The sequence below is a fragment of the Pseudoalteromonas espejiana DSM 9414 genome (genome assembly GCF_002221525.1).
GTDB classification, from domain to species: domain Bacteria; phylum Pseudomonadota; class Gammaproteobacteria; order Enterobacterales; family Alteromonadaceae; genus Pseudoalteromonas; species Pseudoalteromonas espejiana.
Window position 1 is genome coordinate 1,173,088 of record NZ_CP011028.1, and the last position, 115,343, is coordinate 1,288,430.

Annotated in this window: 107 protein-coding genes and 1 tRNA gene (2 of these 108 only partly in view); 66 read left to right on the top strand and 42 right to left on the bottom strand. The window is 40.2% G+C overall.

Going from position 1 to position 115,343, the window contains the following annotated elements:
* A protein-coding gene (locus tag PESP_RS05395; RefSeq protein ID WP_147205944.1) for an HlyC/CorC family transporter crosses the window boundary here: on the bottom strand, window positions 1–639 show its 5' portion. 630 nt of this gene lie to the left of the window's left edge; only the first 639 of its 1,269 coding nucleotides appear in the window; it begins with the start codon at window positions 637–639; the stop codon falls past the left edge of the window.
* Window positions 640–700: 61 nt separating this feature from the next.
* Entirely contained in the window at window positions 701–1,507 is an 807-nt protein-coding gene (locus PESP_RS05400; RefSeq protein WP_089347120.1) for a cytochrome C assembly family protein, read from the bottom strand.
* A 253-nt stretch (window positions 1,508–1,760) separates the two neighbouring features.
* Here PESP_RS05400 and ffh point away from each other — a divergent pair, with 253 nt between their 5' ends.
* The 6 genes from ffh to tyrA all read left to right on the top strand — a co-directional run bounded on the left by ffh (window position 1,761) and on the right by tyrA (window position 6,751).
* Window positions 1,761–3,140 carry a signal recognition particle protein gene (gene ffh / locus PESP_RS05405; RefSeq protein WP_089347121.1) on the top strand — a complete coding sequence of 460 codons (1,380 nt, stop codon included), beginning with the start codon at window positions 1,761–1,763 and terminating at the stop codon, window positions 3,138–3,140.
* A 250-nt stretch (window positions 3,141–3,390) separates the two neighbouring features.
* Complete coding sequence (rpsP, locus tag PESP_RS05410; protein ID WP_055014036.1) at window positions 3,391–3,639, top strand: 30S ribosomal protein S16; 249 nt, start codon at window positions 3,391–3,393, stop codon at window positions 3,637–3,639.
* Between the two features lie 17 nt (window positions 3,640–3,656).
* A complete protein-coding gene (gene rimM, locus PESP_RS05415; protein ID WP_089347122.1) occupies window positions 3,657–4,193 on the top strand; it encodes a ribosome maturation factor RimM in 537 nt (178 codons plus the stop codon).
* Window positions 4,193–4,960: a tRNA (guanosine(37)-N1)-methyltransferase TrmD gene (trmD, locus tag PESP_RS05420; protein ID WP_004587325.1), complete on the top strand. Its 768-nt coding sequence runs from the start codon at window positions 4,193–4,195 to the stop codon at window positions 4,958–4,960. The genes rimM and trmD overlap by 1 nt, the downstream gene beginning before the upstream one ends.
* Window positions 4,961–4,993: 33 nt before the next feature.
* Window positions 4,994–5,353 carry a 50S ribosomal protein L19 gene (gene rplS / locus PESP_RS05425; RefSeq protein WP_089347123.1) on the top strand — a complete coding sequence of 120 codons (360 nt, stop codon included), beginning with the start codon at window positions 4,994–4,996 and terminating at the stop codon, window positions 5,351–5,353.
* Window positions 5,354–5,617: 264 nt separating this feature from the next.
* On the top strand, window positions 5,618–6,751 hold the full coding sequence (gene tyrA / locus PESP_RS05430; protein WP_089347124.1) for a bifunctional chorismate mutase/prephenate dehydrogenase: 1,134 nt from the start codon (window positions 5,618–5,620) through the stop codon (window positions 6,749–6,751).
* A gap of 104 nt (window positions 6,752–6,855) precedes the next feature.
* Here the strand turns inward: tyrA and PESP_RS05435 are convergent, their stop codons facing one another.
* Window positions 6,856–8,013, bottom strand: coding sequence for a chorismate mutase (locus tag PESP_RS05435; protein WP_089347125.1), 1,158 nt, complete (start codon window positions 8,011–8,013; stop codon window positions 6,856–6,858).
* Between the two features lie 358 nt (window positions 8,014–8,371).
* Between PESP_RS05435 and PESP_RS05440 the strand changes: the two genes are divergently transcribed.
* Window positions 8,372–11,386: a bifunctional diguanylate cyclase/phosphodiesterase gene (locus PESP_RS05440; protein WP_174694378.1), complete on the top strand. Its 3,015-nt coding sequence runs from the start codon at window positions 8,372–8,374 to the stop codon at window positions 11,384–11,386.
* An 11-nt stretch (window positions 11,387–11,397) separates the two neighbouring features.
* Here the strand turns inward: PESP_RS05440 and PESP_RS05445 are convergent, their stop codons facing one another.
* Window positions 11,398–11,727, bottom strand: a complete 330-nt coding sequence (locus tag PESP_RS05445) for an SUI1 family translation initiation factor (RefSeq protein WP_089347126.1) — start codon at window positions 11,725–11,727, stop codon at window positions 11,398–11,400.
* A gap of 129 nt (window positions 11,728–11,856) precedes the next feature.
* Here PESP_RS05445 and PESP_RS05450 point away from each other — a divergent pair, with 129 nt between their 5' ends.
* From PESP_RS05450 to PESP_RS05465, 4 genes are all read left to right on the top strand, one after another.
* Window positions 11,857–12,162 carry an STAS domain-containing protein gene (locus PESP_RS05450; protein ID WP_089349107.1) on the top strand — a complete coding sequence of 102 codons (306 nt, stop codon included), beginning with the start codon at window positions 11,857–11,859 and terminating at the stop codon, window positions 12,160–12,162.
* Window positions 12,162–13,811, top strand: a complete 1,650-nt coding sequence (locus tag PESP_RS05455; protein ID WP_089347127.1) for a fused response regulator/phosphatase — start codon at window positions 12,162–12,164, stop codon at window positions 13,809–13,811. Before PESP_RS05450 ends, PESP_RS05455 begins: the two co-directional genes overlap by 1 nt.
* 56 nt (window positions 13,812–13,867) lie before the next feature.
* Entirely contained in the window at window positions 13,868–14,527 is a 660-nt protein-coding gene (locus PESP_RS05460) for a GAF domain-containing protein (RefSeq protein ID WP_089347128.1), read from the top strand.
* Between the two features lie 80 nt (window positions 14,528–14,607).
* Window positions 14,608–15,798: an amino acid aminotransferase gene (locus PESP_RS05465; RefSeq protein ID WP_089347129.1), complete on the top strand. Its 1,191-nt coding sequence runs from the start codon at window positions 14,608–14,610 to the stop codon at window positions 15,796–15,798.
* Between the two features lie 233 nt (window positions 15,799–16,031).
* On the opposite strand, the gene PESP_RS05470 is transcribed toward PESP_RS05465, so the two are convergent.
* From PESP_RS05470 to PESP_RS05510, 9 genes are all read right to left on the bottom strand, one after another.
* Window positions 16,032–16,877 carry a Tim44 domain-containing protein gene (locus PESP_RS05470; protein ID WP_089347130.1) on the bottom strand — a complete coding sequence of 282 codons (846 nt, stop codon included), beginning with the start codon at window positions 16,875–16,877 and terminating at the stop codon, window positions 16,032–16,034.
* A 164-nt stretch (window positions 16,878–17,041) separates the two neighbouring features.
* Window positions 17,042–17,794 carry a DUF3379 family protein gene (locus PESP_RS05475; RefSeq protein WP_089347131.1) on the bottom strand — a complete coding sequence of 251 codons (753 nt, stop codon included), beginning with the start codon at window positions 17,792–17,794 and terminating at the stop codon, window positions 17,042–17,044.
* Entirely contained in the window at window positions 17,794–18,351 is a 558-nt protein-coding gene (locus PESP_RS05480) for a sigma-70 family RNA polymerase sigma factor (protein ID WP_039972214.1), read from the bottom strand. The genes PESP_RS05475 and PESP_RS05480 overlap by 1 nt, the downstream gene beginning before the upstream one ends.
* A 64-nt stretch (window positions 18,352–18,415) precedes the next feature.
* Window positions 18,416–20,080: a BatD family protein gene (locus tag PESP_RS05485; protein WP_089347132.1), complete on the bottom strand. Its 1,665-nt coding sequence runs from the start codon at window positions 20,078–20,080 to the stop codon at window positions 18,416–18,418.
* Window positions 20,074–21,981: a VWA domain-containing protein gene (locus tag PESP_RS05490; RefSeq protein ID WP_089347133.1), complete on the bottom strand. Its 1,908-nt coding sequence runs from the start codon at window positions 21,979–21,981 to the stop codon at window positions 20,074–20,076. The genes PESP_RS05485 and PESP_RS05490 overlap by 7 nt, the downstream gene beginning before the upstream one ends.
* Window positions 21,981–22,967 (bottom strand): vWA domain-containing protein, encoded by a 987-nt coding sequence (locus PESP_RS05495; RefSeq protein ID WP_089347134.1) that lies wholly within the window; start codon window positions 22,965–22,967, stop codon window positions 21,981–21,983. The genes PESP_RS05490 and PESP_RS05495 overlap by 1 nt, the downstream gene beginning before the upstream one ends.
* Window positions 22,960–23,394: a DUF4381 domain-containing protein gene (locus PESP_RS05500; RefSeq protein WP_089347135.1), complete on the bottom strand. Its 435-nt coding sequence runs from the start codon at window positions 23,392–23,394 to the stop codon at window positions 22,960–22,962. Before PESP_RS05500 ends, PESP_RS05495 begins: the two co-directional genes overlap by 8 nt.
* Before the next feature lie 2 nt (window positions 23,395–23,396).
* The gene (locus PESP_RS05505) at window positions 23,397–24,341 is read right to left on the bottom strand and encodes a DUF58 domain-containing protein (protein ID WP_089347136.1); all 945 of its coding nucleotides are present in this window, start codon (window positions 24,339–24,341) and stop codon (window positions 23,397–23,399) included.
* Window positions 24,342–24,344: 3 nt separating this feature from the next.
* On the bottom strand, window positions 24,345–25,301 hold the full coding sequence (locus PESP_RS05510) for an AAA family ATPase (protein ID WP_089347137.1): 957 nt from the start codon (window positions 25,299–25,301) through the stop codon (window positions 24,345–24,347).
* A 329-nt stretch (window positions 25,302–25,630) separates the two neighbouring features.
* Here PESP_RS05510 and fadI point away from each other — a divergent pair, with 329 nt between their 5' ends.
* The 3 genes from fadI to PESP_RS05525 all read left to right on the top strand — a co-directional run bounded on the left by fadI (window position 25,631) and on the right by PESP_RS05525 (window position 29,962).
* Complete coding sequence (gene fadI, locus PESP_RS05515) at window positions 25,631–26,941, top strand: acetyl-CoA C-acyltransferase FadI (RefSeq protein ID WP_024031879.1); 1,311 nt, start codon at window positions 25,631–25,633, stop codon at window positions 26,939–26,941.
* Complete coding sequence (gene fadJ, locus PESP_RS05520) at window positions 26,941–29,163, top strand: fatty acid oxidation complex subunit alpha FadJ (RefSeq protein ID WP_089347138.1); 2,223 nt, start codon at window positions 26,941–26,943, stop codon at window positions 29,161–29,163. Before fadI ends, fadJ begins: the two co-directional genes overlap by 1 nt.
* Window positions 29,164–29,452: 289 nt before the next feature.
* The gene (locus tag PESP_RS05525; protein WP_089347139.1) at window positions 29,453–29,962 is read left to right on the top strand and encodes a GNAT family N-acetyltransferase; all 510 of its coding nucleotides are present in this window, start codon (window positions 29,453–29,455) and stop codon (window positions 29,960–29,962) included.
* A 33-nt stretch (window positions 29,963–29,995) separates the two neighbouring features.
* Here PESP_RS05525 and PESP_RS05530 read toward each other — a convergent pair whose 3' ends face one another.
* Window positions 29,996–30,382 carry an MmcQ/YjbR family DNA-binding protein gene (locus tag PESP_RS05530; protein ID WP_089347140.1) on the bottom strand — a complete coding sequence of 129 codons (387 nt, stop codon included), beginning with the start codon at window positions 30,380–30,382 and terminating at the stop codon, window positions 29,996–29,998.
* A gap of 194 nt (window positions 30,383–30,576) precedes the next feature.
* Here PESP_RS05530 and efpL point away from each other — a divergent pair, with 194 nt between their 5' ends.
* Window positions 30,577–31,149: an elongation factor P-like protein EfpL gene (efpL, locus tag PESP_RS05535; RefSeq protein ID WP_089347141.1), complete on the top strand. Its 573-nt coding sequence runs from the start codon at window positions 30,577–30,579 to the stop codon at window positions 31,147–31,149.
* 242 nt (window positions 31,150–31,391) lie between these two features.
* On the opposite strand, the gene PESP_RS05540 is transcribed toward efpL, so the two are convergent.
* Together PESP_RS05540 and PESP_RS05545 are read right to left on the bottom strand one after the other, a co-directional pair.
* Window positions 31,392–33,650: a putative bifunctional diguanylate cyclase/phosphodiesterase gene (locus PESP_RS05540; protein WP_089347142.1), complete on the bottom strand. Its 2,259-nt coding sequence runs from the start codon at window positions 33,648–33,650 to the stop codon at window positions 31,392–31,394.
* Window positions 33,651–33,705: 55 nt separating this feature from the next.
* On the bottom strand, window positions 33,706–36,429 hold the full coding sequence (locus PESP_RS05545; RefSeq protein ID WP_089347143.1) for an insulinase family protein: 2,724 nt from the start codon (window positions 36,427–36,429) through the stop codon (window positions 33,706–33,708).
* Between the two features lie 183 nt (window positions 36,430–36,612).
* On the opposite strand from PESP_RS05545, the gene sixA reads away from it, so the two are divergent.
* Window positions 36,613–37,083, top strand: a complete 471-nt coding sequence (sixA, locus tag PESP_RS05550; RefSeq protein ID WP_089347144.1) for a phosphohistidine phosphatase SixA — start codon at window positions 36,613–36,615, stop codon at window positions 37,081–37,083.
* A 15-nt stretch (window positions 37,084–37,098) separates the two neighbouring features.
* Entirely contained in the window at window positions 37,099–37,449 is a 351-nt protein-coding gene (locus PESP_RS05555; protein WP_089347145.1) for a RidA family protein, read from the top strand.
* A 10-nt stretch (window positions 37,450–37,459) separates the two neighbouring features.
* On the opposite strand, the gene PESP_RS05560 is transcribed toward PESP_RS05555, so the two are convergent.
* Both PESP_RS05560 and smrB read right to left on the bottom strand, forming a co-directional pair.
* On the bottom strand, window positions 37,460–38,401 hold the full coding sequence (locus tag PESP_RS05560) for an AEC family transporter (RefSeq protein WP_089347146.1): 942 nt from the start codon (window positions 38,399–38,401) through the stop codon (window positions 37,460–37,462).
* A gap of 15 nt (window positions 38,402–38,416) precedes the next feature.
* Window positions 38,417–38,974, bottom strand: coding sequence for an endonuclease SmrB (gene smrB, locus PESP_RS05565; protein ID WP_089347147.1), 558 nt, complete (start codon window positions 38,972–38,974; stop codon window positions 38,417–38,419).
* Between the two features lie 150 nt (window positions 38,975–39,124).
* Between smrB and prmB the strand changes: the two genes are divergently transcribed.
* From prmB to PESP_RS05605, 8 genes are all read left to right on the top strand, one after another.
* A complete protein-coding gene (prmB, locus tag PESP_RS05570) occupies window positions 39,125–40,060 on the top strand; it encodes a 50S ribosomal protein L3 N(5)-glutamine methyltransferase (RefSeq protein ID WP_089347148.1) in 936 nt (311 codons plus the stop codon).
* A gap of 60 nt (window positions 40,061–40,120) precedes the next feature.
* Window positions 40,121–41,218, top strand: coding sequence for a chorismate synthase (aroC, locus tag PESP_RS05575; RefSeq protein ID WP_089347149.1), 1,098 nt, complete (start codon window positions 40,121–40,123; stop codon window positions 41,216–41,218).
* A 120-nt stretch (window positions 41,219–41,338) separates the two neighbouring features.
* Complete coding sequence (locus PESP_RS05580) at window positions 41,339–41,716, top strand: DUF4112 domain-containing protein (protein WP_089347150.1); 378 nt, start codon at window positions 41,339–41,341, stop codon at window positions 41,714–41,716.
* Between the two features lie 118 nt (window positions 41,717–41,834).
* On the top strand, window positions 41,835–42,482 hold the full coding sequence (locus PESP_RS05585; RefSeq protein ID WP_089347151.1) for a glutathione S-transferase family protein: 648 nt from the start codon (window positions 41,835–41,837) through the stop codon (window positions 42,480–42,482).
* A 101-nt stretch (window positions 42,483–42,583) separates the two neighbouring features.
* Window positions 42,584–43,138, top strand: a complete 555-nt coding sequence (locus tag PESP_RS05590) for an elongation factor P hydroxylase (RefSeq protein WP_089347152.1) — start codon at window positions 42,584–42,586, stop codon at window positions 43,136–43,138.
* A complete protein-coding gene (locus PESP_RS05595) occupies window positions 43,128–44,258 on the top strand; it encodes an ATP-NAD kinase family protein (RefSeq protein WP_089347153.1) in 1,131 nt (376 codons plus the stop codon). Before PESP_RS05590 ends, PESP_RS05595 begins: the two co-directional genes overlap by 11 nt.
* A gap of 4 nt (window positions 44,259–44,262) precedes the next feature.
* The gene (locus PESP_RS05600) at window positions 44,263–44,538 is read left to right on the top strand and encodes a YfcL family protein (protein ID WP_058547390.1); all 276 of its coding nucleotides are present in this window, start codon (window positions 44,263–44,265) and stop codon (window positions 44,536–44,538) included.
* Window positions 44,539–44,684: 146 nt separating this feature from the next.
* Complete coding sequence (locus PESP_RS05605; protein WP_089347154.1) at window positions 44,685–46,241, top strand: AbgT family transporter; 1,557 nt, start codon at window positions 44,685–44,687, stop codon at window positions 46,239–46,241.
* Window positions 46,242–46,320: 79 nt separating this feature from the next.
* On the opposite strand, the gene PESP_RS05610 is transcribed toward PESP_RS05605, so the two are convergent.
* From PESP_RS05610 to PESP_RS05620, 3 genes are all read right to left on the bottom strand, one after another.
* Complete coding sequence (locus PESP_RS05610; RefSeq protein ID WP_245852144.1) at window positions 46,321–46,923, bottom strand: hypothetical protein; 603 nt, start codon at window positions 46,921–46,923, stop codon at window positions 46,321–46,323.
* A gap of 115 nt (window positions 46,924–47,038) precedes the next feature.
* The gene (locus tag PESP_RS05615) at window positions 47,039–48,856 is read right to left on the bottom strand and encodes a DEAD/DEAH box helicase (RefSeq protein WP_089347155.1); all 1,818 of its coding nucleotides are present in this window, start codon (window positions 48,854–48,856) and stop codon (window positions 47,039–47,041) included.
* A 162-nt stretch (window positions 48,857–49,018) separates the two neighbouring features.
* On the bottom strand, window positions 49,019–49,282 hold the full coding sequence (locus PESP_RS05620; RefSeq protein WP_004587283.1) for a GrxA family glutaredoxin: 264 nt from the start codon (window positions 49,280–49,282) through the stop codon (window positions 49,019–49,021).
* 266 nt (window positions 49,283–49,548) lie between these two features.
* On the opposite strand from PESP_RS05620, the gene PESP_RS05625 reads away from it, so the two are divergent.
* The 9 genes from PESP_RS05625 to PESP_RS05665 all read left to right on the top strand — a co-directional run bounded on the left by PESP_RS05625 (window position 49,549) and on the right by PESP_RS05665 (window position 59,150).
* Window positions 49,549–50,586 (top strand): response regulator, encoded by a 1,038-nt coding sequence (locus PESP_RS05625; protein ID WP_089347156.1) that lies wholly within the window; start codon window positions 49,549–49,551, stop codon window positions 50,584–50,586.
* A gap of 21 nt (window positions 50,587–50,607) precedes the next feature.
* A complete protein-coding gene (locus PESP_RS05630) occupies window positions 50,608–51,201 on the top strand; it encodes a cysteine hydrolase family protein (RefSeq protein WP_089347157.1) in 594 nt (197 codons plus the stop codon).
* A gap of 10 nt (window positions 51,202–51,211) precedes the next feature.
* Complete coding sequence (locus PESP_RS05635; RefSeq protein WP_089347158.1) at window positions 51,212–54,019, top strand: PAS domain-containing hybrid sensor histidine kinase/response regulator; 2,808 nt, start codon at window positions 51,212–51,214, stop codon at window positions 54,017–54,019.
* Between the two features lie 483 nt (window positions 54,020–54,502).
* The gene (locus tag PESP_RS05640; RefSeq protein WP_089347159.1) at window positions 54,503–54,793 is read left to right on the top strand and encodes a hypothetical protein; all 291 of its coding nucleotides are present in this window, start codon (window positions 54,503–54,505) and stop codon (window positions 54,791–54,793) included.
* 308 nt (window positions 54,794–55,101) lie between these two features.
* Complete coding sequence (locus PESP_RS05645; RefSeq protein ID WP_245852146.1) at window positions 55,102–55,914, top strand: putative bifunctional diguanylate cyclase/phosphodiesterase; 813 nt, start codon at window positions 55,102–55,104, stop codon at window positions 55,912–55,914.
* 107 nt (window positions 55,915–56,021) lie between these two features.
* On the top strand, window positions 56,022–56,393 hold the full coding sequence (locus PESP_RS05650) for an Hpt domain-containing protein (protein ID WP_089347160.1): 372 nt from the start codon (window positions 56,022–56,024) through the stop codon (window positions 56,391–56,393).
* Between the two features lie 11 nt (window positions 56,394–56,404).
* Window positions 56,405–57,799, top strand: a complete 1,395-nt coding sequence (locus PESP_RS05655; protein ID WP_089347161.1) for a sigma-54-dependent transcriptional regulator — start codon at window positions 56,405–56,407, stop codon at window positions 57,797–57,799.
* Window positions 57,800–57,939: 140 nt separating this feature from the next.
* Complete coding sequence (locus PESP_RS05660; protein ID WP_089347162.1) at window positions 57,940–58,470, top strand: redoxin domain-containing protein; 531 nt, start codon at window positions 57,940–57,942, stop codon at window positions 58,468–58,470.
* 233 nt (window positions 58,471–58,703) lie between these two features.
* Window positions 58,704–59,150 (top strand): Hsp20 family protein, encoded by a 447-nt coding sequence (locus PESP_RS05665; RefSeq protein ID WP_089347163.1) that lies wholly within the window; start codon window positions 58,704–58,706, stop codon window positions 59,148–59,150.
* Window positions 59,151–59,205: 55 nt separating this feature from the next.
* Here PESP_RS05665 and PESP_RS05670 read toward each other — a convergent pair whose 3' ends face one another.
* The gene (locus tag PESP_RS05670) at window positions 59,206–60,762 is read right to left on the bottom strand and encodes a cryptochrome/photolyase family protein (RefSeq protein WP_089347164.1); all 1,557 of its coding nucleotides are present in this window, start codon (window positions 60,760–60,762) and stop codon (window positions 59,206–59,208) included.
* Window positions 60,763–60,948: 186 nt separating this feature from the next.
* Window positions 60,949–61,410, bottom strand: coding sequence for a globin (locus tag PESP_RS05675; RefSeq protein WP_089347165.1), 462 nt, complete (start codon window positions 61,408–61,410; stop codon window positions 60,949–60,951).
* Window positions 61,411–61,792: 382 nt separating this feature from the next.
* Between PESP_RS05675 and PESP_RS05680 the strand changes: the two genes are divergently transcribed.
* From PESP_RS05680 to PESP_RS05760, 17 genes are all read left to right on the top strand, one after another.
* Window positions 61,793–61,869, top strand: a tRNA-Met gene (locus PESP_RS05680).
* Between the two features lie 281 nt (window positions 61,870–62,150).
* A complete protein-coding gene (gene rimP, locus PESP_RS05685; protein ID WP_089347166.1) occupies window positions 62,151–62,606 on the top strand; it encodes a ribosome maturation factor RimP in 456 nt (151 codons plus the stop codon).
* A gap of 38 nt (window positions 62,607–62,644) precedes the next feature.
* Window positions 62,645–64,144, top strand: a complete 1,500-nt coding sequence (nusA, locus tag PESP_RS05690) for a transcription termination factor NusA (protein ID WP_089347167.1) — start codon at window positions 62,645–62,647, stop codon at window positions 64,142–64,144.
* Window positions 64,145–64,169: 25 nt separating this feature from the next.
* Window positions 64,170–66,827, top strand: coding sequence for a translation initiation factor IF-2 (gene infB, locus PESP_RS05695; protein WP_089347168.1), 2,658 nt, complete (start codon window positions 64,170–64,172; stop codon window positions 66,825–66,827).
* 109 nt (window positions 66,828–66,936) lie between these two features.
* A complete protein-coding gene (gene rbfA, locus PESP_RS05700) occupies window positions 66,937–67,344 on the top strand; it encodes a 30S ribosome-binding factor RbfA (protein ID WP_089347169.1) in 408 nt (135 codons plus the stop codon).
* Window positions 67,344–68,288, top strand: a complete 945-nt coding sequence (gene truB / locus PESP_RS05705; protein WP_089347170.1) for a tRNA pseudouridine(55) synthase TruB — start codon at window positions 67,344–67,346, stop codon at window positions 68,286–68,288. The genes rbfA and truB overlap by 1 nt, the downstream gene beginning before the upstream one ends.
* 109 nt (window positions 68,289–68,397) lie before the next feature.
* Window positions 68,398–68,667, top strand: coding sequence for a 30S ribosomal protein S15 (gene rpsO, locus PESP_RS05710; protein WP_004585888.1), 270 nt, complete (start codon window positions 68,398–68,400; stop codon window positions 68,665–68,667).
* A 455-nt stretch (window positions 68,668–69,122) separates the two neighbouring features.
* Window positions 69,123–71,249 carry a polyribonucleotide nucleotidyltransferase gene (gene pnp / locus PESP_RS05715; protein ID WP_089347171.1) on the top strand — a complete coding sequence of 709 codons (2,127 nt, stop codon included), beginning with the start codon at window positions 69,123–69,125 and terminating at the stop codon, window positions 71,247–71,249.
* Between the two features lie 140 nt (window positions 71,250–71,389).
* On the top strand, window positions 71,390–72,268 hold the full coding sequence (gene nlpI, locus PESP_RS05720; protein WP_089347172.1) for a lipoprotein NlpI: 879 nt from the start codon (window positions 71,390–71,392) through the stop codon (window positions 72,266–72,268).
* Window positions 72,252–73,385: a hypothetical protein gene (locus PESP_RS05725; protein ID WP_089347173.1), complete on the top strand. Its 1,134-nt coding sequence runs from the start codon at window positions 72,252–72,254 to the stop codon at window positions 73,383–73,385. The genes nlpI and PESP_RS05725 overlap by 17 nt, the downstream gene beginning before the upstream one ends.
* Before the next feature lie 154 nt (window positions 73,386–73,539).
* The gene (locus PESP_RS05730; RefSeq protein WP_089347174.1) at window positions 73,540–76,332 is read left to right on the top strand and encodes a monovalent cation/H+ antiporter subunit A; all 2,793 of its coding nucleotides are present in this window, start codon (window positions 73,540–73,542) and stop codon (window positions 76,330–76,332) included.
* Window positions 76,332–76,685 carry a Na+/H+ antiporter subunit C gene (locus PESP_RS05735; RefSeq protein WP_089347175.1) on the top strand — a complete coding sequence of 118 codons (354 nt, stop codon included), beginning with the start codon at window positions 76,332–76,334 and terminating at the stop codon, window positions 76,683–76,685. Before PESP_RS05730 ends, PESP_RS05735 begins: the two co-directional genes overlap by 1 nt.
* Window positions 76,682–78,199 carry a monovalent cation/H+ antiporter subunit D gene (locus tag PESP_RS05740; protein WP_089347176.1) on the top strand — a complete coding sequence of 506 codons (1,518 nt, stop codon included), beginning with the start codon at window positions 76,682–76,684 and terminating at the stop codon, window positions 78,197–78,199. Before PESP_RS05735 ends, PESP_RS05740 begins: the two co-directional genes overlap by 4 nt.
* Window positions 78,199–78,735 carry a Na+/H+ antiporter subunit E gene (locus PESP_RS05745; RefSeq protein ID WP_089347177.1) on the top strand — a complete coding sequence of 179 codons (537 nt, stop codon included), beginning with the start codon at window positions 78,199–78,201 and terminating at the stop codon, window positions 78,733–78,735. Before PESP_RS05740 ends, PESP_RS05745 begins: the two co-directional genes overlap by 1 nt.
* Window positions 78,729–78,998, top strand: coding sequence for a K+/H+ antiporter subunit F (locus PESP_RS05750; RefSeq protein WP_013464545.1), 270 nt, complete (start codon window positions 78,729–78,731; stop codon window positions 78,996–78,998). The genes PESP_RS05745 and PESP_RS05750 overlap by 7 nt, the downstream gene beginning before the upstream one ends.
* 9 nt (window positions 78,999–79,007) lie before the next feature.
* Window positions 79,008–79,340, top strand: a complete 333-nt coding sequence (locus PESP_RS05755) for a Na+/H+ antiporter subunit G (protein ID WP_089347178.1) — start codon at window positions 79,008–79,010, stop codon at window positions 79,338–79,340.
* A 291-nt stretch (window positions 79,341–79,631) separates the two neighbouring features.
* On the top strand, window positions 79,632–80,138 hold the full coding sequence (locus PESP_RS05760) for a DUF2059 domain-containing protein (RefSeq protein ID WP_089347179.1): 507 nt from the start codon (window positions 79,632–79,634) through the stop codon (window positions 80,136–80,138).
* On the opposite strand, the gene PESP_RS05765 is transcribed toward PESP_RS05760, so the two are convergent.
* Window positions 80,135–82,789, bottom strand: coding sequence for an EAL domain-containing protein (locus tag PESP_RS05765; RefSeq protein WP_089347180.1), 2,655 nt, complete (start codon window positions 82,787–82,789; stop codon window positions 80,135–80,137). The genes PESP_RS05760 and PESP_RS05765 overlap by 4 nt on opposite strands.
* A 392-nt stretch (window positions 82,790–83,181) precedes the next feature.
* Here PESP_RS05765 and PESP_RS05770 point away from each other — a divergent pair, with 392 nt between their 5' ends.
* The 8 genes from PESP_RS05770 (at window position 83,182) to PESP_RS05805 (ending at window position 89,460) form a co-directional block, all read left to right on the top strand.
* Entirely contained in the window at window positions 83,182–83,613 is a 432-nt protein-coding gene (locus PESP_RS05770; RefSeq protein WP_089347181.1) for a MerR family transcriptional regulator, read from the top strand.
* Window positions 83,614–85,851 (top strand): heavy metal translocating P-type ATPase, encoded by a 2,238-nt coding sequence (locus tag PESP_RS05775; RefSeq protein ID WP_089347182.1) that lies wholly within the window; start codon window positions 83,614–83,616, stop codon window positions 85,849–85,851.
* A gap of 10 nt (window positions 85,852–85,861) precedes the next feature.
* The gene (locus PESP_RS05780; protein WP_089347183.1) at window positions 85,862–86,215 is read left to right on the top strand and encodes a cupredoxin domain-containing protein; all 354 of its coding nucleotides are present in this window, start codon (window positions 85,862–85,864) and stop codon (window positions 86,213–86,215) included.
* A 96-nt stretch (window positions 86,216–86,311) separates the two neighbouring features.
* Window positions 86,312–86,527, top strand: a complete 216-nt coding sequence (locus PESP_RS05785) for a TIGR02450 family Trp-rich protein (RefSeq protein ID WP_089347184.1) — start codon at window positions 86,312–86,314, stop codon at window positions 86,525–86,527.
* A 617-nt stretch (window positions 86,528–87,144) separates the two neighbouring features.
* Window positions 87,145–87,357, top strand: coding sequence for a calmodulin (locus tag PESP_RS05790; protein ID WP_089347185.1), 213 nt, complete (start codon window positions 87,145–87,147; stop codon window positions 87,355–87,357).
* 427 nt (window positions 87,358–87,784) lie between these two features.
* On the top strand, window positions 87,785–87,985 hold the full coding sequence (locus tag PESP_RS05795; RefSeq protein WP_089347186.1) for a hypothetical protein: 201 nt from the start codon (window positions 87,785–87,787) through the stop codon (window positions 87,983–87,985).
* 72 nt (window positions 87,986–88,057) lie between these two features.
* On the top strand, window positions 88,058–88,273 hold the full coding sequence (locus PESP_RS05800; RefSeq protein WP_089347187.1) for an EF-hand domain-containing protein: 216 nt from the start codon (window positions 88,058–88,060) through the stop codon (window positions 88,271–88,273).
* 242 nt (window positions 88,274–88,515) lie between these two features.
* Window positions 88,516–89,460 carry a general glycosylation pathway protein gene (locus tag PESP_RS05805; protein ID WP_089347188.1) on the top strand — a complete coding sequence of 315 codons (945 nt, stop codon included), beginning with the start codon at window positions 88,516–88,518 and terminating at the stop codon, window positions 89,458–89,460.
* A 20-nt stretch (window positions 89,461–89,480) separates the two neighbouring features.
* Here PESP_RS05805 and PESP_RS05810 read toward each other — a convergent pair whose 3' ends face one another.
* Complete coding sequence (locus tag PESP_RS05810) at window positions 89,481–91,100, bottom strand: M28 family metallopeptidase (RefSeq protein WP_089347189.1); 1,620 nt, start codon at window positions 91,098–91,100, stop codon at window positions 89,481–89,483.
* Window positions 91,101–91,255: 155 nt separating this feature from the next.
* Here PESP_RS05810 and PESP_RS05815 point away from each other — a divergent pair, with 155 nt between their 5' ends.
* Entirely contained in the window at window positions 91,256–91,435 is a 180-nt protein-coding gene (locus PESP_RS05815; protein WP_089347190.1) for a hypothetical protein, read from the top strand.
* Between the two features lie 25 nt (window positions 91,436–91,460).
* Here the strand turns inward: PESP_RS05815 and PESP_RS05820 are convergent, their stop codons facing one another.
* Complete coding sequence (locus PESP_RS05820) at window positions 91,461–92,486, bottom strand: MBL fold metallo-hydrolase (protein ID WP_371862733.1); 1,026 nt, start codon at window positions 92,484–92,486, stop codon at window positions 91,461–91,463.
* A gap of 182 nt (window positions 92,487–92,668) precedes the next feature.
* Here PESP_RS05820 and PESP_RS05825 point away from each other — a divergent pair, with 182 nt between their 5' ends.
* Complete coding sequence (locus tag PESP_RS05825; RefSeq protein WP_089347192.1) at window positions 92,669–93,262, top strand: TetR/AcrR family transcriptional regulator; 594 nt, start codon at window positions 92,669–92,671, stop codon at window positions 93,260–93,262.
* 58 nt (window positions 93,263–93,320) lie between these two features.
* On the opposite strand, the gene PESP_RS05830 is transcribed toward PESP_RS05825, so the two are convergent.
* The gene (locus PESP_RS05830) at window positions 93,321–93,560 is read right to left on the bottom strand and encodes an RNA recognition motif domain-containing protein (RefSeq protein WP_089347193.1); all 240 of its coding nucleotides are present in this window, start codon (window positions 93,558–93,560) and stop codon (window positions 93,321–93,323) included.
* Window positions 93,561–93,774: 214 nt separating this feature from the next.
* Here PESP_RS05830 and PESP_RS05835 point away from each other — a divergent pair, with 214 nt between their 5' ends.
* Complete coding sequence (locus tag PESP_RS05835) at window positions 93,775–95,052, top strand: VCBS domain-containing protein (RefSeq protein ID WP_089349110.1); 1,278 nt, start codon at window positions 93,775–93,777, stop codon at window positions 95,050–95,052.
* Between the two features lie 84 nt (window positions 95,053–95,136).
* Here PESP_RS05835 and lipA read toward each other — a convergent pair whose 3' ends face one another.
* The 13 genes from lipA to leuS all read right to left on the bottom strand — a co-directional run bounded on the left by lipA (window position 95,137) and on the right by leuS (window position 107,887).
* Window positions 95,137–96,102, bottom strand: a complete 966-nt coding sequence (gene lipA, locus PESP_RS05840) for a lipoyl synthase (protein WP_058547427.1) — start codon at window positions 96,100–96,102, stop codon at window positions 95,137–95,139.
* Complete coding sequence (gene lipB, locus PESP_RS05845) at window positions 96,099–96,752, bottom strand: lipoyl(octanoyl) transferase LipB (protein ID WP_089347194.1); 654 nt, start codon at window positions 96,750–96,752, stop codon at window positions 96,099–96,101. Before lipB ends, lipA begins: the two co-directional genes overlap by 4 nt.
* Before the next feature lie 17 nt (window positions 96,753–96,769).
* A complete protein-coding gene (gene ybeD / locus PESP_RS05850; RefSeq protein ID WP_089347195.1) occupies window positions 96,770–97,048 on the bottom strand; it encodes a DUF493 family protein YbeD in 279 nt (92 codons plus the stop codon).
* A 178-nt stretch (window positions 97,049–97,226) separates the two neighbouring features.
* On the bottom strand, window positions 97,227–98,387 hold the full coding sequence (locus PESP_RS05860) for a serine hydrolase (protein ID WP_058547529.1): 1,161 nt from the start codon (window positions 98,385–98,387) through the stop codon (window positions 97,227–97,229).
* 100 nt (window positions 98,388–98,487) lie between these two features.
* Window positions 98,488–99,252: a septal ring lytic transglycosylase RlpA family protein gene (locus PESP_RS05865; RefSeq protein ID WP_089347197.1), complete on the bottom strand. Its 765-nt coding sequence runs from the start codon at window positions 99,250–99,252 to the stop codon at window positions 98,488–98,490.
* Window positions 99,252–100,358: a rod shape-determining protein RodA gene (rodA, locus tag PESP_RS05870; protein ID WP_089347198.1), complete on the bottom strand. Its 1,107-nt coding sequence runs from the start codon at window positions 100,356–100,358 to the stop codon at window positions 99,252–99,254. The genes PESP_RS05865 and rodA overlap by 1 nt, the downstream gene beginning before the upstream one ends.
* Window positions 100,355–102,235 carry a penicillin-binding protein 2 gene (mrdA, locus tag PESP_RS05875; RefSeq protein WP_089347199.1) on the bottom strand — a complete coding sequence of 627 codons (1,881 nt, stop codon included), beginning with the start codon at window positions 102,233–102,235 and terminating at the stop codon, window positions 100,355–100,357. The genes rodA and mrdA overlap by 4 nt, the downstream gene beginning before the upstream one ends.
* Before the next feature lie 9 nt (window positions 102,236–102,244).
* Window positions 102,245–102,715, bottom strand: a complete 471-nt coding sequence (rlmH, locus tag PESP_RS05880; RefSeq protein ID WP_089347200.1) for a 23S rRNA (pseudouridine(1915)-N(3))-methyltransferase RlmH — start codon at window positions 102,713–102,715, stop codon at window positions 102,245–102,247.
* A 36-nt stretch (window positions 102,716–102,751) separates the two neighbouring features.
* Complete coding sequence (rsfS, locus tag PESP_RS05885; protein WP_089347201.1) at window positions 102,752–103,069, bottom strand: ribosome silencing factor; 318 nt, start codon at window positions 103,067–103,069, stop codon at window positions 102,752–102,754.
* A 54-nt stretch (window positions 103,070–103,123) separates the two neighbouring features.
* The gene (gene nadD, locus PESP_RS05890; RefSeq protein WP_089347202.1) at window positions 103,124–103,759 is read right to left on the bottom strand and encodes a nicotinate-nucleotide adenylyltransferase; all 636 of its coding nucleotides are present in this window, start codon (window positions 103,757–103,759) and stop codon (window positions 103,124–103,126) included.
* 10 nt (window positions 103,760–103,769) lie between these two features.
* Window positions 103,770–104,807, bottom strand: a complete 1,038-nt coding sequence (gene holA / locus PESP_RS05895) for a DNA polymerase III subunit delta (protein WP_089347203.1) — start codon at window positions 104,805–104,807, stop codon at window positions 103,770–103,772.
* Window positions 104,807–105,298: an LPS-assembly lipoprotein LptE gene (locus PESP_RS05900; protein ID WP_089347204.1), complete on the bottom strand. Its 492-nt coding sequence runs from the start codon at window positions 105,296–105,298 to the stop codon at window positions 104,807–104,809. Before PESP_RS05900 ends, holA begins: the two co-directional genes overlap by 1 nt.
* Window positions 105,299–107,887 carry a leucine--tRNA ligase gene (gene leuS, locus PESP_RS05905; protein WP_089347205.1) on the bottom strand — a complete coding sequence of 863 codons (2,589 nt, stop codon included), beginning with the start codon at window positions 107,885–107,887 and terminating at the stop codon, window positions 105,299–105,301.
* A 174-nt stretch (window positions 107,888–108,061) separates the two neighbouring features.
* On the opposite strand from leuS, the gene PESP_RS05910 reads away from it, so the two are divergent.
* The 3 genes from PESP_RS05910 (at window position 108,062) to bamJ (ending at window position 111,498) form a co-directional block, all read left to right on the top strand.
* Window positions 108,062–108,520, top strand: coding sequence for a zinc ribbon-containing protein (locus PESP_RS05910; RefSeq protein WP_089349111.1), 459 nt, complete (start codon window positions 108,062–108,064; stop codon window positions 108,518–108,520).
* Window positions 108,521–108,597: 77 nt separating this feature from the next.
* Window positions 108,598–111,021 carry a Lon protease family protein gene (locus PESP_RS05915; protein WP_245852149.1) on the top strand — a complete coding sequence of 808 codons (2,424 nt, stop codon included), beginning with the start codon at window positions 108,598–108,600 and terminating at the stop codon, window positions 111,019–111,021.
* On the top strand, window positions 111,022–111,498 hold the full coding sequence (bamJ, locus tag PESP_RS05920; protein ID WP_089347207.1) for a BamJ family beta-barrel-assembly machinery protein: 477 nt from the start codon (window positions 111,022–111,024) through the stop codon (window positions 111,496–111,498). It begins immediately after the preceding gene.
* Between the two features lie 86 nt (window positions 111,499–111,584).
* On the opposite strand, the gene PESP_RS05925 is transcribed toward bamJ, so the two are convergent.
* Window positions 111,585–112,037, bottom strand: coding sequence for a DUF302 domain-containing protein (locus PESP_RS05925; RefSeq protein WP_089347208.1), 453 nt, complete (start codon window positions 112,035–112,037; stop codon window positions 111,585–111,587).
* Between the two features lie 244 nt (window positions 112,038–112,281).
* On the opposite strand from PESP_RS05925, the gene PESP_RS05930 reads away from it, so the two are divergent.
* Window positions 112,282–114,417 carry a TonB-dependent siderophore receptor gene (locus PESP_RS05930; RefSeq protein WP_089347209.1) on the top strand — a complete coding sequence of 712 codons (2,136 nt, stop codon included), beginning with the start codon at window positions 112,282–112,284 and terminating at the stop codon, window positions 114,415–114,417.
* Between the two features lie 105 nt (window positions 114,418–114,522).
* Here the strand turns inward: PESP_RS05930 and PESP_RS05935 are convergent, their stop codons facing one another.
* Window positions 114,523–115,343, bottom strand: the 3' portion of a protein-coding gene (locus PESP_RS05935; RefSeq protein WP_089347210.1) for a mechanosensitive ion channel family protein. The gene runs 259 nt beyond the window's last position; only the last 821 of its 1,080 coding nucleotides appear in the window; its start codon lies off the right edge, out of view; the stop codon is at window positions 114,523–114,525.

A 115,343-nucleotide genomic window follows, 5' to 3' on the forward strand; every position in this document is an offset into this window, starting at 1 on the left:
TTCATTTCGTGGGATCATAATATCTTCAACGGTTACTTGCTCTAAGTCTAAAATTGACGTCAGCATGCTTTGGTGACGTGCAGGTATCAATGCACCCGACTCATTTAAGACAGACTTTAGCTCTTCTTTGCTCATGCTATGTTCGTCTATTTGCTCCGCGCTAATACCAAATAAACGTAACATTCCATTGGTCATCCAGTTAACCACCACAACAAATGGGAAGAGAATTTTAAGTAACCCTTTTAGAACGACCGAACTTGGGAAAGCGACTTTTTCTGGGTATAGGGCTGCGAGTGTTTTAGGCGTTACTTCAGCAAAAATAAGCACAACAAGTGTGAGCGCACCTGTTGCAATAGCAATACCTAAATCACCATATAAGCGAATACCAATGATGGTTGCAACTTGAGCAGCTGCAATATTAACGAGGTTATTACCAATAAGGATCAAGCCTATGAGCCTATCAGGTCGGCTCAGGAGCTTATTAACGCGTTTGGCAGCGCGATGGTTTTCTTTAGCGAGGTGACGCAGACGAATTCTGTTTATTGACATTATGCCCGTTTCAGAGCCAGAAAAGTATGCAGAACATAAAATTAAAATACCGAGTATTATAAATAGAACACTCGTAGATATGCTGTCCAAAGAAGGATCCTTATTTTATAAACCAATGCGTATTAAGCTAGAGTGAGCAATCAGAGTCAAGTTAAAACTTATTTAACACCACTTCTTGTATGAAACGGCTGCCAAAATAAGCAAGTGTGAGGATAAATGCAGCGACCATGATTGTTATTACCACAGGTTTACCACGCCAGCCTTTTTTCATATGGCCCAGCGCTACAGTTACAAAAATAACCCATGCAACAAGCGATAAAATAGTCTTATGAATAAATTCTTTAGCAAACATACCATCTAAAAATACAAACCCTGTAAGTAATGCAAATGTAAGCAATATCGTACCAAGGTTTAGTAGTTGGTATAGTTGGCGCTCAACCACCATTAGCGGCGGTAAGTGGCTATGTACAATAGCTAAATCTTTTCGTTTTAAGCGTTTATCAATAAAGTAAAACTGCACGCCATATAAAGTCGCAATAATTAAAATGCAATATGCTAAAAGCGAAAGCGATATATGAGAAATAAGCCCTACTTCAATATTAAAGCTTTGTAATAAAATATGATGCGGTATAAAAAGGCTGCCTATTGTGAGCAGGGCGGCAAAGCCATACACCACAGGTAAAAGCAACGTGGCAGGAAATTTTAACGACACAGCTGTTACCGATACCACAATGACCCAACAAGTCAGTAGCGCGACATTTACTATGCTCAGGTCTTGGCCATCGGAGCGAAACACCGAATTAACCAACAACAGCATATGCGCCAATATAGCCACAGTACTTAATATTACTGTTACTTTTTGGCTTGGGCCTTGTTGATGAAACAGGCGAGTTAACACGTGAGACGTTGCTAACACATAAAATAAACTGGCAATAATAGTTAAACTAATAATCAGCATTGTGCTTGGGCCACTTATAATTAGAGTCAAATAATTCTTGTTGTTATAAACGCATTGTATTTTATAGCAAAGCAATTGCATAGACCTAAAAAAAGAAACTCAATAAGCTGTGCTTCAATACTGTATTGTGCGCCATCATTTACGGTATACTGTTTTTAATTGAAATTTAATACTATTGGTCCCATTTAATGGGCATGCGCAAAATAAGTGTTAGCTTATTGGATCAATATAAACGTCTTATCGGAACCGTTACATGTTTGAGAACCTCCAAGAACGATTAGGTAAAACCTTAAAAAATATTAGTGGCCGCGGCCGTTTAACAGAAGACAACATCAAAGATACGTTACGCGAAGTGCGTATGGCATTTTTAGAAGCTGACGTTGCCTTACCTGTTGTTCGCGAGTTTGTGAAGCAAGTTAAAGAACGTGCCGTTGGCGTTGAAGTGACAAAAAGCTTAAGCCCAGGCCAAGTATTTATAAAAATAGTGCGTGAAGAGCTTGAAAAGGCAATGGGTGAAGCGAACGAAGAGCTAAGCCTAAATGCACAACCGCCGGCCGTTGTTATGATGGCGGGTCTGCAAGGTGCTGGTAAAACCACCAGTGTGGGTAAACTTGCTAAGTTTTTAAAAGAGCGTAAAAAGAAATCTGTTTTAGTTGTAAGTGCCGACGTATATCGCCCTGCGGCGATAAAACAGCTAGAAACACTAGCAACTGAAGTCGATGTTGATTTTTTCCCAAGTGATATTTCGCAAAAGCCGGTTGATATAGCTACAGCGGCTATTTCGCATGCTAAAAAGAAGTTTATAGATGTAGTTCTTGTTGATACCGCAGGCCGTTTGCACGTAGACAACGAAATGATGGGCGAAATTAAAGACCTGCATAAAGCAATCAACCCAATCGAAACCTTGTTTGTTGTTGATGCGATGACAGGTCAAGATGCGGCTAACACTGCAAAAGCGTTTGACGAAGCGCTCCCTTTAACAGGTGTTATTTTAACAAAAACCGATGGTGATGCCCGAGGTGGTGCAGCGCTATCTATTCGTCATATTACCGGTAAGCCAATTAAGTTTATGGGTGTGGGCGAGCGTACGGATGCACTAGAGCCATTCCATCCTGACCGTATAGCTTCGCGTATTTTAGGTATGGGCGATGTACTTTCATTAATCGAAGAAGTCGAAATGAAAGTTGATAAAGAGCAAGCAGCTAAAGTTGCTCAAAAAGTATTTAAAGGCGATGGTTTTACGCTTGATGATTTTGCTGAGCAACTTAAGCAAATGAAAAACATGGGCGGCATGATGTCGATGCTCGATAAGCTCCCTGGTATGCAAAACCTTCCTGATGCTGTAAAAGGGCAAATGGGCGATAAAACTTTTGTACAAATGGAAGCAATTATTAGCTCAATGACTAAAAAAGAGCGCGCACGCCCAGAAATTATTAAAGGGTCACGCAAAAAGCGTATTGCAGCGGGTTCTGGTACGCAAGTGCAAGAGATCAATAAGCTGCTAAAACAGTTTACGCAAATGCAAAAAATGATGAAAAAGATGAAAGGTAAAGGCGGCATGCAAAAAATGATGCGCGGCATGAAAGGCATGTTACCCCCTGGAATGATGGGTGGCGGTGGCCCTAAATTTTAATATAGCGCGTTAATACGTACTATATATTGTATAACTAAAGGGCCAACTGGCCCTTTTTTGTTGAATAAATTATGCGCGTGGTGCATGATAATCTATTAATTGTGGCCCAGATCACAGTTTAACCTACTAAAGTGGCTTTTTGCTGCACTTCTTACTTGCATTGTTGCTAAAAACTCGTACAATTCCCCAGCTCCCCATACTGGGGAGTAAATCTTATTAATGAAAACAGTCAATCTATTTAGAGGACGGTATGGTAACTATTCGTTTGCAACGTGGTGGCGCTAAAAAACGCCCTTTCTATCAAATTGTGGTTGCGGATAGCCGTTTCTCGCGTGACGGTCGCTTCATCGAGAAAGTTGGTTTCTTTAACCCAATTGCTTCAGGTCAAGAAGAAAAACTTCGTTTAGATTTACCACGTGTTGATCACTGGGTAGGTCAAGGCGCAGGTCTTTCAGATCGTGTAGCTAAGTTAGTTAAAGACGCTCGTAAAGCGGCTTAATAGGCGTAAGTGTAACCATGAGTCAAGAGAACACCTCATCAATAATTGTCGTAGGAAAGCTCGGTGCCCCATATGGTATAAAGGGCTGGCTTAAGGTACATTCATTTACTGATGATCCCCAAGGGATCTTCGATTTCAGCCCGTGGTTGATAGGGCAACAAGGTAAATGGCAGACCTTAGAAGTGGTCGACTGGCGTCGCCACAACAAAGGCTTTATCGCTAAAATTGCGCAAGTAAACGACAGAGACGAAGCAATGGCTTATACCCATGCAGAAATATCAGTTGATTCAGCGCAATTACCAGAACTCCCGCAAGGTGAGTTTTATTGGCGAGATCTCATTGGCATGTCGGTTGTAACTGATAAAGGTTACAATTTAGGCATTGTTGATGACCTGATGGAGACAGGATCAAATGACGTACTGGTTGTGAAAGCAAACAGTAAAGATGCATTTGGTCAAGCAGAGCGTTTAATTCCTTTTTTAACTGATTCAGTTATTAAAGCGGTTAACCATGATGCGAGAGAAATTACAGTAGACTGGGATCCTGGGTTTTAATGACTCAAACTAGTTCATTATGGGTAGGGGTGATAAGCCTTTTCCCTGACATGTTTGATGCTATTACACACCAAGGTGTCACTGGTCGCGCAGTGAAAAATGGCTTAATTGACTTTAACTGCTGGAATCCACGTGACTATGCTTTAGATAAGCATAGGACTGTAGATGACCGTCCTTACGGGGGCGGACCCGGTATGTTAATGATGGTTGAGCCATTAAAACAAGCCATTCTTGACGCTAAAAAAGCGGCAGGCGATGGCGCAAAAGTAATTTATATGTCCCCGCAAGGGCGCAAATTAGATCAGCAAGGGGCGAGCGAACTCGCAAACTCTGAAAAGCTGATTTTGATTGCCGGTCGCTATGAAGGTATAGACGAGAGAATAATAGAGTCATACGTTGACGAAGAATGGTCAATTGGTGATTTTATTTTGAGTGGTGGTGAACTACCCGCCATGACATTAATTGACGCAGTAGCGCGATTAGTGCCAGGTGTATTAGGTCATAACCAGTCAGCAGAGCAAGACTCATTTTCGGATGGCTTGCTAGATTGTCCTCACTATACACGGCCAGAAACATTGGACGACAAACAGGTGCCTGCTGTATTGCTCAGCGGAAACCACCAAGAGATAGCTAAATGGCGGCTTAAGCAGTCATTAGGCAGAACTTGGCTACGCCGTCCTGACTTGTTGCATAACCTAGCTCTGACTGAGGAGCAAGCGGTATTACTCGCGCAATTTCAGCAAGAGTACCAAAAAGCTTGTGGCTAGAAGACAGTTACACCTAGGAAAGTGAGAAACATAATGGCAAAAGTAAACCAAAATATTATTAAAGCGCTTGAAGATGAGCAGCTTAAAACAGACGTACCAGCATTCGGTGCTGGTGACACTGTAGTAGTACAAGTAAAAGTAAAAGAAGGTAACAAAGAGCGTCTACAGGCCTTTGAAGGTGTTGTAATCGCTAAGCGTAATCGTGGTCTTCACTCAGCATTCACAGTTCGTAAAATTTCGAGCGGTGAAGGTGTTGAGCGTGTATTCCAAACGCACAGCCCTCTTATCGATAGCGTAACAGTTAAGCGTCGCGGTGCAGTTCGTCGTGCTAAGCTTTACTACCTACGTGAGCGTTCTGGTAAATCTGCACGTATTAGAGAAAAACTTAACTAATACGCGCTGTTTATCAACGCAAAGAAAACGGGTTGCAATCTTAGGATTGCAACCCGTTTTGGTTTTTAAGCTAATATTTTTGTCAAACATAACGCTGCTCCTTCTTAGTCCGTAACACCTTTCCTTTGTAAATAATCAACCTCTACTTTGCTATATTAGCCTTTTAACACAAACCTGATCCTGTTAGTATTTAACGTATTGATTAGTTTACCTTATTGTAAATTTATATTTACGAAATGAGTTGTTTATAGGTGGAATGAGAACGTGGCTGAATTAAGTGATTTATCACAATTACGAGATGGCATAGATGAATGCGATGCACAATTAGTTGCTTTACTCGCTAAGCGAAATGCAATAACACAACAAATTGGTGCTATTAAACAGCAAACAGGTTCACCACTGCATGCGCCAGAGCGAGAAGCTGCTTTGCTAGCAGCTCGTCGCGAGGAAGCATTAAAGCAAGGCGTAAGCCCTGATCTAGTAGAAGATATATTACGCCGCATGATGCGTGAAGCTTACCAAAACCAGCAAGCTAAACTTGCCTGTGCGGCACTTGAACTTTCGCCTATTGTTATTGTTGGCGGCCAAGGAGCTATGGGGCAGTTGTTTGCTCAACAGTTTATGCGCTCAGGTTACGAAGTTAAAATCTTAGACAAAGATCAACAAAATGACGCAGAGGCTATATTAGCAGGCGCAAAGTTGGTAATGATAAGTGTGCCAATCAACGCACTCGAAACCGTTGTCGCTAAGCTACCTAAACTTGATGATGACTGCTTACTTGTTGATATTACATCGGTAAAAAAATCGCCTATTAACGCTTTACAAGCAGCTCATAGTGGCCCGGTTGTTGGTTTGCACCCTATGTTTGGCCCTGACATTTCGCATTGGGTAAAACAAACCGTGGTTGTATGTGAGGGGCGAGATCACAGTGCTGCTCAAGGTTTGTTGGCGCAGTTGCAAGTTTGGGGTTGTCAGTTAGTTGAGCTAGACGCTAAGAAGCATGATGAAGCAATGCAAATTATTCAGGTAATGCGCCACTTAACAACATTTGTATATGGGCAGTTTTTGGCAAAACAAAGCCATACATTGGAAGAGCTGAGAAGTTGCTCTTCACCTATCTATCAGCTAGAGCTGATGATGGTAGGACGCTTATTTGCGCAATCACCAGAACTGTATTCAGATATAATGTTAGCGCAGTTTGATGATGTAGAGAATTTATTAGCGCAGTATCAAGAGACCTTTGCACAGACTCTTGAAAAGCTAAAAGCGGGAGATAAAGGCGCACTCATCGATGCATTTGCTGATGCTAAAGCGTATTTTTCAGACTCTACAGCACACTTTTTAACGCAAAGTCGTAGCCTGCTAAATAAAGCAAATGACGCCAAGGTATTAGATTAAAAAGGTTAAAAATGTGTAGTTAATAAAGATATACACTAAAAGTATTTTAAATGAGCGATTAAAAAAGGGCCTAGTTAGGCCCTTTTTAGTATTTGCGTGTTAGGTTAGGTATTAACACTCACAGCTTGTAAAGATTCACTTTGATAACAGCCTAAAACGCGCACATATTGAGTATGCTCTTTTAACTCTTCTAAGGCATGCTGAACTTGGCTATCTGCAAGGTTTGCTTCTAAATCAACATAAAACACCTCTTCCCACGGGTTACCAGGCACTGGGCGAGACTCAAGTTTAACCAAGTTTATTTGGTGCTGCTTAAACACCATTAACGCATCGGCAAGCGAGCCTGCTTGTTGCTTTGTGGCCATTATTAGGCTTGTTTTAGTAGGTATTTGTTTTGATGCTTGTAAAGGCTTACGGGCAACAACAATAAAGCGGCTGTGGTTTTCGCTTTGATTAGCAAGGTTTGATTTAATTACTTCAAGGCCGACGTTTTTGCCTGCTTGTGCAGAGCCAATAGCGGCACTGTTAGGGGTATTTAATGCAGATTGAAGAGCACTCGATGTTGAATCACAGGTTTCGTGTTGTAAATCCCCTAAACCTTGTAAAAAACGGCTGCATTGTGCAAAAGGCTGTGGGTGTGCAAATAACTTAGTTAGTTGGCTTAGTTGAGTACCTGGGTTTGCGAGTAGGCAATGCTCTACACTGTGAGTCACTTCGCCAACAATAGAAACTTGAGCATGTTGTAATAAATCAAATACCTCGTTAATACTGCCCGAACTTGTATTCTCTATTGGGAGTAAACCAAAGTCAGCTTGTCCATTTTCTACTTTACCCGTTATTTCATCAAACGATGTACAACCAATTTCAACCAGTTTACCAGGGCGACGACTAAAGTATTTATGACACGCGAGCTGGCTATAAGAGCCTTGCCCGCCTAAATAAGTAACGCGATGTGTTTCGCTTAGTGCATCTGGATTAAGGTTTTTTTGCAGCATTGCTTGCTGATGCAGTACAGAGTCTTCCAAAATGGTCTGAAAAACATTATTGACATAATAAGCATCTAAGCCAAGCGACTTACCATAACCTATTAACTTTTCTAGTAAGGCTAGTTCGCGAGCTTCATCACGAATGGGTTTGTTATTAGCAATTTTATATTCTACTACGCCGTGGCTTATGCGGCGGCGTTTGGCTAATAACACTAATAAATCAGAATCTATTTCATTAATGTCGTGTCTGAGCGCGTTTAAAACGTCGATGGTCATTTTGGTTTCCTCATTCCAAAAATAAGCTACTAAAGTAGCTAAAACAAAAAAGCCTCCCAAGTGGGAGGCTTTGCTATTCGATTGATTTTATCTCACAAACAGTTCAGCCTCTTTTAAATAAAGAAGCTAAAAAAAGAAAAGAAAGTGCAAGATAATATAATTTTCATGCTGTTAATGTATGAGGTGTTAGTGGCAAAGTCAACCAGCAAGGCCTTTTAAATAAGCACTAATAGCCATTTATATAGCCATATTTAACATTTAGATAAAATTCACAAATAATTTATAAATATGAATTTGGATCTGGTATATTTCAATTATTAGCTAAAAAATAATAACAACTAAAAAATAAGGTTGGCCTGTGGTGTATAGACGCCCTCCATCGCGTTTTGGATTAAATTCATTAAGTGTGAAGCTTTCATTGCTTATATCTGCAATTTGTTTAATTGCAGGCGTATGCGCTGCCGCGCTAATGCTCAAATCTGAAGAAAAACAGTTAGTTTTTGAAGAGCATGAAATACTTAAAAGCTCTACAGAATTACTAATACGTCAGTTTAATGCGTTAATAAAAACCAAATCTAGTATTGCAGAGCAAGCCAATAATGTTGTTTCTGAGCAGTTGTTTAGTAAAAACTCTGCTATGAACTTAAGCAATAAAACCCAGCTGCAATTTAATAGTGATGGCACCATTAGAAGCGCCTCAAGCGATGGGCTTTCAGCCGCCTTTTTACCCCAACAACATTATTCACCTTTTTATAAACGGTTATTTAATAACTCCGAGTCGTTATGGCGGGTTATTTCTCCTACTTTGATCCATGATTTTTTTAATTTTTACATGATCACTAAAGACGACTTCATACGTGTCTCTCCCCCTAATTGGGCATTAAACGCACCTGCTGAGTTAAGCGGCTCAAATGGGGCAACATTTAAGTATGTTCAAAGCGACTTAAACCCAAGCAGAGAACCAGTTTGGTCCAAAGTATATTACGATAAGGTTTGGCATAAATGGGTTATTAGCTTATTAGTTCCTTTATACGTAGATAACGAATTTTTAGGTGTAACAGGCAGTGATATTGATTTAAATACCCTTATTTCATTTTTACCCGTGGGTGATAAAGAAAAACATTTATTGGTATTTGATAAAAAAGGCCAGCTACTGGCCCACCCGAGCCTAAACCCTGCATTACAAGCTGATTATGGCAGTAATAATAAAACAATTACCACCAACGAGTTTGTTAATCCGCAGCTGCAATCAATTATCAATGAAGCCATTACGATGAAATTACCTGAATATGCCAATTCGTTTGTTCAAAATGATGAAGCGCATATTATTAATATTCGTAAAATTGATAAGCTAGATTGGTACATAGGGGTGTATAAAAAACGCTCATCAACGTTATCTGCTTTACAAGATTTAAAGCTTAAGTTTTTTGGCCTGTTTGTACTTTATGCTGTGTTAGTAGCCTTGTTATTACACCAAGCGCTTTATCAATTAGTGCTTCGAAGAATTCATACATTAGTGCATGCAGTAACTGGGTTTGGTAAAGGCCAGTTATTAACTGAGTTCCCGCCAGAAAATAAAGACGAAATTGGCACGCTTAACGGCTCATTTAAAGATATGACCGTAGAGATTCGCAAGCTCATTGATGGGTTAAACCAACGAATCACTGAAAAAGAAATAGCCGAAAAAGCAGCTAACAGACTTTCTAAAGCGGTGGCGTTTTCGGGGACTGGTGTGGTCATCACCGATGAAAATTTTGTAATTGAGTACGTTAACCCTAAAATGCTTGAGATGACAGGGTTCCCTGAAAGCCATTTTAACCGCGCGCCTTTACTCAATATTATTGCTTCAGAAATGGCTATATTAGTTGAAGATATAAATATTGATTTACGCAGTAGAAATTACTGGCGTGGCGATACATTAATTCAAGGCAATGACAAACAGCCAATTTGGGTATCGTTGAGTGTTTCACCGATTCGAGAAGAAGGTGGTGAAATAACAAGCTATGTAGCGTCTGCGCAAGATATTTCGTTTGTAAAAGAAAGTCAGCGCAAAATGGAGCAGCTCGCTTATTTCGACACTTTAACTGGCTTGGCTAACCGTACATTTTTTAGAATGCAATTGCGCAAATCAATGGCCCTTGCTGAGCGCGGACACTATGCCTTTGCACTGTTTTATTTTGATTTAGATGAGTTTAAACGTATTAACGATACCTTGGGACACGATGCTGGCGATCAGTTACTGAACGAGGTTGCTAATAGGCTTAAAACACGTCTACGCGCCGAAGATACCATAGCTCGCTTAGGTGGTGATGAATTTGCCGTGCTATTAAGTGGTATTGAAAGCCAAGAGCATGCCAGCGACGTTGCTAATACCATTCAAAAAACGCTAAATGTCCCCATCAAACTTGGTAATAATGAAGTTATTGTAAGTGCCAGTATTGGTATTACGATGGCGCCTTACGACAGTCTTGAGGAAGATCAGCTTCTAAAACATGCTGATTTAGCAATGTACGAAGCTAAAGCTAAAGGGCGTAACACCTATCATTTTTATAGCCAAGAGCTAAACGCAGCGGCTAATGAGCGATTATTTATTGAAAACGAGTTGCGCCATGCAATTAAAGAGCAGCAATTTGAAGTGTATTATCAGCCGCAAATCGACTCGTCAACTCAGCACGTAGTAGGCTATGAGGCACTACTGCGTTGGTTCCACCCAATGGAAGGGCTTATTTCGCCAACTAAGTTTATTCCAATAGCTGAGGCTACAGGGCTTATTGTTGAACTTGGGGAGTGGGTGCTTGAGCAATCGTGTCAGTTTGCAGTGCGTTTAGCTGAGCAAGGTCGCGATAATAATGTTTCTATTAACCTTTCTGCGCGCCAGTTTAAAGATGCCAATTTGGTCCCTATGTTAAGCAGTATTATTAAGCAAACAGACGTGAGTGCTAAACGATTGCACTTAGAGCTTACCGAAAGCATGCTGATGGGCAACGTAGAGGCAGCAATAACGCAGCTGCATGAGCTCAAGGCGTTAGGGATTTCTATTTCAATCGATGATTTTGGTACTGGTTATTCTTCATTAAGTTATTTAAAACGATTCCCGGTCGACATATTAAAAATTGACCGCTCATTTGTAAAAGATATTCCAGAAGATCCAAATGACATGGAAATAACCGCTGCAATCATTGCAATGGCACAAAAGCTTAATTTAGATGTTGTTGCAGAAGGAGTTGAATCGGTAGAGCAAATTAAATTTTTACAAAATAATAATTGTTATATTGTACAAGGCTTCTATTACAGCAAGCCTATTCCAGAGCGTGAATTGCCCGCTTTATATGAAAAGCTGAGCAGCCAACATCAAGCGCTTATAACCAAATAAAAATAGCGGGTTTAACCACCCGCTATTTTTACTTTAAATTTAAGCGTTTCTAAAATTGCTTTTAGTTTATCTCTATCGTCGCCTTGCACCTCAATAACGCCTTCTTTAACTGCGCCGCCTTGGCCCATTTTACTTTTAATGGTTTTCGCTAGCTTTTTAAAATCGTGCTCTTTTGAGTCAATGCCAACAACAAGCATTACGCCTTTACCCTTACGACCTTTAGTTTGGCGTTCAATACGAATAAAGCCGTCTTTAAATACTTTGCCAGCAGGTTCTTGATCAACTTTTGGCTCGCTAATGCGGCCCATATCGGTTGAATATACTAAGCGGTTATCACTCATAATTTACCTAAATAAAAGTTTTTATTGATGTGGCAGATCATAGCAAATTTGTTGGCGAGTGTTTTTATTTTTGCTAAATACTTTTAACAGGTTATATTTAGGTCAAAGGAAATATTATTGGAGTTTATTATGAGTTTAACAAAAAGTTTATCAGTCGATGGAAGTACACTAACGATACAAATTAAAGGCAAATTTGACTTTAATTTAGTTCAGTCGTTTCGCCAAGCGTATGCGCAAATAGAACCAAACACAAATAAGGTGATTATTGATTTAAGAGAAACCGATTACATGGATAGCTCTGCATTGGGCATGTTATTAAACATGAAAAAAACAATAGAAAGCCAAGTGCAAACTATCGAAATTAGTAACTGCCAGCCACAACTTAAAAAAATTCTACAAATATCACGTTTTGATAAAAAGTTTGATATTAACTAATGACACACGTACTTATTGTTGACGACCAAGCGTTAAATCGAATTTTACTCGAAAAAATGCTAGTTGAAGAAAACTATAAAATATCCATCGCTTTTAATGGTCTAGAAGCCCTAGAAATATTAGAAAAAGAAGCAATAGATATTGTGTTACTTGATGTACTTATGCCCGTAATGGACGGGTTTGAGGCTGCAAAGCAAATTAAGCAACGCTATAACGATGTTTACCTGCCAATTATTTTTATTACCTCCCTTGAAGACCAAGGCAGTTTTGAACGCTGCTTAGAGGTTGGGGGGGATGACTTTATTCAAAAGCCATTCGAAAAAGTTATTCTGCATGCAAAAATAAAAGCCCATAGCCGTACTCGAGAATTAAGTAAAAAAGCACATCAACAAAATAAGCTACTGGAATATCACCGTAACCAAATTGAGCGTGAACACGAAATAATAGAGCATATTTTTAGCAACTCGCTGGAAAACCAAGATAAGTTTAAAGACCACTTAGACTTTAGCTTATCACCGGCGTCTATGTTTAATGGCGATATGTTTTTAGTTGCACAAAGCCCTATTGGTAACTTGTATTGCATGCTGGGAGATTTTACTGGGCACGGCCTTGCTGCTGCTATAGGTGCACTGCCAGCATCAAGAGTTTTTTATACCATGGTGCAAAAAGGGATGGCGGTAAATGATATTGCCTCCGAAATAAACATATTACTGCACAACTTATTGCCTGAGCATATGTTTTGCGCTGCAACGATTGTAGAGCTCAGTGCATCAGGTAAAAGTATCACTGCTTGGCTAGGCGGTTTACCAGACGCCTATTTGATTGATTGCAACGGTGAAGTTAAACAAACCCTTGAATCACAACATATGGCACTGGGTATATTAGATAGCGATGAGTTTGAATATGAGTTAATTAATTTAGAGGTAAATAAACACACACGGCTAGTGCTCTCAACAGATGGAATAATTGAAACAAATAACGATGATGATATTTTTTACGGCGAGCAGCGCTTTTTAACAGCGCTAAAAAGTAAAAGTATGATTAGTAGTCAAGATGTTATCGATAATGTAAACATGTTTGCTAACGGCAGCGAGCAGCTAGACGATTTAAGTTTAGTACTCCTTAATTGTTTGTCACTCACACCGGAGCCAGAAGCTAAAGAAGCCTACTCTAACTTAGCGTTTAATTTTTCCCTTAGCTTAAATGCACAGCAAATTAAAAATTCTGACCCTGTTTACGATGTAGTTAATGTACTAAGTAGTGTAGATGGCTTAAAGTCGCATCGCTCAAACATATTTTTACTTTTGTCTGAGGCTTATAACAACGCGCTTGATCATGGCGTACTGGGGCTCGACTCTGAAATTAAAAAACAAGACGATGGCTTTTTTAAATATTACGAATTAAGAGAGCAAGCGTTAAGTGAAATGAAAGAAGCGATGATCATCATTGATATGCGTTATTGCCCAGACACATTGTGCTTATATTTTATTATTTGTGACTCAGGCAGAGGGTTTACCAACGGTGCTTCAACACGTACTGAGCTTAATGCCGAATTTGGTCGTGGCTTATCTTTGCTTGAAGAAGTCGCAGAAAAAGTTACCTACAACGCCAGCGGAAACCAAGTTGAATTGTGTTACAAATTGCTGTAGCTCAGAAAAAAATTCCATGTTACTATCTAAAAAATTTTAGATGTATGGATGGCCAAATGATTTCTTCTTACCTTAATGTTGCGCAATTAGATTTAGACCCACAACTAATCGCCAAAGAGCTTGAGCTGCTAGAGCAGTATATTGCTAGCAGCCAGTTGCCGTCTGTACGTTGGGAATATCAAATTCCAGAGCTGGGCGAGGGTGGTGCATGTAGCTTATTTGGTTATTTACAAGACGAACCATTTAAACTTAGTGACTACGTTGCTACACACTCACAAAACGAGCATAAATTAGCAAACCTACAAAATATAGTTAATTACATACAGCAGCAAACGCAAGTTGATTGGTACGGCATTTACCAAGCAACAGATACAAGCGAGGGTGCGCAGCTATTAAAGCTCGCCTATCATGGTGCGCCGAGTCGACCATTATTCCCACTTACCGAAGCATTTGCTGCTGGCAGCAATAATGTACAGGTGGCGCTATCTAAACAAGGCCGTGTAATTAACAATGTTGAAAATTATTTAGCATCGGGTGGCGAGTACTATACGTGCGACCCAAAGGTAAAATCTGAGACCTGTTTACCGCTATTTAATACGCAAAATGAGTGTGTAGGTATTGTTGATGCTGAGGCATTTAATAATGACTTTTTTGACAGTCGCACACTGGCTATATTAGTTGCTTGCTGCATTAAAATTCCTCACTTTCTAGTGTAAATATCACTAGCCAAGAAGGTAAGCTTTTATGTTAAGCTTACTACAACAGCCAACCCCTAATTAATGATAAGAGATAGCTAATGTTCTCAGAATTAAAACCATTACCAACAGATCCTATTCTTGGCCTTATGGCAGCCTATAAACAAGATACAAACCCTAATAAGATTGATTTAGGTGTAGGTGTCTATAAAGATGAGCAAGGCAATACGCCGGTATTAAAAGCGGTAAAAAAAGCTGAAGCATTTCGTTTAGAAAACGAAACAAGCAAATCTTACATTGGTTTAGCGGGTAACTTAGACTACTGTCAAAAAATGGAAAACCTTTTGCTAGGCGAGCACCAAGCGCTTTTAGCAAACCGCGTACGTACAGCGCAAGCGCCAGGTGGCACAGGTGCACTTCGTGTAGCAGCAGAGTTTATTAAGCGTTGTAATAAAGATGCAACAGTGTGGGTAACTACGCCAACTTGGGCTAACCATATCAGCTTATTTGAAGCGGCTGGCTTAAACGTTAAAGAATACCCTTACTACGATTACGAAAACAAAGATTTATTGTTTGATGACATGATCAACACCCTTAAGAAAGTGCCAAAGGGTGACATTGTTTTACTTCATGCATGTTGTCATAACCCAAGTGGTATGGACTTAAACGAAACGCAGTGGAATACCGTTGCGCAGCTTGCTAAAGAAGTTGGTTTTACACCACTTATTGATATTGCATACCAAGGCTTTGGTGCATCACTTGAAGAAGATGCGCGCGGTTTACGTATTTTGGCTGATGCAGTAGAAGAGCTTATTATTTGTTCTTCATGTTCTAAAAACTTTGGTCTGTACCGCGAGCGTATTGGCGCGTGTTCTATTATTGCAAAAGACGCTGCTACAGCCGATATCTCTAACTCAGTATTATTAAGTGTTGTACGCAGCATTTACTCTATGCCGCCAGCGCACGGTGCCGATATTGTAAATACAATTTTAAGCAGTACTGAGCTTACTCAAATGTGGCACAGCGAGCTTGATGAAATGCGTAACCGCATTAATGGCCTGCGTAGCCTAATTAAAGAAAGCTTAGCGGCAAAAGAAATTGCACAAGACTTCTCATTTATTGAGCGCCAACATGGCATGTTTTCTTTCTTAGGTATTAATAAAGAGCAAATTGCTCGCCTTCAAAAAGAGTACGGTATTTATATTGTTGGTTCTAGCCGTGTAAACGTAGCCGGTATTAGCGATACAAATATTGAGTACTTTGCAAACGCTGTGGCTGACGTTTGTAAATAAATCGTCTGCCAAATAGCAAAAAACCGCACTAACCTTAAGGTTGTGCGGTTTTTTTGTAATTTATACCAATCCGCAATAATACTTAATCATTTTTAGGGGCTAAACGTGCCGCTATCTGCGTTAAAAAATTCTCATTTAGAACAACTAAATAGCGAATTTTTTCCTTGCTATCAACACGCTTTTCCATCCTCAAAATAGATCACTTAATTATGCGGATTGGTATTAAAATGAGCTTAGCTTTCAATTAAGTCTTCAACACCAACAATCAACCATGGAGCATCATTTGTTGTTGAGCGCTCAAGGTGCCAAATTTCTAAAATTGGCTCTTCTTTTTTATCACCTAAATCACGGTACTTACCTTTAAAGCGAACACTTACTTGCCAAGCACTCGCTGTTGTATCGGCGCGTACAAGTTCTGCATCTATAAACATAACTTCAGTGTCTACACTTTCAATCGCTTCGCGTTCTGCTTTAAATTCTTGTGCTAACTCTGGGCTTAGGTATTCGGCCATTGTTGTATAATCGGCATTGTTCCACGCTACTTGTAGCGTATGGTAGTGGCTACGTGCACCTTGTAGAAAGCCATTTACGTCAAAATTAGGTGGTAAGTTATAAGGTACTTGTTCTGCGCTTGTACTTTGCTGAGCAAAACCATTATTAAGCGGCTGCTCAGGTGGAGCTTGTTTAAACGCATTTTGCCCCATATTACTACCAGCAAGTTGCGGAGATTGTTTAGCGCGTATAAAGCCCATAATCAGCTTAAATATAATAAACGCAGCCCCTGCTAATAAAATCATTTCTAACAACTGAAAACCTTCAAAATTATCACCTAACATTGCTGCAATTAACCCACCGGCTAAAAGTCCGCCTAATACCCCAGCCATAATTCCCTTTTTGTTTGACTTAGCTTTTGCGCCCGGGGCTTGTGCTGCAGTGTCGGCTTTTTGCTTTTGTGCGGTTTGCTGAGTTGTTGGTGTTTTACCGCGTTTGCTACTACCAAACTTTTTACGTGCCTGTGCATCAAAACTAGCGGTGCAAAGTAGTGCTAGTAATGAAAATATAACGATGAAGTTCTTCATGAAATTCCTTAATTTAAATCGAGCCGGAATTATAATTTACTTTGTTAAAGAACTTAATAAATTACTTTTAAAATCAATTTGAATGGCTGATAAGTAAACAGTGGCAATTATTTATAGGCACAAAAAAAGCGCTTAATTAAGCGCTTTTTGAATTTAATGAAGGGCTATAGCCAGCGTATTGCACCGGTTACGCGTTCATTATAAACATTAATGGGTGCACCGGTATTGGCAACCAAAATGGTATCTGCTCTTGAGCCTCTATTTATGTGTCCTGCAAAGCGCTCATCATGAAAATCATCAGCGCCAAAGCCAAATGATTGATTTTCTGAAGGCACAATAAACACCGTCATAGGGCCAAAGTCTGACTCAAAAATAAGGTGTAAGCCTTTTTCACCTTTAAAGTCGCAAAACATTGCATACGTAATTTTACCCGGCAGCTCTTCAATATGCGCACCTAGCAAGGCTAGCTTATCGTTTACACTTTGTAAGCTAATTGCATCGGTTTTATCAAGCGCACTGATTTCGTGATAAACATGGGTTAAAGCATGTTCACCAGCCTCATGAGCAATGTGTTGTTCAGTGCTAAAAAAGAATGCGCCAATAGCTACAAAAAAAGAAGCGGCAAGCGCTAAATGCACACGGTCAAGCTTAAAACGCGAGCGGGCATCTACTACATTTTTACCGGCTGCTTGTTCTTCTTGCAGTGCTTTTTCTTTTAAAGAGGTATTTAAAAGAATTCGTTCCGCAAGGTTGTCAGGCACGGGTACATCTAACGCGTCTTGAATTTGTTTATCAAAATCTTTCATATCGTTAATAAAGCTTTGTCTCTCTGAGCTTTCTTTCGCAAATTCTAAAAGCTCCTTTTCTAAATCGTTTGGCTGCGCAATAGTGCGGCGACGAAACTCAAGTTCATCCATTATTTTGATGCCCCTTTAAGTTGTTCATCATCACGGCTTAAAGCCTCTTTAAGTTGGTTTCTGGCACGGTACAATCGAGTCATAACCGTGTTTTTATTTAAATCAAGGATCTCTGCTATTTCCTCACCAGAGCAACCCATTACTACCTGAAGTAGTAATGGCTCTCTGTATTCATCTGATAGCAGCGCAATTTGGCGTTGTATAACTGTTTGTTCCATTTCATCATCTAACGAGTGACTTGTTTCATCAACAAGGGTGTCGTTTTCAACATCGCTATAATCAAACTGTTTACGTTCAAAACGACGGGCGTTTTCTCTGCGTAAAATAGTTAGTAGCCAAGGTTTAGCTGCTTTTTGATCTAAAAGTGAGTCGAGCGAGCGCCATGCACGCAAAAACGTTTCTTGTACTAAGTCATCTGCTATGTGTGGATCACGGCATAACCAATAAGCAAAGCGGTAAAGCTCCTTATTGTATACATGCACCAAGGCTTCATAACGCTTTTGTTTCTCTGCCATATCAACTAAGACCTGATTATTTGATTTTTTCTTTCCAAGCATAAGTACTTTTTTTAGTTAAAAATTATTATTTAATGCATGAAAAGACCTGTATTTATCAAATTAATTAATAAAGGTCTTTTAATACAGCTTGTTGCGACGTCTTGCTTTGAGCTTGGTATTGCTCAATTAATTTAATAATAGCATTAAGATCGCTCTTTGTGCTGCCATTAGCATAAAGTGTAGCTTGTAGCTGGTTTATAAGTGCTGCTAGCTCCTCTTTATTTATACGGGCTACTAATGCATCTATGGCGGCTACATTTTTACCTGTAATTAAACTAGCAACGTTATTTAACTCGCTATAAAACGCATTGTAATTGCCTGCTTTAGCAGCTTGCTTAAGTTTATTTAACGAAAGCGTAGTAGGGCCTTTAGGCGCCTCACTTATAATTTTTTGTTCATTTTTAGTAGAACGGGCTAACCAATAAAAAATTGCAGTAATAATCCATAAAATATAACCAAGTACAGCAACAATAATTAACCACAGCGGTGTTTTATCTTGTGCAGCTTGTAAAGGGGGAGTTGATGCAGCTAAATTATCAGCTGTAGCAGGTTGTAAATTAGGCTCATTAGGCCCAGCCGAATTAGTATTTGCTAAAGGCTGGGTATTTGCCTGCGCACCACCTGTTACGGTTATTGTACGTTTAGGTAAAGTAGCATAGCTGATGCGCTGCATTTTAGTGTTATACCAAGGTACGGTTATTTCAGGCAATGTATAGGTGCCTGCTTTTTGTGGTAATAGAGCAAACGACGCAGTTTGCTGTGATACTACGCGGCCATTTCTAACGGCGTTATTAGTTTCAACATCATCCGGGTAACTACGAATACCTTCAATGGTATTCATGTTGATTTCTGGCAGCTGCTCTTTAGTTACACCTAGGGCGGTCAGTGTAATTGTACGGGTAATAGGGGTGCCAACTTCTACGGTATTTTCTTCAGGTTGCCATTGTTCATCTAAATTCACCAGCTCGCTTGGTAGCCATGCACCTTTGTAGTCAGCAGGAATTGGTTTAATTTCAAGTTGCTGGTCATCACCTAAAGCAGAAACTTCTAATTGGCGATAGTTTTGCTGTACTCGCCCTTGAAAAGTAGGCCCTGTAATCGTATAAACGCCGCTTTTTTGCGGTTGTAATAAATACTCACGGGTGATGACTAAATAGCGCTTACCATCAACCAGTTCATAACTTTCTGTTTGCTTACCAAGTTGTGTAAGTTGTGCATCTTCCATACTTGGCGTGCTTAAGCTGCCATCAAGTAGCTCTTTAGCAAGGTAAAGCTTTATAGTGTAAACACCGGCTTCTTGAACAAATAACGAGTTGTTAGAGAGCTCAGTTTTTAAAAATATATCATTATTTTTGTCTGCATCAGCAGCGCGCTTAGCTACTTTTAATTTAATTGGTTGTGAGCTTAAACCGGCAACACTAAAGGCTGGTATAGTGTATTCGCCCTCATTACGGGTCATTAATTTAATTGACCACGTTGTTTGTTTATTTATGCTGCCATTAATAATATTAGTGCGTGTACTTAAGCTTGTAGGACCTACTACAAAGTCCTTTAGCAATACTGAGGTGTCGGGCTGCTCGCTTTTTATTGTGTCATCGACACTAATATTAAGCATAAAAAACTCACCGGCCAGTACTGGGTTTTTATCTACGCTTGCTTCTAATTTGGTGGCGGCCCATGTTGGCATCGCACTTAATAGCAATAAACAGCAAAATAATCGCATTACCATGATTTTTCTACTCCTGTAGGGCGACGTTGATATTGTCTTTTTTGGGCTTCTAATTGCATTTTATTCCGTAATAAAATTGCCGGGTCGTCCGGTACTTTTCTTAATAACTGATTGAGCTGCTGCGCTTTTTCTTTCTCTTCGTTGGTAAGCTCACGTGTCTGAGCTTGAGCAGCTTGTTGCTGTGCATTTTGCTTTTGCTCATCCGTTAATTCTTGCTCAGTATCATCTTGTGGCTGTGCGTTTTGCGGTTCTTGTTTAGCTTGTTCAGACTCTTTTTGTGCTTGCTCAGATTGTTGCTCTGCTTGCATGTCAGGTTCATTTTGCTTATCTGATTGCGAGCCTGGCTGTGCATTTTGCTCTGAGTCTGATTGCTCATTTTTATCTTTATCAGGCTCGTCGGGCTTACCTTGCTGATCTTGTGATTGTTCGCCCTGGTTTTCACCTTCTTGAGATTCGCTTTTTTCACCATCGCTTTGCTGCTGATCTTGCTTTGATTGATCATTTTGCTGTTGGTTTTGCTCGTCTTGTGAATCGCCGCCTTGCTGGTTTTGTTGCTTTTGCTGATTTAAAAGCTGTTCAACAAGTGCTTGGTTGTCGGCGGCTTCACTAAAATCGCTTTGTAGGTTTTGTGCTTGTTTATAAGCGTCAATAGCCTGCTCAAGCTGGCCCGCTTTTGCAAGTGCATTACCATAATTGTATAAACCAGAGGCCGACTTATCTTTGCTAAACGCATCAAGTGCTCCTTCAAAGTTGCCTTGCTGGTATAAAGCCGCACCTTTTAATTTACTTGAGTCTGCATTGGCTGCGCTTTCGAAGTCTTTATTTTTATAAGCATCGAGCGCTTGCTGATCGGTATTTTTAAAAAACGCGGGTAGCTCTAGAGCATAAGCTTGTTGTTGTGGTAAAAAACTCAATACTAAAAAAGCACCTATAAAAGCTGCGTTTCTAAATAAATATAAACCTAAAGGCAATAAAATAAGTAAGCCATAAATACCTGCATCTATTCGCCAAAGCGCGTGGCTTTGCTTTTCATCTTTTAACAGCTCGCTATTTGCATTTGGTGCAAACACTGCAATATCGCTACTGCTAGGTTGGTAGCTTGCATATTTGCCACCGCTGTTACTGGCAAGGCCTTTTAATTGCGATGAGTTAAGAGTGGGCACTACAATTTGCCCATAGCGGTCTTTTAAAAAGCCGCCTTCAGGTAATTTTATTGGCGCACCTTGGGCAGTACCTACACCGTAAATATTTAAGCGGTATTGGCTGTTGTTAGAAAAGTTACTTACATCGCTTTGCTCAGTTTGATCTATGCCATCGGTAACTAAAATTATATCGCCATCAATATAACCTGCTTGAGTTAAAAGCTCTTTTGCCATATCAAGCCCAGCTAACACATTAGAGCCTTTGTCAGGCATTATGTCGGGGCTCAAACTTGGGATTAAATTGGCAAGCGTAGTGGCGTCGTTAGTTAAAGGAGAAATAGTAAATGCGCTACCCGCGTAGGCAACTAAGGCTGTGTCGCCTTCTTTAAATAGCTCAATCATATCGAGTGCTTTAAAGCGCGATTGCGTTAAACGGTTTGGTAAAATGTCGGTACTGTACATTGAATACGACATATCCATAACGATTACGCGCGCGCTTTTACTTTGAAATACGGGCACTTGTTTTTCTTCAAAACTAGGGCCTGCACTAAATAAAATACCCAAACAGCAAAACACAGCTATAAGCCAAAGTGGTTGGCTGGTTTTAGTGTTTGATTCGCTCATAATAAACGACGCCAAATGAGGAGCAATTAAGTTATCTGCTGTCGTTTTTTTATGTTTAATAAACGCAACAAAAAATAGCGCTGCAGCAGGTATTAAAAGCCACAAAACAGCTGGGCGAATAAATTCGAAATCCATTAGTTAGGCTCCTTGAGTGCACGCAAAGTACTTATCATAACTTTTAAGCTAATGAGTAAAATAGCAATCAGTAGTGGGTAGAAAAATAGTGAGCTTTGTGGGCGAAATGTTTGTTCATCAGCACTTATTGGCTCTAATTTATCAAGCTCAGCGTATATTTGCTGCAGGCCGGCTACATCTTTTGCTCTAAAGTATAAGCCGCCGGTTTGCTCCGCTACTTGTTTTAGTAAGCTTTCATCTAAGCTGCCACCACTTGAACCGCCCATATTAAATAGGCTAAAGCCGCGTGGGTTATCTGAGCCTACACCTATGGTATATACTTTAATACCTTCTTCGCGGGCAAGAAGTAGGGCATCTTCTGGTTTTAAATTACCGGCTGTGTTTTGACCATCGGTTAAAAGCACCACAATTCGATTACTTTTATCTTTATTAGCAAAACGCTTTACCGATAAGCCTAGTGCATCGCCAATAGCGGTGGCGCGTCCTACCAAGCCAATTTGAGATTCGCTGAGCATTTTACTTACTGTTTTCACGTCGCGCGTAAGTGGTGTTTGTAAAAATGCGGTGTCGCCAAATAATATCAGCCCAAGCCTGTCGCCTTGGCGCTGCTCTATAAAGTCGCTCAATACGGCTTTTACCATAGTGAGGCGGTCAACATACTGGCCGTTGTAGGCCATGTCTTGTTCGGTCATAGATCCTGATAAGTCAACCGCGAGCATTATATCGCGCCCTTCATTAGGTAATGAAATGGGCTCGTCTAACCACGTTGGGTTTGCAGCCGCTGTTACAAGTAATAACCATAAAATCCATTCAAAAACATTTAACTTACGTGCACCTTGCTCAAGGCTATGTGTGGTTAAGTTGTGTTTAGCAAAGCTAGGAATGCGAAGGCGCGTTTGTGCGCTAGTTGCAGCCGGTTTTAATAATAAAAGTAATAAAGGCAGTGGCAGTAACAAAAATAACCAGGGCCAGCTAAATTCAAACATGGACTGACTCCTTTAATTTAAATTGTTTAATACCTTGGCGAAACTTGTCGGTTAGTGCTTCGTTTGCTTGCTCGGTATTATAAAGGCTGAGTATTTCTTGTTCGCTAAAGCTTAAGCCGGTTAATGCATTAAGCGTAATGCACCAATTAGTTGTTGATTGTGCAGCTAGACGTTTGTCGTAATACTCAATAACAAGGCGTTTTAAAATAATATGAAGGGTGAGCGGGTTTTGCTCTGTTTTACTTAAGTCTATTGCGTAACGTTTTGGCTTTTTAAATTTGTGATTTTTGTAAAACCAAAAAGCAGCTGCACAGATTGCTATAAATAGCACCGTAATGATAACCCACCAAGCAGGGGCGAGTGGCCACCAACTTACTTGGCTTGGAGCTATTATGTCGTGCAGGCCGTCGAGTGGATTGGGTTGCATGGTTACTTTCTCACTAATTGCAGCTCAAGCGGGCTGGCTGCATTGAATGATATTAAATTAAGGCCAGATTTAGTTAAGCGATTAAGGCGAGTGCTAAATGTGTGTTCGGCATTTTTTGCAAAGCGTTCTCTAAAACTGTTATCCATTAGCGGAAGGGCAAAGTCTTGGTTATTTGCACTTACCGTAACCGTTTGTTTAAACGCAGGGAGCTGATGCTCAAACGGGTCACTTATATGACAGCCTATTAGTTCGCAGTGGCGGCTTAAAATTTCTAATTGCTTAAAGCTTGCATCATCTAAGGCATTAAAATCAGAGACTAAATACACTAAGCTGCCTGGTTTAGCTAAGTGGTTAAGGCGTTTTAAATTATCGCTAAAGTTGTTAGTGGCTTGTTTGTCTATATTGTTAAGTGCTTGTTGGTGGTTGTCGCATAGGTTATGGCAAAGTTTAAGAACGGCTTTTTCGCGTGCGCTTGGCTTAAGTTCTAAATGCGAGTGCTGGTTAAACACAATGCCGCCAATTCTATCACCGCGCTGACACGCCGACCAAGCAACTAGCGCGCTAATGTGCGCAGCCTGTACTGACTTAAGCAGTAGCTTTGAGCCAAATAGCATAGAGTTTGAAAAATCAGTAAATACAAAAACTGGGCGCTCTTTTTCTTCTTGAAAAAGCTTTGTATGGGTTTCGCCGGTGCGCGCTGTTACTCGCCAGTCAATAGAGCGAATATCATCGCCTTGCTGGTAATGGCGCACTTCGGCAAACTCCATTCCTCGGCCTTTATGTGGCGCAAGGTATTGCCCAGTTAAACTATTTTTAATTTTAACTTTTGGTGCAAGCTCTAGTAACTGCGCTTTTGCTTTGTAATACATCAGCTCTTTTAGTGCTAAATTTACACCGTGGCTGTGGCTTTCTTTCAGCCATGCCTGAGGGTCTAATTGTTTTTGCATAACTTAAGGTACGGCTACAAGTTCAACAATTCGGCTTATTACCTGATCTTTAGTAATGCCATCGGCCTGTGCTTCGTAGCTTAAAATAATACGGTGGCGCAGTACATTATGTACAACGGCTTGAATGTCATCGGGTGCTACAAAATCGCGGCCGTTTAACCAAGCGTGAGCACGGGCACATTTATCCAGTGCAATAGTTGCACGTGGGCTTGCGCCAAATTCTATCCAACGACCCAGTTGCTCATCTAATTGCGCGCCTTCTCGTGTTGCAATAATAAGCTGTACTAAATACTGTTCAAGAGGCTCGGCTAAATACAAACCTAAAATTGCTTGGCGGGCAGAAAATAAATCGCTTTGGCTAATTTGTTGTAAAACAGCTTGCTGCTCTTTTAATGCTTCACCTCGAGTTAGACGTAAGATGTCTAATTCGTGCTCGGCGCCCGGGTAACCAATACTTAAATGTAACAAAAAGCGGTCAAGCTGTGCTTCTGGCAGCGGGTAAGTACCTTCTTGCTCTAGCGGGTTTTGGGTTGCCATAACCATAAATAAATCGCTAAGCGGATAGGTATTTTTACCTACGGTAACTTGGCGCTCCGCCATGGCCTCTAGTAGTGCTGATTGTACTTTTGCTGGGGCACGGTTTATTTCATCTGCTAAAATAAGGTTATGAAACAAAGGGCCTTTTTCAAATACAAACTCACTGGTTTGTTGGCGGTATATATCGGTGCCTGTTACATCGGCAGGTAATAAGTCAGGCGTAAACTGTACACGCTGAAACGAGCCTTCAATCCCTTTAGCAAGGGCATTAACAGCACGCGTTTTTGCAAGCCCTGGAGGGCCTTCTACTAATAAATGGCCATCGGCTAAAATGGCAATAAGTAGTGCTTGAGTGAGCTCTGGCTGGCCAATAATTTGTGTATCTAAGTACGTTTTTAATTGTGAAAATGCGTTAGCTGCCATAATAAATAGACTTCCTCGTCAGCTGGGTTTGTACCTAATTAATTTTAGGTTATTAATACTGACCTAGTTATAAGGTTTATAAGTGAGTAACTCAAGAGTTAGACTTAATTTTTCAAAATAGTTCGTTATTTTTTAACGGTTTTTAGCGTACCACAAAACTTTGTAAAAACGCTTAAAAAAGCCTATTGTGGTAGTCAATATTAAGCACTATTTATATATTGGCATTTAGTGCTTTTGTATAAATTTGTGTTTATCTATTGGCTTTAGCACACGGGTTGTTTAGAATCGAGGAAAATAAACAGGTCAGACCTGTCAGCGGGAGAGCATAAATGTCTGAGCAAAACATACTAAAAACACCAAAGGGCGACCGTATTGCCATAGTTAGCGGCTTACGTACACCTTTTGCAAAACAAGCAACAGCGTTTCACCATGTACCAGCCCTAGATATGGGTAAGTTGGTGGTTAACGAAATGCTTGAACGATTAAATTTCGACAAGTCAGAAATCGATCAACTTGTATTTGGTCAAGTAGTACAAATGCCAGAAGCGCCAAATATTGCACGTGAAATTGTTTTAGGTACGGGTATGCCAGTAGGCGTAGACGCGTATTCTGTATCGCGCGCATGTGCTACCAGCTTTCAGGCCATTGCTAATGTAGCTGAGTCTATTATGGCAGGCTCTGTAAATGTGGGTATTGCCGGTGGCGCCGACTCATCTTCAGTACTGCCAATTGGTGTTAGTAAAAAATTGGCAGGTAGCTTAGTTGACTTAAATAAAGCACGTACCTTAGGCCAGCGTTTACAAATATTCTCAAAACTGCGTTTAAAAGATTTATTACCAGTACCCCCTGCGGTTGCTGAGTACTCAACAGGCCTTTCAATGGGGCAAACTGCTGAGCAAATGGCTAAAACACATAATATTAGCCGTGAAGATCAAGATGCGCTTGCACATCGCTCGCATTCACTTGCAACCCAAGCATGGGCAGATGGCAAGTTAAAAGATGAAGTAATGACGGCGCACTTACCGCCATATAAAAGCTTTATTGAAGAAGATAATAACATTCGTAAAAACTCAACGGTTGAAGGCTACGCTAAACTTAAACCGGTATTTGACCGCCAGCATGGCTCAGTGACCGCAGCAAACGCAACACCATTAACCGATGGTGCAGCAGCGGTACTGATGATGAGCGAAAGCAAAGCAAAAGCTCTAGGCTACGAAATTTTAGGTTATGTACGTAGCTTTGCGTTTTCGGCTATTGGTGTAGAAAAAGACATGCTAATGGGTCCTGCGCACTCAACGCCTATCGCACTAGATAGAGCGGGTATTACACTTGCTGATTTAGATTTAATCGAAATGCACGAAGCGTTTGCATCGCAAACACTTGCCAATATGAAAATGTTTGCATCAGATAAGTTTGCGCAAGAGCAACTTGGTCGTAGCAAAGCAATTGGCGAAATTAACATGGATAAGTTTAACGTTAACGGCGGCTCTTTAGCATATGGTCACCCATTTGCTGCAACAGGTGCTCGCTTAATTACGCAAAGCTTACACGAGCTTAAACGTCGTGGTGGCGGTTTAGCATTAACAACAGCGTGTGCTGCTGGTGGTTTAGGTGCAGCCTTTGTATTGGAGAGCGCGTAATGTCAGATTCAGTATTTAATTTAACGGTAGATGAAAACAAAATTGCCGTAGTAACCATTGATGTACCGGGTGAAAAAATGAACACCCTGCGCGACTCATTCGCTGATGACTTAAAAGCTTTACTTGAAGCGGCTAAGCAAGAGTCAGTAAAGGGGATGGTATTTATAAGTGGTAAAAGCGATAACTTTATCGCGGGCGCTGATGTAAAAATGCTTGATAGTGTGCAAAAGCGTGAAGATGCTTTAGCAATTAGTGAGCTTTGTCATCAAGCCTTTTTTGATATGACAAAACTACCTTATACAACAGTAAGTGCAATACATGGTGCGGCGCTTGGTGGTGGTTTAGAGTTTGCTTTAGCGTGTGATTACCGCGTAGGCACAGATAGCGATATTACTAAAGTAGGCCTTCCTGAAGTACAACTTGGTTTATTGCCAGGTGGCGGCGGTACGCAGCGTTTAACTAAAATTGTAGGCATTCAAAAAGCACTAGAGTGGATGCTAACAGGTAAGCAAATTCGTCCTAAGCAAGCTAAAAAAGCGGGCGTATTAGACGACGTTGTGCCACAAAGTGTATTGTTAAAAGTCGCTAAAGAATTTGCAGCTAAGAAAAAGCCACAGGATAAAGAGCCTAAGCTTGATAAAGTAAGCAAGTTATTAGAGTCAAACCCGTTTGGCCGTAACTTTATCTTTAAAAAGGCGAAAGAAAACGTACTTAAAAAAACAGGCGGACATTACCCTGCACCGCTTGCAATTATTAAGGCTGTGCGTGCAAGTGTAGAGCTTGATAAACTAAAAGCATACAAAACAGAAGCTGAAAGCTTTGCCACACTTGTAATGAGTGATGAGTCTAAAGCGCTTCGTAGTATTTTCTTTGCAACCACTGAAATGAAAAAAGAGTGGCGCAACGACGATGCACCGGCTATTAGTAAAACAGCCGTTTTAGGTGGTGGCTTAATGGGTGCTGGTATTGCGCATGTAAGCGCAGTAAAAGCCAAAGTACCTGTGCGTATTAAAGATGTAGCAGAGCAGGGCATTAGTAATGCCATGAACTACACCTACAAAATTTTAGATAAGCGCCTTAAGCGCCGTATTATGTCTAAAGCTGATATGCAGTTAACCATGAACCGTATTACCGGTACTACTGACTACAGCGGCTTTAAGCACATTGATTTAGTAATAGAAGCTGTATTTGAAGACCTAGCCTTAAAGCAAGGTATGGTTGCTGATATAGAGCAGCAATGTCAAAGCAATACTATTTTTGCTAGTAACACGTCATCACTGCCTATTTCACAAATTGCAGCACAGGCGCAGCGCCCTGAAAACGTGATTGGCCTGCATTACTTCTCGCCTGTTGAAAAAATGCCACTAGTGGAAATTATTCCTCATGAAGGCACTTCACAAGAGACCATTGCGCGTGTAGTTAACTTTGCTCGTAAGCAAGGTAAAACGCCAATTGTGGTAAAAGACATGGCTGGTTTTTACGTAAATCGTATTTTAGCGCCTTATGTTAATGAAGCGGCTAATTTAATGCTTGCCGGTGAGCCAATTGAAAAAATAGATGCAGCGCTTGTAGAATTTGGTTTCCCAGTGGGGCCGCTTGCTTTACTTGACGAAGTAGGGATTGATATAGGCTCTAAAATTGCCCCAATTCTTGAAAAAGAACTAGGCGAGCGATTTAAAGCACCAGATGCATTTTCTCGTATGATTGATTCAAAACGCCTAGGCCGTAAAACGGGTCGTGGTTTTTATGAGTACGATAAAAAGAGCAAAAAAGTTGACGAGTCTGTCTATGAGCTATTAGGTGTGACACCTGCACCGCGTTTAAATAAAAGCGAAATTGCTAAGCGTTGTGTATCACAAATGCTTAACGAAGCCGTACGTTGTTTAGATGATGGCATTATTGCAAGCCCACGTGATGGCGACATTGGCGCTATATTTGGCATTGGCTTCCCACCGTTTTTAGGTGGGCCGTTTAGCTACATGGATAAACTTGGCGCAAGTAAAGTAAGCTCTGATATGTCTACTTTAGCAAACAGCAATGCGAACTTTGCTCCGTGCGATACGTTGGTTGCAATGGCAAATTCAGGCGCTACATTTTACAATGTTCAAACAGCCACTGATGAGCCAAGCTCAGCTATAATTGAAGAGCAAGTAATACACGCTGAATCTTCTGATAAGCAAAATGAAGAAAGCGTAGTAGAGTCGCCAAAACAAGACTCTTAACAGCGAGCTTGCTGCTCAAATCGCTTAATTAAAACCGCATTTATATGCGGTTTTTTTATGCCTGCTATTCACAGGTGCATACTACTAATCCGCAATAATACTTAATCACTTTGATGGGCTAAACGTGTTGCTATCTGGGTTAAAAATCTTCATTTAGAACAGCTAGATACAAAAGTTTTTGCCTAGTTCTAGCGTAATTTTCTTAACGTTAAAGAGACCTCATATATAAGCAGATTGGTATAAATTGTGTTAGCGTGATTACTAAGTACGCAGATAAATAAGGGTTTTAATGCAGTTATTTACACCCAGATTGACAATGCGGCAGTTACAAAGCAGCGACTGGCCGTTATTTTTACAGCTTCATAAAGAGCCACAAGTGCTGCGCTATTGCTACGATATGCCAAGCGAGGCGTTTGTGCGCAATCGGTTTGAGCAGCGTTTAGCTAAGTGGGATACAGACGCACAACACCCGCTTTGTTTTGTAGTATTAGATAAGCACACTAATAACGCGTTAGGCGTTACTGGCTTTACCTACGACCAAGTATATGCAGAGCTAGGTTACTTGTTTTTACCCCAATATTTTAATCAAGGCTTTGCTAGCGAATCATTACGTGCAGTGATTGAGTGGGCTTGGCAACAGTGTAACATTAATCAATTTAAAGCAGTCGTCACTAAGGGGAATATTGGTTCAGAGAAGGTGTTACAAAAATGCGGTTTAACCCTAACGAGTATTAACCCACAATCGCATACTATTAAAAATACACTGTATGATGACTTAATTTACTCGTTAAAGTTATAACATTCGGGGCTAGCAAGCTAGCCCGTAAAGGTGCTAGAGGTGTGCTTCAATTACCTTACGATCTTTTTCTGGCATATTCTCAACAACTAAATTGAATGAATTATCAATCATTCTTTCAATCTCGCCCTGTGGAATAGAACCATCTAAAATCACCGTATTCCAAAGCCGTTTATTCATATGATAGCCAGGGATAACTGCGGGGAAAATATCTCGTAATGCAAGTGCTTCATCGGGATCGCACTTTAAATTAAGCCACCAAATAAGATCTCCATCATCATTAACGTCGCCATCATTACCTAAGGCAAGAGTGGCAAACATTTTATGATTTACTTTATAAACATCAACCTCTTGAGCAAATGGTTTTGTAACTTGCACAAGTGGCTTCTTTACTAAATACTCATGTACTGTGTTTTGGTCCATGATCCAATCCTTGAAGTCATACTCGGTAGAGATACCATAGCAGTTTTTTTGTCTTTTGATTATAGGTAATTAGTTTTAAATTAAAAATTTGCAAGTCAATACAACATGTAGCGCTAAAGAGACGTAATTTTAGTTGAACAAAACCCAGTTCGTGGTATGTTTCTGGCAATCAAAAAAATAATAGGAATACACACATGCCAAAGGCGAGTGAAGTTAAAAAAGGGACCGCGATTGAGTTTAATAATCGTGTGTTAGTTGTTAAAGATATTGTGCGTTCAGTGCCACAAGGTCGAGCAGGCGGCAGTTTGTACCGTATGCGTTTATACGATGTAGTAACCGGTGCAAAAGTAGACGAAACATTCAAAGATAGCGACATGCTAACGCTTGCTGATTTAACTCGTCGCGAAGCCATGCTGTCGTACATTGATGGCGACGAATATGTATTTATGGATAACGAAGATTACACACCGTACAACTTAAATAAAGACGCCATAGCAGAAGAAATTCAATTCGTTAACGAAGAAACGCAAGGCGTACACGTTATTGTTATTGATGGCTCGCCAGTAGGTCTTGATTTACCATCAAGCGTAGAGCTTGTTGTTGAAGAAACCGACCCTTCAATTAAAGGCGCTTCTGCAAGTGCTCGTTCTAAACCCGCCAAGCTTTCTACTGGTTTAACTATTTCTGTACCAGAGCACATCTCTACAGGCGACCGCATTCGCATTAATACGGTTGAGCACAAATTTATGGGCCGCGCCGAAAAGTAAATTAAACCGCAATAAAAAAAGCTGGCTGAGCCAGCTTTTTTTATGCGTAATACTAACCTTACTACTTAATCACTTTTTACTGTAGCCGTGAGTACGAGAGTTTTAGCTAAAGGGAGTAAAGTGCATACCATAAGGCGTTGGTTACTAACTGGCGCTTTAGTAGGCGCAGGGGGGTTTATCGAGTATGGGTATACACTCATAACAATATTGGCTTAATTGCCTGTATGTGGTGCCTAAAAGGGTTATTTAATTTGTGCTAAATGCTTATTAGCGCTAATTAAGCTAGGGGCAGATTTACTTTGTTGCTGCTTTAAAAACGCGGTGAATTCGTCTTTAGAAAGCGGTTTTGAATAATAATAACCTTGCACTGTTTCACAATTAAGTTTTTTAAGTATCTCTATTTGATTAGCTTGTTCAACCCCTTCGGCAACCACATGTAAATCTAGGTTTTGTGCAATAGTAACAATTGAGTCGACCATATTGCGGCCACGTTCGGTTTTCATATCATCTATAAAGGCTTTATCAACTTTTAAAGTATTAAGCGGAAATTGCTTTAAATACGCCAATGACGAATAGCCGGTGCCAAAGTCATCCATTGCTAAATGGATACCACGGGCGCTTAAAGAGCGCATAATTGCAATAGCTTCTTGTGGGTCGTCCATTACGGTGCCTTCGGTTATTTCAAGCTCTAAAAAGTAAGAAGGTAACTCGTTTTTTTGCAATATTACATCAATGCGCGTTGTTAAATCTGGCAAGCTAAACTGCTTGGCCGATAAGTTAACGGCTACGCGGCCGCTAAATAATCCATCGTCTAGCCATTGTTTTACATCTCTACAGGCTTTATTTAAAACCACTTCACCTATTTCAATTATTTGCCCAGTTTCTTCGGCTATAGGAATAAATACACCAGGGCTTATAATGCCTTTTTTGGGCGTTATAAAACGTACCAAGGCTTCCATACCTGTTAGTTTACCGGTACGGATATTCATTTTAGGTTGGTAATACACTTCAAAATGGTTTTCTTTCAAGCCAAAGCGCATTAAATTTTCTATTTGCAGGCGTTTAACCGCTTGGCGGTTCATGGTGTCGTTAAAAAATAGGTAGCTGTTACCTTTCTTTTTAGCATGATACATGGCTGTATCGGCATTTTTGAGTAATAGTTCTGGCGTATTGCCATCTTCAGGAAATAACACAATGCCTACGCTTGAGGTAATAGCGAGCTCATGGCCTGCCATTTTAAATGGGGTGGCAATAGCGGCTAAAAACTGTTTTGCCATGCGAGTTATCACATGTATGTCGTTTGTATCTGCCATAACTAGGGCAAATTCATCACCCCCTAAGCGATAAAAAACATCGTTTTCACGGGTTAATTTATTTAATCGCATAGCTAATTTAGCTAATAGGCTGTCGCCTAGCTGGTGGCCTAACGAGTCATTAATTTTTTTAAAGTTGTCTAAATCAAATACTAATAATGCATGATGCGCATTTTGTTTTACCAGCTTTTGTAAGTCAGTAAAAAATAAGTTTCTGTTAGGCAGGCTTGTGGTGCGATCTCGGTTAGATAAGTTATGAAGTTGCGATTGCGCATTTTTACGCTCGGTTAAATCTGAGTAAACAATGACATAGTTAGTTATTTGATTTTGATCGTTTTTTATTTCATCAATCGAAATTTCAATAGGAAGTAGCACCCGTTCGCTATTGCGCAATTTAACCTCTTGTTGAATGCGTTCACGTTCGCGCACGGTACTTTTTATATTATCTACATAGGCTTTATCGTAGCCTGGTAGGTTAAATTCTTTTTTAAGGTATTGCTCTCTTACACCGCCAAATAGGGTTAAAAAGCTTGGGTTTATTTCAACTAAATTAAAGTTTTTGTCATATATTGCAATTGCATCGGTGAGCGACTCTACACACTTAGCAAATAAGTTAAGGCGCTCTTCGGTTGATTTAAGCAAGGAAATATCGCGCACGGTGCCGGTCATTCTTAGTGGCGCTAAGTTAATGTCTTTTTCTATAATTTTTCCGCGGTCGAGCACCCAGTGCCAATGTCCAAAGGTGTCTTTAATTCGATATGTGGCTTCAAAAAAAGCAGACTGTTCAGCAAAGTGCCTTTTAAGTAGGTGCTCTACACTTGCAATATCATGGGGGTGGATCAGGCTTTTATTTGGCGGGAACCCCATTAACGTAGTTGAATCCATCATGTATTTATCATTAATGCGGATCACTTCGCCGGTTTTTATATTCCAATCCCAAAGTGTATCTCCGCTGCCTTCAACGGTGCTTTTTAAGCGCCTTTCAGACAAGCTGTGCTGTAAGCGTGAGCATTTTAATTTATAAATTACAAATAATAGGTATGGCAAAGCCAGCGCAAGCAAGGCACTGGCAATCATTAAAACAGTATTGGTATCAATATTAAAGGCATGTTCAAAGGCAAAAGCACTGGGTGCTAAGCTTAGTAACAACCAGTAAAAACCACATCTTATTGTTGTTATTTTTATCATTTGTTTTATTACTACTAATTAACAAATGATAATCTAAATCATGCCTCTTGTAGAGTCAAAGAGATTGCGAGCAAAGCGGCATTTTTTGCGATTTATTTACTTTAGCGCTACTTAATAACTCATACCTTGGTCTATCGTCTGCAAAAGTGGCAATTGCATAGGCCTTTATTTGCTCAAGGGTCAGCGCATGTAGGGCTTCTAACAGGCGTTTTTGCATATGAAATTCATGATCTTTATTACCTATAGCGAGCCAAAAACGCTGCGAACGTAAGCGCAAGTTTTTGTCTTTTTCGGCAATATGAGTGCCTAGCCCGTGTTTATGTTGTTGCCATGAGTCGTCATCTAAATCATCAATATTGGCAATAAACTGGTTAATAAAATGATTATGCCTGTGTAAAAGCGCATGAGCTTCAAATTTAGGTGACTGTATATAAAATGCAATCCCTGCTCGGGTGTTAAAGGGCGCGTAACCCGTGCCAACTAAGTACCCTAGCTGCTGAGTTGTTCGCAGTTCATTAAAGTAATCTTGGTTTATTAAATGGTTTAGAGCCATTAATTTTACTTTTTCATCTACATCAGAGGTTTGCGCCTGATAATAAATAACCATAGCGTGGTCGCTGCATGCAAGCTCAAGCTCACAGCGAGTTACTTCATTAATTTCATGCAAAGGGCGGGTTAAATCTTCGATTGCGGTGGCACTTTTTAAGTGTTCGCTTACTTTTTTATGAAAGTTTTCAGCATCACTTTGTTGCCAATTGCCATGTAAAAACGATTCAACATGCAAAGCTTTAAAAAAGTCTTGTCTAAATTCATTAAACTGCTGAAAACAGGTATTTTTAAGCGCAGTAGCTAGCTCATCGGGTTGAGGGTTCCAAGGCATTACTTTCGCGCCTAACACACTAAACAACTCGCTTACTGGCTTATTTTGGTTGCTGTTGCGCCAGTGCCTCACTAGTTGCTTTTTGTATTCAGCAAATCGACGAGCACATATATCTACATTAAATAGTGCATCAAGTAATTGTTCTACAAGCTCTAATTGGCTGGTAGAGAGGCCTGCGGTATGAAGCGTGAGTCCGCCTTGATGTGATGTTAAATGATAACTCAGCCCAGCAAGTTCTGCAGGGTAAAATTGCTCACCTACACTGTCCATAAATAAGTCGCTAAAAAGGCGGGTTAAGGCCATGTGTTTTACATCTTTTACAGCAAAGTGCGAGTCCATTGCTAAGTAAAAATGCCCTTTGGCGACTCTAAATGTGTTGTCTTGTTTAAACCAAAAGTCAAAACCGGGCTCTTTAACTAGCAGCTGAGGTTTAGTTTGTGGTTTTTCTACATCGTACAAAACAACCTCTTTGGTTAAGTACGGGTTTGCTGTAGGCAGCAACATGGTGCTTAATGGTTTATTTATATGAGCAAGGGACGCTAGCCAGTGCGGCGAAATGGCTTCAACTTTGTATGGGGTGTTATACCACGCTGTTTTGTGTTCTGGCTCTACATCAGGGTGAATAAGCACTAAGCGCATGTTATGCGGCGTAAGCCACTGCATGGCCATTTCATGGGTGGTTTTTTTAAAACCTTCCATTAGGTAGTCGCCTTGCACATAGTTGGCTTCGTCGTAGTGCTGCATGTTTATGCTTAAATTACTTACCCAATCAATTAAACGAGATTTCTCTTGGTTGTCAAAAGCAATTTGTAATAGGTTTTTTTTATCTTGGTATAAACGCGGTAACTTGTCGGTGTTATCGTTTATTAAGCAAATATACTCAAAGACTATTTCTATAATATCTTCAAAGTATTCAATACCTTCATCGGTAAGTGCCATACTAATGTTAAAGTCTTTAAAGTTACTGCCATTAATCCCGCCCCCAGCCGAAAGTGCATTAATCCAGCCTTGCTCCTTTAAAATAGAATATAAAGAGCCAGCACCTTCGTAGCCAAGCAGGTGGGCAATAAAACTCACGGTTTTATGGCGATAAAAGTCATCAATATTTGGCATAGCAAAACTAACAATAAGTTTTTGCATGTGCTTATGCGGCTCTATATGAAGCACTTTGCCTATATCTTCTGGGCGGTACAAAGGTTCATTAATAGCGGGCTTAGCTTGGCCTTTATTGCCTTTGATAGGGCTAAAATAATGTGATGCCCATTTTTCTAATATATCGAGCGGTTCGTTAGCGCATATAACCAAAGTCATCCACTGAGCTTGATAGTGATTATTAAAAAAATCTCTGAGTTCGTCGCTTATACAGCGCTCTCTATCAGCAAGCGTTTGTAAATTGCCAACAGAAAACTTGGCAAATGGATGTGCTGGATTGACGGTTTCTTTATGGGCTTGGTAAATGCGCCTGCCATCGTCTTTTATTTTTAATTTAAACTCCGCTTCTATAGCATTACGTTCTTTTTCGGTTTCAGCTGGGTTTAATAATGGGGCTATAAAAAATCGGCTAAATTGCGCAAGCGCGCCTTTAATTTCTTGATTATTAATATCAAAGTAATAACAAGTGTGTTCGGTTCCGGTCCAAGCGTTAGTGTTACCGCCGGCTTGCGAAACAAAATTATTAAAGCTACCAGAGTCTGGGTATTGGTCTGTGCCTAAAAAAAGCATGTGTTCTAAAAAGTGTGCGAGGCCTTGCCTATCAAGGGGGTCATCAAAATGGCCAGCATTAACCGCCATAGAAGCAGCAGCTTTTGTTGAATCTTTGTCTTGCACTAATAATACTTTTAGCCCATTGTCGAGTGTAATGGCGCGGTATGCTCTGTTATCATTGCGGCTGATATTCAAATGATGCTCCTGAAACTAAACGTTTACTTGTTAACAACAGATGATAGCTTCAGGACAGCGAAAAAATAGCGAAAAGATTTACCTGAATATCATGAGAGAATTATTCTTTGGAATAATGGTTAATATAGCGGACAATTGGGCAAACTGGCTACTGTTTTATATTCATTAATCGGTTGATTTTTTATGAAAACAATCTTAATTATGCGTCACGGCGAAGCGATACCGATGCAAGCTAACGACGCAGCAAGAAACCTGACTGAAAAAGGTCATGCAGAAGCAGAAAAAATGGGCTTATGGCTACAAAAACATTTTACTGTCGATGCGCTATTAGTAAGTCCTTACTCTCGTGCTCTGCAAACAGCTCAAGAGGTTGAAAAAAACAACGTATTTAAATTTAGTGAAACCTGTAGCGATATTATTCCTGAAGGTAAACCACAAATAGCAGCTGACTACCTTGAGACACTAATTGCCACGCATCCGCAGTGTAATACGTGGCTAGTTGTGGCCCATATGCCAATTGTTAGTTATATTGTTGACCAACTTAGCCCTGGTAATATGCCTATTTTTAATACCGCAGCTATTGCCGTTATTCAATACGACGAAACTTCCCAGCGCAGCGAATATGTGAACATTAACGCACCTGCCAATATATAATTTAAAGAGATAAAAATGACGATAGAACGCCTTCAAACGGGTGCGCGCATGAGCCGCATTGTAAAGCACAACGGCACCGTTTATTTATGTGGACAAGTTTGCGCAGATGCAGAAAAAGACATTAAAGAGCAAACGCAAACTATGCTCGACAAAGTAGAGCTGTTATTAAATGAAGCGGGTAGCTCTAAAAAGCATATGCTTAGTGCCACCATTTATGTAAAAAGCATGGAATATTTTGCCGATATGAACGCTGTTTGGGATGCGTGGGTACCAGAGGGGCATGCACCTGCACGAGCTTGTGTAGAGGCTAAAATGGCGCGCGACGCCTTACTTGTTGAAATTTCTGTTGTAGCGGCTGTTAAATAGTCGCTCACTTTTACAAAAGTACAGCAAGCCAAAACGTAAAGCTAAATACACTTAGCACGGTAGAAAGAACGACTGCTCCGGCTAGTGTTGCTTGATGTTGTTTTAACTGGCTTGCGATTAAATATGCGTTTACGCCAACGGGTGATGCACTTAATAAAACTAATACGTTACGAATTTGCGTCTCTAGTGCAAATACATAGGTTGCTACTACAAACACACCTGCAGGCAAAATAAGTATTTTTAGTAATGAAGAAACAAGTGCGGGCTGCCAGTTAGCAGCAATTTTGTAAAACACTAAATTAGCGCCTAGCACAAATAAAGCACATGCAATAGCGGGGCTTGCGAGTAGCTCTAACGAGTTTGCTAAGTTCGCAAATAGCGTAACCCCTGATACATTTAAAATAAGGCCGGTACCAATACTCAGTACAATTGGGTTTAGAGCCATATTTTTTGCAAACTTCCCCCATGAAAAGTCATCAGCATTTCCTTTTGCGCCAATTAAATACGTTAACGCAAACAATAACGTGCTGTGAAAAGTGATGATCATAAATGCAATCGCTATCATCTCTTTACCAAGCGATGCTATTACAATGGGAATGCCCACCAATACCATATTTGAATAACTACCCGCTAAGCCAAATACGCTATGCTGTTGATAGTTGGCCTGTTTAATATCCGCGGCTGGTTTAGATAAAAACACTCTATCGATTAAAATGCCTAAGGAAAATACACTTAACACAGGAATATAAAAACTTAAAAATGCTTCAAGGCTTATACTTTGATGTAAATCTATTTGTGACATATTAAGCATTAAAAAAGCAGGTAAACTCACATAAAAAGTAAATTTGCTTATCCCCGCAATGTGTTGTTGATTAAAAAACTTAAAAAAACAACATGTGTAACCTAGGGCTACTATAAAAATGAGCGGGAATATAATCGAAAAAATGTGCACGTAAGAGCCTTTTAGTTAGCGCCTAAATTCATCGCTTTGCGGTAAATTAATTAAAATAAGTACCGCGCCTTTACCGCCATACTCTAATGGGGCTTGGTGCATGGCAATTACGTCTGGGTGCTGCACTAAATATTGAGGGATTTTATGCTTTAGTATACCGCCTCCAATGCCGTGCACTACACAAGCGCAGTAATAATGGCGTTTTTTACATTCGTGTATTAACCCAGCCAATTCATCTTTGGCTATTTCTTTATTTAATCCGTGTAAATCAAGGGTTAAATCGGGGGCAAAATCGCCACGGCGTAACTGCTTAGGCAAAAAGGTGTCTTCACCTTCTTTTACGTAATTTACGGTGCCATGAGTATCAATATCGGGAATATACTCATCTGAAAAATAAAATTCAGATTGTGCCTGCTTTTTTTGCTGGGCAAATTGCTTTGCTTGTGACACCTTAGGCTTTGTATCAAACCTATGGGTATCTTGTTTAAATACTTTAGCGCCTGTAATCGTTTGGCGAAAAAGGTCTATGTCGTCGTTGCTTAGGGACGATTGTGATGAGATGTCTTTTTTCATAAATTTTACCTAAACAAAAAAACGTAAAAACGCAGCGCAAAAGGCGGTACAATACAAAACTGAGGGGCAATTGTAATTTGCTCAGCACTGTTAGGCAATGCAATCGTCATAAAGACTCAAACAGTCAGTAAGTTAAAACAGGTAAAAAATATGAGTGATTTACAAATAGAAGAAGCAACACTTGATGAAGCTGTTGCAGAACTGTCAACGTTACATGACTGGTTACGCTGGACTACAAGCCAATTTGCAAGTAGTGGCATATTTTTTGGGCATGGTACAGATAACGCATGGGATGAAGCGGTAAGCTTATTACTCCCAGCGCTTAGTTTACCGGTAGATGCACCTAAAGAATTAATGCATGCACGGTTAACAAGCACAGAGAAAAACCAACTTGCAGCGTTAATAGCAGAGCGTATAAACGACTGCACACCGGTCCCTTATTTAACAAATATTGCATGGTTTGCAGGCATGCCATTTTATGTTGATGAACGAGTGCTAATTCCTCGTTCTCCATTTGCTGAGCTAATTGCTAACAAATTTGCGCCATGGCTTGAACAGCCGCAAAGCGTAAACCGTATTTTAGATTTATGTACGGGCTCAGCGTGTATTGCTATTGCCTTGGCACAAGCATTTGAAGATGCACAAGTAGACGCGGTAGATATTTCGTATGAAGCACTTGAAGTTGCTGATATAAATATAAATGACTACTTGTTAGGTGAGCGTGTATTACCTATTCAGTCAGATGTATTTAGTGGTGTGCCAGGTCAAAAGTACGACCTAATAGTGGCAAACCCACCGTATGTTGATGCCGAAGATATGGCTGATCTACCGCGCGAATTTCATCACGAACCTGAACTTGGTTTAGCATCGGGGCACGATGGCTTAGACGTAACACGTACAATTTTAGATGAAGCAAGCGAGCATCTAACTGATAACGGTTTGTTATTTGTAGAAGTTGGCAACTCTATGGTACATATGGATGCATTGTATCCGGGCGCGCCGTTTGAATGGATTGAGTTTGAACAAGGCGGCTTAGGTGTATTTGTAATCAGCAAAGCGCAACTTGATGCGTATTTTGCAAAGTAAACTTTAAGGCCGAGCCAAGCGCTCGGCTACTTTGGTAGTCATTAGGAATGAGGAAAGTTAATGGCAGGTAATAGCATAGGGCAATTATTTAAAGTGTCCACCTTTGGTGAGAGCCACGGCGTTGCCCTAGGCGGCGTAGTAGATGGTACTCCCGCAGGCCTTGAGATCACAGAGGCCGACTTACAAATTGATTTAGATCGTAGAAAACCAGGGCAAAGCCGTTATACAACGCAGCGCCGTGAAGACGATCAAATAAAAATTCTTTCAGGTGTTTTTGAAGGTAAGACCACAGGCACTAGCATTGGTTTACTTATCGAAAATACCGATCAGCGCTCAAAAGATTACGGCAAAATTAAAGATGTATTTCGCCCAGGGCATGGCGATTATACCTATTGGCATAAATACGGCCTGCGCGATTATCGCGGTGGGGGGCGTTCTTCTGCTCGTGAAACGGCAATCCGTGTAGCGGCAGGCTCAATTGCTAAAAAATACTTAAAGCAGTTTCATGGTATAGAAGTAAAAGCATGCTTAAGCCAACTTGGGCCAATAAAAGCGGAAAGTTACGACTGGGATGAAGTTGAAAACAACTTATTCTTTTTCCCTGATGCAAGCAAATTAGAAGCGCTTGACGAGTACATGCGAGACCTAAAAAAACAAGGTGACTCAGTTGGCGCTAAAGTTAAAGTAGTGGCGAGCAATGTACCTGTAGGGTTAGGCGAACCTGTATTTGACCGATTAGACGCTGAAATTGCGCATTCATTAATGAGCATTAACGCTGTTAAAGGCGTTGAAATTGGCGATGGTTTTGATGTAGTAGAGCAAAAAGGCTCAGAGCATCGTGATGAGCTAACCCCAGAAGGGTTTACATCAAACCATGCTGGTGGTGTTTTAGCGGGTATATCTACAGGGCAAGATATTATCGCCTCTATTGCGCTTAAACCAACATCAAGTATTACTATTCCAGGTAAGAGCATTAATACCAGCAACGAAGCGGTTGAGATGATCACCAAAGGTCGTCATGACCCGTGCGTTGGTATTCGTGCAATTCCTATTGCTGAGGCAATGATGGCTATTACATTAATGGACCATTTACTGCGCCAACGCGGTCAAAACCCGCATGTAAACCACGAGCATGGCCCAATTAACGGCTCTGTTTAAGCGTTTATAACTATAAAAAAACGCGGACTACCGCGTTTTTTTGTGCCTGTAATTTGCTTAAAAGCCTTTCAGGAGTTGTTCAAGTAAGCCCTATATACTGTAAAAAGGAGGGGAGTAATCATGAACGATAATATTAATGAACATTCACAGCTAAAAACCCAAGCAGCAATAGCGCGATTAGAACGCTTTAGTAAATTAACTGATAGTAGCATTGGCATCCCTTTTACTAAATTTAATATAGGGCTAGAGGCTGTGATTGGCTTAATACCCGTAATAGGGGATGCAGCTGGACTTATTTTATCAAGCTATGTGCTAATAGAAGCGCAGCGCTTAGGTGTGAGCAAGCGTATAAAGAGTAAAATGATTATCAATATGCTTATTGATTTTATAGGTGGCTTAGTGCCATTTTTTGGCGATATATTTGATGCATTTTTTAAAGCGAATACCCGTAACACGCGGCTTTTAAAAAAACACTTAAATAGCCAGCTAGCTAACTGATACTAAAATCTATTTTTTAGTAATTTAAGTTTTAGTATCAAGAATGAAAAACAAAGTGTTGTTGGTTGTTTAATCACCTAGTAAAGTAGGAGCGTCTATTCACTTTGGTAGTTACAATATGCAATTATTTATCGGTAAAAAAAACTACTCTAGCTGGTCATTACGCGCATGGTATTTAATGAGTAAATTTGATGTTGAATTTAGTGAAACCCAACTCATACTCGACACACCTGATTTTTACAACGAACTAAAAAATATATTTGCTGTGCAAAAAGTGCCAGCGCTAATTGATGGCGATTTACAGGTATGGGATTCGCTAGCGATTTGTGAATATATTAATGATGCATACTTATCTGGTGCTGCCTGGCCAAAGTACATTACCCAAAGAGCTAAAGCACGCGCGTTAAGCGCTGAAATGCATTCAGGCTTTATGGCGCTTCGTAATGAAATGCCAATGAACATACGCGCAACCCGTAAAGTAGAACTATCAAGCGAAGCACTAAAAGACATCGCTCGCATAGACGAGATATTTGCACAGCAACAAGATGTGTTTCCCAATGAATGGTTTTTTGGCGACTTTAGCATTGCAGATGCTATGTATGCGCCTGTTGTACTGCGCTTAAAAACCTACCAAATTACGCTATCAGAGCAGGCGCAGCAATATTGTGATTTTGTAATGCGCTGCCCCGTATTGCAAACATGGATTACGCAGGCACTAACTGAAACCGATATAGTAGAGTGCGACGAAGCAGGAAAAGACGTTTAACACCCTCACCACTTTTACTTTAAAGGTAAAAGCCCGTACAATTCGTCTCGTTTTTAGTGCGCTAATGTGGCGCTGCAACCGAGACGAATTAATCAATTTTTATGCATCAAATAGCTGACCTCATTTCAATTTTTGATTCTGCTTTTTACCAAAGCCACAACACACGCTTAGTTAAAGGCGATGATGAGCCTATTTATTTACCTGCCAATAATACAATTGCATTTAACCAGGTGGTGTTTGCCCATGGCTTTTACGCCAGTGCTTTGCATGAAATAGCCCATTGGCTTATCGCCGGAGCCGAGCGAAGAAAGCGTGAAGATTATGGTTATTGGTACTGCCCAGATGGGCGAGATAAGCAAAAACAGGCTGAGTTTGAAAACGTAGAAGTAAAACCACAAGCCATTGAATGGTTACTCAGTAAAGCTGCAGGGTTTGAATTTAACGTATCGGTAGATAATTTAAATGGTGAGCAAACTTGCCGATTTGATTTTCAGGCTAGGGTTCACCAGCACGTATTAATATTAATAGAGCAGGGTGTTAACGCACGTACACATACACTATTAAAAGCGCTAAGTAATTTTTATAACACGCCGTGGCCATTAACTGCTCAGCAGTTTAATTGGCGTCATCCTCAGGAGTTACAAAATGCAGTTTAAGTTAGGCTTAATTATTAACCCTGTAGCAGGGCTTGGCGGCAGTGTTGCCTTAAAAGGCAGTGATGGTGAAAATACAGCCGCAAAGGCCATTGAGTTAGGTGCACAAGCTAAGGCCAACAGCCGCACTCAAGCTGCGCTTGAAGTGCTATTACCTTATAAAAGCCAACTAACTATTTACACTGTAAATGGCGATATGGGCGAACACGCTGCAAAAGCGCTGGGTTTTAATGTTGAGGTTGTTTATAGCGCAAATACGCTAACAACACCTAACGACACTGAAGCCGCTGCCAAAGTACTTAAAAACTTAGGTGTAGATTTAGTGCTTTTTGCAGGGGGTGACGGTACAGCACGTAATATTTGCCACGCCATAGAAGATACCACCCCAGTGCTTGGAATACCCGCAGGCTGTAAAATTCACTCTGGTGTGTACGCTATTACACCTAAAGCCGCCGGCCGCGTAGTAGAAATGCTAGTAAAAGGCGAGCTAGTTACACTTGCTGATGCCGATGTAATGGATATAGATGAAGACGCTTTCAGGCAAGGTACGGTAAAAGCTAAGCGCTACGGTGAAATGCAAATACCAAGCGAAGTACGTTATGTACAAGCCGTTAAAAATGGTGGAAAAGAAACCGACGAATTAGTGCTTGCCGATATAGCCGCCCATGTAGTGAGCGAAATGGACGATGACACTTTTTATATCATTGGAAGCGGCTCAACCGTTGAAGCCATAATGCAAGAAATGGGACTTGATAACACATTATTAGGTGTAGATTTAATTAAAGACCAAACCCTTATAGCGCAAGATTTAACGGCCAACCAACTACTTGATTACACTCGCAGTCACGCAACTCAACTCGTTATTACGCTTATTGGCGGGCAAGGCCATATATTTGGACGAGGTAATCAGCAATTAAGCCCTGAGCTTATCCGCGCTATTGGTAAAGACAATATTATCGTAGTGGCAACTAAAACCAAATTACAAGCGCTGAATGGCCGCCCACTTATTTGTGATACAGGCGACAGCACTTTAGACGACGAATTAACAGGTTACATTAAAGTAACCACCGGCTATAACGACCATATTATGTATGCTGTCGGTTATGATAACCAGGAGAAGTAACACAATGAGTTTAGTGAATTATATTGATGCAGCCCAGCAATACTTTGATGATTTAGTTGTAAAAGCAACCGACGACGAGCTGTTTGCTGGCGGTTATTTACGAGGTCATTTTGACCTTGCTGTTGGTTATGCAGAAGTAGAAGAGTTAACAATTTCTATTGATGAGCTAAACGAAACCGTAGAGCAAAGCTTAGTTAAAGCTTATCGCAATGGCGAACTAAACGAAGAAGATAAAACACTGGTTGTGCGCCTATGGGAAGAAGTTAAAGCACTTGCTTAACTAAACCTACCAAATACATAAAAAAGCGGCTTAATATATTAAGCCGCTTTTTTATGCCAACGCTGTGCCTAAAATAGATTTATTGGTTAATTTACTGTTGCATATTAATGGTATATTGTTACTAAAACCTAATTTGGGAGCTTTTAATGAATAACAATAATCAAGCCGCAGTACCCTCGGGGCCCATTGCTCGCTTTTTAAATTTTGTGGAGCGTATTGGTAATAAGCTCCCCGATCCCGCCATTATCTTTTTATTTGCGATGCTACTTATTTGGGTGTGTTCGTGGTGGTTATCGGGCGTTAGTTTTGATGCCATTGATCCACGTACAGGCCAAGCCATTGTTGTAAATAACTTATTAGAGGGCGATTCACTCGCTTCGTTTTTATCCTCTATGGTAAAAACGTTTACAGGCTTTGCCCCATTAGGCGTGGTACTGGTTGCTATGTTAGGTGTTGGTGTAGCTGAGCACTCGGGTTATATCAATACAGGCCTTAAGCTCATGCTAAAGGTAACGCCTAAACAGTTACTAACACCGTCAGTTATTTTAGTTGCTATTGTAAGCCATACAGCAACCGATGCAGGCTATGTTTTAGTGATCCCTTTAGCGGGAGTTATATTTTTTGCTGCGGGGCGACACCCATTAGCGGGTATTGCAGCGGCATTTGCCGGCGTAAGCGGCGGTTTTGGAGCTAACTTTATTCCATCTGGAATAGACCCTTTACTGCAAAGCTTTACGCAAAGTGCGGCGCAAATTATTAACCCCGATATGTCAATAAATCCCCTTAATAACTGGGCGTTCACTTCGGCTTCGAGCTTATTTATTGTGTTACTAGGCTGGTATATCACTGACAAAATAATTGAGCCACGTTTGAAAAACACGCCGCTTAATGAAGATACCCAAAACTTACCTGCGTTTGATGAAGCAAAAAGTGATGAAAAGCGCGCCTTTTTTATAGCCAGTAGCGTAATGATTGCAGGGCTTGTTTTATTAGCTTTTGTATCTGCTCCTGCCGATTCAGCAATGCGCAGTGCCGATGGCTCACTGACCAATTTTAGATCGCCCCTTATGCAATCTATTGTGCCGCTAATATTTTTATTATTTTGGATACCTGGTGCCGTGTATGGTTTTACTGTCGGTACCTTTAAAACGTCTAAAGATATGATAGACGCCATGAGCACCGCGATGAGTGGTATGGCTTATTACATTGTTATGGCGTTCTTTTGTGCGTTGTTTATTGCTGCATTTTCTAAGTCTAACTTAGGGGCGTTAATGGCCATTGAAGGGGCACAGCTTTTAAAAGCAATGGAGCTGCCTAGCGCCGTAACTGTTGTGGGTATTATATTTTTAACCGGCTTTGTAAATTTATTTGTTGGCTCAAGCTCAGCAAAGTGGGCGTTACTCGGGCCTATTTTTGTACCTATGCTTATGCAATTGGGTATATCGCCAGATTTAACACAAGCGGCGTACAGAATAGGGGATTCTAGCTCAAACATAATTACACCACTCATGCCGTACTTCCCACTGGTTGTGGTGTATTGCCAAAAGTATGTAAAAGACACCGGTATAGGCACGCTTATCGCACTTATGATCCCCTACTCAATCGCGTTTATGATTGGCTGGAGTATTTTCTTGCTAGGGTATTGGGCACTTGGTATTCCGTTAGGGTTAGATGCGAGTTACGTTTATCCGGCGTTACCTTAACTTAAACCTTAATTTATGAACCTCACTCAATTGAGTGAGGTTTTATAGAAAAATACTGCAATGCAAAAAGAAGTTTTAATTACCTTTCTAAATTTCTCACTATATAGCCAAACAAACTGGCCTCACCAACAATATACACATAATCGTTTTTGTTATTCATTATTGTAGATTTATCGTCGTACCATCTAAAATCGTGTGTTTCGTTTGTTTTAGGATCTTTAAAGTATAAGCGAGTACAACTATTTTCATAATCCGTTCCACACTCTTGTACATCCGTGAGGATATACTCCTTATACCAATAGTCGCCTTGCGTGTAGTAAGCCCATAACTCAATGGGGGCAGAGAGTAAAAAATAGAGAGTCGCATAGATTAACAAAGGGAGTAATGGGTAGGTGAATATTAATGATAATTTAGTTTTTACACCTGACAAGCTATCTTTAAGGTGCTCTCTATAGTCACTGCAACGTCTATATTTTTTGATAACAAGTACATGGAGATAGATAAATGATGCCCCGCAAAAAATAGGAAGCGCTATATAAAAAATAGCCTCATAAATTTTATTTTCGATAAATGGCGGATCGGTAAAATCCATTAACATAAGCATGGCAATGCTCAGTATTGGAAAGCTTATTATTGCTGCAAAGAGCAAGTTGTCATAATATTTTTTCAATTTTGAATTCATCCGTGAATCATAGTCGTGGTTTAGTTTACTGAATTTTTGTTTTTTACTGTAGCTTCAAAACAAAAAAACCTTGTCACTTTCGTGGCAAGGTTTTTTACAACATAAGCTATAAAGCTTAGTTAGATGTGAAGCTCACAGGGCGACGTTCTTTACGAGGACCGCCACGCTTATCACCGCGTTGGTTGTCTTTGTTAAAGCTACGCTTTTTATCACCACTAGGGCGTTCAGAACGCTCACCACGTGGCTCAGCTGGGCCTTGATCTTGTGTAAGTGTCATACCCATTGGGCGTTTACAAATAAACACTTTTTGGAAGTGATCAAGTACATCTTTAGGCATGTTTTGCGGTAATTGTACCGTACTGTGACTGTCGTGAAGACGAATGTCACCAATAAACTTGCTTGAGATATCAGCTTCGTTAGCAATAGCGCCAACAATATTTTTAACCTGTACGCCATGTTCACGACCTACTTCGATACGGTATGTATCCATAGGGCCTGCATCGCGGCTGTTACGCTCGCGAGGTTTACGCTCAGGGCGGTCACCACGTTCGTTACGACGACGGTCATTACGATCGCCACGCTCGTTACGTGTATTACGCTCGTTACGAGGCTGAATCTTAACTTCTTCAACTTTAATAGGTGATTGTTGCTGTGCTAAACACAGTAATGCACCCGCTAAGTCTTCAAAAGAAAGATCTAATTTTTGTGCCATGTTAGCAGCAACTTCATTGAAGAACGTAATGTCTTTGTTTTCAAGCGCAAGCGTAAGCTTTTCTTGAAGTGCATTGATACGTTTTTCTTCAACTACTTTAGCTGTAGGTAGCTCAACTTGTGCAATTTCAGATTTAGTATGACGAATGATATTTTTAAGTAAATAACGTTCGTTATGCTTAACGAATAAAATTGCTTTACCAGTACGACCAGCACGACCTGTACGGCCGATACGGTGAACGTAGGCTTCAGAGTCTTGTGGAATATCGTAGTTTATAACTAAGCTTAAACGGTCTACATCAAGACCACGTGCTGCTACGTCTGTTGCAATAACAACGTTTAGCATACCGCTTTTTAAACGGTCTACAGTGCGCTCACGCGCTTGCTGGTTCATGTCACCGTTAAGTGGAGCAGCAGAGAAACCTTCGCGCTCTAATAATTCAGCAAGCTGCACTGTATCGTTACGTGTACGTACGAAAACAATAGCACCTTCATATTGCTCTGCTTCTAAGAAACGAACAATCGCTTTGTTTTTGTGTACGTGAGCATTCCAAAACACTTGCTCAACAGACGATACTGTAGAGTTACGCGCAGAAATATGAACCTGTTCAGGGTTATTCATATATTTGCTGCTGATGTTTTGAATTTGCTTAGGCATGGTCGCAGAGAAAAGACATGTTTGCTTTTCGCGCGGTGTTTTTTCCATGATGTTTTCTACATCATCGATAAAGCCCATACGTAACATTTCATCGGCTTCATCAAGTACAAGTGCTTGTAAAGCATCAAACTTGATAGTGCCACGGTTTATGTGATCGATTAATCGACCCGGAGTAGCAACAATAATTTGTGCGCCACGACGAAGTGCGCTTAATTGAATGCTGTAGCTTTGGCCACCGTATAGTGCTAATACTTCAACACCACGAGTACCTTTTGCATATTGTTCAAATGCCTCAGCAACTTGGATCGCAAGCTCACGTGTAGGTGTGAGTACAAGGATCTGTGGCTGTTTCACAGACGGGTCAATATTGTTTAATAACGGCAGTGCAAATGCTGCAGTTTTACCTGTACCCGTTTGTGCTAGTCCCAGTACGTCCTTTCTTTCTAGCAATAACGGTATACATTGAGCTTGGATTTCAGATGGTGTCTTGTAACCCAACTCTTCAACTGCCTTTAAAATTGCAGGAGAAAGATTTAGAGATTCAAACGTGACTGGTTCTGACATTAATACGCCTCAACGAATTTAAAGAGGCGCGCATTGTATAGGAAATACGAGGCAATTGCTTGTATAAATTACAACTAATTTGTATGTGATTGATGTTGGTCGAAATTTAACCAGTTTAATAATTTGATTTTTTAAACTGGTTAACAAGCTATATACAAAGCGTTATTTGTAAAGGCCTAGATTTTCTTTTGCGTAGGCTTCAAATTCAGTGAACCCACCAATATGAGTTTGATCTACAAAAATTTGTGGCACAGTTGGGCAAGGTTTGCCTGCTGATTTTTCAAGGTCAGCTTTGCTAATGCCTTCTTTGATAATATCGATGTAACGAAATTTAAAATCGTCACGTTCATTTGATAGTTGCTCGGCAACGTCTTTAGCTCGTACACAAAATGGGCAGCCTTCACGGCCAAAAATTACTGTTAGCATAGTACTCTCCTCAATTTAGTTACTATCATTTTAAATGATTAATCAATAATTTAAAGCGCAAAAAATCGATTGGTTAATTCTATTTTAACGCAAACCTCTAAAGTTATTCATTTGCTATGCATTTTGAATTGCAAATTGCAAAAGTTTTCCCGACTAAACCCCCGATATATTTTTATATAAAGAAATTCATAGCCTTAATTGGACTTATTTTAGTGGCATATAAATTGATTATTAAAGCCATAAGCTAGATTAACTAGGATTTTGTGATGAGTGATAACAGTCATGTTTTAGAAGTAATACAAGGGGTGATTGCACGTCATTGCCTAACAACAGATAGTGATGTAGCTATTACACTTATAAATAAATTGCAGTGTAATTATATATGTTTGCAGGTATCACCAGAGCAAATGATCACACAATGCGAAGCGTTTATTCTGCCTTCACTCTCCCAAGCCAAAAGTAGTTTTGTTTTAACAGTAGAAGCAAATTTACAAGGCATCAATATTAACTATTGGGTAGATGCCAACCCAAATATGCACACCATTGATATCCATGGCTTATTGGCAACCAGAGAGCCAGTTTCATACGACGATATAAAAAAACAACACCTTACAGTACAAAGCCACAAATCCGACATAATTGAAAATCTTAACTTTTTATCAGAGGTAACAGAGCAAAATTATGGTTTTAATTTCTTATCATCAGGTGAGCAAAATCACGAACAACTTACCATTAGTGATATGCGTCAACTTAGCGGGCAAGTGCTGTTAAACAGCTTATCGACTGCTAGCGCAACAGATAACACAATAAAACTCTGTAGTTTTGATGCTTTGAGCGATTTACAGGAGCACCAATTATCAACTCAAGCAATTTTAGCATGGCCATTCTTTGATACCGATTTAATCGCTGTTATGAGCACCTTGCAGGCTCAAAGTCGATTATCTGTGTTAGTTGCAGATGACAGTTTACCAAGCCAAGTGGCAACAAAGGTGATGCTGGAAATGCTGGGTTGCTCTGTGACATGTGCGGAAAATGGTTCAAGCGCCTTGTTAATTGCGCAACAAGAGTCGTTTGACTTGTTACTTTTAGATGAACGTATGCCAGGCATGTTTGGCAGTGACGTGGCGCAGCAGTTAAACAAACAAAATACGCCTAATAATGAAACACCAAAAGTGATTTTAACGGGTATTACAGAGGAGCAAGAAATTGCCCAGCTGTTTGATAAGGGAGTGACCCACTACCTTCAAAAGCCCGTTACAAAGGCAGTGCTAGAAGAGTTCATTAAGCCTTGGCAGGCTGCTTAAAAGCAAATTAAGGAAAGCATTATGAGTGATTTATCTAAAACAGCATTGTTACTTATCGGTTTTCAAAACGATTATTTTTCATCTGATGGAATCTTATATGAAGTTATTGAGGAGTCTTCAAGGGTGACGGGAGTGGTAAACAATACATTGTCTTTGCTTGAGAGGCATATTGAAGATTTTGCACTGGTTCTCAGTACACCTATCCACTTTACACAAGATTACAGTGAACTTAAAAACCCAATAGGTATTTTAAAAGTAATAGCCGAGGTTGGGGCATTTAAAGCCGGTTCTTATGGCGCGCAAGGCATTAAAGAGCTTGAAAAATACGCTCAGCGTATTAAACAAATACCAGGCAAACGCGGGCTAAACGCTTTTACACATACAGAGCTTGGTGCTGCGCTAACTAAAAACAACATCACTGATATTGTTTTAGCGGGCACTGTTACCTCAATTTGCATAGATTCAACGGCGCGTTCAGCAGTTGAGCTTGGCTTTAATGTAACGGTTTTAAGTGACTGTACCTCGAGTAGAACACCATTTGAGCAATCATTTTATTGCGAAGAAGTTTTTCCTCTATACGCCACAGTGTGTAGCCATCAAGAACTAATTGACTAATGAGGCGTATATGGAAGAGAAAGATGAGCTACAAGTTCAAGTACATTACGCGTTAATAGAGCAGCTTTCTGCTAATACGCGCAGGCAATCTAAGTTATTAGCATTACTAGATGAGTGCGTGTTTGAATGCGATAAAAACTTAGCATTTAGTTACGTAAATGAAGCTTGGCAAAGTAAGCTCGGTTTTACATCCCCAATGCTAATAGGTAAAAAAATAACATCGCTGCTAACTAAGCAAGATGCTTTAAAACTTAGTGCGTATACATGCTCTGTACTTGATGGTGAATCAAATACCAGTTTAGAACTTAAAATAAATAATAGTGATGGTTTAGCTAATTGGTTTGAGCTTCGTCTAGCGTGTGATGACAATGGTGGCTTTATAGGGTCGTTACACGACATCCAAAGACATAAAGATTTTCAGTATCTTCTCACCCAGCAGCAAGAGTACGCAAAGCGTTTATCTTTAGTCGCCAGCCACACAAATAATTTAGTTATTATTACCGACCAATTTGGCAAAATTGAGTGGGTAAATAAAAGCTTTGAAACATTAACCAGTTATAGGTGCGAGGAAGTTATAGGGCTGAGTCCTGGGAAATTACTACAAGGACCGAAAACTAATTTAGCATCTCGTCAGTTAATGTCTAAAGCGGTTAAAAATGGTCAGCCTTTTCAAATAGAAACAGTTAATTACGATAAATATAACAATGAATACTGGGTTGCAATAGATGCCACGCCAGTAAAAGATGAAAACGATAAAGTTAGGCATTTTATAGCAATTGAAACAAACATTACGCAGCGAGTTAAAGCCGAACAAGCAATGGCAGAGATAGAATACAACTATCATTCAGTGGTCGATAATATCCCTGAGATTGTTTTAAGGTTAGATGAGCAGGGTAAACTTTTGTTTATGAATAAAGCGTGGCAAGACTTTTTTCAGATAGATATAGCCAAAAATATAGGCCTGCCAATTGATGATTTTATAGTTACTGAAGATGCGCAGCAGGTTAGGGATGTTTTAAACCGGTATCAAAATGGACACCGCGGTATAGAGCGATTTGATGTACGTTTTACTAAGACTACAGGTGAAGAGAACTGGGTTGAAATGACCCTTACGCCAATAAAGTCTTATAACGACGACAGCTTAACATCAATAGCAGCAACCGTTGTTGATATTCAAGAGCGTGTAGTGGCAGAGCAAATATTACTTGATGCTAAGCACCAAGCAGAAACCTTAGCCGAATCAAAAAGTCGTTTTATGGCCAATATTAGCCATGAAATACGTACGCCGCTTAATGCGGTAATAGGGTGTGCCGACATTCTGCACGACACTGGGCTAACTACTGAGCAAAAACGTTATACACAAATGATAAAAACAAGCTCAGATGCGTTGCTTAGTATTTTAGACGATGTTTTAACTTACTCGCGTTTTGAAGCGCAAGCTATCTCTATAGATAACCAACCCTTTAGCCTCGACACCTGCCTAGAAGAAGCAATCGATATTGTTAGCGAAAGCGCCGTACAAAAAGGCCTAGAATTAATATTCGATTTTTACCCCGATGTGCCTGCACAAGTAGTGGGGGATCATGTGCGGATTAGGCAAATTGCTATAAACCTGCTTTCTAATGCAATTAAATTTACGCAAACCGGCTCGCTTATTATAAAAGCAAAATGTATAGAATTTGATAATAATAATTTTACCCTGCAACTTAGCATTAAAGATACTGGGATAGGCATAGCTAAAAATAAACTTGATAGCATGTTTAAGCCATTTATTCAGTCAGACAACTCAATTACCAGAGAGCACGGTGGTAGTGGTTTAGGGTTAGCTATTTGCAAGCAAATATGTGATGCAGCTGGTGGGAGTATTTCGGTAAGTTCTGAGCTCAACAAAGGCAGTGAGTTTATTGTAAATTACCCACTTTCAATTGATACAACCGACAGTGTGCAAAGGGAAGGGTTTTCGGCTAGAAGCAAAAAGCCGCAAGTATGGATATTTAGTGGCTACTCTATTTTAAATCAAGCGATAGAGCATATGCTAACGCGTCACTCGATTGGTTTTACCGGGTTTAGCGATATTAATGCGTTACCCAAAAATATTATCACACCGGACGCTATTGTTGTTACTAATAAAGATGATTTACTGACAGCCGAACATTTTTTAAAAAGTTATGACTGCCTAAATAAGCCCTGTCTTTTGTTTATAGATTTGCTTGGTAAAACTCAAAAAGCAGCTGTCCCTAGCGATGGAATGTTAAGAGTTAATGGCCCTTTTAAACCTTCACATTTACCTCGTGCTATTTCTATATTAGACGAACAGTTGTTTCATTTAGATATAATTTTTACGAATAAAAAAGATACAGCTATCAACGGGCAAAAAAAGGTTAATCAGCCATTTAAAGGTACGTATGTTCTTGTAGTTGAAGATAATAAAAACAATCAAATTGTCGTTAAACAACTCTTAGAGCAACAAGGCTGCTCTGTAGAAATAGCAAATAACGGACAAGAAGCACTCGAAAAAGTGCAATATCAAACAGTTGACCTAATTTTTATGGATATACAAATGCCAATTTTAGATGGTATTTCTGCAACAAAAAAAATAAGGGAGTTATCTATAGTTACGCCAATTATTGCTTTAACGGCAAATGCAATTCATGGCGATAAAGAGCGTTTTATTGAAGCAGGTATGAATGACTATTTAGCAAAACCTATTATTGGTAATAAGCTTAACGCGTTATTAGATAAGCACCTGCCTAAATTAAGTAACTTAAAACATACAAAACTTGAGCGTATGAGCGAAATATGGACGCTTTTAAAATAAAGCTGCTATCACCCATTTTTAGTGCTTAGTCTTGGTTTTAGGCTCTTTAGCTATAAATTAGGTAAAGGCTTTAAAAATGACGCTTTTATCAAAATGCTAGAGAGGGCTTATTTATTATTCTTAAAATTGTATTTCTTCTATTTAAAGGCATGTAAACGGTAAAATAATTAAAAAACGGCACAAAAACTAATTACTTTTAACTAACAACTAAAACTCACTTAGTTGTTAGGTATGTTTTTTAAATTGATTTGCATTTTGCAAACCATAATGACACTTCACATTAACTACTCTAATAAAGTTTAAATAAAATTTTCGTTAATCATTTTAATTTAAACTTAAACCTCTGAATTTTATGCTATTAAATTTTTTAATTAAAAACTTCGTCGTTTTGGCACAGCCTTCGCAATAGTACAGGTAAGTAAAGCGTTTTCATCGCTGATATGTAATCAAATTTAGTCGCTATTAATTTTAAAGGTACTCATTATGCAAACAAACACTAAAGTAAAACAGCAACCAAAAAAGATGTCTTTTGTATTAACACCTGAATTAATGGTTCTGTCTATTATTATCGTTGCTGCAGTAATAGTAGGTACAACAGCGTTAAGAGGCACAGTGACAATTGAGCCCGTTAATAAAGCGAATACTGAAATTTTTGCTACTAAGTACAATTCATCTACCCCAAATACCAATGACCTTGAAAGTGAATCGTTAAATTTCGCGCAAAATATCGAACAGCAAAACGCAAATCAAAACACGCAAGGTTTGAATAACTAATTAATACTTCTCCTTTAGTATTTACTTTTCAGCTGGCTCTAAGCAATTAGGCCAGCTTTTTTATGCTCTCTCAAAAATAGGCTTTTGTAATTAATTCACTCTCACCTAAAAATTAGCTTTAAGCCATCAACTTGCAATTCAGTGTGATTTGCAAAATGCAAAAAAGTGTAACTAATTGAGGTTAGGTTTTTTTGTTTATGTAGCCGGTTGTTTTTAAAGACTTTATTTTTATTTGTTAGGGGGCGAATATGGTCTGCAATTTGCTATTTACAAGTAGTTCTCGTGAGTCATTAATTTTGGAGTAAATTATGAATGCTTTTAATACCTTAGAGTCTATAAATACGGTCAATATGGCTCGGTGGCATGAACTTGAGCAAATAATGGCTCACTCTATGAAAAACCATTACTTTAAAATGGTATATCAACCACTTGTGTCGTTAACCTCGGGTCAACTTATGGGCTTTGAGTCTTTAGTTCGATGTGAGTCTCCTCGCTACGGTATTGTTGGACCTGATGAATTTATTCCGCATGTAGAACAGTCAGGAATGATACTCGATTTAGGTGATTGGATATTAGAGCAAACCCTGCACGACTTTAGCAAAATGAAAAAAATAGGGATGGAGGGCATCACTATTTCTTTAAATATTTCACCGGTACAAATTATTGAAGGTGATGTGTTTTCTAAGGTAATGAAGCTGCTAAGAAAACACAATGTTGATCCGGCTTCAATAAAAGTAGAATTAACTGAAACGGCTTTGATCCATAGCCCTCATAAAATTGCTAAAACCTTCGAGCAATTTAATAAAGAAGGTGTAAAGGTTTGGCTGGATGATTTTGGGACTGGCTACGCCTCGCTTGGCTTATTGAGGCAGTTTAATATTGATGGATTGAAAATTGACCGCAGCTTTATTAATGGAATTGCAACTAATAATGAAGACTTTACTTTATGCAGTGCGATTATAGCTATGGCCCAGCGATTAGGCTTAGAAACGATAGCAGAGGGGATTGAACAGCGAGAGCAATTACAAATCCTTGAACAGTTAGGCTGCGATGTAGCGCAAGGTTATTTATTAGGTAGACCAAGTAGTTTGGAAAATAGCACAGCAACGTGGGTTAAATGATCTATAAAGTGGTATGTCTTGATTTGCAAAATGCGAAAAACAACTTATTCTAAAAGTATAAAACATAAAATACAGCTGTTTAGCACAATAATAAATAAAGGCCTTTTATGCCAATACCAGAAGAATACATCGATAATAGTATTACCCAGTCACATGTTTTGGCTCAGCTTGAGCAAGACGTTGGCTCACTTACGCTTGTTAGGTTGGTAAACTTATTTATTAATGAACTTGAAGAAATGCTTACACGCTTAGACGCTGCTATTGAAGAGCAAAATGTAGATAAAATTAAAGAGATAATGCATGTCCTTAAAAATTCTGCAGCGCTTTATGGAGCTATGACGCTCGCGGCCCTTGCAAGTCAGCTACATGATTCACCTCCTGTAAATATCAAAGAGAATATTAGCGCTGCACAAATAGTTCAGCATAACTTAGAAAAAACCCATGATGCGTATCAGCTTATGGCAAAAAATATTACCTAAGAGGCTGTGCTATGAATCAAACCAAACAAAAAGCGTTGGTGTATGTAGTAGAAGATAGTATTGCTAGTGGTGCACTATATGCTAGCCAATTAGAGCAAGCGGGGTATGAATGTAAACATTTTACAGACGGTTACTCTGCATTAGTTGCTATAAAAGAAGTTATGCCGGATGTAATTGTACAAGATGTATGTTTACCAGATATAAGCGGGCTTGAAGTTCTTCAGTTTGTTAAAAAGCAACCTACCCCAGCTAATGTAGTGATGATAACTTCTAACAGTTCTATTGATGTGGCCGTTGAGGCTATGCGCTTAGGTGGCTTCGATTTTTTAGAAAAGCCATTTTCAGGCCAGCGCCTAGTTAGCGCGGTAGAAAGTGCCTCTACCCAAAAAGAATCATTACCTCAAAATGTTCCTCAAGAAGAGTCTCACAGCGCATCTGGGTTTATTGGTGAATCTTTAGCGATGCAAACAGTTTTTAGGCTGTTAGATAGTGCCGCTCGAAGTAAAGCATGCGTATTTATTACTGGCGAAAGCGGCACAGGTAAAGAGGTATGTGCACAAACGTTACATGATGCAAGCCCAAGAAATAAAGGTCCATTTATCGCGATAAACTGTGCCGCTATTCCTGCGGACTTATTTGAGTCAGAATTTTTTGGCCATGTTAAAGGCGCTTTTAGCGGTGCATTAAGTGATAGAAAAGGTGCGGTAGAAGTTGCAAACGGAGGAACTTTATTTTTAGACGAATTATGCGAAATGGAGCTAAACCTGCAAGCTAAATTATTGCGGTTTTTGCAAACAGGTGTATTTAATCGTGTGGGCAGTAGCGAAGTTTTACACAGTAATGTAAGGCTTGTTTGTGCAACTAACCGTAGCCCTGTTGTAGAGGTTGCTGAAGGGCGATTCAGAGAAGATTTATACTATAGACTTAATGTTATTCCTGTTAAATTACCGCCACTGAGAGAGCGTGGTAACGATATATTGCTACTTGCTCGACATGTTTTAAAACAAAAAAGTGAGAGTAATGCAAAGCAGTTTATAGGTTTTTCACCAGAGGTAGAAAAGCTGTTTTGTAATTATGACTGGCCAGGAAATATCCGAGAGCTACAAAACGTAATTGAAAATACAGTTGTGATTAATGAAGGCGAAGTCATCGAGCTAGATATGCTACCTAGCTCATTCGGGGTTGACTCTACCGCTTCTGTAAAAACAGCGAGTACACTACCTGCAAACAACCCCACACAAGCAGGTGCGCTAATGGGTGTACATGACATAGAGCCATTATGGCAAATAGAAAAGCGTGCTATTGAATCTGCTATAGAAATTTGTGACGATAACATTCCACTCGCCGCTGCTTATTTAGGTGTAAGTGCATCTACAATATATAGAAAAATAAAAGGTTGGTCTTAACATCCCTCCACATTAGCGGTGTAATTAAAACGACACCGTGAGCAAAAAAACGTCTTGGTTACATTTTCATGGTTGAAATAAAAAAAGATACCCTAAGCTCTATTACTACACCCCAAGTTTAATAGTAAAAGGAGATCACAATGAGTAACGTTAATTTACAACCAGCCAGCGTAATGCAGCCGTTAGTAGTAAGCGATTTAGATCACAATGATGTGAATATAGTTGACCGCGTAAGTGAAAAACCGTGGAAAATGATAGTGGTGTACAGAGGGCAGCATTGCCCTAAATGTACTGAGCAACTTAACGAATTAGCAACCATGCATGATGATTTTTCTAAAGCCGGTGTTGAAGTTGTAGCAGTAAGTGCTGACAGTGAAGCACAGCTTAAAAAGCACTTTGAAAAAATAGATGTGAACTTTCCGCTTTATTATAATTTGACTATAGAGCAAATGACTGACTTAGGTTTATACATAAGCGAGCCTCGTAGTGATGCCGAAACCGACCATCCATTTGCAGAGCCATGCATTATTGTTCTAAATGAAGATAACCAAGTTCAGATGCTAGATAAATCAAATAGCCCGTTTGTTCGCCCAAGCCTTAAGCAGGTATTAGCAGGAATTAAATTTTCACGGGAAAACGATTATCCAATTCGTGGTACGTTTATAAAATAATGAATACTAACGATTGAAAAGGGCACATTTTGTGCCTTTTTTTATTATTTTAAAAATTTTTTACTTTATTTACTTGAAAACAATTTTACTGCCCATAAATAGTTTAGTGAGGACGCCTGATGGGTCCCAAACTAAACAGAAGTAATTGAAATTTATATTATTAATTTAATTATGTTGTGCTTGTTCAAACGAAAAGTTACAACATTATATCGCTTATATATGAGGATATTATTATGCGTACAGTAGACTTATCACCACTTTATCGTTCATTCATTGGTTTCGATCATTTAGCATCTTTAATGGATGCCGCGGCTCGCACAGACAAGCAGCCTAGCTTTCCTCCATACAATATCGAAGCACTAGATAAAGACAAATACCGAATCACTATGGCTGTAGCTGGTTTTAGTGAAACAGAGCTGACTATTGAGTCAGAGAACAACACGTTAAAAGTTGCGGGCACTAAAGCAAATAAAGATGAAAACGCTGAGCGAAAATTTATTCATCAAGGCATTGCAGAGCGTAACTTTGAGCGCAAATTCCAACTTGGGGATCACGTAAAAGTATTGGGTGCAGATCTCGCTAATGGTTTACTAAGCATTGACTTAGAACGCGAAATTCCAGAAGCACTCAAACCACGTAAAATAGAAATTGGCGGTGGTAACCTACTCGAAGGTAAATAATAACCGTTAAATTTTCCCTGGATATAGCCGCCTCAATGAGGCGGCTTTTTAATTTTTATAACTTATTTAAATTTGTTAAATAGTGCTTGGCTTGTGCTAGTGTTCGCTCTTTGAGTTGTTCATCTTGTTTGTCCCAGTTTTTGTAAACCATGCCTATGCGCGGGTTTTTCTCGAGTAAAGAGCGGTGTTTATTCATAAACTGCCAGTATAAGCTATTATATGGGCATGCTTTTTCACCTACTTTTTGTTTTACGTCGTATTGGCAGTTTTTACAGTAGTCGCTCATTTTATTAATGTAATTTCCGCTGGCTGCATAGGGTTTAGTAGCTATAATTGCATCATCTGCGAATTGGCTCATGCCACGTGTATTTGGCATTTCAACCCATTCAATTGCATCAATGTAAACTCCTAAATACCAACTATCTACCTCATCAGGGTGTATACCTGTAAGTAAGCAAAGATTACCAATAATCATTAATCGCTGAATATGATGGGCATACGCTGTTTCTAAGCTTTGCGTTAATGCATGGCTTAGGCAATTCATTTTTACATTTCCATCCCAAAAGTAAGTGGGGAGGGTCTGTGTGGCATTTAATTGGTTTTTATCTGCGTATTCAGGCATGTTTATCCAATATACGCAGCGCACGTATTCCCGCCAGCCAAGTATTTGCCTAATAAAACCCTCTACTTGAGAAATAGAAATCATGTCTTTATTGGCATTAAATTCCCGCAACACATATTCAATAACATACAGAGGGTGAATTAACTTAGCATTTAGCGCAAACGACAAACGGCTATGGTACAGACTTGCGTTATTGTTTACTTGGTCAGTCATAGCATCTTGAAACTGACCAAAATGCTTAAGTAAATGCTCGCAAAAATAAGCAAGGCAACTTTGTGCTTGTTTACGTGTAAGCGGCCAAGGTACTTGGTTATTTTCTAGTTCACCAAAGTAGCTTACATTGTGTTTTTTAAGCCGAGATAAAATAGAACTTACATCATTATTAAAGAGCTTAGGTTGCGGAATGGCTGCAATATCAGCTTTTTTAAATTTATTTCTATTATTACTGTCATAGTTCCATTTTCCACCGTGTGGTTTATCGCCGTCCATAAGTATGTTGTATTGCTTACGCATAGAGCGATAAAAGTGCTCCATAGTGACATGCTTATTTTTTTCAAAACGTTCTGTAATGCGCTCAAACGGCAACATAAAGTGCTCGGTATCAAAGGCAGTCACTTCAAATGTACTATTTTTTTTAAAATCAGATAATTGTTTTTTAAGCCTATATTCGTCAGGGTATTGGTAGTGTATTTCTGTGCAGTTGTGAGTATTGGCAATACGCGTTAACAAATCTGGTAGTGTTTTATCTTGGCAGGTTTCATCTAAGCTAAGATGAAGCACATTATAATTTGCAGTTTTTAATGCAACAGCAAATCGCTCCATGGCATAAAAAAAAGCACACAATTTTTGAACGTGGTGCTTAACATAATGTGTTTCTTGTTTTAGTTCTGCGATTAAATAAAGTGTGTCAGGGTCTTTTTCTTTAAACCAAGAATGTGACGCGTTAAGTTGGTCGCCTAGAATAAGACGCAATACTTTGAAGTTAGCCATAACAAACCTAAATTTGAATCATACGTAAGTATTTAATACAGCGATCTTATGTCTATTTTCATTATCAAGTAATAAAAGCGTTGCTAAGCAAGAGATGATATTGAATTGCGGGTTAGGGGATATGGGGGTAGAAGAATGCTAAAAGCTTAACTGTTTTTGTAAACAACTAAGCTTTTAGCTTTCAAGTTATACTTTATTACTACGAAGCTCACTAATTTTTTGCTCAAGCGATACCACGTTAGATTTTTTAAATAATGCTGTATTAGCAAAGCTTTCAAAGTATCTAAGTGCTTGTTGCCATGCCGATTGAGTTTGCGAAGTAAATAAACGTCCTAAATGTTCACTTAGCGTGTCATAAAAAGCATCACACAATATTGTAATGTCTTTGGCAGTTGCATTCATTTTTTTTAAATACTGTAAGTGGTGCGTCAAAAAAGGGGCAACAGAAGACGGGTTATCTAAATGCCTTACAATACGCTCTAAAACACAGTACAAAATGTAGCTTTTCTCATTAAAGTAAGCTGCACTTGGGTACTGCATTGTAATGGCAGATGCTTCAAGCTTGCCATGAAACCGTGCTGTAAAAGCATGGAAGTTAGGCTTGATTGCGTTCAAGCTTTTAATTAATTGTGGCTGATAAGTATTCATTTGCTATCTCATTAAGTATTTATAATTTTTATTTTTATTTTTATCCACATCGGTGAGCCTTTATTATAGTGCTTAGCTCAAATATCGCACGTAATCTAAACGTAAAAAGCATAAAAATGTATCAGTTTTATGAATTTTAAATATTTAGTTAATTAATATGCTTTATTTTACGTAGCTTTTATGAGGGTAAATTTTTATTTTTAAAGCCGCCATAATCATAATACATACAGGCTAAGCTTAAAACGTAGGATCGGCGGTTTTATCAAACTTATTCGTTATTATGGTTGCTAATTACCCCGTACATCCTTATAATAGCCGCCATTGTTTAGCGGTTAATTAACAGCTAACAGCGATATTGAATTTTAGGTTTAATATCTATTGGCGCGGGATGGAGCAGCCTGGTAGCTCGTCGGGCTCATAACCCGAAGGTCGTCGGTTCAAATCCGGCTCCCGCAACCAATCTTTATAGTAGGTATAAACCTTACTAATTCTGTATCGCGCATTCTAAGTAATGCGCGTTTTGCGTTTAAGCTAATGTAGTTTAATTTGGTCAGTACTATGACCCGCAGCCAAGCTTGGCCTGAGGCCACACAGTTTTATGCTTTATTGGTGTGACGCCCCGCTTGGTTCGGGGCGTTGTTGTATCTGCACCATTGATTTATGGCTTTGTCATTAAATCAAAACTTAAACTCAGTATTTTAGGGCTATAAGCCCTTTTTTTGTTTGTATGGAGGATTTTCGTGACAAAACTTGAGCAAGATTTATTAACCATGCTTACGCCTGCGGTAGAAATGTTAGGCTTTGAATTACATGGTCTTGAGTTTGTACAAGCAGGTCGCCATTCTACCTTAAGGGTCTACATTGACCATGAGGACGGAATATCAGTAGATAATTGTGCGGATGCGAGTCGCCAAGTAAGTGCGATTTTAGATGTCGAAGACCCAATTACAAACGAATATGATTTGGAAGTATCGTCTCCTGGTGTTGATCGTCCATTATTCAAACAAGATCACTACGAGAAGGCGCAAGGAGAGGAAGTACGCGTGCGTACTAAGCTTCCACAAGACGGTCGCCGTAATTTTAAAGGCGACTTAGTAGCAGTTAGCAGTGATATGATCACACTTAAAAGCGATGGCGAAGAGCACTTAATCATGCTTAGCAATATCGAACGTGCGAACATCATCGCAAAGTTTTAATTCGAGTGCGAAGGAATAGGGCAAGCGAGGCATTACCCATGGCAAAAGAGATATTATTGGTTGCTGAAGCCGTTTCCAATGAGAAAGCGGTTCCAAAAGAAAAGATTTTTGAAGCTCTAGAGTTCGCTCTAGCGACAGCGACAAAGAAAAAACACGATGGCGAAATTGAAGTGCGTGTATCAATCGACCGTAAAACTGGTGATTACGATACATTCCGTCGTTGGCAGATTGCAGAAGTTCAAGAAGATGGTTCATTAGAAAACCCATACAGCGAAATTACGCTAGAAGCAGCTCAAGTTGAAGAACCTGATTTGCAAATGGGTGATTATGTTGAAGAACAGATTGAATCTATCAAATTTGACCGCATAACTACACAAATGGCTAAGCAAGTTATCGTACAAAAAGTACGTGAAGCTGAGCGTGCGCTAGTGGTAGAAGCATACAAAGATCAAGAAGGCGAGTTAGTAACTGGTGTGGTTAAAAAAGCCACTCGTGACGCAATCGTACTTGATTTAGGTAACAACGCAGAAGCGGTTATTTACCGTGACGACATGCTGCCACGCGAAAATTTCCGCCCAGGCGATCGTATCCGTGGTCTTCTTTACGAAGTTAAGCCAGAAGCGCGTGGCGCTCAGTTATTCGTAACGCGTTCTAAACCAGAAATGCTGATGGAATTATTCCGCATTGAGGTGCCAGAAATTGGCGAAGAAATGATTGAGCTTCGTGCCGCAGCACGTGATCCTGGTTCTCGCGCTAAAATTGCCGTTAAATCTAACGACAAGCGCATTGACCCAGTAGGCGCATGTGTAGGTATGCGTGGTGCACGTGTACAAGCTGTATCATCAGAACTTGGTGGTGAGCGTGTCGATATCGTACTTTACGATGACAACCCAGCGCAGTTTGTTATTAACGCAATGGCGCCAGCAGAAGTGGCTTCAATCGTAATGGATGAAGACACTCACTCAATGGATATCGCGGTAGAAGCCGATAACCTAGCACAAGCAATCGGTCGTAATGGTCAAAATGTTCGTTTAGCTAGCCAGTTAACTGGTTGGGAACTAAATGTAATGACTGTTGATGACATGCGCGCTAAAAATGAAGCTGAGTCAGATAAGTTAATTAACTTATTTACTGAAAACTTAGATATTGATGATGAATTTGCATCATTACTTATCAACGAAGGTTTCTCAACACTTGAAGAAGTAGCGTATGTACCTGCTTCAGAGTTTTTAGAAATCGATGGCTTAGATGAAGAAACTGTTGATGTGTTACGTTCACGTGCAAAAGATGCACTAACAACGAAAGCACTTAAAACGGAAGAAAGCTTAGAAGGCGTAGAGCCAGCTGAAGACTTACTTGCGCTTGACGGTTTAGAACGTCATCTAGCATTTGTTATGGCAAGCAAAGGTGTAGTAACACTTGAAGACTTAGCTGAGCAAGGTATTGATGAATTAGTAGATATTACAGAGCTTTCGCCTGAACAAGCAGGTGAGTTAATTATGGCTGCACGTAATATTTGTTGGTTCGCAGACGAGTAATTTATTAACGGAGGTATTACACACTATGGCAGAAGTAAATGTTGAAAAACTAGCCGGCGATATAGGTACAACTGTTGATAAATTGCTACAGCAATTTTCACAAGCGGGTATCACTAAAAAAGCGGGTGACAACGTAACAGAAGCTGAAAAAGCGCAGTTACTTGATCACTTAAGCAAATCGCATGGTGGTACTGGTTCAGATGGCCCAGCACGTATGACTTTACAACGTAAGAGCAAAAGCACATTAAGTGTTACAGGCTCTACGGGTAAAGCAAAAGCTGTTCAAGTTGAAGTTCGCAAAACACGTACTTACGTGAAGAAAAGCGCAATGGAGCAAGAACAAGAGCAACAACGTCTAGCCGCTGAAGAACAAGCGCGTATCGAAGAGCAGCAAAAAGCTGCACAAGAAGCCGCTGAATTAAAAGCGAAACAAGAGGCAGAGCGTAAAGCAAAAGAAGACGCTGATCGTAAAGCCAAAGAGGAAGCTAAACGCAAAGCAGATGCTGAGCGTAAAGCTAAACAACAGCAGATGACCCCAGAGCAAAGTGCTAAGTCTGAGAAAGATCGCATCGAAGCTGAGCGTCTGCAGAAAGAAGCAGAAGAGGCCGCATTGAAGAAAGCTGAAGAAGAAGCGAAACGTCAAGCAGAAGAGGCAAGAAAGCTAGCTGAAGAGAATTCAGCACGCTGGAAGAAAGAAGAAGAAGAACGTAAGAAACGCGAAGAAACAGCGGATCACCACCTTACGACTTCTACTTACGCACGTGAAGCAGAAGATGTTGCTGATGCGCGTGATGAGCAAGGTTCACGCCGTGCGAAGAAAAAGAAAAAAGCCCCAGCAAAAGATAAATTTGCAGGTGCTAAAGGCCGTAAAGGCAAGCTAAAAGCACCAACTTCACTACAGCATGGTTTCCAAAAACCAACGGCTGATGTTAAAAATGAAGTACGCATTAGCGAAACAATTACAGTAGCTGAGCTTGCATCGCGCATGGCTGTTAAAGGCGCTGAAGTTGTTAAAACAATGATGAAAATGGGTGACATGGTTACCATTAACCAAGTGATTGACCAAGAAACAGCACAACTTGTAGCTGAAGAAATGGGTCACAAAGTTATCATCGTTAAAGAAAACGAATTAGAGCAAACAGTACTAAACGACCGTCATGAAGATGGTCAATCTGAGCCGCGTGCGCCAGTAGTAACTGTAATGGGTCACGTTGACCACGGTAAAACGTCAACGCTTGATTACATTCGTTCAGCTAAAGTTGCATCAGGCGAAGCCGGTGGTATTACACAGCACATTGGTGCATACCACGTTGAAACTAACGGCAACATGATCACGTTCTTAGATACTCCAGGTCACGCCGCGTTTACATCAATGCGTGCTCGTGGTGCTAAAGCAACAGATATCGTAATCCTAGTGGTTGCAGCAGATGATGGTGTAATGCCACAAACTAAAGAAGCGGTACAGCATGCTCGCGCAGCTGGCGTTCCTTTAATCATTGCTGTAAACAAAATGGATAAAGAAGGCGCAGATCCAGATCGCGTTAAAAACGAGCTAGCTCAGCTAGACGTAATCCCAGAAGATTGGGGCGGCGATACGCAGTATGTTCATATATCAGCTAAAACAGGCTTAGGTATTGATGACCTACTAGAAGCTGTTCTTATGCAATCTGAGCTTTTAGAGCTTCGCGCTCCTTCAGAAGGCATGGCAGCAGGTGTTGTAATTGAGTCTCGTCTTGATAAAGGTCGTGGTCCGGTTGCATCTATCCTAGTTCAATCAGGTACCCTTAACCAAGGTGATATCGTACTGTGTGGTCTTGAATACGGCCGTGTTCGTGCAATGAAAGACGAAAACGGTAAAGACATTAAATCGGCTGGCCCTTCTATTCCAGTAGAGATTTTAGGTCTATCGGGTATTCCGGCTGCAGGTGATGAAGCGACTGTTGTTAAAGATGAGCGTAAAGCGCGTGAAGTTGCTTTATACCGTCAAGGTAAATTCCGTGACGTTAAACTTGCTCGTCAGCAAAAAGCGAAGCTTGAAAACATGTTTACTAACATGGCTGAAGGCGATGTATCTGAAGTTAACGTGGTACTTAAAGCAGACGTACAAGGTTCAATCGAAGCAATTTCAGATTCACTTACTAAACTTTCTACTGATGAAGTAAAAGTGAAGATTGTTGGCTCTGGCGTAGGTGGTATCACCGAAACTGACGCTACACTTGCTGCTGCATCAAATGCAATCGTAGTTGGCTTTAACGTGCGTGCTGATGCATCTGCTCGTAAAGTGATTGATACTGAAAACTTAGACCTTCGTTACTACAGCGTAATCTACGCATTAATCGAAGAAGTTAAGCAAGCCATGTCTGGTATGCTTGCTCCTGAGTTTAAGCAAGAGATTATCGGCCTTGCAGAAGTACGTGACGTATTTAAGTCTCCAAAAATTGGCGCAATTGCTGGTTGTATGGTTACTGAAGGTACAATTAAGCGCAGCGCGCCTATTCGTGTTCTACGTGACAACGTGGTTATATACGAAGGTGAGCTTGAGTCACTACGTCGCTTTAAAGATGACGTTCAAGACGTTCGTAATGGCATGGAATGTGGTATCGGCGTTAAGAACTACAACGACGTTCGCGTTGGTGACCAAATCGAAGTATTCGAGACAGTTGAAGTACAACGTACACTTTAATTACTCGTAAGCTAAGATTGTAAATGGGGGCTTTGCCCCCATTTCTGTATCCATTACTTAATTAACTTATTAATTTAATTCAATAGGTTATGATTTTAGGAAAACAATCATGAGAGAATTTTCTCGCACTGATCGTGTTGCTCAGCAAATTCAAAAAGAAATTGCTGTTATTTTACAACGCGAAATTAAAGATCCGCGCTTAGGCATGGTGACAGTGTCTGCGGTAGAAGTATCGCGCGATTTATCTTACGCAAAAGTGTTCATCACGGTGTTCAATACCGAAGATGAAAACAAAGCAAAAGAAAGCGCAAAAATACTAAATGAAGCAACCGGTTATATTCGCTCGCTGCTAGGTAAGCGTATTCGTGCGCGTATCATGCCAGAGCTTAAATTTGTTGTAGATAACTCGCTAATGGAAGGGATGCGTATCTCTAACTTAGTAGATTCGGTTATTCGCGAAGATAACGCTAAGCATGTAAACGACGAAACAGATAGCGAAGAAGGCACTAAAGACTAATGGCAAGACGCAGTAAAGGCCGTCCGATTGATGGTATTTTGTTGTTAAACAAACCTCAAGGCATTTCATCGAACAAAGCCCTACAGCAAGCTAAAGGTATTTACTTTGCGCAAAAAGCAGGGCATACCGGTGCGCTAGACCCACTAGCAACAGGCATGCTGCCTATTTGTTTTGGTGAGGCGACTAAGTTTACCCAATTTTTGCTCGACACTGATAAAACCTACGTAGTGCGCGCTAAATTAGGCGAGCGTACAACAACATCAGACTCTGACGGCGAAATTGTTAGCACCAAAGATGTTAATGTCACTATTGAGCAACTAAAAAGCGAAATTGCAGCTTTTTTAGGTGAGTCAGATCAGTACCCTTCAATGTATTCTGCACTTAAATATGAAGGTAAGCCTTTGTATAAGTATGCGCGCGAAGGTATTGAAGTACCGCGTAAATGCCGAAAAATCAACGTGTTTAGCTTAACGCTAGATGAGTTTGATGAGCAAAACAACGAAGTACAAATGACCGCGCATGTATCAAAGGGCACGTATATTCGTACCATTGTTGATGATTTAGGCGAAAACCTAGGCTGTGGCGCGCATGTAATTATGCTGCACCGCTCAGCGGTTGGGCATTATCCTGCAGATAAAATGGTCACGCTTGAGCAGCTTGAGGCTCTACTAGCAAAAGCCAAAGAAGAGGATGTTGCACCATCTACTTACCTAGATGAGTTGCTGCTACCAATGGATAGCGCCTTGGTTGATTTACCTGTGGTAGAAATAACCAAAGAGCAGGGTGTTGGGTTTAGCCATGGTCAAGCTGTGGTGTTAGGCACCACTCTACCTGAAGGGGCAATTAAAGTACTTGCTGATGGTGTGTTTATTGGCACCGGTGAGCGCAACCCCGATGGGCATTTAAAATCAAAGCGTGGCTTGTCTAATCAGCTTCCAGAGTAAACTTTAACTTGTAGTTATTCTCATAGTTGGTAGAATACGCCCGCTTAATCGTTTTGGCTGAATTAGTGATCGGCTAAAGCACCTATTAAATTTAACTTTTGGAGTTATTATGTCACTAAGCAATCAAGAAAAAATCGATATCATTGCTAAATTTGCACGTGCTGAAGGCGACACTGGTTCACCTGAAGTACAAGTAGCTTTACTTACTTTTGATATCAACAAGCTTCAAGGTCACTTTGCTGACCACAAGCATGACTTCCACTCACGTCGTGGTCTGCTTCGTAAAGTAAGTACTCGCCGTAAATTGCTTGATTACCTTAAAGGTAAAGATATCTCGCGTTATACTGCGTTAATCCAAGAGCTTGGCCTACGTCGCTAAGAACTTGATTACGAGAAAAGGAGCTTTATAGCTCCTTTTTTTGTGCCTAAATTTTGTAATTTAAAATCATCCATAATAGCTTTACCAGCTGGCTTTATGATGTTTTAAAATACTCATGCGTTTAACAAAACAACGAACTTTAGCGTTTTACCAGCACGAATATCTCTCCTTAAAAAACCTGCCTTAATTAAGCGAATTGCTATAAACCGTTTTATATAAAGTAATTGATAAATAATGAGATAAAAGCGATTACTTTTATCTTGGGGTAGACTCGCAATTTTACGTCGCTTTGGTATATACTATGCGCGTAGATAAATAGGTTATCTGCAGTCATTAAAAATTTTGCCAATTGTAGTACTTAATTGATTTCCAACTGAATACAATTATGTACTGTAATTGGCCCTTTTAATGACACTTACTTAATGAAATATAAAAACATTTAAGGAATATTTTAAGTGCAAGCAATTATTAAAGAATTTCAACTAGGTCAACACACAGTTACCCTAGAAACAGGTGCTATCGCACGTCAAGCAGACGGCGCAGTATTAGCAAGCATTGGCGATACTTCAGTACTTGTTACTGTTGTTGGTAAGCGTGAAGCTCAACCAGGTCAAGACTTCTTCCCACTAACAGTTAACTACCAAGAGCGTATGTACGCTGCTGGTCGTATCCCAGGTGGTTTTTTAAAGCGTGAAGGTCGTCCTAACGATGGCGAAACACTAATTGCACGTCTTATTGACCGTCCAATTCGTCCACTTTTCCCAAATGGCTTCGTAAACGAAGTACAAGTTATTGCTACAGTTGTTTCTGTTAACCCTGAAATCCAACCAGATATGGTTGCGATGATTGGTACTTCAGCTGCACTTGCTATCTCTGGTATCCCGTTCAGTGGTCCAATTGGCGCATCTCGCGTAGGTTACATCAACGGTGAATACGTACTTAACCCGACGCTAAAAGAGCTTGAAGAAAGCCAACTTGATTTAGTAGTAGCTGGCACTGATAACGCAGTATTAATGGTTGAGTCAGAAGCTGACGTACTTGCAGAAGACGTTATGCTTGGTGCTGTTGTATATGGCCATGAACAATCTCAAGCTATCATTACAGCAATTAACGAATTTAAAGCAGAAGCAGGCAAGCCTACATGGGATTGGACTGCACCTGAGAAAAACGTTTCTCTTGAAGAAAAAGTAGCATCACTTGCATCAGATAAAGTAGGCGAAGCTTACCGCATTACTGATAAAGTAGCGCGCAAAGAAGCACTTGGCGTAGCTAAAGATGCAGTAATCGAAGCACTAACAGGCGAACTTGCTGAAGGCGAAACGCTTGATAAGCAAGAGGTTGGTAAAGTATTCGGTTCACTTGAGAAGAAAATTGTACGTGGCCGCATTGCTGCAGGCGAAAAACGTATCGATGGTCGTGAACCAGATATGATCCGTGCACTTGACGTAATGACTGGCGTATTACCGCGTACTCACGGTTCTGCTATCTTTACACGTGGTGAAACTCAAGCACTAGTGACAGCTACACTTGGTACAGAACGTGATTCACAGTTAATCGATGATTTAACTGGCACACACAAAAACCACTTTATGCTTAACTACAACTTCCCTCCATTCTGTGTGGGTGAAACTGGTTTTGTAGGTTCTCCTAAGCGTCGTGAAATCGGCCACGGTAACCTAGCTAAGCGTGGTATTTCTGCTGTAATGCCTACACTTACTGAATTCCCTTACTCAATTCGTGTTGTTTCTGAAATTACAGAATCAAATGGTTCTTCTTCAATGGCTTCTGTATGTGGTACGTCACTTGCGCTTATGAACGCAGGTGTACCAATTAAAGCATCTGTTGCGGGTATCGCGATGGGCCTAGTTAAAGAAGACGAAAAATTCGTAGTGCTTTCAGATATCTTAGGTGACGAAGATCACTTAGGTGACATGGACTTTAAAGTAGCAGGTACTTCAAACGGTATCACTGCACTACAAATGGATATTAAGATTGAAGGTATCACGCAAGAAATCATGCAAATTGCTCTTAAACAAGCAAAAGCTGCACGTTTACACATTTTAGGTGTAATGGATGAAGCGATTTCTGCACCTTCTGAAGAATTATCAATGTTTGCTCCGCGCATCTACACTATGCAAATTCCTGCTAAGAAGATCGCTGAAGTTATCGGTAAAGGTGGCGCTACAATTCGTCAACTTACTGAAGAAACAGGCACTACTATTGAAATTGAAGACGACGGTACAATTAAAATTGCTGCAACAGACGGTGAAAGCGCACAAAACGCAATTACACGTATTGAGCAATTAACAGCAGAACTTGAAGTAGGTACTATCTACACTGGTAAAGTTGTACGTATTGTTGACTTTGGTGCGTTTGTAAACATTCTTCCTGGTAAAGATGGCTTAGTGCATATCTCACAAATCAGCACAGAACGTGTTAACAACGTGACTGACCACCTAAGCGAAGGTCAAGAAGTTAAAGTTAAAGTACTAGAAGTAGACCGCCAAGGCCGTGTACGTCTAAGCATTAAAGAAGCAATGGATTCAGCTGCACCAGCTGCTGATGAGTCAAAAGACGCATAATTGCAAAACTTTAACCCGGCTATATTAGCGGGATAATAAAAAAGGGGCTGTTTAGCCCCTTTTTTTATGCTTTAATGAAACCTTATTAGACAAGGTCTGTCTTATTTTTATTGCGATATATCTTGGTATTAAGGATTTTAATGATACTCAAACATTTAGCTTTGGCATCTTTTGCTATTTTGTCTTTAAGCGCTTGCCAAACAACGACCGAATCAAAGCCTACGCCAATAGTGAATGTGCCTTTTACAGCACCACTTGCCTCAGACTTTAGAAGTGAAATTGCCATAGCTCGTTATTCTGAGCTATTAAACAGAGCCGATTTAAGCACCGAGCAACAAGCTAAACTTTATTACGACCGTGGGGTATTATTTGATAGCTTAGGCATGACCACGTTATCGAGAATAGATTTTAATCGCGCGATAAAATTAAAGCCTGATTTAGCCGAAGTGTATAATTTTTTGGGTATTCAACATACGCTTATGCAGCAATACGAAAAAGCCTATGAGTTTTTTGACTCAGCCTTAGAGCTTAACGAAGAGCATGAGTATGCTTATTTAAACCGTGGTATTGCTTTATATTATGGTGAAAGAGCAGGGCTTGCGCAAAGCGATTTTGACGAGTTTTTAGCGCGCTCACCAAACGATCCTTACCGTGTTTTATGGCTCTACCTTGCTCAATCGCAAGAAGATAAAACACAAGCACTAGAATCACTTAAAACTAACGCAGCGGCACTTGATGAGTCGCAATGGGCGTATCAGCTGATTTCGCTTTATACCGGTGATATGAGCGAACATGCGTTTTTATCTGGGATAAGCGATGGCGTTAAATCTGAGCAAGAATACGCACAGCGTTTATGTGAGGCATATTTTTACCTGGCAAAAATGCACCAAGCAGCGGGTGAGCAATTTTTAGCAGCTGATTACTTTAGGCTGGCACTAGCCACAAATGTGCACGAATTTATTGAATATAAATATGCGCGCTTAGAGCTTGAGCTGATGGCTGGTGTTGACGCAAGCTAAACGTTTAAGCACACTAGTTGGTTTGCTAATTAGCCTGCTTATTGCAGGCTCTAGCAACAAACTAAGTACCATTAGCTTTTGGCACGTAGTACACACTCAAGCCAACCCTCTACAAAGCTATTGGCAATTTCCCACTTACTTTACTGATAACCTTGCTCGCCTTCCCGAACTGACGTTAGCGTTTTTAGCGCGAAAAAACATTCCTGCTGCGCAATATAGTTACTCTATTAACCTTATTAATAATAAAAAAAATGACCAAGCAAAGCTGTATTGGCAACCGAGTATTACTCATATTAGCCCCGCTCAGCGACAACAATTAGCTGACCTGTTTTTAGAGCAATCACGTTGGGGTGATTTAATATTATTAAAGCAGCAAAACTTATTGCCTAAAGGCAATGCATATAATCATTTAGCACTTCATACCTCAACGAGTTACAAGCGTATTCCCACTGCTTTTTTAAATGAGCTAGGCTTTACGGCTTTAAACTCATTATCGGCTGTTAATAACGCCTGTACCTACAATGTGCTGATGTTAGGTATTCATCGCGAAGGGCTGTTTAAATTACATGACTTCACAACACAATTTAATAAAAATCCAGAGCCACATAAGGGCGTATTTTGTTTTAGCAAACCTGTATACGCTGCGGATGCATTAAGCTGTAAAAATACTCTTTCCATGGCAAGTTGTAAGTGGAAAAACACAACCCTTAAAGCTAGAGCGACTAAAGGGTTTGATTACACCGTTATAATGAGTAAAAGCGGTACAGCTAATGTTGTGGGTAAAAAAATGCAGTTAAGTAGCGCTGCCAACTACCCCGTTTTTTTACACGAGCTAATGCACTTTAGCGGCTTTGAAGATGAATATCCTTTAGCGGCGAGTAAACAAAAGTGGCTGTGTGCTAAAAAAGGTTTTGTTGCACCTAATTTATATATTTCACAAGGTGAAACTGCGCCAACAGGCTGGTACAAAAGTGAGAGTTGCCAGCAAGGGGGCGTGGCATATAAGCCGAGCGAGCATTGGTCAATAATGCAGTATCAACAACTAGGTTTATCAAAGAGGTACAGGGCGTTGTGGAAGGCACAAATACAACTACAGCAACCCTTAACCCTTGATTAAAATTAAATCGAATAGGCTTGCTATCTATAGACAAAATGGCCGTTTATAAGTATAACTGTACGTATTAATGTCGTTTAAAAACAGACAGTAAAAGCATCTTTTCGTGATGTTTTAAACGTAAGGATAAACTTATGATTATAAAAGGCCCTACATTATGACTTTGCTCTGGATACCTTTGTTATCCTTAATTGGCAGTGTTATTTCTTCATGCACCGGCAAACTATCTCGTACGCAAGCTGCAGCTGTCACTGTTCTTGCTCCGTTAACCGCTTTGGGTATTACGCTTTACCATACTCCAGCTATTTTAGCGGGTGAAACGATTCGTTATGCTGTGACCTGGATCCCCGCTGTGGGGCTCGATTTATCATTTCGTCTCGATGGCTTAAGCCTGTTGTTTATGTTTATGATTTTAGGCATAGGCATACTGGTTATTGCCTATGCGCGTTACTACCTCAGTCAAAACGACTCATTAGCCAAGCTTTATAGTTACTTATTACTATTTATGACGGCAATGCTTGGCATTGTTATGTCAAATAACGTGATTCAACTATGGCTGTTCTGGGAGCTAACTAGCATAAGCTCGTTTTTATTGATCAGCTATTGGTGGCATAAAACAGAGGCCCGAAAGGGCGCACGTATGGCATTGGCTGTAACTGGTGCCGGTGGTTTAGCGTTATTGGCAGGCTTAATGTTAGTTGCCGATATAGTAGGTAGCTACGACCTTGATGTAATTCTAGCAAGTAAGGCAATTGTACAATCTCACGACTTATACGAAACTGCACTTGTGCTAGTACTACTAGGTGCGTTTACTAAGTCGGCACAGTTCCCGTTTCATTTTTGGTTACCGCATGCCATGGCAGCGCCTACGCCTGTCAGTGCTTATTTGCATTCAGCGACAATGGTAAAAGCGGGTATATTTTTATTAGCGCGTTTTCATCCCGTATTGTCTGGCACCGACACGTGGTTTTTATTGGTTGGTTTAACAGGGTTAGCCACATTACTATTTGGCGCTTACATTGCTTTATTTAAACACGATTTAAAAGGGCTACTCGCTTACTCTACAATTAGCCATTTGGGCTTAATAACCTTATTGCTAGGCCTTGATACTGAGCTTTCTACTGTGGCGGCAATATTTCATATTATTAACCATGCTACTTTTAAAGCCTCTTTGTTTATGGCTACAGGTATTATTGACCATGAAACCGGCACGCGAGATATGCGTAAGTTAAACGGTATGTGGCGTTATTTACCTTACACCGCAACGCTTGCAATGGTAGCTGCAGCCTCTATGGCGGGCGTACCATTATTAAACGGCTTCTTATCTAAAGAAATGTTTTTTGCCGAAACCCTACATCAGCAAGTACTTGGCTCTATGTCGTGGTTAATTCCGGTGTTAGCAACAATTGCAGGGGCGTTATCGGTGGCTTATTCATCACGCTTTATTCACGATGTATTTTTTAATGGTGAGCCTATTGATTTACCGCGCCAGCCGCATGAAGCACCGCGTTATATGCGTCTTCCAATAGAAGTATTGGTGGTTTTGTGTGTGTTGGTGGGTATGTTTCCGCACTTTTCAGTCGATGGCATTTTATCTGCCGCGTCTTTAGCTGTGCTTGGCCAAAAAGTGCCAGAATACGAGTTGGCTATATGGCATGGTTTTAATTTACCATTATTAATGAGTGCAATGGCTGTAGTGGGTGGTTTGTTTATTTATATAAACCGTAAATACCTATTTCAATTTCAGGCGTCATTACCGCCACTCAATGCTAAAAAAACCTTTGAGGTAGTTGTCCTTAGAGTTATCAATTGGTGCCAAAACAGAGTAAATACTATCGAAAATGGCTCATTACAACGCTATATTTTTGTAATGCTGGCGGTGGTGTTATTGTGCGCCGGTTGGCCATTATTTGAAATGCAACAATTAGCAGGCAGTATGCCAAGTATTCCGGTTGATGTGCATAATGCTATTGGTGCAGGCCTGCTTATTATAGGTGCATTTGCTACTGTAATTTGGCATCGCTCTCGCGTAGTCGCATTATTAATGATTTCTATTGTAGGGCTTATGGTGTCAGTTGCGTTTACGCGTTTCTCAGCACCTGATTTAGCGCTTACACAATTAACAGTTGAAGTAGCTACCGTTATTTTATTAATGTTGGCATTGTTTTTCTTACCTCAACATACACCTAAAGAGTCTAGCTCGTTAAGAGTATTACGAGACTTAGGAATAGCCTCAACATTAGGTGTGGTGGTTGCAAGTATATGTTATGCGCTACTTACACGTCCGCTTGAATCAATATCTGACTTCTTTATCGCCAATGCTAAAACAGGCGGTGGCGGAACGAATGTAGTAAACGTTATATTAGTTGATTTTAGGGGCTTTGATACCTTAGGTGAAATCACTGTTTTAGGTATTGCTGCACTGGGCATATTTAAAGTGCTGTCGCGCATTCCATTGTTTATGCCAGCAAGTGATGGTGAAGGGCGTCCGTGGGCGCGAGAACGTCACCCTATATTACTTGCTAGTATTTCGCATAGCTTATTACCGCTTGCTTTATTAGTGTCGGCTTATATTTTCTTACGTGGTCATAATTTACCTGGCGGTGGCTTTATTGCAGGTTTGGTTACATCAATTGCCTTTATATTACAGTACATGGCTCATGGTTCAGCCTGGATAAGTGAACGCTTTGCTGTTAACTACCGTAAAATTATTGCCTCAGGTATTGGTATTGCCTTATTCACGGGTGTAGGTAGCTGGTTTTTTGATAGGCCATTTTTAACCACGTGGTTTGACTATTTTGATATTCCATTTATTGGCAAAACAGAGCTTGCTAGCGCGATTGTGTTTGATTTAGGCGTATACTTAACCGTGGTTGGCGCCACGTTAATGATATTAGCAAGCCTTGGCAACATGACAGCAGATACCCAGAAAAAAGAGGTAAATATTTAATGGAGTTATTGTACGCATCGTGCGTTGGAGTATTAGTTAGTTGCGGTGTTTTTTTACTGCTCAGAGCGCGTACGTTTCCGGTAGTGCTTGGACTTACTATGATTTCGTATGCAGTTAACTTATTTTTATTTTCTGCAGGGCGCTTAACAATTAATAAAGCGGTTGTGCTAGGTACTGGTGCCGATTACGCAGATCCGCTACCTCAAGCTCTGGTACTTACGGCCATAGTTATTGGTTTTGCTATGACGGCATTTGTGGTTATTTTAGCTATTCGTGGTCGTGCTGATTTAGGCAGCGATCATGTTGATGGACAAATAATAAAAAGCGCTACCGATAGCAAGGAGCAAAAATGATTCAGCATTTAACCTCTTTGCCAATTTTATTACCAATGCTGGCGGCAGTAATATTGCTTTTACCACCGTGTGGTAAAAGTTTACGTATTCGCCGTATAGCCTCGTCAATTATGGCTGTAATCACGTTTATTGCTAGTGCACTGCTTTTAATCCATGTGCATAACAGTGGTATAAATGTATATGCTATTGGTAATTGGTCAGCGCCTTTTGGCATTGTGCTGGTAGCCGATATGCTTTCTACTTTATTAGTTGCTCTTACCTCTTTTCTGGGAGTGGGAGTCATTTTATATGGGTGTGCGGGTGATGATGCAAAAGGTAATTTTTTTCACCCTCTCGTTCACTTTTTAATATTAGGGGTTAATGGGGCGTTTTTAACAGGCGATCTATTTAATGTATTTGTATTTTTTGAAGTATTGTTGATAGCCTCGTACTCATTACTTATGCATGCCGGAGACAAGCAGAACACCCGTGCAGCGCTTCAGTATGTAATATTAAACTTAGTTGGTTCAAGCGTATTTTTAATAGGTTTAGGCATTTTATATGGCGTGCTTGGTACCTTGAATATTGCTGATATGGCTCAAAAAGTGGCGCTATTAACGGGTGACGATGTTTATTTAGCGAAAGCCGGCGGTTTGCTGTTGTTGGTCGTATTTGCCTTAAAAGGTGCATTATTACCTTTGCACTTATGGCTGCCTAATACGTATGCAAGTGCAAAACCTGTGGTTGCGGCGTTGTTTGCAATTATGACTAAAGTTGGTGTGTACGCAATGCTGCGCGTTTATACAGTAATATTTGGTGAACAGGCAGGCGAGCTTGAGCATATGGCGCAATCTTGGCTTTGGGGTTTAGCCATTGCTACTATCGTGGTGGGTGCAATTGGTGTTATGGCTGCGCAAGATTTACGTAAATTAACGGCAAATTTAGTGGTTGTATCGGTAGGAACATTAGTGGCTTTAATTGCGCTTCAAAATATCACTGCTACTGCCGCATTATTATATTATTTGGTTCACTCTACTTTAGTTAGTGCAGCTTTGTTTTTGTTAGCGGATTTAATTGGCACGCAAAGGGGAAAAGTAGGAGATAGACTCGTACCAGGGCGCGCTGTACACCAACCTTACTTACTTGGTGCATGTTTTATAATTGCAGTATTAACGGTAGTGGGAATGCCACCGCTTTCAGGCTTTGTAGGAAAAATTTGGATCCTCAAAACAACCTTAAACAGCGAACAAGCTATGCTGTTTTGGCCTGTGTACTTAATTACTAGCTTTGTTTTGTTAGTTGCACTTTCACGAGCAGGCACGAGTTTATTTTGGGAGCGAAAAGGTAAAAAAACTGAAAGCACCGACGGCGTTAATGCTCACCCATTACAAGTTGTAATTATTGTTGGATTACTTGCTTGCTCGCCATTATTGGTTATCTTTGGTGGCCCAATTAGCGACTATATGATTAGTGCAGCTACTCAGTTACACGACATTAATAATGGCATTGATGCCGTAATGAAGGGAGGCAAGTAATGAGGTTACAAGCTCGTTTTCGTTGGTTGCCAACGCCGTTTCGTAGTTTCTTTTTATTTGTAATCTGGTTACTACTCAATAATAGTGTATCGCCAGGTCACCTAGTATTAGCTACTTTTTTAGCGATTTTTATACCGTTATTAAGTTTTTCATTACGTGACCCTCAACCTTTAATACTAAAACCTGGTTTGGCGTTAAAGCAGTTACTTATAGTGCTTTACGATATTGTGGTGGCTAATTTACAGGTTGCCTTATTAATAATTGGCCCTGCCAAAAAGCTGCGTCCTGCTTTTGTAAAAGTACCCATAGATTTAACGCACGATATGCCGATTACTATTCTTGCTAGCTGTGTGTCACTCACGCCTGGTACAGTCAGTGCCGAGGTGTATCCCATCCCAGAATCGCTTAGTGAAGGTGAAAAGCCAACGCAGCGTTATTTACTTATTCATGTGCTCGATTTAAAAGATGAAGAGGCACTTATTAAACAAATTAAACAACGCTATGAAACTCCCCTGAAGGAGATTTTTCAATGTTAGACACTGTATTACTTATTGTTTTTTCAATGATTGGCTTATCGCTGTTACTTAACTTATGGCGCTTAATTATTGGCCCATCGGTACCAGATAGAATTTTAGCCTTAGATACCATGTATATAAATGTTATTGCGCTAATTATTTTATACAGCATTAGCATGGGCACAGGCTTGTACTTTGAGGCCGCGCTGCTTATAGCAATGTTAGGTTTTATTAGTACTGTTGCGGTATGTAAGTATTTACTGCGCGGCGATATAATTGAATAGGATTTAAAAATGATAAGCGAATGGGTTGTATCTATACTGCTACTTTTTGGTGGGCTATTTATTTTAATTGGCTCACTAGGTTTAATAAAATTACCTGACTTTTATATGCGCTTACACGGCCCAACCAAAGCCACCACATTAGGTATGGCCAGTATATTAATTGCGGCTATGGTATTTTTTGCCAACTCTGAGCATGGTTTTAGTGTTAAAGAAATTTTAATCACCGTATTTTTGTTAATTACCGCGCCAATAAGTGGCTATATGCTAATCAAATCAGCTATTCATCATAAGTTAAAAGCAAAAGAGGGCACTAAAGGGCTCGATAACATAGAAGAAGATTAACCTTATAAGGGTAACTAAAAGGCCAAATAAATGTGTTTTATTTGGCCTTTTTTGTATTTGCTCAATTGCAAAGTGCTCGAGCCACCAATATTAGTTCGCAAGAATACTTAACTATTTTGAGTAGCTAAACCTGACGCTAGCAATGTTCAAAGTAGCTCATCTAAAGCTACTAAATAACAAATTATTTGTTTATGTTGATTTATTATCCTCAGGTCAGGTTAATTACCTATTATTGCGTATCGTTTTTAATCATGTGAGTATGGTGCCAATTTTATATTTAAGGATAAAACAATGACTAAAACATTATTACTTTCACTACTGATTTTTTCAGGCAGCGTATTTGCCGATCAAGCATCAAAGCAGCAAAAAATAGATGAGCTAATAAACGTAATGAACATGGATGCCATGGTTGACTCAATGTACGGGCAAGTTGAAGGCATGATGAAAAATATGTCTGCGCAAATGGGCGTTAAACCTTCTGAGCAAGCTATTTTTGATAAGTACTACGCAAATATGACCAATGTGCTAAAAACCGAAATGAGCTGGGCTAAAATGCAGCCAATGATGGTAAATGTTTACGATAAACACTTTAATGAGCAAGAAATTAGCGACATGCTGGGCTTTTATAAAACACAGACCGGTCAAAAAATACTGAAAAAAATGCCAGAGGTTATGCAAGAGTCTATGCAAATGTCACAAAGCTTAGTGCAAGATGCAATGCCAAAAATTCAAGCCATAGCGCAAGAGCTAAGTGAAGAGCTAAAACAATCACGCCAAAGCAATACCGAACAAAACTAGCCTGTTAATAAGCTAGGGTCACACGGGCAGGGTTTACCAAATTGATAGCCCTGCGCGTAATTAATGCCTATCTTGTAAAGAATATTATTAATTTGCTCGTTTTCTACAAACTCAGCAATTGTTTGCATTCCCATCATATGGGCTATTGCGTTAATTGATTTGACAATTTCTTGATCTATTTCACTGCGCTCAATATTTTTAATTAGGCTTCCATCAATTTTTAAATAATCGGCAGGCAGATTTTTTAAGTATTCAAAAGTAGGAGCACCACTACCAAAGTCATCGAGCGCAAACTTAATACCTAGGGTTTTCATTTCGGCAATAAATTTTTGTACTTTAAAAATTTGCGAAATAGCTGCGGTTTCGGTTATTTCAAAACATATGTTGTGCGCCGGCACATCAGAGTTTTTAACAAGTTTAATAAGTTCTTGTACAAACTGCTCGTCACTTAAGCTGATCCCAGATAGGTTTATAGAAACAAGCGTATCACCTTGGGGGAAAAAGGCGTGATAGTTGAGCAATAGTGTACTGATCACCCAATGATCAATTAACGTTATGAGCCCGTTTTTTTCAGTTGCGGGAATAAATAAATCTGGCGGAATTAATGTACCATCAAGCGCTTTAAAGCGAATTAAAATTTCGTAATGAGATTGTGCGTTTGGGTTTTTATAAAGCGGTTGAATAAGCTGCTTTACTAAAAAAAACTGTTTATTGGCAATGGCTTGGCTAATATTGGCAATATAGCCAATTTGCAGTGCTTCGTTAAAGAGGTTGTTGTTATTCTGATCGGTTATAAACACACGGCCTCGGCCAAGCTCTTTTGCTTTATAACATGCTATATCTGCCATGCTAAGTAGCTCTGTTGCATTTAAACCATAGCTAATAGGCACCATACCTATGCTGATGCCGGTATCAAAAATTCGTTCGTTCCAAGTAAACTTATAGCATTTTACAGCGTTAATTATTTTTTCGCAGGTAAGTTGCGCATGGGGTAGATTGCTTGCATTAATAACAAGAGCAAACTCATCGCCACCAAGTCGAGCGAGTAAATCGCCCTTATTAATACTTTGCATAATAAGGGTTGTTACTTCACATAACATTGCATCGCCCACTAAGTGCCCTGCACTGTCGTTTACAAGTTTAAAGCGATCTAAGTCTAACATGCATAAAAAACTATGTACTTGGTTATTAGATTTAGTGGGTAAGTGCTTTTTTAAATGCTGATTAAATGTATGGCGGTTCATCAATCCTGTTAGTTGGTCGTAAGCGGCAGCATAAGCTACTTGCTCTGAAAGCCTATGCTGCTGTGTTATATCCTTAATAATACCTCTGTAACCTGTAAAATTATTGTTTAATGCATAAATAGGCTTTGCAATCAGCATTAATATTTTTAAATCCTGATTTGTCGGTTTTACTTTAAAAATTAAATTGTCGAGTGGCTGAAATGTATCTTGGGCTTGTTGGTAGTCATTAACCGGAAATTCTATATGTGGATTATTTTTCATCAGCGAAAGCAAAGATTGCCCAAGCATATTTTGCTGCGGTAAATAAAAAAACAGTTGAGTGTCGCCAGATATATAACACAGTTTATCTTGGGTGTTTGTTTCCCAAAAAATATTAGCGCCTGCGTGGGCTAAGTCTTTGTAGCGTTCTTTATTTATATTGAGTAACTTTTGCGTTTGCCTGCCGCGGCGAATAATTTCGGCCATCATTGCAATAATGCATAAGCTAATACTAAATGCTGCAATTACTACCCACACGTATAATTTATATTTTTGATAAAAAGTAGCGTCTTCATTTATTAAGGTGTGTGGCTTTGGAATATCTACTTTTGCTATTTCAAACTCTTTTAAAAGCTGTGCATCTAACATCCAGGTGGTTTGCGCATTTAAAATTGGTTTCACTTTATCTATTTCGGTATTGTTTAATAAAAGCTTTACCAATTTACTTGCTTGCATAGCATGCTGCACACCATCGAGCTCATCAGCGCCAGTAGCACCATTTTGTAAGCTTGCTTGTGCAATGGTAAATATTGGCCCGCTGGCATAATTAGCCAGTAATTGGCTAGTGATATGCCAGCTTAATAAGCCATTATGCTGTTTTGGGTCAATTAGCTGACCGATTACCAAAATGGGGGTTTTTTGAGGGTAGCTATTAATAACACTTGCTATGCTGTTTTCAGTTAAATCTTCGATTAAATAAATATGTTCAGGCGCGTTGGGGTGGTTATAAATGTCATAAATTTTAGACGAATTGATTTTGCCAGTAATACTGCTGTCGGAAACGACCAACAAATTATTTTGTTTGCTCATGGCTTTTATATCAAACACTGTTTGAGCTAAATCGCGGTTTTCAAATACGCCTGTGGAGTTTTTAAGTGCCAGTATTTCAGGAGTCACTTGGTTAATTCCGCTATAAACAATAGGCACTAGTGGCAAAAAAACGGCTCTGTTTGCGTTAACCCAATTAAGTGCCGAGTTATCCGTAACAACAAGAACATCTATAGGGGTATTAGCGTATTTTTCTAGTAGGTAAGCTAAAAACTGTTTTTTAAATGTCCCTTTAGGATAGCGTTTATTATCCATAAACTCATGGAGTAACCGTGTGTTTGTATCAAGCTTAAACGCACTTTCGTAGCCATCTTTTAACATTTACGTCCATTCATGCTCACTGTGATAAGAATGAATGATCAAAATATTGTTTTTAGCTGTTTGAGCTGAAGCAATACTACTTACTAAGCAGCATGCAATAATGAGTAAAAATTTTAGCAAAACATAAGGCAATCAGCTTGTTAGGAACATTTATAGTATGTGTTTAATTCTCTATTAGCCAATTTTTAACTAAGAATGAGAATTAAGTAGATAGTTTTAAATTACAAGCTAAGCCAAAGTAATTAATTTTTAGCTAGAGCTATTAACAAACCTGCACTTGCATATTGCGCGATAGGCCAAAGTATATAAATAAGTAATACACTGCAAAGTATTGACCTATGTGTTGCACATAGGTTTATGATTGCAGGTATAGAACAAGATTGGAGCCTAATATGTACGTTAAACAGCTAGTCAAATTAATGAGCGTGACACCAGATACAGTACGTCATTACACACGAGTCGGGCTTTTACACCCAACGCGTAGTGAACAAAATGGTTATCAAGAATACACGCAAGGCGATATACAGCGTTTAAAGTTTATAATAAGTGCGCGCCAGTTAGGTTTTTCAGTCACTGATATTAAAAATATAGTGAGTGAATCAGAGCAAGGTCACTGCCCATGCCCACTTACTCGTAAACTCATTACTAAACGGTTAGAAGAAACCGAAGCGTTGTTTCAAGAAACTCTTAAACTGCGCACACGTATGCAATCGGCATTAAAACAGTGGGATTCGTCGCCCGATGGCGCAACATCAAGTGACGTATGTAGTTTAATTGAGTCGTTTGTCGATCCTATTTCAGAGCCAAGTATCAAGGAGGGGTAAATGAGTAACAAACCTGAGCAAAACTTTATAATTGAAGGCGCAAACTGCGGAAGTTGCGTTGCCAAAATAGAAAAAGCCCTAAAAAGTGTGCAAGGCGCAAACAATGTAGAAATGAACTTTGCAGAGCGCACCGTAAGAGTAGAGGGAAGCGTTGAGCAAGACACACTAATAAAAGCGGTTGAAAACATAGGCTATGGCGCAAAACCTATGAGTAATAAATCTGATCAAGACGCCCTTGATGAAAAAGCTAAATCGGATGATGCGCACTATAAAAAACTCATGCGAAATATGATGTTTGCCTTAGGCGTAGGTGTACCTTTAATGGTTTACGGCCTTATTTTTGATATGAGCGTATCAACAACAACGCAGCGCATTGCGTGGTTTGTTGTGGGCATTGTGACCCTTATGGTAATGGCGGTATCGGGCAAGCAGTTTTATAAAGGCGCATGGCAGGCATTTAAAAACCACGCTGCAAATATGGATACGCTAATAGCACTTGGTACAGGTACTGCGTGGTTGTATTCAATGTTTGTGGTAATTGCACCTAGTTTATTACCTGAAGTAGCACGGCACGTTTATTTTGAAGCATCATCGATGATCATCGGTTTAATTAGTTTAGGCCTTGCCTTTGAAGTAAAAGCACGCGGGCGCACTTCGCAGGCAATCAAGCGCTTAATTGGCTTACAAGCTAAAACTGCGCGTGTTGTACGCCAGGGGCAAGAGCAAGATATTGACATAACCGATGTACAAAAAAACGATCACGTACGTGTACGCCCTGGCGAAAAAATACCGGTAGATGGCAATGTAATTGAAGGCAGCAGCCGTGTTGACGAGTCAATGCTCACAGGTGAGCCCATGCCTGTAAGCAAACAAGCCGATGATAAAGTTGTTGCAGGCAGCATAAATAAAAGTGGCACTTTATTATTTGAGGCCACGCATGTTGGCCACGAAACCACCCTTGCTAATATTATTAATATGGTAAAGCGAGCACAAAACTCAAAGCCTTCGATAGGGCGCTTAGCCGATGTTATTTCGGGTATATTTGTACCCACAGTGATGATTATTGCTGTACTGGCTGCCCTCGCATGGCTCAACTTTGGTCCAGAGCCTTCAATTGCTTATGCAGTGGTCGCGCTTACCACTGTGCTTATAATTGCGTGCCCGTGTGCGCTTGGTTTAGCTACGCCTATGTCGGTAATGGTAGGGGTTGGTAAAGCGGCTGAGTCGGGTATTTTGATTCGTAATGGCGAGTCACTGCAAACCACCTCTAAAATAACCACCATGATTTTAGATAAAACCGGCACTATCACCCAAGGTGCACCACAAGTAACAGATGTTGTTACGTTTAATAACGCAGATAAAAACAACGTAATGCAGCTAGTTGCAAGCCTTGAGAGTAGCTCTGAGCACCCTCTGGCAGAGGCTATTATGCAGCATGCTAAAAAACAAAACGTTACTTTGAGTAAAGCCACTGACTTTGACGCCATTACCGGCAAAGGTGTAAGCGGTACGGTGAATGGGCAAACGTTGTTATTTGGCAATAAAGCGCTTATGGACAAGTACGAGATTGCTGTTGATGAAGCTACTGAGCAAGCGCACAGCTTTGCAAAAGAGGCTAAAACGCCCATGTACTTTGCTTGTAATAACCAGTTAACAGCGTTAATTGCGGTGGCGGATCCGATAAAAGAAGACTCTGCTGAGGCAATAAAACGACTGCAAAACAACGGTATTCACCTTGTCATGCTAACGGGTGATAACAACGCGACAGCACAAGCGGTTGCCCAAAAAGTAGGAATAGATGACTTTATAGCTGAGGTTTTGCCACAGGATAAAGTAAACGAAGTGAGTAAACGTCAGCAACAAGGCGAGATTGTTGGTATGACTGGCGATGGTATTAACGATGCTCCTGCACTTGCAAAGGCAGATGTAGGGTTTGCAATTGGTACTGGCACAGATGTCGCTATAGAAAGTGCCGATATAACGTTAATGCGAGGCTCACTCCACGGCCTAGCTGATGCAATAGCGATAAGCAGCGCAACTATTGGTAACATTAAGCAAAACTTGTTTGGCGCCTTTATATACAACGTAGCGGGTATTCCTATTGCGGCAGGTGTGCTCTATCCTTTTTTTGGCTTGTTATTAAACCCTGTTGTAGCCGGAGCTGCTATGGCGCTTTCATCGTTAACGGTGGTCACTAACGCTAACCGCTTACGTTTTTTTAAGCCTAATAAATCTTAGGGAGTAAATTATGTTGATGATTAATATACTCGGCGCCATTTTAATAGCAGCCATTATTTACTGGTTTTGGTTATATAAACCAAAGCAAATTCAAACTGATGACAATACAGTCACCATAGTGGTAGATAACGGCGTGTACCAGCCTGGCAATATAAAAGTTGCGGCCAATAAACAGGTCACGCTTACTTTTAATAGAAAAGACAGCGCGCCATGCGCCGAAACCGTTATATTTCCAGCGCTTGATATAAGCAAAAGCTTGGCAATGGGAGATGATAATAAAATCACCTTGCCTGCACTAAAAGCTGGCGAATACGACTTTCATTGCCAAATGCAAATGTATAAAGGTAAGTTAATTGCTGAGTAACTTAAGCTTAGCGAAGTAATATAAATATGGTCTAGCTGTGTGTTGAGCTAAACAATGGGTTAGGCCGTATTAATAAAAAAACGATTATTTAAAGTTATGAATAAATTAAACCCTAAAAAATTACTCAATAGTAAATGGACCGCCACACCAGCAATTAATAAAGAAAAACACTTTATTATTGTCGAAGTTGAATACGATGAGGACGCCAATGTAGTAGCGTGCATTACTGAGTCAGTGTTTTCTAAAAACCAATACCCAATTAGTTGGCGCGATTTAAAAGACACTCAAAAGTGGCAGCAAGGCTGGAAATAGCCTCTATCGATTCAACTTTTTACTTTTTGTATAACTAGGGCCACTGAGTAAAGGCATTTATCGGTGGACTTCGCATTTATAAAGGCGCACAGCTCAAAATCTCCATAGTGTTAAATAGCAAACACGGTTTTAAACCCCTTCTTTAAAGCGCTGCACCTTAAAGTTAATTCGCCATTTGGCAACAAAATCCTATATTTCTAATTAACTATTAAAATTACTTATAAATACTTTTAAAATAATTTAAAAGTCCATACTTTTCAGTTTTTTAGGTTTTTAAAGTTTACCTTAGTAACCTCATTTATTTTTCTGTTCAGATTCAGTTTATTCTCAAAACCATCAAATTTGTACTTTTAGATAGCTGTTTGCCTAAATGTGTCTTTTTAATTACTTATAAGTGACTGATTTAATTGGTATATTTTAATTGGTGCAAAACGCTGTTGCTAAAGAGCAACAAAATTAATTGGCCAAGAGGGTATAATTATTAACTTAAATGGTTAAGCTGTTGATTTAAAATGATTTGTTTAAGTTGGCATTGAAGTTGTAATACTAGGTTGTATTAAGCAAAACGTGATTAAGGCCATATGGCTAAATCACCTAACCCTATGAAGGATTTCATTATGAAAAAGGCACAATCAACATTGGTATTAATGGCTTTAGCTTCTTCATCAGCGGCTTTTGCAGTAACAGATTTTGACACACTTGATAAAGATAGCAGCGGCGCACTCAGCCCTTTAGAGGCATCGGCAGATGCTGAGCTGATGAGCCAGTTTTCAAAACTCGATACCGATAAAAACAACGAGCTATCAAAAAGTGAGTACGATAAAGCATAGTGTTTACTTTGCTTCAAACAGCTTTTGCTCGGTGAATAAATTAATTCTGCGTTGCCAAAGACAACCTAATTAGGCAAGGGAGCCTATGACAGAGAATAACAAGGACTGTGTAATTTAAAGAGCACTTTATTATAAATGCATAGCGAAGGAATCGTTATGTAAAAGCGATACCCGACTTTGCTTGCAATCGCGCTGGTATTTTCTAGCACATTTGCAAAGTTTGATACCAACACAACGGTAAACTTTTTTAAAGCAGAGGTTTTTACAAGCGTAGACGATTAATGCGCTGTGGTGTAAGCATAATTCTGAGTTGCCAAGACAACCTAAATAGGCAAGGGAGCCTATTAAAAAGAATAACAAGGAAGTGAGTTGTAACCACCTCAGTGCAAATTTATACAGGTAATGCATATTATTGAAGGATTACATTATGACTAAGCTGAAAACAACACTTGTACTTATCACCTTGGTGTCATCATCGGTGGTATTGGCAAATACAGAGTTTAAAACACCTACACAAGGCGAAGGTGGTTTAACAAATCAAAGTGATCAATCAGCAGAACAAATAATGCAGCAATTAAATATGCAAAGCCGAAATGGCGTTACCGAAAACGACTTTTTTGAATATTAACAGTTACCCCTTAATGGATCTTTGAAAAGGACTTCTTACCTTTAATCTGGCTATTATGCCTAAGGAACGATTATGAAAACAGTAAATAAAACCCTAGCACTTGTTGCTCTTTTATCATCTTCAGCACCCTTTGCTGCGGTAGATTTTAACTCTTTTGATGCTGATGGCGATGGCGTTATTAGCAAATCAGAAGCGCAGGCTAATGCTCAGTTAGTTCAGCTATTTGATAAGCTAGATACAGATGGAAATGGCGAGCTTTCTCAGCAAGAGTTTTCAAAGGTACAGTAAAATTAGGCGCATACGTAGGTTTACGCATTAACTAAACGTTTAAAGATCATACTCACAAAGCAGCTAAGTATTTAATACTTAGCTGCTTTTTTGTGCGCCGAATAAAATATAAATGCCGTTTTATCACCAAAAGGGTGCAATTCCAATTATGTAAATTAATAACCTATTGATTTTAAATAGTATATTTATGTGGTTTTAAACTTGCTTAGTTAACGCTATAGCAACCAAGTGAGTACACAATAATGGCGCGAATGAGTTATATAAGTAGTGTAGAGCGTTACCATGAATATGAGCAAATGATACACAGCCTGCTCGATTCTATTTTAATGAGTATTGAGGATGGCATTACTAAAAATCGCGATACACGCTATTTAGTTAAGCAGTACCCATTTTTAGAGCTGCAGTATTGTTTAAACGAATCAGGGTTACAGCAAGGTAACAACGTGTGCTTTAAGCGTGCTTATAAAAAATTAGCAGAGCAAGGCAATCAACAAGATTTAAGCGATCGACCTTATTTTTTACACTCTAAGCAAACCGATTCGGTGTGCTTTACTGAGCCTTATATTTCTATTGCAACTAACCATTTATGTATTTCGGCCATTAAAGAGCTAAAAAAACCCATTAACCAGCAATACTATTTAGTACTCGATGTATGTTTAACCCAGTTAATTGAGTTTGTCATGGGGGATAGCGCACGAGCTAGCATGTCGCCTTATTTTAAAGCGGGTTACGGCGTTATTGTGGCGTGTTTATTTAGTTTAGTGCTGTTTTTATTAGGCATAGTATTTAACGATATATACTCGTTACTGACTCATTTTGATTCGGCGTCTGACCCTTTAGAGCCTTTTAGTATCATTATTTATATCACGCTTGCATTAGCTGTATTTGATTTAGGGAAAACGATACTCGAAGAAGAAATTTTAATGCATAAAGATATTTTTAGGCACTCGTCAACACGGCGTACTATTACGCGCTTTATATCTACCGTGCTCATTGCTATATCTATTGAGGCGTTATTAACTATGTTTAAGGCGGCGCTCGGGCAGGCTGAATACCTACTGCCGGCTATTGCGATGATGCTAGCGGTGGTAGGGCTTTTAATTGCATTGGCCATTTATGTGTATTTAGGGGCAAAGGCCGAAACCTTATTAATGCGGGCACGCTTAAAATTAAAATCCTCCAAGTAGGAGGATTTTAACTATAAGTATTATTGCTTATCGAGTGCGCGTTTTGCTTTAAAGTCTGAGTCACTCGTCCATTTAGGCCAGTCACCGTTATTAGCAAGTTGCGACGCTATATCAACAATAAGCTCTATATCTTGCTTTACGCCACCTAAAGACCACTGTGGCGAGTAATCATCGGCTTCTTTATGGTATTTATGTGCAATGTAATCTGGATCGGTATCGCCAAGGCTCATAAACAATAAGCTAGGAACGCCTTGCTTAGAAAGCGAGAAATGATCAGATCTAAAAAACAAGCCATTTTGCGGGCGAGGATCCATTTTAACAACGCGGCCTTGCGCTTTAGCGGCTTTTGCTAAATAGTTCTCCATTGTTGATAAGTCTTTACCGTACTGCAAAATATAGTCAGTACCATCAAGCACGTTCATGCCATCAATATTTAATAACCCCACCATTTGCTTTGTTGGTACAACAGCGCCCGAGGCAAACTCTTGTGAGCCAATAAGCCCGGTTTCTTCTGCGGTAAAGTTGGCGAAAATAATTGAGCGTTTAAACGGTGTTTGCTGGTGGATTTGATTCATAATGCGAGCAATTTCTAGGGTTGCGGCTGTGCCAGATGCATTATCAACCGCGCCATTATAAATTTTAGGGCCACTATCAGTTTGTTTAGTTCCAAAATGATCCCAGTGGGCGCTTATAACAACGTATTCATCAGGCGCTTCGCTGCCGGTAATTTGCGCCACTACATTATGTGATTTGGCATGCGATACTTCGTTTTTAAACGCAAGATTAGCTTTTAGATTAAGTGGTGTGGCTTTAAAGTCATCGTTTAATGCGGCTTGCTTTAATTGCTGATAATTTAAGTTTGCCGATGCAAATAATTGCTCGGTAGCATCAAGGGTTAACCAGCCCATAACTGGCAGTTCGTTAGCGTTTAGGTTGTTGTCCATCAGGGTGTATTTTGTACCCGTGTTTGAGCTTTCAACTACGCCCCAAGGGTAGGCTGCAGGTGCTGTTTCGTGCACAATAAATACCGCTTTGGCACCTTGGCGAGCAGCTTCTTCGTATTTGTAAGTCCAACGACCGTAGTAGGTCATGGCGTTACCTGTAAATAGTGCATCATTTTGTGTTGCAAAGCCTGGGTCGTTTACCAGCACCACTACCGTTTTTCCCTCAACATCAATGTTTTTATAATCGTTCCAATTGTATTCTGGCGCGTTTATTCCGTAGCCCACAAACACTATGTCTGAATCTCGCACATCAATAACTGGCTTTAATTGTTTGGTACGCGCTGTAAAATCCTTTCCTGCAACAAAGCTTAAATCGCCTATTGTTAACTGCATATTTTGATTTGCCGTTACCATCGCCATTTTTACCGGCTGCAAGTATTTTTCTTTGTACGCGCCTGTTAAACCCAGTGCTTTATATTGCTCGCTTAAGTAACCTACTGTTTTTACTTCACCATGAGTAAGCGGGCCGCGACCTTGAAAGTCATCTGAGGCAAGAATTTTAATATGCTGTTTTACATTATTTAGGCTTACACCGGGTGTGGTTTCTAAAGGAGATTGTTCGCTTGCAGGCTCTGAGCAGCCAAAAAGGGCAACTAGTAGGCCTAGGCTAGCGCTTTTTAAAAAGGTCGATACCATAGTTTTCGTCTTGTTTTAAATAATGGCGTTTAATATAAGGAAGAGCGGCAATGATGTCGAATTTTTATCTGTTTGTTTAAGCGCTCACCCAAAAATTGAAAGATTCGCTATTGGGGTGTATAAATAATCAACAACAATAAAATGGAGCACACACAATGAGCCAATCTAAAAAAAGCGGGTACTTATTTATAGGCAGCGGCGCTGCATTTTATGCTGCAGCTTTGCTAGCACAGCAAGCAATGTTTTTTGCATTAGCTGTATCCTTTGTTGTATTGGGTACAATTAGTATAAAAAAAAGCGGCTTAACAGCCGCTTATTTAATTAACACCGTGTAATAAATATCTTTAAACACTTACCAAATTATTGTTTCCACCATTGATGGGTTATTGCAGCATCGGTAGGGGTAAATATTTGTCCAAACTCGGGCGTACTCAATGTTACGTTATTTATGTTGCTTGCAGCCGTTACTCGTTCAAATGGGTCAACCCAAGCATGAAACGCCAAATCAAACGTACCGTTATGAATAGGCACTAAAGTTTTACCTTGTAAATCAATATGCGCTTGAACCGATTGCTCTGGTGTCATGTGTATATCGGCCCAACCTTTGTCGTAGGCGCCTGTTTCAATTAGGGTTAAATCAAAAGGACCGTACTTGTTACCAATTTCTTTAAAGCCTGCGAAATAACCCGAATCACCACTAAAATAAACACTTTGCTGGGCGGTTTTAATAACCCACGAACCCCAAAGTGTGTTGTTTGCATCACTTAATCCACGGCCCGAAAAATGCTGGGTAGGGGTAAAGGCAACTAATGCATGTTCGGTTTGTAACTCCTGCCACCAGTTAAATGTGCTAATTTTGTTTTCATTCACTCCCCAATTAACTAAATCGGTATCTACACCAAGTGGCACATAAAACTCTTTAGTTTTTGCAGCCAGCTTTTTAATAGCTGATTTATCAAGGTGATCGTAATGGTTGTGCGAAATAAGCACCTTATCGATAGGTGGCAGTTCGCTAATACTAATAGGCAACTTAGAAAAGCGCTTTGGCCCTAAAAAAGAAAAAGGAGATGCACGCTCACTAAATACCGGATCGAGTAACCAGTATTCGCCATGCACTTTTAAAAGTACGCTAGAGTGGCCAAGTTTAACGACATGCACGGTATTATTTGCAAGGGCATTAAGCATTTTTGCTGTAACACGTTTAATTGCAATGGGTTCTTTAGGTGTAATGTTGGTACGCTTTTCTGTTATATAACGCCCTAAAATTCCGAGTGTTTTCTTAAAGCTATTCGGCTCAACCTGTTGATGGTTATGAAATTTACCATGTTCGTAGTTATCTACATTAGGTGCTTCATTAACACCTTGCGCAACTATCTGTTTATTCACGCTACAACCTCCAAAAACAATGATGGCGATGATCACAACTAACCATTTTATAAATGTCATCGTTAAACCTTAAAGTAAACTAATGAGTGTAGTTTTTCATTGTTTTAATAAAAAGTAAACTATGCAGTGCATTTTTTTATTGTTTAGTTAAAATGTAGCCATTAATAATTGCAGAACCCATTATGAAATTATCAGAAAAAAAACGCATAAATATTCTTCAAGCAGCAGAGCAGCTGTTTTTTGAAAAAGGTGTAGAGCACACCAGTATGGATCAAGTTGCTGCAAAAGCGGGGGCGTCTAAGCGAACTGTTTATAATCACTTTGCGACAAAAGAAGAGCTATTTCAGGCTATTTTAACGACTATGCTGGCTAAAATTAATCATGGTGATGCTATTCACTTTAATAAAAATCAACCAATTGATTTGCAGCTTACTGCTATTGCCGAGCAAGAAGTGGCTATGCTTACATCGCCTGATTTTTTACGTTTAGCTAAAATTGCTTTTATGCAAATGCTACAAGAGCCGCAGCTAGCTAAGTCTTTAAGTAATAATACTATGGGGTGTATGACTTATTTAGAAGGTTTTTTAGAGCAAGCAAAAACAGCGGGTGTTTTAAAAGGTGATGAACTAAATATAGCTGCTAAACAGTTTGTGTATCAATTAAAATCGTTTGTGTTTTATCCGCTACTTTATGGGTTTGAAATAGTAACAGAGCAGCAAAATAATAAAGTAATTGAACAAACAGTCAGCTTATTTTTGGCTAAATATAAAGCGTAAACTTAAAAGTAAAAAACCAGCAATTAGCTGGTTTTAATCAAATATAGCAAGTAACTAATTACTCATCTGCGTATTTTACGCGAATTTTGCTTTTAGCTACGCTTAATTGATTTAATGCTTTAATAGCGCTTCTACTTTCTATGTCATTTGGCATTTCTACAAAGGCAAAGCCTTTTGACTGGCCAGTCTCTTTATCAAGTACTAAATTACAGGTAGTCACTTTACCGTGAGCTGCAAACAATGTACGAAGTTCCTGCTCGGTAGTAACGCGAGACAAGTTACGAACTAATAATTTCATATTTAACCTAAATAATGGGTTCAGTAATGATTATCTCAAGTAACTTCGCTTTAACCTAATTTTATTTTTATCCTCTTATTTTAAGCTGCTTTTATGATGTAGTTAAGCCCAAAATATAAAACCGCATTGGTAATAAAGATCTAGTTATTAAAATAAATAATTGGTAAGTTATATTTTACTTTATTTACTTACCATTAACCTGGGCTGGTTGTTTATGTCAAATTTTTGCTTGCGTGTTTTAACTATTTCTTCTGTTTGTTTTTTGGCTGGTTCAGTTGTAGGTTGTGGCAGCTCAGGGTCAAAAAGTGAGCCTGTAAATGTATCGATAGCAGCGCAGAGCGCCGCGGTAATTAGCGGTCAAACAGCTGTCAGTATTGAAAATACCCGAGAAGCTGCAATAACAGGAGAGTTATCTATAACAGATGCACAAACCAACGAAGCGGTATTTAAAACGCAAAGCAATAACACCACTGATTATGGTTCATTTAGCTTAACGCAAGAAGGAAATTGGTCATATACTCTCAGTGGCGATAATACGACGGTTAATACCCTCAACGAAGGCGAAACCATACTTGATGAAGTGATTGTTACATCAGCTGATGGCACGACTGCCGTAGTGTCTATAACAATTATAGGTACTTCACGCGCTGATGATTTTATAATAAGTGAAGAGACCGCGCTTAATGCTGATGGCGCTAATACAGGGCTAAGTGCTTATACGTTAATAGAAAATGCTTTTAGTGAAGGTTCAATTGAATCGCCCGATATGTATAGCGGGAATCATCAAGATGTTGAGCATATTATTGAAGATACCGACTCAATAATTGGTAATCACTTTGTATTTTTAGCGCATCGCGATGACGACCAAGATAAAGACAAAGGCGCAACTGACCGCCAACGCAACGAAATAAAAGCTTATGATAAATCACCTGCGGCAACACTTGCCTTTAAAGGCGAAACCGTACAATACAGTTGGAAATTTAAAGTCTCTAGTGAGCTTGAGCTGAGCAGTAAGTTTAGTCATTTTTTTCAAATAAAAGCCCGTAACGATAGCAACGACAACACTAATGGTAACGACGATCAGCCTATTATTACGCTCTCGGGTGCACAAAAAAACAGTACAGGTAATCAGCTGCAAGTACGATATAGCGCAGGTTTTGACGAAAATGGTAACAGCACTGGGCTCGATAAAAACCTTATAGAAACCGACTGGTCTCTCATTACTGGTGAATGGATAGCGGTATTTGTTCAAGCTACCTTTGACGAAGAAGGTAAGTTTGATATGACGCTCACCCGTTTAAGTGACAACGAAGAGCTATTTAGCATTAGCGAGCAAAACATAGATATGTGGCGTGGCTTTAGCGATGATGACTTTGCACGCCCTAAATGGGGAATTTATCGCTCAATAGTAGAAACCGATAGCCTTCGCGGCGAGGAAGAGCAGGTACGATTTGCTGATTTTGTGATTAAAAAAGGCGTTTTAACAAAGTAGCCGAAAGAATGGATTTAGTAACTCAAAAAAAAGCCCTTAACAATTTAATTGCTAAGGGCTTTTTTATTACGCGTTAAAAAGTAATTATTTTACTTCTTTACCAGCGGCTTGTTGGTCAGCATGATAGCTTGAACGAACAAACGGGCCAGAGGCTGCATGAGTAAAGCCAATTTCATCGGCATACTCTTTTAAGCCGTCAAACTCTGCTGGTGGCACGTAACGTTTAACTGGTAAGTGATGCTTAGAAGGCTGTAAGTATTGGCCAACAGTAAGCATGTCTACGTTATGCGCACGTAAATCACGAAGCACTTCTTCGATTTCGCTAATCTCTTCACCTAAACCAACCATTAAGCCAGATTTAGTTTTAACTTCTGGGTGTGCTTCTTTAAAGCGACGAAGTAATTCTAATGACCATTTATAATCGGCACCTGGGCGCGCAAGTTTGTATAAACGTGGCGCTGTTTCTAAGTTGTGGTTAAACACATCAGGTGGTGTCTCAATTAAAATTTCAAGAGCACGGTCCATACGACCACGAAAATCGGGTACTAGAATCTCAATGGTAATGGTTGGGTTGTGCTTACGAATTTCGCGAATACAATCGGCGAAGTGCTGTGCGCCGCCATCACGTAAATCATCACGGTCAACCGAGGTAATTACAACGTAGCTAAGCTTCATGTCTTTAATTGTTAGTGCAAGCTTTTCAGGCTCTGCTGCATCAGGTTTTAATGGGCGACCATGGGCAACATCACAAAATGGGCAACGACGAGTACAAATAGCACCTAAAATCATAAAGGTTGCTGTACCGTGGTTAAAACACTCAGATAGGTTAGGGCACGACGCCTCTTCACATACTGAGTGCAAGCCGTGCTTACGCATTGCTTGTTTAATACCGTCGATACGCTCTGTTGATTTTGGTAAGCGAATTTTAAGCCACTCTGGCTTGCGCAACATTTCAGTTTTTTCTGTTGGTAAAACTTTAACGGGGATCAACGCCATTTTTTCTGCGTCGCGTAGTTTTACACCTGGTTCCATTTTGACTGGTTTATTCATTCGTTTTCAAAACCTTCAGTATGCTTAACCTGTGTTGCATTAAGCTTCTTTATCATGTGTTTTACCAGTCCTTCACCTGCGCTTTGTAGGTTTTGAGGACCATTCAATTCTTTCGTTTGCACCATATTCATGCCAGCATAACCACATGGGTTTATGCGTAAAAACGGGCTTAGGTCCATGTTAACATTTAATGCTAAACCATGAAACGAGCAGCCGCGGCGAACTCTTAAACCTAATGATGCAATTTTGCTGTCGTTAACGTAAACACCGGGCGCATCAGCTTTTGCGTAAGCATCAATGTCGTATTCAGCGAGAGATTCAATAATGCACTCTTCAAGCCAGGTAACAAGTTCACGTACACCAATTTTTAAACGACGTAGATTAAACAATACATACATCATTTGTTGGCCTGGGCCGTGGTAAGTTACTTGGCCGCCGCGATCAACTTTAATTACTTCTATGTCGCCTGGGGCAAGTAAGTGCTCGTCTTTACCGGCTTGGCCTTGGGTAAAAACGCTGTCGTGTTCAACTAGCCAAATTTCGTCTGGCGAATTGTCATCACGGGTATCGGTATAAGCCTGCATTTTTTGCCAAATAGGCATATAACGCTGACGCCCAAGCTGGCGAACTATTAAGGTGTTTTCTATCAAAACAGAGTTACCCGCATTTAAAGCATGTGGCGTACGTCATCAATGTTGCTGATCACGTTGTAAATTTCTTCAATGTGTTTGCCGCTAGTAACAGTTGCTACAAGGGTTACAGACTCATAATTGCCTTTACTGCTAGGCTTAACTTTTGGTGCGTAGTCGCCCGGTGCAATAGGTTGTAATTTAGCTAAAATTTGCTCCGTTAAGTTTACGTTTGCTAAACCCATAACTTTAAACGTGAACGGACATGGGTACTCTAAGTACTCATCAAATTTAGTATCTTTAACAGGTTGAACCACGACGGTGACTCCTCAAACAAAAGTGTTGGCTGTATGCGAAAACGCTAAGCGTGAACTGACAGGTTTTGGTAATCCTGCATATATGGGGCGTATTCTAGCATTTTTCAAGCAAAAAAAAACGCCTCATAACAGAGGCGCTTCGTTAAACAACCCAGCAACTGTGGGTTTATTTTTACGCTTACATAATTTGTAAACGTAAGTAGTCGTAAATTTTGCTAAAGAAGCTGCCTTCTTCCACTTCTTCCAGTGTAACTAGCGGGTATTGTGCAATGTCTTCACCCTCTAGTTGTAAAAATAAAGTACCTACTTTAGTGCCTTTCGCTAATGGTGCTTCAAGTGTGTTGTCTAGCTCAAAGTTAGCTTTAAGGTTTTTATGCTGACCACGTGGAATAGTAATTGGCGTATCTTCTAAAATACCTAATGATACGTTTTCTTTGTTACCCATCCAAATACGTTGCTCTGCAAAGCTATCGCCAGCTTTGTAAGGTGTAATTGTTTCAAAAAAGCGAAAGCCGTAGTTAAGTAGCTTTTTGCTTTCTACTTTACGAGCGCGCTCGCTTGATGTGCCCATAACAACGGCAATTAAACGCATATCGTTTTTAGTTGCAGAGGTTACTAAGCTATAGCCTGCTTCTGAGGTGTGGCCGGTTTTAATACCGTCTACGTCTAAGCTTTCGTCCCATAATAACGAGTTACGGTTGTACTGTTTAATACCGTTATAAGTAAATGACTTTTGCTTATAAAGTGCGTATTCGTCTGGTACATCGCGAATAAGCGCAGCGCCAAGCGTTGCCATATCACGTGGTGTTGTGTAGTGCTCGTTTGTATCAAGGCCGTGGCTGTTAATAAAGTGGCTATTGCTCATACCTAATTTAGCAGCGTGAGCATTCATTAAATCAGCAAAGGCGCTTTCGCTACCTGCAATGTGCTCAGCCATTGCTACACACGCATCGTTACCCGATTGAATAATAATACCGTGGTTAAGCTCATCAACACTAATTTGCTTGCCTACTTCAATAAACATTTTAGATGATTCAGGGAAGTTTTTAGCCCATGCTTTTTCGCTTACCGTAACCATATCGGTAGGCGCAATGTTACCTGCGTTAATTTCGGTGCCAATTACATAACTGGTCATCATTTTAGTTAAGCTAGCAGGCGCGAGTTGTGTATCGGCTTCACCTTCAGCAATTACTTTACCTGTTGTAAAGTCTACTAAAAAATAACCTTTTGCATTAATTTGAGGTGGTGCCGGAATAATTTGGGCGCTGGCTGAAAATACGGCGGCTGTGCACACTAAGCCGCATACACCTTTGAGGATTTTATGTTTAATAGATTTCATCATACTCATTAATGGTTAAAGTTAAAAATTCGCGTTTGCCCATTCTATACCCAAACTACCCCGAGATGCGAGCGTCGTTGGAGTGGTTTAGGTATTTGTCTTACTGAGTGTAAAGCAAAAACGCGTTTTGAAATTGGTTTTGTTTTAATTTTTGTAATACGTCTTGTGCATGCTGGGCATTTTTAATTGGCCCTAAATGCAAACGATAAATGTTATTTGCTTGTACTATGTTAGTTGGTACTTGGTATTGCAGCCTTAATGTAGCCGCTAACGCCTCAATATTACTTAATGTACTGCCCGCAGCTACCTGTATATAGGTTTTACGAGCAGGAATGCTGTCGAGCGTAATCGCCTCTAGCTTAACCTTGGCTGTACCATGGTTGTAATAGCCTAATTTATAAGCAGCAGCGTAAGAAAGGTCAATTATTCTATCATCATGGAATGGGCCTCGGTCGTTTACGCGTACAATCACTGACTTATTATTAGCCGTATTGGTAACACGTACAAAGCTTGGGAGCGGTAATGTTTTATGTGCTGCACTCATGGCAAACATGTCGTAAATTTCACCGTTTGAAGTGTGGTAGCCATGAAACTTTCGGCCATACCAAGACGCTATACCTTCTTCTTTATAGCCGGTTTCATCTAGCATAGGGCTGTAGCGTTTACCCAGTACTTCGTAGGGGCGACTTGCACTGGCACTTTTTTTAACATCAACTACAACCGCATCTTGCATTTCAAGTGTGGTCGGTGCGCGAAGTGGTGCTGCATCATGCTTCATATGGTATCGGCTACTAGAGCCGCTGCTACATGCGCTTAAAAGCAATATTAATGAGGTAATAAATAACAGCTTAGTTGAGTGTCGCATTATTTTAAAAGCATCCTTTTATCTGTCGCAATCGACATAATAATGCCAAATCCGGCCATTAACGTCACCATCGATGTGCCGCCATAACTAATTAGGGGTAAAGGTACACCCACAACAGGCAATAAGCCCGACACCATGCCTATATTCACAAAAATATAAACAAAAAAGGTGAGCGTAAGGGCGCCGGCTAATAACTTACCAAATGCATCTTGGGCGTTAACAGCAATATATAAGCCTCGGCCAATAATAAATAAGTACAGGCTTAGTAAAACACATACCCCAAATAAGCCAAATTCTTCACTTAAAACCGAAAATATAAAATCGGTATGGCGCTCAGGTAAAAACTCGAGCTGCGATTGTGTACCTTGTAGCCAGCCTTTGCCTTCAATGCCACCCGAACCAATAGCAATTTTAGATTGAATAATATGATACCCCGAGCCAAGCGGATCGCTCTCTGGGTCTAAAAAGGTCAGTACACGTTGTTTTTGATAATCGTGCATACCATAGTGCCAAAACGGCCAAGCAGCCAAAGCAACAATAGAGCTTAAAAAGCCAATTAAACGCCAACTCAAACCCGATAAAAACAATACAAAAATGCCTGAGCTTGCAATAAGTATAGAAGTACCTAAATCGGGTTGCTCTTTAATTAATAACGTTGGCAGCATAACAATAACAAAGCCAATAATGAGATGCAGAGGACGCGGCGGTAGCTGGTTACGGCCAATATACCAAGCAACCATCATAGGGACTGCAAGCTTCATTAATTCTGAGGGCTGAAAGCGGGTAATACCTAAATTTAACCAGCGCTGTGCGCCTTTAGAGCTTACGCCAAATAAAAGTACACCTACCAGCATAAGTAATCCCACACAATAAAGAGGGATCACCAAACGTTTAAGGGTAGCAGGGGAGAACTGCGCAAGTATAAACATGCCAACAATTGCGCCGCCCATACGGGTCATGTGGCGAATCATCATTGCTGAGTCTTGGCCACTGGCGCTATACACTATGGTGATGCTGCCTGCCATCATAAGCAATAATGCAATGAGCAAAGGCAAGTCTAGGTGCATGCGCATCCAAATAGAGCGCTTATCATGTAATGCGGTCATTGAGCGGTGTTCCTAGCAAGTTCTATTGGGTTTGCGGCAAAATAATAATCCATAAGTTGGCGAGCAATTGGAGCGCCAACGGAGCTGCCGCCACCGGTGTTTTCTACCACAATAGACACCACAATTTGTGGGTTTTCGTATGGGGCAAAACCAATGTAAATAGCATTATCGCGCTGGCGCTCTTTTAACGATTTAGCGTCGTAACGCTCACCTTGTGCAATACTCACCACTTGGGCCGTACCGGTTTTACCTGCAGGGTCGTAATTTACGCCCTTAAATGCACGGTGTGCAGTACCCGTTACTTTTTTAACCGTGTTGTGCATCGCATCAATAGCAATACGCCAATTATCTGGGTTACTGAGTACCACAGGTGGTTTTTCTTCGTTATTGATTTGGGTTACTTGGTCTTCTTTTTTAGCCACTTGCGCTAAATGTGGTGGGTGGTTAATCCCTTTATTAACCAAAATATTGGTCGCATTAGCAATTTGAATCGGAGTGGCTGTCCAGTAACCTTGGCCAATCCCTACTGAAATTGTATCGCCACGCCACCACGACTCTTTAAAGCGACCTTCTTTCCACTCTTTTGAAGGCAGAATTGCCGTGGTTTCTTCGTGTATGTCTATACCCGATAAATCACCAAAGCCAAAACGGGCCATAAAGTTACTAATTTTAGTAATGCCTAGGCGGTATGCTGCATCGTAAAAGTAGGTATCGCACGACTCTTCAATCGCTTTATAAACATCAACGTGGCCGTGTCCCCAACGTCGCCAATCGCGCCATTTGTGCTCTACATTCTGAATTTGAAAAAAGCCCGGATCCCAAATGGTGGTGCTCTCGGTTACTATGTTTTCTTCAAGCGCTAAAATAGCCATGTGAGGTTTTACGGTAGAGGCAGGGGCATAACGCCCTTGTGTTGCACGGTTTATAAGCGGGCGATCAGGGTTTAAAAGCGCTTTGTAATCTTTACTGCTAATTCCGTGCACAAATAAGTTAGGGTCGTAGCTTGGGTTTGAATAAAGTGCTAATACGCCGCCATCTTTGGCATCCATAACTACAATTGCGCCGCGCATATCTTTAAGTGCATGCTGAGCTATTTGCTGTAAGCCAATATCAAGGGTAAGTACTAAGTCGCTACCCGGCTGCGGAGGGGTCATACTAAGAGTGCGAATTACACGGCCGCGGTTATTTACCTCAACGCGTTGTGAGCCTACCTGACCATGTAAAAGTTGTTCGTAATATTTTTCTATACCTAACTTACCAATGTCGTGCGTAGCGCGGTAATTGGTGGCTTGGTCTTCTTGCTCTAATTTATTAAGCTCTTTACGGTTTAATTTTGCTACATACCCTAATGCATGAGTAAGGGTATCACCATACGGGTAGTAACGAGCAAGTCGCGCCTCAATACTAAAGCCCGGAAACTTATGCTGATTAACTGCAAATTGCGCGACCTCGGTTTCATCTAAGCGTGCTTTTAATACCTGCGATTTAAACCGGCGAGTGTGCTTAATGTCGTCTAAAAAGTCGTTTTTTTGCGATTCACTAATCGATATTATTTTACTTACTTGCTCAAGCGACTTTGCTAAATCGTCTACATCCTCAGGAATAACCTCAAGGTTATAAACAGGTTTATTTTCAGCAAGGAGTACGCCGTTACGGTCGTAAATAAGGCCACGATTAGGCGCAATAGGAATAACTTTAATACGGTTATCGTTAGAGCGGGTTTGGTAGTCGGTGTGTTCTTCTACTTGAATTGTATAAAGATTAGAAAGCAAAATAGCCACTAAGCCTAATACAAAAATAAAACCCACAAATGCGCGCCGCGCAAATAAATTTGCTTCAGCGGAATGGTCGCGGATAGTGGGTCTTTGCTTAATCATAACAAGGCGTTACTCGCGATGATAAGGATGGTTGTTATTTAAGCTCCAGCCACGGTAAAGGCTTTCGGCAACAATTATGCGCACTAAAGGGTGCGGTAAAGTTAGGTTAGATAACGACCATTTTTGCTCAGAGGCGGCAATACATTCGGGAGCAAGTCCTTCAGGGCCGCCAATAAGTAAACTTACATCGCGGCCGTCGAGTTGCCATTTTTCCATATTTTTAGCAAGCTGGTGAGTATCAAGTGGTTTACCTGTTACCTCTAAGGTAACAATACGATTGCCTTTAGGAATAGCGGCTAAGGTTTTTTCGCCTTCGGTATGTAAAATGCGTTTTATATCTGCATTTTTACCGCGTTTACCGGCCGGAATTTCTATTAACTCAAGCGCCATATCTTTTGGAAAACGGCGTTGGTATTCTCCAAATCCGGTTTCTACCCATGCTGGCATTTTTGTACCAACGGCAATCATTTGTATTTTCACGTATTACTTCCAAGCTCAATTAAAAAATAGTGGCGCTTAGCCCCACAGTTTTTCTAGATCGTAATAGCTACGTGCGTGATCTTGCATCACGTGTACAACTACATCACCTAAATCTACCAGTACCCATTCGCCTTCGTCTTGACCTTCGTAACCTAAAGGTTCTTCGCCTGCGTGGCGAGCTTCTTTTGCTACGTTATCGGCAATTGATTGCACATGACGTTTAGAAGTACCCGAACACACAACCATGTAATCGGTAATGTCTGAGGTGTCACGTACGTCTAGTTGAACCACGTCACGTGCTTTCATGTCGTCAATTTTATCTAGTGCAAAGGCAAGTAGTTGTTTCGAATCCAAGGTATTGTCTCAATTTTAAATTTAATAGCGTGCATTTTAACATGCTAGGGGGTTTTAATCACCACTTTGATAGAGCTGGTGTTGCTCAATGTAGTGACTCACAGAATCAGGTAATAGTTCATTATTTTTATTGGTTTTTTTTAATTGCTCTCGGATAGAGCTTGAAGCCGCATCAAGGGTTTCGCCCGGTAAAAAATACAATTTACCAAATGGTGTGTATTCAAGTTGTTGTGCATCGTTAGTTTGGGCATTTAGCATATAAGTGTTAAGTGCAGGTCGAGGGTTACATAATTGCCCAGGACGTTGATACACCACAATATGGCAAAGCTGAGTAATAGCCTGCCATTCATACCATTTGTCGAGATTATTAAATGAGTCCATACCAATTAAAAATATAATCGGCGTGGTTGGATGCTCAGCTCTTAGCTCTTGCAAGCTTAATAACGAATACGAAGGCCCTGTACGATTAAGCTCTCTTAAATCAAGTTGAAAAAACGAGTAGGGAGCAATGGCTGCATTGAGCATATTAATACGGTGCTCGGTGCTAATGCCAGGCGCAGCTTTGTGCGCCGGTAAAGCGCAGGGCATAAAATACAAGGTATTTAAGTTAAACGCGTTAACGCATTGCGTTGCCATATTAATATGGCCTAAATGCACGGGGTCGAAAGTGCCGCCAAAAATTGCAATCATTTAAAGTATCTTAATTTAATGCGTGACACGGCATAGGAATATCAAGCGGCTGGCAAAACTTTATACATATATGAGCAAGTGCTTGGTAAGGTGCTATTAAATTACCTTGTTTGTAACTTGAATCAAATAATGCAAGCTCACTACTAATGTGCTCAAGGGTATGAATGTTTAAGCGATTAATCGCATTTTGTACCGGGGCTTGGTTATTTTTCCAAATACCATTTTTTTTGAATAAGTTAGCAAGTGGCTCGCCATTTAAAAGTCCTTGCTGAACATTTAATAAGGTAGTGAGCTCTTTATTTATAGCCCATAAAATACTCACTACTTCGGTATTATCGCTGGCTAATTTATTGAGTACTTTAATGGCTTGTTTAGCGTGGCCGTTTAATAGGGCATCACTTAAGTCAAAAATATCAAACTTGGCTTGATTTAATAGCCCTTGCATCACCAATTGCTGTGTTATTAAAGCATTACCATGTAGCAGTGAAAGCTTTTCAAGCTCCTGAAAACACGCTAATAAATTGCCTTCGGTGGCGTTAATTAAGCTCAGCTTTGCTTCGTTTTGCATATTAAGCGAAAGCCGTGCTGCTTGCTCATCTAACCAGCGCTTTAAATGGTTACCGCTCAGTGGGTAGCAAGGTACAAATACACCATGTTTATCAAGCGCTTTAAACCAGGCGCCACGTTGTACATCTTGGCTGGCTTTAGCACCTTTAACAATTAATAGGGTATCGGGGTTGATGAGTTCAACTAACTTTTTGAAGGTGTTACTGCCAACGGTGCCAGGCTTTTGCTGGTTTAAATCAAGCTCAATAATGGTGCGTGCACTAAACAAAGACATACTTTGATATTGAGCTATAATTTCTTGCCAATCAAACCCTTGCATTAAGGTAAACTTAATGACCTCATCAAAGCCTTGGGCTTTGGCTGCAGCTCTAATTTGCTGTACGCACTGCGCCTCTTGAAAGGGTTCTTCACCAAACACTAAATAAAATGGTTTTAAGCCTTTTTTAAGCTCGCTTGGTAACTGGTTAGCATAACAACGCATTACAGTTGCGACAGCTCTCTAACAATTCGACGACTCGCTTGTTTACGAATTTCGACAATAAGTAAATCAAGTTCTTTTGCTTTAGCTAAAGCGTGATCGGGGTCATCTTGGTAGTTACGATAAAGCTCAAAGCGTTGTTCAATGGCTTTTTCGCCTGGGCGTTTAACTACGTACGATACACCATAAGCAAGTTCGTATTCAGCAACCTGACCATTTTGAAACAACGACAGTGTTTGGCGCTCAATGGTTTCTTTGCGTAAATACAGTTGCGCAATGTTTTTAGCCGATGGCGTAAGCTCAACGTTACTCGCTTTTAGCTCTTTTTTAAGCTCTAAAAATAACGATGATTTTTCGTCATCACCTTTAAGTGTAAGTGTTTTAAGGTTATCGGGCAGGCTTGAAGCTTTTTTTAAATGAAAGCCACAGCTTGATAACACAAAACACATTAGCACTAAGGCTAATGTGTTTTTAAGGGCGTTAAAGCTAACCATTTAGTTAGCTACCACGTTTAATAGTTTGCCTGGTACGTAAATGATTTTACGAATGGTTGCGCCATCAGTAAATTTAGTTACGTTAGACTCAGCAAACGCAAGCGCTTCTACTTGCTCTTGCGTTGCATCAGCTGCCACAGTGAGCTTAGCGCGTAGTTTGCCGTTTACTTGAACAATGATTAACTTTTCATCTTCAACTAGGGCAGACTCATCAACCTTTGGCCATGCGGCGTCTAAAATGTCGCCTTCTTTACCAAGCTCTTGCCATAACTCGTGCGATAAATGCGGTGTTATTGGCGCAAGCATAATAAGTAATGCTTCAAGTGCTTCGTTGGCAATGGCTACGTCTTGCGTGTCGTTTAATGGCGCTTTTAATAACTTGTTAGAAAGCTCCATAATAGCGGCAATGGCAGTGTTAAACGTTTGGCGACGCTCAACATCATCACTTACTTTAGCAATGGCTTTGTGTAGCTCACGACGCAGTACTTTTTGTGGGTTAGTAAGCGCCGATTTATCAAGTGCTTGGTAACCAACAGTTTTAACGTCTACCGCGTATTTCCATACACGTTTTAAGAAGCGGTGTGCGCCTTCAACCCCTGAGTCTGACCATTCAAGTGTTTGCTCTGGTGGTGCAGTAAACATCATGAATAAACGCACTGTATCTGCACCGTATTGGGCAATTACTTCTTGTGGGTCTATCCCGTTGTTTTTAGACTTAGACATTTTACTCATGCCTGATGAGAATACCGGCTCGCCATCTTTTTTGTGCCATGCTTTAGTTACACGGCCTTTATCGTCAGTTTCGGTATTTACATCGCTTGGCGAAATCCATACATCGCCGCCTTTTTCATCTTTACGATAAAACGTTTCGGCAAGTACCATACCTTGACAAAGTAAGCGGTCAAACGGTTCGTCTGAATTTACTAAACCAAAGTCACGTAATAATTTGTGGAAAAAACGCGAGTACAATAAATGTAAAATAGCGTGCTCAATACCACCAATGTATTGGTTTACAGGTAACCAGTAATTAGCTGCAGCAGGGTCTAGCATGCCTTCGTCATGGCGAGGGCTACAGTAACGTGCGTAATACCAAGATGATTCCATAAAGGTATCAAAGGTATCTGTTTCGTGTGTTGCAGGTACGCCGTTTACTGTTGCTTTAGCCCATTCTGGGTCTGCTTTAATTGGCGATGTAACACCGTTCATTACCACATCTTCTGGTAAGCGAACTGGTAGCATATCTTCTGTTGCAGCAAGCTCGTTGCCGTTTTCGTCGCTCAGCATTGGAATTGGAGAACCCCAGTAACGCTGACGGCTAACGCCCCAATCGCGTAGACGGAAGTTAACTTTACGCTCACCTACACCTAGTGCTTCTAGTTTGTCGGCAACAGCATTAAATGCGCCTTCAAAATCAAGGCCATCAAACTCGCCAGAATTAACTAATACACCTTTTTCGGTGAATGCTTCTTGCGCTAGGTTTACTTCAAGGTCTGAGCCTTCAACCGGTGCAATAACTTGTTTTATGTCTAGGCCGTAAGCGGTAGCAAATTCATAGTCACGTTGGTCGTGTGCAGGTACTGCCATTACCGCGCCAGAGCCGTAATGCATAAGTACAAAGTTAGCGACCCAAATAGGCACTTGCTCGCCTGTTAATGGGTGAGTTGCGTAAAAGCCAGTTGCAATGCCTTTTTTCTCCATTGTTGCCATGTCTGCTTCGGCTACTTTGGTGTTTTTGCATTCTTCAACAAACATTGCAATTGCATCGCTGTTTTTAGCGGCTTCTTGTGCAATAGGGTGGCCACCGGCAACAGCAAGGTAAGTTACACCCATAAATGTATCTGGGCGCGTAGTGTATACGCTAAACTTTTCGTTGTTGTCGGTACGCGTAAACTCAATGTCTAACCCTTCAGAGCGACCAATCCAGTTGCGCTGCATGGTTTTAACTTGCTCAGGCCAGTCTTCTAATTTATCTAAATCGTCTAAAAGCTCTTGTGCGTAGTCGGTAATTTTAATAAACCACTGCGGTATTTCTTTTTGTTCAACCACAGCGCCTGAGCGCCAACCACGGCCGTCAATTACTTGCTCGTTAGCAAGTACAGTTTGATCAACCGGATCCCAGTTAACCGTAGACATTTTTTTGTATACTAGGCCTTTTTCGTAAAGCTTAGTGAAAAACCATTGTTCCCACTTGTAATATTCTGGGTGACAGGTTGCAATTTCGCGATCCCAGTCGTAACCAAAACCTAATTGCTTAAGTTGGTTGCGCATGTAATCAATGTTTTCGTAAGTCCACTTTGCAGGGGCTGTTTTGTTTTTAATAGCAGCGTTTTCTGCAGGTAAACCAAACGCATCCCAACCCATAGGTTGCATTACGTTTTTACCTTGCAGGCGCTGGAAACGAGAAACAACATCACCAATGGTGTAGTTACGCACATGACCCATATGCAGTCGACCACTTGGGTATGGGAACATAGAAAGACAGTAATACTTTTCTTTGCTCTCATCTTCGGTGACTTTAAATACCTGGTTTTCTTCCCAGTAACTTTGGACTTTTGACTCTATGTCTTGCGGGTTATATTGCTCTTGCATCTATGATTCCAGACTTCTTGCAAACTAATAAAAAATTGCCGATAGGATACCCCAAATAAAAGCCTAATCACAGCGTATAAGCACGGTTTTGTTAAAATCTCACTTTCAGTGCAGGTTAACCTATACTTATCTATGTTTAAGGCCAACACGCCCTTGATTTTGATGGAGTATAAAATGGCAGATTATAAAACATGGCTTAGCGACCTCACTACGTGGTTAAAAGATGTAAAAGACCACGAAGTAAAAGATGCAATGACCCGATTTGTTGAATCTGAGCAAGCACTTAAAGATTTAGGCAAAGAAAAATACGGCTTATACAAAAGTTATTTGCAGCGCGACATAGAACACGTTCAAGAAAACGAATCGCACTATAATTCGCTTGCATGGCAAGAGCTTAAAGAGTCTTTATGGTATGAGCTTTCCCACATAGAAGACAAAACCCAATTAGAGTGGCAGTCGCTTAGCCAAGATTTTAAGCACAATGGCACTTATCACGTGGGTGAATGGATAGCCATGGGCACATTAGTATGTAAGAATTGCACCCATAGTTTTGATATTTATCACGCTACACAAATAACACCGTGTATTGAATGTGATGGTATTTATTTTAGCCGTAAGGCATTACAACCCTAAATATATGTATTAAGTGGCTTGTAGGCCACTTAATACGCCCAAAGCCAGCGATTATGTTGGTAAAAAAAGAAGTTAGAATGACGAAAAAACTGCTGCCACTATCTGTTTCTCAGCTTGCGCCGAGTATTTCTACTAATCACGTAAACACGTGTATGAACAATCCATACCCAGAGCAACTTACCTTTATAGGCCAACAACGTGCCCAAAGTGCCCTCGACTTTTCATTAGGAATGGATTTACCAGGTTACAATGTATATGTCATGGGTGAGGCCGCACACGGGCGTTTTACACTGGTAAAAGATAAACTTAAACAACACGCAAAAGACCGCCCAACGCCAAACGAATGGTTATACGTAAATAATTACGACGACCACCGCGAGCCTATTGCGCTATTTATGCAAGCAGGGCAAAGCAAGCAGCTAAGTGACGACATTGACTCGTTTTTAGATGAAGTACTCGACACTTTTCCGGCAGCGTTCGATAACCCAGCGTATCAACGCAAGAAAAAATCAATCGACCGTGAATTTAACGATGCCTACGATGGTGCCATTACTGCAGTGGAAATTGCTGCATTTGAGCAAAGCGTAGCGTTAGTTGAAGAAAAAAACTCGGTAGGGTTTGCGCCACTTGTTGATGGCAGGCAGTTAAGCGATAACGAATTTGCAGAGCTTGAAGAGGATTTGCGCGAAGAGTTTTTTGAAAAAATTGAAAAACTAGAAGATGCGTTAATAGAAGCGCTCATTGAATTACCTCGTTGGAAGCGCGAATCAAAAGAAAAACAGCGTAACCTTAAAAAGGCCACCGCAGAGCAAGCTACAAAACCGCTACTAAAAGATTTAGAGCACAAATACGCCACTCACATTGGTGTACTGCGTTATTTAAAAGATATACGTGTAGAAATTATAGACGCGGTACTTGAGTGGCTTGACGATGAAGACGAAAGCGAAGAAAGCAAAGAAGACTTTGACCGCAAGGGCATGCTTACCGACTTTTTTGGGCCTAACATTTTAGTTGAGTTTAAAGAAGACGATGCAGCGCCTGTGGTGTATGAGCCAAACCCAACCTTTGGCAATATATTTGGTAAAATTGAGTATTCAACTTCGCAAGGCTCACTGATAACAAGTTACCGCTCAATTCAGCCAGGTGCATTACATCGTGCCAATGGCGGTTACTTAATTATGGATGCTGAAAAAGTCATGGCTAACCCACAAGTGTGGGATGGTTTAAAGCTTTCGCTAAAAACGCACCAAATTAAAAACGATTTACCGTACCAAGACAGCTCAGTAGGCAGTAGCTTCACGCTGCGCCCGCAATTAATACCGCTTGATGTAAAAATTATTTTATTAGGCTCTCGTGAGCTTTATTACACCATAGGTGAATACGACGAAGAATTTGCAGAACTATTTAGAGTACTTGCCGATTTTGACTATTACTTGCCAAGCAGCGATAAACTACAGTACCAGTTTATTACTAAAGTTACTGAGTATTGCCAACAAACGTTAAAGTGCACCACCACAGAGGCGGCTATGGTGCGTTTACTTAAATTTAGCTACCGCCAAGCAGAGCACCATAATAAGTTATCGGCGCGTTTTGCCGATGTACTTGAACTGGTCGCTGAGGCCAGCTTTTACGCCAAGCAAGATAAACAAACACTGATTGATGCGCATCACATTGATGAAGCCATTGAAGGCAAACAATACCGCACCGGCCAAATTAGCGAAAATATGCTAAGCGATATAAAAGAAGGCCACACGCTTATTGCCACACAAGGCCAAGCCATAGGTAAAGTAAACGGTTTAACCGTGCTGCACATTGGCGATACCTCGTTTGGCACACCAGCACGTATAACCGCTACCGTGTATGCAGGCGCTGATGGCGTAATAGATGTTGAGCGTGAAGCCGAGCTGGGTAAAGCAATTCACTCAAAAGGTGTAATGTTATTAACGGGCTATTTAGGTAATAAATACGCGCAGCACTTTAGCTTAACGCTAAGCGCTAACATAGCCATAGAGCAAAGCTACGGTTATATAGATGGCGATAGCGCCTCACTGGCTGAGCTGTGTGCGCTTATATCGGCCATTACCAGCTTGCCTATTAGCCAATCTATTGCCCTTACAGGCTCTATTAACCAACATGGTGATGTACAAGCCATTGGTGGTGTAAACGAAAAAATAGAAGGCTTTTTTAAGCTGTGTAAAATGCGCGGTTTAACAGGCGAGCAGGGCGTTATTATTCCTAAATCTAACCAAGTTAACTTAGTACTTGATGATGAAATCCTTAATGCTGTAGAGCGTGGGAAGTTTAATATTTACGCCGTAGAAACGGTAGACCAAGCACTTAACTTATTAATGGATATTGATGCAGGCAATGTTATTGACGGGCAATACCCAGAGGATTCTGTTAACGGTATTGCTTTAGCACGCTTAAAAGACATAGCCGACATAGTTAATGGCGACAGCGAAGAAGATAAAGACGCCGATGAAGATGAGGAAAAACACTAAATGATTAATATTATTTTGGCGGTGATCATCGCTATATTTTGTTTTTTAATATTTCAAAACAGTAAAAAAGCCAAGCAACAAGCAGGTGTAAATGCGCAAATTGAAGCCGACTACCTTGTAGCTAATGCAAAAGTAGAGGGCGTAATAGAAACCGCCTCTGGTTTGCAATATAAAGTGCTGCATAAAGGTGAAAGCGAAAATACACCAAGCCCAACTAGCATGGTTAACGTGCACTACCACGGTACATTAATCGACGGCACTGTCTTTGACAGCTCAGTAGAGCGTAAAACGCCAATTAGCTTTGGTTTACACCAAGTAATTAAAGGTTGGACCGAAGGCCTACAGCTTATGAGCCCTGGCGATAAATACATTTTTTATGTACCGCACCAATTAGCCTACGGTGAAAAGCGAGTGGGCAGTATTCCACCTGCATCACTGCTTATTTTTGAAGTAGAGCTTTTAGCTATTGAGTCTTAATACAGGCGCTTAGTGTTATTAATTGTATAAAACCGGCTAACTTATCAGCGGGTTTTTTATTTCCTGGATTTAAATCTAAATTGTGGTTATTTGGCTACCGTTGCCATAGAAAGCTTATTAAGCACCGCAGATATTTTATTAAGTACTTCTTCGCAGCCTTTTATATTATGGCGCTCTTGCAAATAAGTTGGGTTGTTATAGGCAAGCCATACTTGGCCGTTGTTGTCTTGAGATATATGTACTTTTTGCGGTAAATCTATCGCAACGCTTTGCTGGCATTGCATTAACGGTGTTCCTACCTTTGGGTTACCAAAAATAATCACTTCACTTGGCGCCAATTTCATATTCACATTTTGAGCGTTTTTTTGATGGTCTACCCGCGCAAAAATAGTTAACCCTTTGCTACTGGCTATTTTTTCAAAACGGTTTGCCGTTTCCTTTACAGAATAATTACTTTGAAATTGCACTAAGCTGTCATTGGCACTCACCACGCATGTGGCTAATAGTAAAATAACACCTAAAAATAGTCGGTTTAACATTATTTGATCCTCATGAAAACGGCTTATTAAGAGTATGAAAAATACACACTATCTGAGTTACTAATTTGGTTCAACACTATACAAAGAGGTATATGGTTAAAAACCCCACAAAAAGCGTTTAAGGCCCTATTTTGGCTACGGTTAATTCGAAAATTAAGGATGATTATGAAATTATTTGCATTGCACATAATAATGATAGTCGTTATCATTCGCGGCGTTTTATTCACCTCACCTCAGGATCGACATGTTTAACCAAAAATATTTGGCGCTCAGTATTGCTGCGTCTTTTTCTGCTTTTTCTAATGTGGCATTTGCCGAGCAAAATAACGAGATTGAAACAATAGAAGTAACTGGCCGCGCTCAGCAGTTTTACCTAGAAACCGAAAGTAAAATTGGTACTAAAACAGATTTAGATCTTATTAAATTACCGCAATCTGCGCAGGTATTAACTGAGCAACTTATTATTGACCAAGCCGCACGCGACATTACCGATTTATACCGCTCTATAGCAGGGGTAAGTGAGTACAGCTATTCAGGCGTTACTTTTCGTGGATTTAGAGACGACGCTAACGTATTTTACGATGGCGTACGTGGCGACCCTTACTCGGGCTTTGGTGTACCGCAGTTATTTAATGTAGCGCGCGTAGAAGTATTAAAAGGCCCAGCCTCTGCGTTATATGGTGGCGGTGAGCCAGGCGGTATGATCAACTACGTAACTAAAAAGCCTTCGTACACGCAAAGCAAAGAGCTAAAGCTAACGCTTGGCAATTACAACACGCATGGTGCATCACTTGATATGACCGGCGGTTTAACCGACACCATGGCGTATCGTGTAGGTGGCTATTACGAGGAGCAAGACAGCTTTCGTAATAATGCAGATTCAAAAAACACCGAGTTTACCGGTGGTTTGTTATTTGATTTAACAGATTCAACCACACTAACCACAAGTGTTGACTACATCAAACAAGACTTAGGTGGTAACCGTTTACGTGGTGTGCCGGTAGATGACAATGGTAATTTTTTAGTTGACCCAAGTTACAACGCAAACGAAGCATTTGACTACCAAGACATGGAAGCGTTAGTGCTGCAAGCCGAGCTAAAGCATTACTTTAATGATGACTTTTCTGTAAGTAGCACACTACGTTACATGGATAACGAGCGCGACCAAGCCTACCATGAGTCGCAAAGCTGGGTAGATGTAAACGGCGATGGTGAAGCAAACATTGATGACGAAACCATTAAACGCGAATACCGTAAGCAATACCGCGCAAACGAAGAAACAAGCTTAACTACCGACTTTGTTTATAGCTTTGAGCAAGGCCAATTAACGCACCAAGTATTATTTGGCGGCGACTACCACATAGTCGATACCGAGTACGATTACTTACGTGCCCGCTATGAAGCAGACGGCGTGGCTAATTTAAACATATTTGACTTAAATTACGGCGAAACCGACCCAAGTACTTATAACCTTACCGACATGAACCGCGATGGTGTTGAAACTGACCGTTTTGGCGTATACGTACAAGACGTTGTGAGCATAAACGAACAATGGACTGTTATTGCAGGCCTGCGTTACGATTATTTTAAAGAGCTAAACAAAGAAACCGGTTACAGTTACTCAGATAACGATGTAACACCGCGCGTGGCTGTTACATACCAACCTGTTGAAAACACATCGGTATACATAAATTACTCAGAAAGCTTTAACCCCGCATCGTCGGGTGACCAAGAAGATGTAGAGGGCGAGGGTAATTTAACCCCAGAAACCGGTAAACAAACCGAAATTGGTATGAAAAACCAATGGCTTAACGGCAAAATTATGAGCACCTTTGCACTTTACCAAATTAATAAAGAAAATGTAGTAATGAGCAACCCTGACGACACTGGCGCGGGTGATGGCATTGCAGCACTTTTAAATATTGGTGAGGTAGAAAGCCGCGGGTTTGAAACAACGCTGGTGGGCGATTTAACCGAGCACTGGACGCTAACCGCTAACTACGCATATAACGATACATTGGTTGTAGAGGGTGTAACGGGCGATACTATTTCAAGCACCTACGGTGATGGCTCTCGCTTTGCTAATGCGCCGCGCCATCAGGCTGGTTTATGGTCGCGTTTTGCGCTTGATAACATAGATTCGTCTATTGCATTTGGTGCAAATTACGTAAGTGAGCAAATAAGCCAAGACGGCCAAAAAGTTAAACCCTTTACCGTATTCGACATGAGCTGGACTACCCGCTTTGACGATGTGTTATTAAGTGTAAATATCAATAATCTATTCGATAAAGAATATACAGTAAGTGGCTTTAGTGAGCGCAACGGTCACTTTCCTGGCAGCCCACGTGAAATAGTAGGCCAAGTGACCTATAAATTTTAAAACACGTTAGTAAACGGCTGCTTATGCTTTATTCGCATAAAAGCGCGTAATTTTACGTGTAGTAAAATAATTAAACCGAGGTAGGCATACGCTTATCTTGGTTTTTTAATGTTCAGCGTTATTAAAATTAGCAGTTTCTTGCGATGTATTAATGGCTGTAATAGGGAAGGGGATCACAATACCTTCTTGGTTATAGCGTTTATGCAGCGCTTTAATAAAAGCAGATTTAACCCAAAATCGGTTAAAGTACTCTTTTGCGCGCAGCATTACGGTAAAATTAATACTTGAATTATCAAAGGTGTGATACACCACAAAGGTATTGTAATCATCAACGCCCCACTCATGGTCAATCAGTACTTGGCGCGCAACCTCAAGCGTTACTTGCTCTACAAACTCTAAGTCTGAGCTGTAATGTACGCTTACATCAACAGGTACACTCAGCTCTTTTTCGGGGTAAAAGTAATTAATAATACGCGATTTAGAAAGCTGACTATTAGGAATAATAATCATATTATTTGGCAGCATTTTAACCCACGTAGAGCGCCAACCAATTTTTTCTACAAAGCCTTGCTCCTTTGACTCAAGCTCAATAAAATCCCCCACACGTATGGGTTTATCTATAACAAGCTGCACACCCGAAAAAAAGTTTTCAAGGGTGGGTTGCAGGGCAAGTGCTACCGCCAGTGATGTAATACCTAGAGATGCAATGATAGGTGTAATAGAAATACCTAAAGTCCCCAATAAAACTAAAATACCAACCGATAAAACGCTTACCCTAATAACGCCTTTAATAATACTTTGCGAATTAAAAACCACTGCCGACTCTTTGCTGTAGTAATTAATTGTGCCAATAAAAAAGCGGTCAAAAAACAAAATAATGGCAACTAAACCCAAAATAATATTAATGGTCGAAAACGAAATAAAGT

Bases quoted from the DNA above. Each gene is read 5' to 3' on its own strand.
- PESP_RS05400 (WP_089347120.1), bottom strand. From the start codon at position 1,507: ATGCTGATTATTAGTTTAACTATTATTGCCAGTTTATTTTATGTGTTA.
- ffh (WP_089347121.1), top strand. From the start codon at position 1,761: ATGTTTGAGAACCTCCAAGAACGATTAGGTAAAACCTTAAAAAATATT.
- rpsP (WP_055014036.1), top strand. From the start codon at position 3,391: ATGGTAACTATTCGTTTGCAACGTGGTGGCGCTAAAAAACGCCCTTTC.
- rimM (WP_089347122.1), top strand. From the start codon at position 3,657: ATGAGTCAAGAGAACACCTCATCAATAATTGTCGTAGGAAAGCTCGGT.
- trmD (WP_004587325.1), top strand. From the start codon at position 4,193: ATGACTCAAACTAGTTCATTATGGGTAGGGGTGATAAGCCTTTTCCCT.
- rplS (WP_089347123.1), top strand. From the start codon at position 4,994: ATGGCAAAAGTAAACCAAAATATTATTAAAGCGCTTGAAGATGAGCAG.
- PESP_RS05435 (WP_089347125.1), bottom strand. From the start codon at position 8,013: ATGACCATCGACGTTTTAAACGCGCTCAGACACGACATTAATGAAATA.
- PESP_RS05445 (WP_089347126.1), bottom strand. From the start codon at position 11,727: ATGAGTGATAACCGCTTAGTATATTCAACCGATATGGGCCGCATTAGC.
- PESP_RS05450 (WP_089349107.1), top strand. From the start codon at position 11,857: ATGAGTTTAACAAAAAGTTTATCAGTCGATGGAAGTACACTAACGATA.
- PESP_RS05455 (WP_089347127.1), top strand. From the start codon at position 12,162: ATGACACACGTACTTATTGTTGACGACCAAGCGTTAAATCGAATTTTA.
- PESP_RS05460 (WP_089347128.1), top strand. From the start codon at position 13,868: ATGATTTCTTCTTACCTTAATGTTGCGCAATTAGATTTAGACCCACAA.
- PESP_RS05465 (WP_089347129.1), top strand. From the start codon at position 14,608: ATGTTCTCAGAATTAAAACCATTACCAACAGATCCTATTCTTGGCCTT.
- PESP_RS05470 (WP_089347130.1), bottom strand. From the start codon at position 16,877: ATGAAGAACTTCATCGTTATATTTTCATTACTAGCACTACTTTGCACC.
- PESP_RS05475 (WP_089347131.1), bottom strand. From the start codon at position 17,794: ATGGATGAACTTGAGTTTCGTCGCCGCACTATTGCGCAGCCAAACGAT.
- PESP_RS05480 (WP_039972214.1), bottom strand. From the start codon at position 18,351: ATGCTTGGAAAGAAAAAATCAAATAATCAGGTCTTAGTTGATATGGCA.
- PESP_RS05485 (WP_089347132.1), bottom strand. From the start codon at position 20,080: ATGGTAATGCGATTATTTTGCTGTTTATTGCTATTAAGTGCGATGCCA.
- PESP_RS05490 (WP_089347133.1), bottom strand. From the start codon at position 21,981: ATGGATTTCGAATTTATTCGCCCAGCTGTTTTGTGGCTTTTAATACCT.
- PESP_RS05495 (WP_089347134.1), bottom strand. From the start codon at position 22,967: ATGTTTGAATTTAGCTGGCCCTGGTTATTTTTGTTACTGCCACTGCCT.
- PESP_RS05500 (WP_089347135.1), bottom strand. From the start codon at position 23,394: ATGCAACCCAATCCACTCGACGGCCTGCACGACATAATAGCTCCAAGC.
- PESP_RS05505 (WP_089347136.1), bottom strand. From the start codon at position 24,341: ATGCAAAAACAATTAGACCCTCAGGCATGGCTGAAAGAAAGCCACAGC.
- PESP_RS05510 (WP_089347137.1), bottom strand. From the start codon at position 25,301: ATGGCAGCTAACGCATTTTCACAATTAAAAACGTACTTAGATACACAA.
- fadI (WP_024031879.1), top strand. From the start codon at position 25,631: ATGTCTGAGCAAAACATACTAAAAACACCAAAGGGCGACCGTATTGCC.
- fadJ (WP_089347138.1), top strand. From the start codon at position 26,941: ATGTCAGATTCAGTATTTAATTTAACGGTAGATGAAAACAAAATTGCC.
- PESP_RS05525 (WP_089347139.1), top strand. From the start codon at position 29,453: ATGCAGTTATTTACACCCAGATTGACAATGCGGCAGTTACAAAGCAGC.
- PESP_RS05530 (WP_089347140.1), bottom strand. From the start codon at position 30,382: ATGGACCAAAACACAGTACATGAGTATTTAGTAAAGAAGCCACTTGTG.
- efpL (WP_089347141.1), top strand. From the start codon at position 30,577: ATGCCAAAGGCGAGTGAAGTTAAAAAAGGGACCGCGATTGAGTTTAAT.
- PESP_RS05540 (WP_089347142.1), bottom strand. From the start codon at position 33,650: ATGATAAAAATAACAACAATAAGATGTGGTTTTTACTGGTTGTTACTA.
- sixA (WP_089347144.1), top strand. From the start codon at position 36,613: ATGAAAACAATCTTAATTATGCGTCACGGCGAAGCGATACCGATGCAA.
- PESP_RS05555 (WP_089347145.1), top strand. From the start codon at position 37,099: ATGACGATAGAACGCCTTCAAACGGGTGCGCGCATGAGCCGCATTGTA.
- smrB (WP_089347147.1), bottom strand. From the start codon at position 38,974: ATGAAAAAAGACATCTCATCACAATCGTCCCTAAGCAACGACGACATA.
- prmB (WP_089347148.1), top strand. From the start codon at position 39,125: ATGAGTGATTTACAAATAGAAGAAGCAACACTTGATGAAGCTGTTGCA.
- aroC (WP_089347149.1), top strand. From the start codon at position 40,121: ATGGCAGGTAATAGCATAGGGCAATTATTTAAAGTGTCCACCTTTGGT.
- PESP_RS05580 (WP_089347150.1), top strand. From the start codon at position 41,339: ATGAACGATAATATTAATGAACATTCACAGCTAAAAACCCAAGCAGCA.
- PESP_RS05585 (WP_089347151.1), top strand. From the start codon at position 41,835: ATGCAATTATTTATCGGTAAAAAAAACTACTCTAGCTGGTCATTACGC.
- PESP_RS05590 (WP_089347152.1), top strand. From the start codon at position 42,584: ATGCATCAAATAGCTGACCTCATTTCAATTTTTGATTCTGCTTTTTAC.
- PESP_RS05595 (WP_089347153.1), top strand. From the start codon at position 43,128: ATGCAGTTTAAGTTAGGCTTAATTATTAACCCTGTAGCAGGGCTTGGC.
- PESP_RS05600 (WP_058547390.1), top strand. From the start codon at position 44,263: ATGAGTTTAGTGAATTATATTGATGCAGCCCAGCAATACTTTGATGAT.
- PESP_RS05605 (WP_089347154.1), top strand. From the start codon at position 44,685: ATGAATAACAATAATCAAGCCGCAGTACCCTCGGGGCCCATTGCTCGC.
- PESP_RS05610 (WP_245852144.1), bottom strand. From the start codon at position 46,923: ATGAATTCAAAATTGAAAAAATATTATGACAACTTGCTCTTTGCAGCA.
- PESP_RS05615 (WP_089347155.1), bottom strand. From the start codon at position 48,856: ATGTCAGAACCAGTCACGTTTGAATCTCTAAATCTTTCTCCTGCAATT.
- PESP_RS05620 (WP_004587283.1), bottom strand. From the start codon at position 49,282: ATGCTAACAGTAATTTTTGGCCGTGAAGGCTGCCCATTTTGTGTACGA.
- PESP_RS05625 (WP_089347156.1), top strand. From the start codon at position 49,549: ATGAGTGATAACAGTCATGTTTTAGAAGTAATACAAGGGGTGATTGCA.
- PESP_RS05630 (WP_089347157.1), top strand. From the start codon at position 50,608: ATGAGTGATTTATCTAAAACAGCATTGTTACTTATCGGTTTTCAAAAC.
- PESP_RS05635 (WP_089347158.1), top strand. From the start codon at position 51,212: ATGGAAGAGAAAGATGAGCTACAAGTTCAAGTACATTACGCGTTAATA.
- PESP_RS05640 (WP_089347159.1), top strand. From the start codon at position 54,503: ATGCAAACAAACACTAAAGTAAAACAGCAACCAAAAAAGATGTCTTTT.
- PESP_RS05645 (WP_245852146.1), top strand. From the start codon at position 55,102: ATGAATGCTTTTAATACCTTAGAGTCTATAAATACGGTCAATATGGCT.
- PESP_RS05650 (WP_089347160.1), top strand. From the start codon at position 56,022: ATGCCAATACCAGAAGAATACATCGATAATAGTATTACCCAGTCACAT.
- PESP_RS05655 (WP_089347161.1), top strand. From the start codon at position 56,405: ATGAATCAAACCAAACAAAAAGCGTTGGTGTATGTAGTAGAAGATAGT.
- PESP_RS05660 (WP_089347162.1), top strand. From the start codon at position 57,940: ATGAGTAACGTTAATTTACAACCAGCCAGCGTAATGCAGCCGTTAGTA.
- PESP_RS05665 (WP_089347163.1), top strand. From the start codon at position 58,704: ATGCGTACAGTAGACTTATCACCACTTTATCGTTCATTCATTGGTTTC.
- PESP_RS05670 (WP_089347164.1), bottom strand. From the start codon at position 60,762: ATGGCTAACTTCAAAGTATTGCGTCTTATTCTAGGCGACCAACTTAAC.
- PESP_RS05675 (WP_089347165.1), bottom strand. From the start codon at position 61,410: ATGAATACTTATCAGCCACAATTAATTAAAAGCTTGAACGCAATCAAG.
- nusA (WP_089347167.1), top strand. From the start codon at position 62,645: ATGGCAAAAGAGATATTATTGGTTGCTGAAGCCGTTTCCAATGAGAAA.
- infB (WP_089347168.1), top strand. From the start codon at position 64,170: ATGGCAGAAGTAAATGTTGAAAAACTAGCCGGCGATATAGGTACAACT.
- rbfA (WP_089347169.1), top strand. From the start codon at position 66,937: ATGAGAGAATTTTCTCGCACTGATCGTGTTGCTCAGCAAATTCAAAAA.
- truB (WP_089347170.1), top strand. From the start codon at position 67,344: ATGGCAAGACGCAGTAAAGGCCGTCCGATTGATGGTATTTTGTTGTTA.
- rpsO (WP_004585888.1), top strand. From the start codon at position 68,398: ATGTCACTAAGCAATCAAGAAAAAATCGATATCATTGCTAAATTTGCA.
- nlpI (WP_089347172.1), top strand. From the start codon at position 71,390: ATGATACTCAAACATTTAGCTTTGGCATCTTTTGCTATTTTGTCTTTA.
- PESP_RS05730 (WP_089347174.1), top strand. From the start codon at position 73,540: ATGACTTTGCTCTGGATACCTTTGTTATCCTTAATTGGCAGTGTTATT.
- PESP_RS05735 (WP_089347175.1), top strand. From the start codon at position 76,332: ATGGAGTTATTGTACGCATCGTGCGTTGGAGTATTAGTTAGTTGCGGT.
- PESP_RS05740 (WP_089347176.1), top strand. From the start codon at position 76,682: ATGATTCAGCATTTAACCTCTTTGCCAATTTTATTACCAATGCTGGCG.
- PESP_RS05745 (WP_089347177.1), top strand. From the start codon at position 78,199: ATGAGGTTACAAGCTCGTTTTCGTTGGTTGCCAACGCCGTTTCGTAGT.
- PESP_RS05750 (WP_013464545.1), top strand. From the start codon at position 78,729: ATGTTAGACACTGTATTACTTATTGTTTTTTCAATGATTGGCTTATCG.
- PESP_RS05755 (WP_089347178.1), top strand. From the start codon at position 79,008: ATGATAAGCGAATGGGTTGTATCTATACTGCTACTTTTTGGTGGGCTA.
- PESP_RS05760 (WP_089347179.1), top strand. From the start codon at position 79,632: ATGACTAAAACATTATTACTTTCACTACTGATTTTTTCAGGCAGCGTA.
- PESP_RS05765 (WP_089347180.1), bottom strand. From the start codon at position 82,789: ATGTTAAAAGATGGCTACGAAAGTGCGTTTAAGCTTGATACAAACACA.
- PESP_RS05770 (WP_089347181.1), top strand. From the start codon at position 83,182: ATGTACGTTAAACAGCTAGTCAAATTAATGAGCGTGACACCAGATACA.
- PESP_RS05775 (WP_089347182.1), top strand. From the start codon at position 83,614: ATGAGTAACAAACCTGAGCAAAACTTTATAATTGAAGGCGCAAACTGC.
- PESP_RS05780 (WP_089347183.1), top strand. From the start codon at position 85,862: ATGTTGATGATTAATATACTCGGCGCCATTTTAATAGCAGCCATTATT.
- PESP_RS05785 (WP_089347184.1), top strand. From the start codon at position 86,312: ATGAATAAATTAAACCCTAAAAAATTACTCAATAGTAAATGGACCGCC.
- PESP_RS05790 (WP_089347185.1), top strand. From the start codon at position 87,145: ATGAAAAAGGCACAATCAACATTGGTATTAATGGCTTTAGCTTCTTCA.
- PESP_RS05795 (WP_089347186.1), top strand. From the start codon at position 87,785: ATGACTAAGCTGAAAACAACACTTGTACTTATCACCTTGGTGTCATCA.
- PESP_RS05800 (WP_089347187.1), top strand. From the start codon at position 88,058: ATGAAAACAGTAAATAAAACCCTAGCACTTGTTGCTCTTTTATCATCT.
- PESP_RS05805 (WP_089347188.1), top strand. From the start codon at position 88,516: ATGGCGCGAATGAGTTATATAAGTAGTGTAGAGCGTTACCATGAATAT.
- PESP_RS05810 (WP_089347189.1), bottom strand. From the start codon at position 91,100: ATGGTATCGACCTTTTTAAAAAGCGCTAGCCTAGGCCTACTAGTTGCC.
- PESP_RS05815 (WP_089347190.1), top strand. From the start codon at position 91,256: ATGAGCCAATCTAAAAAAAGCGGGTACTTATTTATAGGCAGCGGCGCT.
- PESP_RS05825 (WP_089347192.1), top strand. From the start codon at position 92,669: ATGAAATTATCAGAAAAAAAACGCATAAATATTCTTCAAGCAGCAGAG.
- PESP_RS05830 (WP_089347193.1), bottom strand. From the start codon at position 93,560: ATGAAATTATTAGTTCGTAACTTGTCTCGCGTTACTACCGAGCAGGAA.
- PESP_RS05835 (WP_089349110.1), top strand. From the start codon at position 93,775: ATGTCAAATTTTTGCTTGCGTGTTTTAACTATTTCTTCTGTTTGTTTT.
- lipA (WP_058547427.1), bottom strand. From the start codon at position 96,102: ATGAATAAACCAGTCAAAATGGAACCAGGTGTAAAACTACGCGACGCA.
- PESP_RS05860 (WP_058547529.1), bottom strand. From the start codon at position 98,387: ATGAAATCTATTAAACATAAAATCCTCAAAGGTGTATGCGGCTTAGTG.
- PESP_RS05865 (WP_089347197.1), bottom strand. From the start codon at position 99,252: ATGCGACACTCAACTAAGCTGTTATTTATTACCTCATTAATATTGCTT.
- rodA (WP_089347198.1), bottom strand. From the start codon at position 100,358: ATGACCGCATTACATGATAAGCGCTCTATTTGGATGCGCATGCACCTA.
- mrdA (WP_089347199.1), bottom strand. From the start codon at position 102,235: ATGATTAAGCAAAGACCCACTATCCGCGACCATTCCGCTGAAGCAAAT.
- nadD (WP_089347202.1), bottom strand. From the start codon at position 103,759: ATGATTGCAATTTTTGGCGGCACTTTCGACCCCGTGCATTTAGGCCAT.
- holA (WP_089347203.1), bottom strand. From the start codon at position 104,807: ATGCGTTGTTATGCTAACCAGTTACCAAGCGAGCTTAAAAAAGGCTTA.
- PESP_RS05900 (WP_089347204.1), bottom strand. From the start codon at position 105,298: ATGGTTAGCTTTAACGCCCTTAAAAACACATTAGCCTTAGTGCTAATG.
- leuS (WP_089347205.1), bottom strand. From the start codon at position 107,887: ATGCAAGAGCAATATAACCCGCAAGACATAGAGTCAAAAGTCCAAAGT.
- PESP_RS05910 (WP_089349111.1), top strand. From the start codon at position 108,062: ATGGCAGATTATAAAACATGGCTTAGCGACCTCACTACGTGGTTAAAA.
- PESP_RS05915 (WP_245852149.1), top strand. From the start codon at position 108,598: ATGACGAAAAAACTGCTGCCACTATCTGTTTCTCAGCTTGCGCCGAGT.
- bamJ (WP_089347207.1), top strand. From the start codon at position 111,022: ATGATTAATATTATTTTGGCGGTGATCATCGCTATATTTTGTTTTTTA.
- PESP_RS05925 (WP_089347208.1), bottom strand. From the start codon at position 112,037: ATGTTAAACCGACTATTTTTAGGTGTTATTTTACTATTAGCCACATGC.
- PESP_RS05930 (WP_089347209.1), top strand. From the start codon at position 112,282: ATGTTTAACCAAAAATATTTGGCGCTCAGTATTGCTGCGTCTTTTTCT.